106 protein-coding genes, 2 pseudogenes and 1 riboswitch (2 of these 109 cut by a window edge) are annotated in these 115343 nt (G+C 51.6%); of the genes and pseudogenes, 84 read left to right on the plus strand and 24 right to left on the minus strand.

The window, feature by feature from the left end:
* The 3 genes and pseudogenes from AAFN83_RS00520 to AAFN83_RS00530 all read left to right on the plus strand — a co-directional run.
* Positions 1 to 3547, plus strand: partial view of a glycosyltransferase family 39 protein gene (locus tag AAFN83_RS00520; protein ID WP_347766364.1) — the 3' portion only. 254 nt of this gene lie to the left of the window's left edge; the window shows 3547 of its 3801 coding nt (coding positions 255-3801); its start codon lies off the left edge, out of view; the stop codon is at positions 3545 to 3547.
* Positions 3548 to 3579: 32 nt separating this feature from the next.
* Positions 3580 to 4509 (plus strand): annotated as a pseudogene (locus AAFN83_RS00525) (glycosyltransferase family 2 protein); the annotation flags it as partial.
* Positions 4510 to 4871: 362 nt separating this feature from the next.
* Positions 4872 to 5351, plus strand: a complete 480-nt coding sequence (locus AAFN83_RS00530) for a GtrA family protein (RefSeq protein WP_347766365.1) — start codon at positions 4872 to 4874, stop codon at positions 5349 to 5351.
* A gap of 100 nt (positions 5352 to 5451) precedes the next feature.
* On the opposite strand, the gene AAFN83_RS00535 is transcribed toward AAFN83_RS00530, so the two are convergent.
* Entirely contained in the window at positions 5452 to 5958 is a 507-nt protein-coding gene (locus AAFN83_RS00535) for a DinB family protein (protein WP_347766366.1), read from the minus strand.
* A 152-nt stretch (positions 5959 to 6110) separates the two neighbouring features.
* Here AAFN83_RS00535 and AAFN83_RS00540 point away from each other — a divergent pair, with 152 nt between their 5' ends.
* Both AAFN83_RS00540 and AAFN83_RS00545 read left to right on the plus strand, forming a co-directional pair.
* A complete protein-coding gene (locus tag AAFN83_RS00540) occupies positions 6111 to 6968 on the plus strand; it encodes a 3D domain-containing protein (RefSeq protein WP_347766367.1) in 858 nt (285 codons plus the stop codon).
* 146 nt (positions 6969 to 7114) lie between these two features.
* Entirely contained in the window at positions 7115 to 9409 is a 2295-nt protein-coding gene (locus AAFN83_RS00545; protein ID WP_347766368.1) for a YcdB/YcdC domain-containing protein, read from the plus strand.
* A 167-nt stretch (positions 9410 to 9576) separates the two neighbouring features.
* Here AAFN83_RS00545 and AAFN83_RS22090 read toward each other — a convergent pair whose 3' ends face one another.
* From AAFN83_RS22090 to glpX, 5 genes are all read right to left on the minus strand, one after another.
* Complete coding sequence (locus AAFN83_RS22090; RefSeq protein WP_481810459.1) at positions 9577 to 9906, minus strand: hypothetical protein; 330 nt, start codon at positions 9904 to 9906, stop codon at positions 9577 to 9579.
* A 71-nt stretch (positions 9907 to 9977) separates the two neighbouring features.
* Complete coding sequence (locus tag AAFN83_RS00555) at positions 9978 to 11927, minus strand: S-layer homology domain-containing protein (RefSeq protein WP_347766369.1); 1950 nt, start codon at positions 11925 to 11927, stop codon at positions 9978 to 9980.
* A gap of 68 nt (positions 11928 to 11995) precedes the next feature.
* Entirely contained in the window at positions 11996 to 12451 is a 456-nt protein-coding gene (locus AAFN83_RS00560) for an RpiB/LacA/LacB family sugar-phosphate isomerase (RefSeq protein ID WP_347766370.1), read from the minus strand.
* The gene (locus AAFN83_RS00565) at positions 12448 to 13254 is read right to left on the minus strand and encodes a DeoR/GlpR family DNA-binding transcription regulator (protein ID WP_347766371.1); all 807 of its coding nucleotides are present in this window, start codon (positions 13252 to 13254) and stop codon (positions 12448 to 12450) included. Before AAFN83_RS00565 ends, AAFN83_RS00560 begins: the two co-directional genes overlap by 4 nt.
* A 3-nt stretch (positions 13255 to 13257) precedes the next feature.
* Positions 13258 to 14247 carry a class II fructose-bisphosphatase gene (glpX, locus tag AAFN83_RS00570; protein WP_347766372.1) on the minus strand — a complete coding sequence of 330 codons (990 nt, stop codon included), beginning with the start codon at positions 14245 to 14247 and terminating at the stop codon, positions 13258 to 13260.
* Positions 14248 to 14488: 241 nt separating this feature from the next.
* On the opposite strand from glpX, the gene AAFN83_RS00575 reads away from it, so the two are divergent.
* Positions 14489 to 14899, plus strand: coding sequence for a GNAT family N-acetyltransferase (locus AAFN83_RS00575; RefSeq protein ID WP_347766373.1), 411 nt, complete (start codon positions 14489 to 14491; stop codon positions 14897 to 14899).
* Positions 14900 to 15032: 133 nt separating this feature from the next.
* On the opposite strand, the gene AAFN83_RS00580 is transcribed toward AAFN83_RS00575, so the two are convergent.
* Positions 15033 to 16460 (minus strand): SpoVR family protein, encoded by a 1428-nt coding sequence (locus tag AAFN83_RS00580; RefSeq protein ID WP_347766374.1) that lies wholly within the window; start codon positions 16458 to 16460, stop codon positions 15033 to 15035.
* Between the two features lie 327 nt (positions 16461 to 16787).
* On the opposite strand from AAFN83_RS00580, the gene AAFN83_RS00585 reads away from it, so the two are divergent.
* Positions 16788 to 18563: a methyl-accepting chemotaxis protein gene (locus tag AAFN83_RS00585; protein WP_347766375.1), complete on the plus strand. Its 1776-nt coding sequence runs from the start codon at positions 16788 to 16790 to the stop codon at positions 18561 to 18563.
* Between the two features lie 120 nt (positions 18564 to 18683).
* Here AAFN83_RS00585 and yhbH read toward each other — a convergent pair whose 3' ends face one another.
* On the minus strand, positions 18684 to 19835 hold the full coding sequence (gene yhbH, locus AAFN83_RS00590; protein WP_347766376.1) for a sporulation protein YhbH: 1152 nt from the start codon (positions 19833 to 19835) through the stop codon (positions 18684 to 18686).
* A 148-nt stretch (positions 19836 to 19983) separates the two neighbouring features.
* Here yhbH and AAFN83_RS00595 point away from each other — a divergent pair, with 148 nt between their 5' ends.
* On the plus strand, positions 19984 to 20520 hold the full coding sequence (locus AAFN83_RS00595) for a mismatch-specific DNA-glycosylase (protein ID WP_347766377.1): 537 nt from the start codon (positions 19984 to 19986) through the stop codon (positions 20518 to 20520).
* Positions 20521 to 20651: 131 nt separating this feature from the next.
* Positions 20652 to 21239 carry a P-loop nucleotide/nucleoside kinase family protein gene (locus AAFN83_RS00600; RefSeq protein ID WP_347766378.1) on the plus strand — a complete coding sequence of 196 codons (588 nt, stop codon included), beginning with the start codon at positions 20652 to 20654 and terminating at the stop codon, positions 21237 to 21239.
* Between the two features lie 73 nt (positions 21240 to 21312).
* Here AAFN83_RS00600 and AAFN83_RS00605 read toward each other — a convergent pair whose 3' ends face one another.
* Positions 21313 to 21798, minus strand: coding sequence for a DUF4190 domain-containing protein (locus AAFN83_RS00605; protein WP_347766379.1), 486 nt, complete (start codon positions 21796 to 21798; stop codon positions 21313 to 21315).
* A 254-nt stretch (positions 21799 to 22052) separates the two neighbouring features.
* Here AAFN83_RS00605 and AAFN83_RS00610 point away from each other — a divergent pair, with 254 nt between their 5' ends.
* Both AAFN83_RS00610 and AAFN83_RS00615 read left to right on the plus strand, forming a co-directional pair.
* Positions 22053 to 22436: a DUF423 domain-containing protein gene (locus tag AAFN83_RS00610; RefSeq protein WP_347766380.1), complete on the plus strand. Its 384-nt coding sequence runs from the start codon at positions 22053 to 22055 to the stop codon at positions 22434 to 22436.
* Positions 22437 to 22483: 47 nt separating this feature from the next.
* Positions 22484 to 26980 carry a DEAD/DEAH box helicase gene (locus AAFN83_RS00615; protein ID WP_347766381.1) on the plus strand — a complete coding sequence of 1499 codons (4497 nt, stop codon included), beginning with the start codon at positions 22484 to 22486 and terminating at the stop codon, positions 26978 to 26980.
* A gap of 67 nt (positions 26981 to 27047) precedes the next feature.
* Here AAFN83_RS00615 and AAFN83_RS00620 read toward each other — a convergent pair whose 3' ends face one another.
* Complete coding sequence (locus AAFN83_RS00620; RefSeq protein WP_347766382.1) at positions 27048 to 27572, minus strand: hypothetical protein; 525 nt, start codon at positions 27570 to 27572, stop codon at positions 27048 to 27050.
* Between the two features lie 193 nt (positions 27573 to 27765).
* Between AAFN83_RS00620 and AAFN83_RS00625 the strand changes: the two genes are divergently transcribed.
* The 6 genes from AAFN83_RS00625 (at position 27766) to AAFN83_RS00650 (ending at position 32778) form a co-directional block, all read left to right on the plus strand.
* Positions 27766 to 28083, plus strand: a complete 318-nt coding sequence (locus AAFN83_RS00625) for a YunC family protein (RefSeq protein ID WP_347766383.1) — start codon at positions 27766 to 27768, stop codon at positions 28081 to 28083.
* A gap of 95 nt (positions 28084 to 28178) precedes the next feature.
* On the plus strand, positions 28179 to 28976 hold the full coding sequence (locus AAFN83_RS00630) for an SDR family NAD(P)-dependent oxidoreductase (RefSeq protein WP_347766384.1): 798 nt from the start codon (positions 28179 to 28181) through the stop codon (positions 28974 to 28976).
* A gap of 105 nt (positions 28977 to 29081) precedes the next feature.
* Positions 29082 to 29870, plus strand: coding sequence for an SDR family oxidoreductase (locus tag AAFN83_RS00635; protein WP_347766385.1), 789 nt, complete (start codon positions 29082 to 29084; stop codon positions 29868 to 29870).
* A gap of 293 nt (positions 29871 to 30163) precedes the next feature.
* Entirely contained in the window at positions 30164 to 31306 is a 1143-nt protein-coding gene (locus AAFN83_RS00640) for an MFS transporter (protein WP_347767340.1), read from the plus strand.
* Between the two features lie 104 nt (positions 31307 to 31410).
* Positions 31411 to 31635 (plus strand): hypothetical protein, encoded by a 225-nt coding sequence (locus tag AAFN83_RS00645; RefSeq protein WP_347766386.1) that lies wholly within the window; start codon positions 31411 to 31413, stop codon positions 31633 to 31635.
* Positions 31636 to 31815: 180 nt separating this feature from the next.
* Positions 31816 to 32778 (plus strand): alpha/beta fold hydrolase, encoded by a 963-nt coding sequence (locus AAFN83_RS00650; protein WP_347766387.1) that lies wholly within the window; start codon positions 31816 to 31818, stop codon positions 32776 to 32778.
* An 84-nt stretch (positions 32779 to 32862) separates the two neighbouring features.
* On the opposite strand, the gene AAFN83_RS00655 is transcribed toward AAFN83_RS00650, so the two are convergent.
* A complete protein-coding gene (locus AAFN83_RS00655) occupies positions 32863 to 33930 on the minus strand; it encodes a hypothetical protein (protein ID WP_347766388.1) in 1068 nt (355 codons plus the stop codon).
* Positions 33931 to 34078: 148 nt separating this feature from the next.
* Positions 34079 to 34246 (minus strand): asparagine synthase, encoded by a 168-nt coding sequence (locus AAFN83_RS00660; protein ID WP_347766389.1) that lies wholly within the window; start codon positions 34244 to 34246, stop codon positions 34079 to 34081.
* A gap of 174 nt (positions 34247 to 34420) precedes the next feature.
* Here AAFN83_RS00660 and AAFN83_RS00665 point away from each other — a divergent pair, with 174 nt between their 5' ends.
* The 10 genes from AAFN83_RS00665 (at position 34421) to AAFN83_RS00705 (ending at position 45201) form a co-directional block, all read left to right on the plus strand.
* Complete coding sequence (locus tag AAFN83_RS00665) at positions 34421 to 35023, plus strand: DUF1802 family protein (RefSeq protein WP_347766390.1); 603 nt, start codon at positions 34421 to 34423, stop codon at positions 35021 to 35023.
* Positions 35024 to 35238: 215 nt separating this feature from the next.
* Positions 35239 to 36015: a Fe-S cluster assembly ATPase SufC gene (sufC, locus tag AAFN83_RS00670; protein WP_347767342.1), complete on the plus strand. Its 777-nt coding sequence runs from the start codon at positions 35239 to 35241 to the stop codon at positions 36013 to 36015.
* 24 nt (positions 36016 to 36039) lie between these two features.
* A complete protein-coding gene (gene sufD / locus AAFN83_RS00675) occupies positions 36040 to 37338 on the plus strand; it encodes a Fe-S cluster assembly protein SufD (RefSeq protein WP_347766391.1) in 1299 nt (432 codons plus the stop codon).
* A complete protein-coding gene (locus AAFN83_RS00680; protein ID WP_347766392.1) occupies positions 37335 to 38561 on the plus strand; it encodes a cysteine desulfurase in 1227 nt (408 codons plus the stop codon). Before sufD ends, AAFN83_RS00680 begins: the two co-directional genes overlap by 4 nt.
* Positions 38548 to 38976, plus strand: coding sequence for a Fe-S cluster assembly sulfur transfer protein SufU (sufU, locus tag AAFN83_RS00685; RefSeq protein WP_347766393.1), 429 nt, complete (start codon positions 38548 to 38550; stop codon positions 38974 to 38976). Before AAFN83_RS00680 ends, sufU begins: the two co-directional genes overlap by 14 nt.
* 15 nt (positions 38977 to 38991) lie before the next feature.
* Positions 38992 to 40389, plus strand: a complete 1398-nt coding sequence (sufB, locus tag AAFN83_RS00690; RefSeq protein ID WP_347766394.1) for a Fe-S cluster assembly protein SufB — start codon at positions 38992 to 38994, stop codon at positions 40387 to 40389.
* Positions 40390 to 41043: 654 nt separating this feature from the next.
* The gene (locus AAFN83_RS22095; RefSeq protein ID WP_481810460.1) at positions 41044 to 42147 is read left to right on the plus strand and encodes an acyltransferase; all 1104 of its coding nucleotides are present in this window, start codon (positions 41044 to 41046) and stop codon (positions 42145 to 42147) included.
* A gap of 413 nt (positions 42148 to 42560) precedes the next feature.
* On the plus strand, positions 42561 to 43187 hold the full coding sequence (locus AAFN83_RS00695; RefSeq protein ID WP_347766395.1) for a hypothetical protein: 627 nt from the start codon (positions 42561 to 42563) through the stop codon (positions 43185 to 43187).
* 207 nt (positions 43188 to 43394) lie between these two features.
* The gene (locus AAFN83_RS00700; RefSeq protein WP_347766396.1) at positions 43395 to 43715 is read left to right on the plus strand and encodes a hypothetical protein; all 321 of its coding nucleotides are present in this window, start codon (positions 43395 to 43397) and stop codon (positions 43713 to 43715) included.
* 280 nt (positions 43716 to 43995) lie between these two features.
* Positions 43996 to 45201, plus strand: a complete 1206-nt coding sequence (locus AAFN83_RS00705; protein ID WP_347766397.1) for an acyltransferase — start codon at positions 43996 to 43998, stop codon at positions 45199 to 45201.
* An 85-nt stretch (positions 45202 to 45286) separates the two neighbouring features.
* Here AAFN83_RS00705 and AAFN83_RS00710 read toward each other — a convergent pair whose 3' ends face one another.
* Positions 45287 to 46339, minus strand: a complete 1053-nt coding sequence (locus AAFN83_RS00710) for an HD-GYP domain-containing protein (protein WP_347766398.1) — start codon at positions 46337 to 46339, stop codon at positions 45287 to 45289.
* A gap of 151 nt (positions 46340 to 46490) precedes the next feature.
* Between AAFN83_RS00710 and AAFN83_RS00715 the strand changes: the two genes are divergently transcribed.
* From AAFN83_RS00715 to AAFN83_RS00780, 14 genes and pseudogenes are all read left to right on the plus strand, one after another.
* Complete coding sequence (locus AAFN83_RS00715; protein WP_347766399.1) at positions 46491 to 47930, plus strand: bifunctional metallophosphatase/5'-nucleotidase; 1440 nt, start codon at positions 46491 to 46493, stop codon at positions 47928 to 47930.
* 53 nt (positions 47931 to 47983) lie between these two features.
* On the plus strand, positions 47984 to 48802 hold the full coding sequence (locus tag AAFN83_RS00720) for an undecaprenyl-diphosphate phosphatase (protein ID WP_347766400.1): 819 nt from the start codon (positions 47984 to 47986) through the stop codon (positions 48800 to 48802).
* Between the two features lie 52 nt (positions 48803 to 48854).
* Positions 48855 to 49967, plus strand: coding sequence for an HD-GYP domain-containing protein (locus AAFN83_RS00725; RefSeq protein WP_347766401.1), 1113 nt, complete (start codon positions 48855 to 48857; stop codon positions 49965 to 49967).
* A gap of 143 nt (positions 49968 to 50110) precedes the next feature.
* Entirely contained in the window at positions 50111 to 51244 is a 1134-nt protein-coding gene (gene yfkAB, locus AAFN83_RS00730; protein WP_347766402.1) for a radical SAM/CxCxxxxC motif protein YfkAB, read from the plus strand.
* Positions 51245 to 51295: 51 nt separating this feature from the next.
* A complete protein-coding gene (locus AAFN83_RS00735) occupies positions 51296 to 52645 on the plus strand; it encodes a hemolysin family protein (protein ID WP_347766403.1) in 1350 nt (449 codons plus the stop codon).
* A gap of 25 nt (positions 52646 to 52670) precedes the next feature.
* On the plus strand, positions 52671 to 53690 hold the full coding sequence (gene ytvI / locus AAFN83_RS00740) for a sporulation integral membrane protein YtvI (protein WP_347766404.1): 1020 nt from the start codon (positions 52671 to 52673) through the stop codon (positions 53688 to 53690).
* A 185-nt stretch (positions 53691 to 53875) separates the two neighbouring features.
* Positions 53876 to 55114 (plus strand): MFS transporter, encoded by a 1239-nt coding sequence (locus AAFN83_RS00745; RefSeq protein ID WP_347766405.1) that lies wholly within the window; start codon positions 53876 to 53878, stop codon positions 55112 to 55114.
* Between the two features lie 210 nt (positions 55115 to 55324).
* Positions 55325 to 55423, plus strand: a riboswitch (cyclic di-GMP riboswitch).
* Between the two features lie 53 nt (positions 55424 to 55476).
* Positions 55477 to 59574, plus strand: coding sequence for a fibronectin type III domain-containing protein (locus AAFN83_RS00750; protein ID WP_347766406.1), 4098 nt, complete (start codon positions 55477 to 55479; stop codon positions 59572 to 59574).
* A 24-nt stretch (positions 59575 to 59598) separates the two neighbouring features.
* Complete coding sequence (locus AAFN83_RS00755; protein WP_347766407.1) at positions 59599 to 62631, plus strand: fibronectin type III domain-containing protein; 3033 nt, start codon at positions 59599 to 59601, stop codon at positions 62629 to 62631.
* A 24-nt stretch (positions 62632 to 62655) separates the two neighbouring features.
* Positions 62656 to 63597, plus strand: a complete 942-nt coding sequence (locus AAFN83_RS00760; RefSeq protein ID WP_347766408.1) for a hypothetical protein — start codon at positions 62656 to 62658, stop codon at positions 63595 to 63597.
* Between the two features lie 17 nt (positions 63598 to 63614).
* On the plus strand, positions 63615 to 64433 hold the full coding sequence (locus tag AAFN83_RS00765) for a hypothetical protein (RefSeq protein ID WP_347766409.1): 819 nt from the start codon (positions 63615 to 63617) through the stop codon (positions 64431 to 64433).
* Positions 64434 to 64984: 551 nt separating this feature from the next.
* The gene (locus tag AAFN83_RS00770; RefSeq protein ID WP_347766410.1) at positions 64985 to 74203 is read left to right on the plus strand and encodes an RHS repeat-associated core domain-containing protein; all 9219 of its coding nucleotides are present in this window, start codon (positions 64985 to 64987) and stop codon (positions 74201 to 74203) included.
* Positions 74204 to 74217: 14 nt separating this feature from the next.
* Positions 74218 to 74460, plus strand: coding sequence for a hypothetical protein (locus tag AAFN83_RS00775; protein ID WP_347766411.1), 243 nt, complete (start codon positions 74218 to 74220; stop codon positions 74458 to 74460).
* A 455-nt stretch (positions 74461 to 74915) separates the two neighbouring features.
* Positions 74916 to 75823 (plus strand): annotated as a pseudogene (locus AAFN83_RS00780) (ISL3 family transposase).
* Here AAFN83_RS00780 and AAFN83_RS00785 read toward each other — a convergent pair.
* Positions 75820 to 76824 carry a transposase gene (locus tag AAFN83_RS00785; protein WP_347766413.1) on the minus strand — a complete coding sequence of 335 codons (1005 nt, stop codon included), beginning with the start codon at positions 76822 to 76824 and terminating at the stop codon, positions 75820 to 75822. The pseudogene AAFN83_RS00780 and the gene AAFN83_RS00785 sit on opposite strands and share 4 nt — an antisense overlap.
* 126 nt (positions 76825 to 76950) lie before the next feature.
* Between AAFN83_RS00785 and AAFN83_RS00790 the strand changes: the two genes are divergently transcribed.
* The 32 genes from AAFN83_RS00790 (at position 76951) to AAFN83_RS00945 (ending at position 98403) form a co-directional block, all read left to right on the plus strand.
* Positions 76951 to 77130, plus strand: coding sequence for a transposase (locus AAFN83_RS00790; RefSeq protein WP_347767344.1), 180 nt, complete (start codon positions 76951 to 76953; stop codon positions 77128 to 77130).
* 220 nt (positions 77131 to 77350) lie between these two features.
* Complete coding sequence (locus AAFN83_RS00795) at positions 77351 to 78163, plus strand: hypothetical protein (protein WP_347766414.1); 813 nt, start codon at positions 77351 to 77353, stop codon at positions 78161 to 78163.
* Positions 78164 to 78302: 139 nt separating this feature from the next.
* Positions 78303 to 78902 (plus strand): hypothetical protein, encoded by a 600-nt coding sequence (locus AAFN83_RS00800; protein ID WP_347766415.1) that lies wholly within the window; start codon positions 78303 to 78305, stop codon positions 78900 to 78902.
* A gap of 72 nt (positions 78903 to 78974) precedes the next feature.
* Complete coding sequence (locus AAFN83_RS00805; RefSeq protein ID WP_347766416.1) at positions 78975 to 79376, plus strand: hypothetical protein; 402 nt, start codon at positions 78975 to 78977, stop codon at positions 79374 to 79376.
* Positions 79354 to 83004, plus strand: coding sequence for an RHS repeat-associated core domain-containing protein (locus AAFN83_RS00810; protein WP_347766417.1), 3651 nt, complete (start codon positions 79354 to 79356; stop codon positions 83002 to 83004). Before AAFN83_RS00805 ends, AAFN83_RS00810 begins: the two co-directional genes overlap by 23 nt.
* An 8-nt stretch (positions 83005 to 83012) precedes the next feature.
* A complete protein-coding gene (locus AAFN83_RS00815) occupies positions 83013 to 83519 on the plus strand; it encodes a DUF2247 family protein (RefSeq protein WP_347766419.1) in 507 nt (168 codons plus the stop codon).
* A gap of 449 nt (positions 83520 to 83968) precedes the next feature.
* Entirely contained in the window at positions 83969 to 84235 is a 267-nt protein-coding gene (locus AAFN83_RS00820; RefSeq protein ID WP_347766420.1) for a hypothetical protein, read from the plus strand.
* Between the two features lie 12 nt (positions 84236 to 84247).
* The gene (locus AAFN83_RS00825; RefSeq protein ID WP_347766422.1) at positions 84248 to 84538 is read left to right on the plus strand and encodes an immunity 53 family protein; all 291 of its coding nucleotides are present in this window, start codon (positions 84248 to 84250) and stop codon (positions 84536 to 84538) included.
* 1017 nt (positions 84539 to 85555) lie between these two features.
* Positions 85556 to 86242 (plus strand): Imm3 family immunity protein, encoded by a 687-nt coding sequence (locus tag AAFN83_RS00830; RefSeq protein ID WP_347766424.1) that lies wholly within the window; start codon positions 85556 to 85558, stop codon positions 86240 to 86242.
* Between the two features lie 160 nt (positions 86243 to 86402).
* Positions 86403 to 86921 carry a SecY-interacting protein Syd gene (locus AAFN83_RS00835; protein ID WP_347767346.1) on the plus strand — a complete coding sequence of 173 codons (519 nt, stop codon included), beginning with the start codon at positions 86403 to 86405 and terminating at the stop codon, positions 86919 to 86921.
* Between the two features lie 128 nt (positions 86922 to 87049).
* Positions 87050 to 87409 (plus strand): hypothetical protein, encoded by a 360-nt coding sequence (locus tag AAFN83_RS00840; RefSeq protein WP_347766425.1) that lies wholly within the window; start codon positions 87050 to 87052, stop codon positions 87407 to 87409.
* Between the two features lie 5 nt (positions 87410 to 87414).
* The gene (locus tag AAFN83_RS00845; protein ID WP_347767348.1) at positions 87415 to 88116 is read left to right on the plus strand and encodes an SMI1/KNR4 family protein; all 702 of its coding nucleotides are present in this window, start codon (positions 87415 to 87417) and stop codon (positions 88114 to 88116) included.
* Positions 88117 to 88299: 183 nt separating this feature from the next.
* Positions 88300 to 88971, plus strand: coding sequence for a hypothetical protein (locus AAFN83_RS00850; protein WP_347766427.1), 672 nt, complete (start codon positions 88300 to 88302; stop codon positions 88969 to 88971).
* Between the two features lie 166 nt (positions 88972 to 89137).
* Entirely contained in the window at positions 89138 to 89731 is a 594-nt protein-coding gene (locus tag AAFN83_RS00855) for a hypothetical protein (RefSeq protein WP_347766429.1), read from the plus strand.
* Between the two features lie 33 nt (positions 89732 to 89764).
* The gene (locus AAFN83_RS00860) at positions 89765 to 89938 is read left to right on the plus strand and encodes an SMI1/KNR4 family protein (RefSeq protein WP_347766431.1); all 174 of its coding nucleotides are present in this window, start codon (positions 89765 to 89767) and stop codon (positions 89936 to 89938) included.
* Complete coding sequence (locus AAFN83_RS00865; RefSeq protein ID WP_347766432.1) at positions 89938 to 90321, plus strand: hypothetical protein; 384 nt, start codon at positions 89938 to 89940, stop codon at positions 90319 to 90321. Before AAFN83_RS00860 ends, AAFN83_RS00865 begins: the two co-directional genes overlap by 1 nt.
* A gap of 405 nt (positions 90322 to 90726) precedes the next feature.
* The gene (locus tag AAFN83_RS00870; RefSeq protein ID WP_347766433.1) at positions 90727 to 91149 is read left to right on the plus strand and encodes a hypothetical protein; all 423 of its coding nucleotides are present in this window, start codon (positions 90727 to 90729) and stop codon (positions 91147 to 91149) included.
* Between the two features lie 48 nt (positions 91150 to 91197).
* A complete protein-coding gene (locus AAFN83_RS00875; RefSeq protein WP_347766435.1) occupies positions 91198 to 91965 on the plus strand; it encodes an MBL fold metallo-hydrolase in 768 nt (255 codons plus the stop codon).
* A 67-nt stretch (positions 91966 to 92032) separates the two neighbouring features.
* The gene (locus tag AAFN83_RS00880; RefSeq protein ID WP_347766436.1) at positions 92033 to 92521 is read left to right on the plus strand and encodes a hypothetical protein; all 489 of its coding nucleotides are present in this window, start codon (positions 92033 to 92035) and stop codon (positions 92519 to 92521) included.
* 1 nt (position 92522) lies between these two features.
* Complete coding sequence (locus AAFN83_RS00885; RefSeq protein WP_347766438.1) at positions 92523 to 92726, plus strand: hypothetical protein; 204 nt, start codon at positions 92523 to 92525, stop codon at positions 92724 to 92726.
* A 15-nt stretch (positions 92727 to 92741) separates the two neighbouring features.
* Positions 92742 to 93020, plus strand: coding sequence for a hypothetical protein (locus AAFN83_RS00890; RefSeq protein ID WP_347766439.1), 279 nt, complete (start codon positions 92742 to 92744; stop codon positions 93018 to 93020).
* Between the two features lie 24 nt (positions 93021 to 93044).
* Positions 93045 to 93284: an Imm74 family immunity protein gene (locus AAFN83_RS00895; RefSeq protein WP_347766441.1), complete on the plus strand. Its 240-nt coding sequence runs from the start codon at positions 93045 to 93047 to the stop codon at positions 93282 to 93284.
* A gap of 129 nt (positions 93285 to 93413) precedes the next feature.
* Positions 93414 to 93839, plus strand: a complete 426-nt coding sequence (locus AAFN83_RS00900) for a hypothetical protein (protein WP_347766442.1) — start codon at positions 93414 to 93416, stop codon at positions 93837 to 93839.
* 35 nt (positions 93840 to 93874) lie between these two features.
* Positions 93875 to 94246, plus strand: a complete 372-nt coding sequence (locus tag AAFN83_RS00905) for an Imm3 family immunity protein (protein ID WP_347766444.1) — start codon at positions 93875 to 93877, stop codon at positions 94244 to 94246.
* A gap of 32 nt (positions 94247 to 94278) precedes the next feature.
* The gene (locus tag AAFN83_RS00910) at positions 94279 to 94761 is read left to right on the plus strand and encodes an SMI1/KNR4 family protein (RefSeq protein ID WP_347766446.1); all 483 of its coding nucleotides are present in this window, start codon (positions 94279 to 94281) and stop codon (positions 94759 to 94761) included.
* A gap of 62 nt (positions 94762 to 94823) precedes the next feature.
* Positions 94824 to 95270: an SMI1/KNR4 family protein gene (locus AAFN83_RS00915; protein WP_347767350.1), complete on the plus strand. Its 447-nt coding sequence runs from the start codon at positions 94824 to 94826 to the stop codon at positions 95268 to 95270.
* 7 nt (positions 95271 to 95277) lie between these two features.
* Positions 95278 to 95682 (plus strand): 1,4-dihydroxy-6-naphthoate synthase, encoded by a 405-nt coding sequence (locus AAFN83_RS00920; RefSeq protein ID WP_347766448.1) that lies wholly within the window; start codon positions 95278 to 95280, stop codon positions 95680 to 95682.
* Between the two features lie 140 nt (positions 95683 to 95822).
* A complete protein-coding gene (locus AAFN83_RS00925) occupies positions 95823 to 96239 on the plus strand; it encodes a tetratricopeptide repeat protein (RefSeq protein WP_347766450.1) in 417 nt (138 codons plus the stop codon).
* 13 nt (positions 96240 to 96252) lie between these two features.
* Positions 96253 to 96675 (plus strand): hypothetical protein, encoded by a 423-nt coding sequence (locus AAFN83_RS00930; protein ID WP_347766451.1) that lies wholly within the window; start codon positions 96253 to 96255, stop codon positions 96673 to 96675.
* Between the two features lie 97 nt (positions 96676 to 96772).
* Positions 96773 to 97036 carry a spore coat protein CotJB gene (locus tag AAFN83_RS00935; RefSeq protein ID WP_347766453.1) on the plus strand — a complete coding sequence of 88 codons (264 nt, stop codon included), beginning with the start codon at positions 96773 to 96775 and terminating at the stop codon, positions 97034 to 97036.
* A gap of 313 nt (positions 97037 to 97349) precedes the next feature.
* Complete coding sequence (locus tag AAFN83_RS00940; protein WP_347766454.1) at positions 97350 to 98042, plus strand: HAD family hydrolase; 693 nt, start codon at positions 97350 to 97352, stop codon at positions 98040 to 98042.
* A gap of 145 nt (positions 98043 to 98187) precedes the next feature.
* Positions 98188 to 98403: a hypothetical protein gene (locus AAFN83_RS00945; RefSeq protein WP_347766455.1), complete on the plus strand. Its 216-nt coding sequence runs from the start codon at positions 98188 to 98190 to the stop codon at positions 98401 to 98403.
* A gap of 76 nt (positions 98404 to 98479) precedes the next feature.
* Here AAFN83_RS00945 and AAFN83_RS00950 read toward each other — a convergent pair whose 3' ends face one another.
* Genes AAFN83_RS00950 through AAFN83_RS00965 form a run of 4 tightly spaced genes read right to left on the minus strand, consistent with a single transcriptional unit; the run spans position 98480 to position 103266 of the window.
* A complete protein-coding gene (locus tag AAFN83_RS00950; protein ID WP_347766457.1) occupies positions 98480 to 99565 on the minus strand; it encodes a YheC/YheD family endospore coat-associated protein in 1086 nt (361 codons plus the stop codon).
* The gene (locus AAFN83_RS00955; protein ID WP_347766458.1) at positions 99565 to 100713 is read right to left on the minus strand and encodes a YheC/YheD family endospore coat-associated protein; all 1149 of its coding nucleotides are present in this window, start codon (positions 100711 to 100713) and stop codon (positions 99565 to 99567) included. Before AAFN83_RS00955 ends, AAFN83_RS00950 begins: the two co-directional genes overlap by 1 nt.
* A 1-nt stretch (position 100714) precedes the next feature.
* Positions 100715 to 102082 (minus strand): YheC/YheD family endospore coat-associated protein, encoded by a 1368-nt coding sequence (locus AAFN83_RS00960; protein WP_347766459.1) that lies wholly within the window; start codon positions 102080 to 102082, stop codon positions 100715 to 100717.
* Positions 102082 to 103266, minus strand: coding sequence for a YheC/YheD family endospore coat-associated protein (locus AAFN83_RS00965; protein WP_347766460.1), 1185 nt, complete (start codon positions 103264 to 103266; stop codon positions 102082 to 102084). The genes AAFN83_RS00960 and AAFN83_RS00965 overlap by 1 nt, the downstream gene beginning before the upstream one ends.
* Positions 103267 to 103459: 193 nt before the next feature.
* Between AAFN83_RS00965 and AAFN83_RS00970 the strand changes: the two genes are divergently transcribed.
* Complete coding sequence (locus tag AAFN83_RS00970) at positions 103460 to 103741, plus strand: hypothetical protein (RefSeq protein WP_347766461.1); 282 nt, start codon at positions 103460 to 103462, stop codon at positions 103739 to 103741.
* 97 nt (positions 103742 to 103838) lie between these two features.
* Here the strand turns inward: AAFN83_RS00970 and AAFN83_RS00975 are convergent, their stop codons facing one another.
* The gene (locus tag AAFN83_RS00975; RefSeq protein ID WP_347766462.1) at positions 103839 to 104420 is read right to left on the minus strand and encodes an Hsp20/alpha crystallin family protein; all 582 of its coding nucleotides are present in this window, start codon (positions 104418 to 104420) and stop codon (positions 103839 to 103841) included.
* A gap of 161 nt (positions 104421 to 104581) precedes the next feature.
* Here AAFN83_RS00975 and AAFN83_RS00980 point away from each other — a divergent pair, with 161 nt between their 5' ends.
* From AAFN83_RS00980 to AAFN83_RS01010, 7 genes are all read left to right on the plus strand, one after another.
* Positions 104582 to 104854 carry a hypothetical protein gene (locus AAFN83_RS00980; RefSeq protein WP_347766463.1) on the plus strand — a complete coding sequence of 91 codons (273 nt, stop codon included), beginning with the start codon at positions 104582 to 104584 and terminating at the stop codon, positions 104852 to 104854.
* A 72-nt stretch (positions 104855 to 104926) separates the two neighbouring features.
* Complete coding sequence (locus tag AAFN83_RS00985; protein WP_347766464.1) at positions 104927 to 105178, plus strand: hypothetical protein; 252 nt, start codon at positions 104927 to 104929, stop codon at positions 105176 to 105178.
* Positions 105179 to 105204: 26 nt separating this feature from the next.
* On the plus strand, positions 105205 to 105426 hold the full coding sequence (locus tag AAFN83_RS00990; protein WP_347766465.1) for a hypothetical protein: 222 nt from the start codon (positions 105205 to 105207) through the stop codon (positions 105424 to 105426).
* The gene (locus AAFN83_RS00995) at positions 105404 to 105664 is read left to right on the plus strand and encodes a hypothetical protein (RefSeq protein WP_347766467.1); all 261 of its coding nucleotides are present in this window, start codon (positions 105404 to 105406) and stop codon (positions 105662 to 105664) included. Before AAFN83_RS00990 ends, AAFN83_RS00995 begins: the two co-directional genes overlap by 23 nt.
* The gene (locus AAFN83_RS01000) at positions 105661 to 106110 is read left to right on the plus strand and encodes an Hsp20/alpha crystallin family protein (RefSeq protein ID WP_347766468.1); all 450 of its coding nucleotides are present in this window, start codon (positions 105661 to 105663) and stop codon (positions 106108 to 106110) included. The genes AAFN83_RS00995 and AAFN83_RS01000 overlap by 4 nt, the downstream gene beginning before the upstream one ends.
* 12 nt (positions 106111 to 106122) lie before the next feature.
* Positions 106123 to 106560, plus strand: coding sequence for a hypothetical protein (locus AAFN83_RS01005; protein WP_347766470.1), 438 nt, complete (start codon positions 106123 to 106125; stop codon positions 106558 to 106560).
* A 12-nt stretch (positions 106561 to 106572) separates the two neighbouring features.
* A complete protein-coding gene (locus AAFN83_RS01010) occupies positions 106573 to 106923 on the plus strand; it encodes a hypothetical protein (RefSeq protein ID WP_347766471.1) in 351 nt (116 codons plus the stop codon).
* 30 nt (positions 106924 to 106953) lie between these two features.
* On the opposite strand, the gene AAFN83_RS01015 is transcribed toward AAFN83_RS01010, so the two are convergent.
* Together AAFN83_RS01015 and AAFN83_RS01020 are read right to left on the minus strand one after the other, a co-directional pair.
* Positions 106954 to 107130, minus strand: coding sequence for a hypothetical protein (locus AAFN83_RS01015; protein ID WP_347766473.1), 177 nt, complete (start codon positions 107128 to 107130; stop codon positions 106954 to 106956).
* 341 nt (positions 107131 to 107471) lie between these two features.
* Positions 107472 to 107819, minus strand: a complete 348-nt coding sequence (locus AAFN83_RS01020; protein ID WP_347766474.1) for a hypothetical protein — start codon at positions 107817 to 107819, stop codon at positions 107472 to 107474.
* Positions 107820 to 108005: 186 nt separating this feature from the next.
* On the opposite strand from AAFN83_RS01020, the gene AAFN83_RS01025 reads away from it, so the two are divergent.
* The gene (locus AAFN83_RS01025) at positions 108006 to 108542 is read left to right on the plus strand and encodes a GNAT family N-acetyltransferase (RefSeq protein WP_347766475.1); all 537 of its coding nucleotides are present in this window, start codon (positions 108006 to 108008) and stop codon (positions 108540 to 108542) included.
* A gap of 118 nt (positions 108543 to 108660) precedes the next feature.
* Complete coding sequence (locus AAFN83_RS01030; protein ID WP_347766476.1) at positions 108661 to 109992, plus strand: DRTGG domain-containing protein; 1332 nt, start codon at positions 108661 to 108663, stop codon at positions 109990 to 109992.
* A gap of 74 nt (positions 109993 to 110066) precedes the next feature.
* Here AAFN83_RS01030 and AAFN83_RS01035 read toward each other — a convergent pair whose 3' ends face one another.
* The 3 genes from AAFN83_RS01035 to AAFN83_RS01045 form a co-directional block, all read right to left on the minus strand.
* Positions 110067 to 110567, minus strand: a complete 501-nt coding sequence (locus AAFN83_RS01035) for a sporulation membrane protein YtrI (RefSeq protein ID WP_347766478.1) — start codon at positions 110565 to 110567, stop codon at positions 110067 to 110069.
* Complete coding sequence (locus tag AAFN83_RS01040; protein WP_347766480.1) at positions 110564 to 110896, minus strand: YtrH family sporulation protein; 333 nt, start codon at positions 110894 to 110896, stop codon at positions 110564 to 110566. Before AAFN83_RS01040 ends, AAFN83_RS01035 begins: the two co-directional genes overlap by 4 nt.
* Positions 110897 to 110975: 79 nt before the next feature.
* Entirely contained in the window at positions 110976 to 111977 is a 1002-nt protein-coding gene (locus tag AAFN83_RS01045) for an EFR1 family ferrodoxin (protein WP_347766481.1), read from the minus strand.
* A 201-nt stretch (positions 111978 to 112178) separates the two neighbouring features.
* Between AAFN83_RS01045 and AAFN83_RS01050 the strand changes: the two genes are divergently transcribed.
* Positions 112179 to 115343, plus strand: partial view of a DNA polymerase III subunit alpha gene (locus AAFN83_RS01050; RefSeq protein WP_347766483.1) — the 5' portion only. Its footprint extends 594 nt past the window's final position; only the first 3165 of its 3759 coding nucleotides appear in the window; it begins with the start codon at positions 112179 to 112181; its stop codon lies beyond the right edge, outside the window.

Consider the following 115343-nt stretch of genomic DNA (forward strand, 5'->3'; position numbering starts at 1 on the left):
TGATGCAAAATACATACAGAAGGTTTCGGTGGATTCGGATTCGGTGTACAAGCTCTCCGCGTATGTCCTTGTGGATCATGCGGATGCGGACACCAAGGGAGCGAACATCTCGATCCTCGGTATCGGGGACACTTCCGTCGATCTCAAGTCGACGAATGGCGCATGGGAGCTTCTTGAGTTTTATGGCAAGACCGGTAAAAGCCAAAAGGAGCTTCAAGTGGCGGTTCGTCTCGGCGGTTACGGCAGTCTGGGTGCCGGGAAGGCTTATTTTGACGATGTCAGCCTAACCAAGCTTTCAGCGGCTCCCGCTGGAGCGACCGTCTTCGATCTGGCTCCGAAGGGGTCCGATATTCCGGACGCTGTGTCGGCCATGGGCATCGCGGCAGCCGCCGTGGTGTTTGGTTTGCTCTACTTCTTCGTCTACCAGCGATGGATCCGGCCACAGCCCACCGGCAGTCTGAGAGAGCGGCGCCACTTCGGCCTCTTGTTCGGAGCGGCCGTCGTCACCGCGCTCATCATCCGCTTCCTCGTGGCGATGAAATCGCCGGGCTATGTGGTCGATGTGAACACCTTCAAGGCTTGGGCCAATAAAGTTGCAACAAACGGGCTGGCTCATTTCTATGACGGTCAATTTGCCGATTATCCCCCAGGCTATATGTATATTCTCTGGATTGTGGGCAGCCTCCAGCAGGTGTTTCACTTGGATTGGGCATCGAAGGGAGCGCTGCTCCTGATCAAGCTTCCCGCCCTTCTCGCCGATGCAGCCATCGCTTATCTGCTGTACCGGGAAGGGAAGAAGAGGATCAGCCCCTCCACGGGCTTCGGTCTTGCGCTGTTGTTTCTGTTCAACCCGGCGGTGCTTGTCAATTCGGCGGGCTGGGGACAGATGGACTCCTTCTTTACCCTCATTTTGCTGGGAGCTCTCCTGCTTCTGGCATCGGGCAAGTGGGAGGGTTCCGCTGCGATCTTCGCGTTCGCCATTCTGGTGAAGCCGCAAGCGCTCATCTTCACACCGGTCTTCTTATTTGAAGCCTTCCGCAAACGACAATGGGGCCGATTGGCAGGCTGTGTTGCCGTCGGGCTGGGCGTATTCCTGGTCCTGATCGCACCGTTCTCCTTCAACCAATCCAGTCCATTCTGGATTATCGATCTCTACAAATCGACGTTAGGCCAGTATGCATATGCAACTTTGAATGCTTTTAACATCTATGCCTTGTTCGGAGCCAATATGGTTTCGGCCGACCTGGGCTCTCCCCTCTCCTACACAGTTGTGGGATATTCAGGGATCGTGCTCACCGTAGCGGCAGCCGCTTATTTCTTCTTCCGTCGGAAGACGGAAGGGGAGGACAAGCTCTTCTTTATCCCGTTCCTGTTGCTCTTCATGGTCTTCATGCTGTCTGTCAAAATGCATGAGCGCTACTTGTTCCCTGCGATTGCACTCGCGCTCTTCGCCTTTCTCTTCTCGAAGGATCGGCGCTTGCTTCACCTGTCGGTTGGCCTCAGCGTTGTTCAATATTTCAACGTTCATTACGTACTCAAGAGCGCCGCGATCAACCAACCGCATCTGATGAAGCATGACGGCATTATGCTTGCCATGTCCTTCGTGTCTGTAATCCTGCTCTTGTGGCTCTTGAAGATCGGCTACGATCTGTATGTGAAGGGACGCAAGGTGCTGGTGGAACCTTATCCGGAATACAAGTCGCTGCCGCCGGAAGGGACGCAAGTCGCGTTGCTGCACCCCGTTGACAGCAACGCCAAGATGTCTCGCTTCACCCGCCGAGATTGGCTCTTCATGGGAGCCATCACCCTTGCGTATTCCATCGTCGCTTTTGTGAACCTGGGGTCGACCCACTCCCCGGTTACGACCTGGGAACCCTCGTACGGAGCCTCGGCTACCGTAGACCTGGGCGAAGTGAAGCAGATCGACCGGGTGAACACCTTCGGCGAGATCGGCACCGGCAAGTTCCGCCTGGAGTTCGCGGAGGAACCGGGAGCGTTCGGGAATGCGGTTACCGTCGAGAATACGTATACCAAGGTATTCTGGTGGAATGTGCAGGAAGTGAGCGTGAAGGCTCGTTATGTCAAGGTATCGGTAGAGGAATCGGGATTCGCTTTGAACGAAATGGCATTTTATCAAAAGGACAACCCGACTCCGCTCACCATAGCCTCCGTTCAGGATGATGACGGCAAGACGCCGGTAAGAGGCAAAGCCGCTTATCTCTTTGACGAGCAGGAGGATACCTTCTATCAGCCGACGTTCATGAACCAAACGTATTTCGATGAGATCTATCATGCGCGAACAGCTTATGAGCACCTGCACATGATGAAGCCCTACGAAAACACGCATCCGCCTCTCGGCAAGCTCATCATGTCGGTGGGCATCTGGCTCTTCGGAATGAACCCGTTTGGCTGGCGGATCGCCGGCACCCTGGTCGGCATTCTGATGGTCCCGCTGACGTATGTATTTGCCAGAAGATTGTTCGGCAAGCCGGGGTATGCGGCTTTGGCGGCTCTTCTCATGGCTGTGGAGTTCATGCATTTCGCTCAAACGCGGATTGCTACCATCGATTCGTATGGTGTATTCTTCATCATGCTGATGTATTATTTCATGTATCGTTATTACAGCATGAGCTTCTACAAAGCGCCGCTCAAGAAGACGCTCGTCCCGTTGTTCCTCTCCGGCCTGTTCTTCGGAATCGGGGCGGCGAGCAAATGGATCGTCATCTATGGCGGAGCCGGTCTGGCACTTCTCTTCTTCCTGTCGCTGTTCGAGCGATACCGGGAATGGCGAACGGCGGGCAAGCTGTTGCAGCTTAGCGAGACGGAAGGGAAATCGGAGCTTCGCGAAGAGCTTCTTAAGATCCGCAAGGTCTTCGGGCGTTACACAGTGAAGACGGTGGCCTGGTGTACCCTGTTCTTCGTCGTCGTCCCCGTGCTGATCTACTCGCTGTCGTTCCTGCCGATCATGAGCGTGCCAGGCGAGGAAAAATCGGTTCATCAGCTTGTGCAGTACCAAGAAAACATGTATAACTATCACAGCAAGCTAAAAGCGACGCACGGCTTCGGCTCGCCCTGGTATGAATGGCCGCTCATGGTTCGCCCGATCTGGTATTACAGCGGGAAGCCGGCCGTAGCCGCCGATCAGGTGTCCAGCATCTGGTCCTTCGGGAACCCCGCCGTGTGGTGGGTTGGCCTCGCCGCCTTCCTCGCGATGCTCTTCTACTTGAAGAAGGACAAGCATCGGGGAATGTTCGTGGTGACGGTTGCCTTCTTCTCGCAGTTCTTGCCGTGGGTGCTCGTCACGCGATTGACGTTCATCTATCACTACTTTGCCATGGTTCCGTTCCTGATCTTCTCCATTGTCTATATAGCCAAAAAACTGCTTGAGAAGAAGCCGGAATGGAAACCCTATGTTATCGGGTATGCAGTTCTTGCCGTCGTGCTGTTCGCGATGTTCTACCCGGTACTGTCCGGCATGACCGTCTCCAAATGGTATGTCGACCATTTCCTCCGCTGGTTCGGAACCTGGTATTTCTACACCGGTTGATCCGGTTTGTCCATTAGAAAGGGGATTTACCCATGTCGGAACGGATTGTCATCTCCATCGTCATTCCCATGTACAACGAAGAGGAAGTAATTGCCGAAACCTACCGCAGGCTGCGCGAGGTCATGATGCAGCAGCCTGAGCCTTTCGAGCTGGTGTTTGTCAATGACGGCAGCCGCGACTCAACGGTAGAAATCATCCGCGAGATCTCGCACAAGGACCCGGTTGTTCGGCTGATCGACTTCTCTCGCAATTTTGGCCATCAGGTGGCCATCAGCGCCGGGATGGATTACGCGATGGGCGACGCCGTCGTGGTCATCGATGCAGACCTGCAGGATCCGCCTGCGGTCATCCTGCAGATGATCGAGAAGTGGAAGGAAGGCTACGACGTCGTATACGGCAAACGCCTGAAACGAAAGGGAGAAACCCTCTTCAAGAAGACGACGGCGAAGATGTTTTATCGTCTGCTCCGCAGCATGACCACCGTAGATATTCCGGTTGATACCGGCGATTTCCGGCTCATCGACCGCAAAGTTTGCGATGTACTCCGAAGCCTCTCGGAGAAGAACCGCTATGTTCGCGGGTTGGTGAGCTGGGCCGGCTTCCGTCAGACGGCAGTGGAATACGTACGTGAGGAGCGCTTCGCAGGGGAAACCAAGTATCCGCTCAAGAAGATGCTGCGCTTTGCCCTCGACGGCATCACATCCTTTTCCTACAAGCCGCTGAAGCTGGCTACGTACCTGGGGATGTCCGTATCGCTGTTCAGTTTCATCTACCTCATTGTCGTCATTGTCCAAAAGCTCACGGGATACACCAATGCAGGCTGGGCTTCTACGGTAGCGATCCTGCTCTTCTTCAACGGCATCATGCTGATGCTGATGGGGATCATTGGGGAGTACATCGGACGCATCTACGATGAAACGAAGGGACGCCCGCTCTACATCGTGCGGGAAGCAAGCGGCTACCCCGTCGTACCGCGCGCCGGCTTGAGAGCGGACATCCGGATCGGAAGCGGGCTGCAACCCGGGCTGGACGGAGAAGAAGGCGGCGCCGGCAGGGGCTTGTTCCGGTCAGGCGAGGGCGGCGAGCATGCAGCCATCACCCGCCAGAGCGAGCAGGCAAATGCGGAAGAGGAGCGCCGTGCGCGAATGGAGTCCCTTGTCGGCAAGCTGCCGCAGGATCGGCTCATGACGTACGGAGCAGGCACCGGACTGGAAGCGGCAGCGCTCGATGTTTCGTGGCCGGAGGAAAGCCAGGAGACTCGTGGGCAAGAAGGGCAGACCGATGATAGCACGGAATCGCCTTCGGCGAAAAAGGGGTCTTCCGAGTGAGCTTCCTGCGTCGAATGCTAAACAAGTACGAGGATTTGCTTAAATTCGGCTTGGTTGGCGTGGGTAATACAATGGTCGATTTTGCGGTCTACACCATCCTCTACTATGTCGGGGTTCCTTATCGCGTTGCCCAATGCTTTTCCTATGCGGCGGGAACCTTGAACAGCTACATCCTGAATAAGAAGTGGACGTTCGCAGCGAAGAAACCAGCGGCATCTGCCGACAGCACGGCAGATGCTCCACGCACCGATACGCACAAAGCCAATGCAGCCGAAGCACTGCGCTTCCTGGTCGTGAATTTGTTCACCCTGGGGCTGTCCATCCTCCTTCTAGGATTGCTGAAAGAGCAGCTCGGCCTGCACGCGATCGTGGCCAAGCTGCTGGTGACCCTCGTTACCACTCTCGTCAACTTTGTGGGAAGCAAGCTTTGGGTCTTTCGACGGTCTGACCTGGATCGTTCGACAAAGCGGGCCTAACGAATTTGCCATTGCGATAGGGAATCTAAGAACGATAAAGGAGCGAATCAAGGCGGGGGTTGCCCCTGGCCGGATTCGCTCCTTTGCATTGGGTTATGAGTTAGTGGGATAAGGTCTGTCCGGGGTCATCGATACCGGAGAGGGCAATGGCTTTTTTTAAGCTGTTTATGTACCCGAGATGAATCCCTTCATGGTGAAGGCTGAAGAGAAGCAATTCTCCCAGGGTATACATCGTATGTCCGAGCCTTCGAAAGGGCTTGATCGCCGTTTCATCCATTCGATGGGCATAGGCCGACTCGATATAAGACAGCTGCGCTTCCAGCAACTGGCGAAGCTCCAGCAAGGAAGGGGGAGGAAACGACCATTCCTTCGGGACGGTCCCGTTGGAAAAGAGAGTGAAAATTTTGCTGCTCAGCTTAGAGGCTTCCCCCGCAAAATGAGTGAAGACCGTCTCCTGTACCGTAAGGATATGACCAAAGTGCCAGCGCAGAGTATTGGGAAAGCCGGCGGGTTGAATATCGGCTGCAACCTCGGTAACCCCTTCCATCGCTTGAAGCGTAATGCGTCGCACCAAGCGAATTTGCCCTAGCCATTGTTCCTGATTCAAAGGACCCACCTCCAATTCCTTTCTTTAGTATAGGCCAGAAGGTGGAAGAAGGCCAGTGATCCAAATCCTCTCATTTCCAGCAATCCCCGGTAGGCCCTCCCTTCCCCTTGTGATAGACTCGTACAAAAGAGAAGCGAACAAGGAGGTACGGTTTGAAGAGGTACATACCGGGTATTTGGTTTGTTCTGTTTTGTGGAATGGTAATCTTAGGCATAGAAGGCTGGCACGCAGCGGCGATTCGCTCAAATGCTGCGGCTGTGGCGGACACACGATCATTCGAATCGTTCTCGGAGGAAAGCTTGCTGATGGAGCCGCTTGAGTTGCCTTTGGCTGGCACCTCAGAGAGCACACTCCTTCAGTCGGCAGACCCTTATATGCAAGAGAACAGCGCGTCTCCATCTTCTGCAACGCCTTCGGCAACAGCCGAAGCAAGCCCGACGATCAAGCCGACGGTCGAACCAACAGCTAAATCGACGGCTAAACCAACAGCCAAGCCAACGGCTAAATCTACCCCTAAACCGACGGCTACGCCCGCCGCGAAGGCCAAGCAGACCGCAAAACCTGCGAAGACTCAGGCCGCTGGCACCAAAACCAACTCAGCTTCTGAGAAGGGTTCAGGAACGTCTTCTTCTATAGCATCAAGCCAATCAAGCGGCGGACAGGTTGCGACTGCGTGGGGAGAACGTTTGGCTTATAAGCGCTCGTTCTCCGTGACTGCAACCGGCTATTCGGACTCTCCAGATGAGAACGGATGGGGAGCAGTCGATTACTTCGGCAATGAGCTGAAGCTCGGCACGATTGCCGTAGACCCCAGCATCATCCCGATGGGTAGCAAGGTCTACGTGACCGGGTATTCAAGCAGCGGCTTGCCAGGCACAGGCATGATTGCCTATGCGCGTGACCAGGGCAGCGCCATCAAAGGCGCCAAGATTGACATCTTCATCCCGGGCGGGAAGCAAACCGCATTGGATTTCGGGATGCAGAAGGTGCGTGTGTATCTACTAAAATGACGCCAAGCTGTCCCAAGTGCTTCTTGCTTCGGGGCAGCTTTTCTCGTTCCCCCCGCTCGTCTCTGCAACCTTTCCCTGCTTCTGTTCGTTCATTAGGTGAATGCCATGGAAGCGTTATCCATTTGAGGGGAAAAGGAGTCGATCAAATGAAAACAATGAGGTGGGCAGGGGCATGGGGGCTTGCGGCGATTTTGACCGTGTCCGCAGCGCTGCCGGCATGGGCGAATTCACCAGCAAGCAACACCGTGCCGAAGGCGATGCCTTCAACGGCACCGAGCACAGCACCAGAATCACCGGGGCAGGATGCAGTATCCCCAACGGCTAAGATCAGCAAAGAAAAGGCGCTTGTCATCGTGTCTGCCCAAATTACGATTCCATCGGGCTACAAACTGTCAAACACCAATTATCGATCAACGAGCTGGGAGACAGACAACGCAAGCTGGCACTTTGTTTTTGAGAAAACGGTGAACGGACGGACGGTAGGATCGATCAACGCTGCGGTAGATGCACAGACAGGCAAACTGATCAACTATGATCGAAACCCGTACGACAGCAGTCAGGCCACAGCCTTTCCGCCCAAGGTCGAATACGGCCAAGCCAAAGAAATTGCCATGAAGCTGCTTGCCACCATGAACCCTGCCGAGCATTCCTCCACCCGATACAACTCCCTAAACGATGAGCTTTACGTTCCGCAGATCCAAGGAAACATCAGCTACTCCTTCCGTTTCGATCGTACGGTGGACGGTGTTCGCTACCTCACGGACGGAATCACCATTCAGATCGATGGGAACGGAGAATTGAAATCCTATCAATATACTTGGCATGACAGCGCCACATTCAGCACCAAGAAGCCGACCATTTCACAAGAGCAAGCGCTGGCTGCTTATAAGAAGGCCAATCCTCCCTTTTTGCAATATGTCGCCACTCAGAATCCTGTGACGAAGAAAGGCGAAGTAGCCTTGGCTTACTCGTATTGGCCGAACTCCCTTGATGCGGTAACGGGAGAGGTTTTGAGAAGCGAGTATACCGGATATGGGCTCGAGAAACCCCTGACAGAAAAGCCGCTGGCTCCCATGCCGTCTACCTCGAAAGATCTGACTTCTGAGCAGGCGGTGGCGATTGCCAAGAAAACGCTTGGGATCCCGTCTACAGCCAAGCTTATTGCCGCTGAATTTAACGAGAGAAAGGACGACACTTATCTGCAAGGGGCTACCGCCGTCTGGTATATTCATTGGACAGACAGCGGCTCCAAGACCGTTCGCTATTCGGCCAGCGTGGATGCGAAGACAGGAACCATCCTGGATTATAACCTGGATAATAATGATCGCTACACTCCTCTGACCAAGGAGGAGCAGGCAAAGAAACTAACAGACGTGAAGCTGATGAACGCGGCTGCTGACTTCGTAAAGACGCTCCTGCCTCAATACAGCCACCAGCTTGCTTTTGAGAAAAGAGTCTCCGTCGGGGAGTCGGATGATTCCGCTCGGGTTGTGAATTATTCTCTTCGCCGCGTCGTAAATGGAATTGTGACCGATCTGGACAGCTTATACCTTTCCGTTGATCAGCTAACCGGTAAAGTTCTGAGCTATAGCAGCTCCTTCGCTAATGTCCAGTATCCTACGACGGTTCCCAAAACGGTCAGCGCGGATAAAGCGATTGAGCTGCTCAGCACCTCGTTCCAGCTGTCCCTCGCTTATTTGGATGATCCGAGCACTTCGAACAAGGAAACCTGGAAGGAACGCAAGCCCGCTCTTCTGATCTATAACCGAGAGCTTCTCTTCTATGAGAATGTGTATCTCGATGCCGTCAGCGGCAAATGGGTCAACAAAGAAACTGGCAAAGAAGTGATCCCGGGGAAAATGAAAGCCGCCGATCTGGCAGGACACCCCGCCTCGAAAGAATTGCAGCTGCTTCTGGATTACAAGGCGCTTGACTTAAAGGACGGCAAGGTGATGCCGGAGCAGCAAGTGACTAGAGGCGAGTTCATCAAAATGATGGTCGTGGCTTTGCATGGAGGCAATTATTATCCGACGCTGGCAGCAGGACGTTCGAATACGTTCAAGGATGTACTGAACGACTCTACCCTATTTGCCTATGTGGAGACGGCTGTCGATATGGGGGTTCTGGATCCGGCGACCGAGAATTTCAAACCGGATGAAGCGCTCACCCGAGATGAAATGGCCCAGTTGCTCGTTCGAGCGCTCGGCTTCGACAAGCTGGCAGCGAAGAGCGATCTGTTCCTCTTGAACGTGAAGGACGCGGATCAAGTGAAAGGGAAAGGGCAAGCCGCCATCGTGCTCACCTTAGGCATCATGGAGAAGACGGCGGACGGAAGCTTTGCTCCAGCCAGCAAGGTCAGCCGTGCCGATGCGGCAGTCTCCTTCTACAACTTCCTGAAGGCCCGTCCAACGATGGCTTCCACTCCGATTACCTATTACTAGTAATCGATTCCCAGCAACTGAGGTTACTTGGCCATCCGAGCAACGGACCTCTGTATAACAAACCGACTCTAACGGTCCACATAGCCGACAAAAAAGCCCTTCCCGTTGGGAAGAGCTTTTTTGCGTTGCGGTCAGCGTGTGCGGGCCTTCATGCGGGAGAGTGGTTCCTACCCATAGTAATAGGGAAAAAAGGAAGCATCCTCATATCGAGGTTGCGGCTGCCCGATCGGTGGAAAAGGCGGAAGGGGCGGCCAAGGCAGGGGAGTGGGGACAGGAGGCTGCACACCGAGTGGAATACAATCTGGAAACGGAAGCAGCCTGCGGATGCTGGAGATCGGATAATGCTTGGTTGCAAATTGATCTTGATATAAGTACTCCAGAATGAAGAGTTCATTTCCTTGCACTCCGCAAAAAATACCGGATGTTCCGGTACCGTTCACGAATGAAACTCCCACCGGCTGACGAAGAAGAGCATTCCAACCGCTCTGCCAGGACATGGGCCGATCACCTCCACTATAGCCTATGTAAGGAGGGGGAGATGGGTTCCATCCGCTCTATTGCCTCAGTCTTATAGGCCGCGGTCCATTCGAGCGGAGAGCCATTCCTGAAGGCGCGCCAGCATGACGGCCGCCTCCGCCCGGGTGGCGGTTCTCTCTCCACCGAAGAAGGACGGACTGTCCCCTTGGATGATCCCCTGTTCAAGCGCAAGGGCTACTCCTTCGCGAGACCAGGTTAGCGAAGTCTGATCCTGGAAGCTTGCAAGCAGCTGGTTTTGCCGAGTGGTTCCCGGAGCTGCCTGTGCCGTCGTAAGGGTCATGAGGCGGCTGATCATGACCGCCATCTCCTCGCGACGAATGGTGGCATCGGGACGATAGCGACCGTCCGGGTAGCCGTTTACCACCCCGAGATCGGCGAGGAGCCGGGCGCTCGCCCCGTACCAGCTGCTTGCTCCGACATCGCGGAAGCCGCTTGCCGCCTTGGAGGTGGCAGGGGTCCCGCCGATGAACAGACGGGAGAGCAGGACCGCGAATTCTGCTCGGGTGACCGATCGGTCCGGTTCAAACAAGCCCGGTGCGGTACCGGTGATCACGCGGCTTCTCGCGAGAGCGGAGACGCTTGCCGAAGCATAATGTCCTGTGAGATCTGTAAAGGAGGGAGCAGAGGACAGCGGCTTGGCCGGAGCAATGGCGCGAAAGGCGGTCCACACGTTCGGGGTCTCTTCCCCCATATACCAGACGGCGGCTCCCCGAAGGGCGTAGGTATCCAGCAAGGCGGTCCGGCGTTTCATGGATTCGCCATCCTCCAGCCAGATTTTGTGGGCTACTCCGCCTGAGGTGTAGCTGACCTGGTTTTGCTCGGCAGCAGCGTCCCAGACCTTGGTGAGGCGAAGCCGGCTCACAAGCTCAGCCGCCTTCGTGAGCGGGGTGTACTCGCTCGTCACCGCGCCGCTCGCAGAGATCGCCCAATCGTAGGTATAGAAGGGCATGCCGAGCACGACCTTGTGCGCCGGAACATCCTGAAGGAGCAGGCGGACGCCTTCTCTTATCCAGGGAAGTGACGAGACTGATCCGGCCTTCGGAGAGCCGTCCCAATGTTCGTCATAGCCCATGAGGATCACGATATCGACAATCTGTCCAATTCCCTTCCGGTCATATGATCCGGACCAATAAGGGTCGCTGTTCGTTCGGGTCACATCCACCGACAGCTTTTTGCCAAGGGGATGCAGGGCATCGCGAAGCTCCCGCAGGAAGACGAGGAAGTCCTCCTTGTTGGCGGGGGCGATATTTTCAAAATCGACGTTGATGCCGTCTGCCTTCGTTCGAGTAAGCGAGGAGACAATGGCAGAGACAGCCGCCTTGCGGGCGGACGACGAGACGAGGAAGCGGGCGGTTAGCTCCGAATCAAACCGGTTGCCGAAGAGGGGCCACACCTGCTGCCCGTTGGCATGGCTCGCCGTGACATAAGCGGTATCGTCGCTTACCACCAGCGGACCGTCATTCTTGTCGAGGAAGAACCATCGGGGAGACACAACGTTCAACTGATCGGAAGCTCGATTTTGCGTGAGATAGGCATCCCGGTCGCCGAAGGCATTCCAGCCGAGCACCATTCTCGCAAGCGGACGAACCGTCATGAGCGCTTTGTCCACATAGCCGGATTGCCCGCCCAGCAGTTGAAGCTGAATGGTAGAAGACGTTTGCGAGAGAATCGGATATTCCTCACCTTGAGAGAGTCGGGTGAGGAGTCGGGTATGAGCGGCGTCGGCATAGACAGCTGCTCCCGCAGATTTGGCTGTTGCAATCAGGTACGGCGTTACCTCCGGGATAGCGGGGATCGCCGCCTGCGAGGCAGGAGCAGCCTCCGCCCATGCGACCGGGACGGATGAGGCTTTGCCTGTCGGGAAGGAAGGGGGCAGGACAGGCAAAGACAACAAAAGCAAGGACAACGTGCTCCGTTTGAGGAGCCGGGCTGTCCTTGCTTGGGAAAACGAAGCTTGAGAGGAGTTGCTTTTCTTGGACATAGAGTCTCCTTTCCGGCAACAGAGTCCACTCTATTGTAGAAAAGGAATCTCTTACATCCTAGTGAGGATTACTGGAAATGAGAGAGTCGCGTCTCCCATTCGATGATCTTGCTGACCTTGCGTGCCGATTCTCCTCCGGCGAATTCCGATGCAAGCCAGATGTCGATCACACCCTTGGCTTGCTCCCATCCGATGAGCCAGGCGCCCATCGTCAGGATTTGAGCATCGTTGCTTTTGCGAGCGCGTTCCGCCGAGAGCGGATCGTGGCAGAGGGCCGCGCGAACGCCGGGGACCTTGTTAGCGGAGATAGCCATGCCGTTTCCGGTCCCGCAGACGAGAATGGCTCGGACCGATTCTCCCTTTGCGATGCGCATGGCCGCTTCCAGGGCAATGTCCGGGTAATCCACCGGCTCGTGCGAGTGGGGACCGAGGTCGCAGACACTTACGGATTGCTGCTGGAGGTAGGTTCGGATCTGTTCTTTCAGAGCATAGCCGTTGTGGTCGCTTCCAAGAATCAGCTTCATTCCATCCTCCCGGCTTTCTCTGTCGGGACCGTGCTAACCCGAACACCTCGGCGTACCAGTTCCTCCAGAACATCGGCGGGAGCTCCGTCATCGGTGATGAAGGTGCGGATTTGCTCCGTCCCCGCGTAGCTCGCAATCGAATGGACGTTGATCTTGGAGCTGTCGAGCAGCGCGACGACCTTCGAGGAGGCCTGCACCATACGGCGCTTCAGCTCCACCTCGTAGAGGTTGAAGTCCATGAGGCCGCTGTCCATCTGGAACCCCGCCGGCGAGGTGAACAGGCAGTCGACCTTGATCTTGCCGAGGATGTCTTCTCCGAGCGTTCCCTCCACGGCGCCGGAGCCCATTCGCAGCACGCCGCCAATGAGGATGACGTGCATGTTCGGGTTTTCCTTCAGCTCCAGCGCCGTGTAGATGCCGCTCGTGACGACCGTGAGGCGATACGGCAGCTTGCGCAGATGCTTCGCCAGCTCCAGCGCCGTCGTGCTGGCATCGACGAGGATGCATTGGCCGTCCTGAACGAGCTCCGCCGCTTTGCGGCCGATAGCGGCCTTCTCCGGCTGATGGCGGCGTTCCCGCTCCGCGTACGCATACTCCGGCCGCGATTGCTCCACGAGCACCGCACCGCCGTGAATGCGGCGGACGAGCCCTTCTTCCTCAAGCAGATTCAAGTCGGTGCGCAGGGTGGCTTCAGACACGTTCAGATGTGTGGACAGCTCCTTGACCGAGGCTCGTTGGTTTTGAGTTAAGTAATCTAGCAAAAGCGAACGCCGTTCTTCGGCAAACAATCGAATCAACTCCATCTTTCAGGCTCTAGCAAAATTCGGCGACGGGCTCTTAAGTCCTGCCTTTTGGCTCTTCAAAAAGTATACCTGCTGTCCTTGTCCGATGCCAAGCATCGTATGGACCGCCCACTGGCCTGCCGCCGTTCGTCTCACCCCGGACAGCAGCAGGCTGTCGGTGATGCCGGTTGCGGCAAACAAGCAATCGTTCGACCGGACGAAGTCCGACAGGCCGAGCGGCTGATCGGGCCTCACGCCCATCAGCAGGCAGCGGCGTTCCTGCTCCGCGTTCTCCGGCTTCAACCGGCCTTGCATGTCTCCGCCGAGGCAGCGAATCGCCGCAGCGGACACGACGCCTTCCGGAGCGCCGCCGATGCTGTAGAACAGGTCGGGAACGGCTCCCGGAACGGCGGTGGCGATCAGGCAGGAGACGTCACCTTCCTGGAAGAGCGCCACCTTCGCTCCGGCGCGCCGTACGGTTTCAATCGCTTCGCGATGGCGAGGCCGATTCTGGATGGACACCGTCATCTCGCGCATGTCCTTGCCAAGCGCTTTGGCGGTCCGCTCCAGGTTGGTGAGGAGCGGCGCGGTGATGTCGATCTGTCCGACTGCCGCCGGGCCGACCGCCAGCTTTTCCATGTAGGTGTCCGGCGCATGCAGCAGGCAGCCTTCTGGGGCAAGGGCGATCACGGAGAGCGAATTGTCCAGCCCGTCCGCCACAAGGGCGGTTCCCTCCAGAGGATCGACGGCGATGTCCACGCGGGGACCGAAGCCGGTTCCCAAGGTTTCGCCTATGTACAGCATGGGAGCTTCGTCGAGCTCGCCTTCTCCGATCACGACGGTGCCGCGCATCGGCATCCGGTTCAGCCAGGTGCGCATCGCTTCGGTAGCCGCCCCGTCCGCTTCATTCTTCCGACCGTGTCCGATCCAATCGGCCGAGGCGATGGCTGCCTGCTCGCAGACCGCGGCAAGTGACAGTCCAAGGTGTTGAATCGTTCCTTCAAAGCCCTTCATCGTTCGTGCTCCCCTTTTCGCTATCCCGTGAATTCTTGCGTTTCTATCATATATGAATTATCGTTTGTTATCGATATTTATCATATTACTTTCATATGAAAATGAAATGATTGTCGAAGATTTGTAACAGAATCAAAAGGGATTCATGGGGGTCTCGTCGAAAAATGGGTTAGAATGGAGGCGATCCGCATGGTAAAGCGCCGTTACCCCTCTTCCTATTAATCATCGAGGAGGAGAGAGAATGGAGATTGCATTTCATACGAACAAGAATCTGCCACAAGCAGCTTTGAAGAAGGTATACAACGATGTTCAATGGACAGCTTACACACGGGACCTGCCGATGCTTCAAAAAGCTTTGCTGCAGTCACTCGATGTGATATCGGCTTGGGATCAAGAGGAACTGGTGGGGCTGATCCGCGTCGTCGGAGACGGGGTCACGATCGTGTATATCCAGGACTTGCTCGTGCGAACCGACTATCAAAACCGTGGCATTGCCACTCGCCTGATGGAACAAGCGCTGGCGCGCTATGAGAAGGTTCGGCAAAAGGTATTGCTCACAGAAGAAGCACCGGATGTCCGACATTTTTATGAAAAGCATGGCTTCCAATCCTGTGATCAAGGCACCCTTGTAGCCTTCGCCAAGCTGGAATGAAGTTATGGCAACGAGCAGTCATCATTCCGTTGAAAAGAGAAACAGCGCGACCCGGATCGGTCGCGCTGTTTCTCTTTTTGAATCTGACCAAACTGCGGCGTACTTTTCCCCCTTCTCGGAGCACCGCCGCCCTTCACAAAAACTGCCGCTGGTGTTTCTTGCCGTCGTAGCTGAACAAAACCGGCTTATCTTCCACGATGGTCTCCAAGTAGACCGACTTTCCCCAAAGCTGTTGCACGTAGGGCAGGGTCTTCTCCACGTATTTCAGGTCCAGCTCCATGCCTTCATAGCCGTGCTTCAAGTAGAGCTCTCCCCGTTTGCCGTAGTCGCCATTCTCGACGGTCAGATAGGGGAACCCGCCGTTCACCCGGGAATAGACCAATTGGTCGCGCACCCGATGCCAGGTCTTGTCGGTGATTTTCCAATCGCTGCCCTTCTTCTCGAAGACATAGAGGTCGAGATCCTCCACCAGTTCGCGGGTTAGGTAGTTGCGCAGGAAGGAGGTGTCTGAATCGAATTCCCGCACCTCAAACAGCTTCTCCCGCCCTTTTCCCGATACGCGGCCGAGCTTCTCGCGCTCCTCCTTTGTCGGGTTATCCCACCGCTTCTCGATGTTCTCAAAGATTTTATAGCCGAGATAATAGGGGTTCAGGCTGTGGGTGGAGGGAACGACGACCGAGGAATTGAGCTTGGAGAATTCAATCGTCTCGGCCGGGGTCAAGTCCAGCTCCCGCATGATGCGGATGTGCCAGTAGGAGGCCCAACCCTCGTTCATGATCTTCGTCTCCATCTGGGGCCAGAAGTAGAGCATCTCATCCCTCAGCATCGTCAGAATGTCTCGCTGCCACGGTGTAAGCTCGACCGCATATTGCTGGATAAACCAGAGCAGGTCTTTCTCGGGACGCGGCGGAAATCGTTTGGGCGTATCTTCAGGGCTCGCTGCACCCGATGCCGATGGGTCGGGCTCCAGCGCCCACAGGTCCTCGTAGCCAGTTAGGGGTTCGTCTGGATGGGCCTCAGCTTCGTCGAATCGGCCATATCGGTCCGGGGAATAAGGGCGCACCAGGTCTGGATCGATGTGTTCCTGGATGGCGAGCACCGCGTCCAGAAACCGCTCCACCTTGTCAGCGCCGAATTCCAGCTCATATCGACGGATGCGTTCGGCTGTGGCGGACATGCTCTCGACCATGTCGCGGTTTGTTTTACTGAAGCGAGCGTTGTTTTTGAAGAAATCGCAATGGGCGAGGACGTGCGCCACGATCAGCTTGTTCTGCACAAACGAATTGCCGTCTAACAGGAAGGCATAGCAGGGGTTGGAGTTGATGACGAGCTCATAGATTTTACTCAGGCCGTATTCGTATTGGGTTCGCATTTTTTGGAAACTCTTTCCAAATGTCCAATGGCTAAAGCGGGTAGGCATGCCGTAAGCGCCAAAGGTATAGATGATATCGGCGGGGCATATCTCGTAGCGCATCGGGTAGAAATCCAGCCCGAAGCCCGTGGCAATCTCCGTGATCTCGGCGATGGCTTTCTCCAAAGCCGCTTCCTCGTCTCTCGTCAAGCTGCTCCCTCCTTATAACGGAAAGGCGCTCCCGTCTCTCTCTCCTCCTCTGAAGGCTCGGACAGGAAGACGCCCTCTCGCTCTCGCACCTAGGGTCACTCTCGTACCATGTATATGGAAAAAGGCGGAAGATGATGATGCAGCAGTCCTCCCCATTTTGCTTCGATCTCCTCAAAGATTAAAATCATTCTTTCCAAAAAAATGCTATCAAAAAAGCGGGCCTTTTGACCGATACGATTAGTAGATTAGTGTCGATATAAGTCGACTCTTGAGAAACGAAACCAAGGGAGCTGCTTGCCTTGGGTTTCTCTGAAGGGAGCCAATGGGATGAGGTCTATTCGGGTAAAAGTGTTCACTCTGGCTTGTTCGATTGCCATTCTGACTTCGGTGGTTCTGACTACGCTTGCGGTCCGCCAAATTCAGGTCGGCAACGAAAGGTCTCTGCAAGAAATGTCCGACACCCTCATGGAAGATTATGATGCCATGATCCGTACGCAGGTGGAGATGGCGGTTAGTCTCCTGCAGGCTTCTTATGATGCTTCGGTCGAACGGAACCTTTCGGACGAGGATACGCGCAAAGACGCAGCGGCTCTGCTGCGCAAGCTGACATATGGCACGGAAGGTTATTTCTGGGCCGATACGACCTCCGGTGTGAATGTGGTCATGCGAGGAATGGCGGATGTGGAGGGGAAAACGCGTTGGGACGCGCTGGACGCGAACGGGGCTCCCTATATTCAGGAGATTATCGGGGCTGCGGTCAATGGAACCGGCTATGCGGATTATGTGTTCCCGCGCCCGGGGCAAACGGAGGCGCTGCCGAAGCGATCCTACAGCCAAGTTTTTGCTCCCTTTGGCTGGGTGATTGGGACGGGCAATTACATCGATGATATCCATACCATCCTGGACCAGAAGCGGCAAACCATGAAGGAGGAGCTGAATCACGATGTTCTCTTCCTGATTGCGATCGGCTTGATCATCCTGGTCGCAGGCAGCGGATTCGCCCTGGTTCTGGGAGGTCGAATTGCCAAGCCGATTCAGATTATGACCTCGGTCATTCGCGAGATGGGCGGCTTGAAGTTTACGGGGGCGGAGCGCTTGACCGCGCTTCGGAAGCACCGCGACGAAACCGGCGTCATGGCAGCCAGTCTGGAGGACATGAGCCGCAGCTTGGGCGAGACGGTTCGGAGCATCAACTCCGTTACGCTGGAGCTGAGCGCGCATGCCGAGGAATTGAGCGCATCCTCGGCCGAGAACAAGCAGGCGGTTGGACAGGTTGCCACCACCATCAATGAGATGGCGGAGGGCAACGAGCATCAGGCGGAGGATGCCTCCCGCACGAACGAGGCACTTCAGGACTTGAACGGGCATGTGGAGCGGATTTCGCAGCAGACGGCGGATGGAGCGCAGTTGGCGAACGCCACGCTCGCCACCGTTAAGGAAGGACGGACGCTGCTGGAGAAGCAGAGCCGGCAGGTGGAGGAGAGCCTGGTCATCACCCGCGAAGCGGACGAATCGATGAGCGAGCTGGCGGGGATGATGCATCAGGTGGAGCAGATCATCGGTTTGATCCGATCCATTTCGGATCAAACTCATCTCCTTGCCCTCAATGCAGCGATCGAGGCTGCACGAGCCGGAAACCACGGACGCGGCTTTGCCGTTGTGTCGCATGAAATCCGCAAGCTGGCGGAGAGCGCCGCAGAGGCCACCGACAAGATCGGCGGACACATTCGGTCGACGCTTGAACGGACCGAAACCACTGCAGGGCGAATCCGGGTTGCGCATGACTATGCCGTTGAACAGGCGACCGGGCTCCGGGATACGGAAGGGAAATTCAATGAAATTTTCCGTTCGGCCGACGAAATTGTGCAATCCAGTGCTTCGGTGTCTACCTCGCTCCATGAGCTGCAGCAGATCAGCCAAGGCATTCTGGAGCGCTCGCAAAACCAGGCGGCCGCGGCCCAGCAATCCGCCGCCGCCATGGAGGAAATCTCCGCCTCCGCCGAGGAGCAGGCCGCTTCGCACGAGAATCTGGTGACAGCGGCTGCTCAACTCGCCACGATGGCGGAGCAGCTGACCGAGGAGATGGGCAAGTTCGAGGTGTAGCCTTCTGCTGGCAGGCGCAGTCTGCCCGAGCTGCTCAACCCCAACAGCCCCGCTGAAGCGACGAGAAGAGCGGTTCCTCTCTCGTCCTTTCAGCGGGGCTTTTCCGTTGGGGAATCACTTCTATAAAGCGGCAGCTGGTTTGCCAAAAAAGGTCTTCAGGGCGCTGTACACCTCTCCTTTTTCCTTGATGATAGCGTATTGGAATTTGGGGTGGTGGATTTGCTTGTAGGCGGACATGAGGGTGCTGCTGCGGTTGTACTGGTTGACCTCTCCATAGCCGAACAGGTTGCAGCGCTCCAATAAGGCGTTGATCAGCTTGACGCATTTTTCATTATCAGAGGTCAGGTTGTCGCCGTCGGAGAAGTGAAAGGGATACAGGTTGTATTGCTCGCTCGGATAGCGGGCATCCATAATTTCGAGAGCCTTTGCGTAAGCCGAGGAGCAGATGGTGCCGCCGCTCTCTCCCTTGGTGAAGAAGTCTTCCTCGGTGACTTCCCTCGCCTCCGTGTGGTGGGCGATAAAGGCGATCTCGACGTTCTCGTACTTGGTGCGCAGGAAGCGGGTCATCCAGTAGAAAAAGCTGCGGGCGATATATTTCTCAAAGCTGCCCATGGAGCCGGAGGTGTCCATCATCGCAATGATGGCGGCGTTCGAATGGGGCTTCTGGATTTCCTCCCACGTCTTGAAACGAAGGTCATCCGGCGAGATGCCATGAATGCCCGGCTGACCCGAGCCGGCGTTGCGCTTCAGGTTCTCCAGAATGGTTCGTTTCTTGTCGATGTTGGACATGAGCCCCTTCTTGCGGACATCGTGGAAGACGATCTCGCTCGCTTGCATTTGCTTCTTTTCCTTCTGGGCGAGCCGCGGAAGTTCCAGCTCCTCGAACAGCATGGCTTCCACCTCGTCGAGCGTGACTTCGGAGTCGTAGTAGTCTTCTCCCGGCTGGTCGCCCGCTCCTTGCCCTTTGCCGGGGCCTTGCGCAGGCTGCGGATCGCTCCCGAGCACGTCGCCCACCTGGGAATCGCCGTCTCCTTGCCCGACGTGCTTTGACTTTTTGTAATTGTACCGAAATCGGTATTCGTCCAAGCTCTTGATCGGAATGCGGATGACTTGCTTGCCGCGCTGCATGACGATGCTTTCGTCGGCAACGAGGTCGGGGAGGTTGTGCTTAACCGCCTCCCGAACCTTTTCCTGATGGCGGGTCTGGTCCTGGAATCCCTTGCGATGCAGGGACCAATCTTCCCGGGATACGATAAAAGACGGCTCTGCCACGAGCGCACCCCCTTCACGAATGGTATCCTTACACTATATTCAGAGAATGCTCAATGATGAAGCGAGCCTTCTCAATGACGGGGGCTGCGACAAGGGCTTATTTTGGGTAAGGGATAGGTAACCCACGCCAAAGTTAGGAGGGGTCGACATGAAGGAAGTTCCCGATCACCTGGAAAAGGGGCTTACCCTCGTCTTTATCGGATTTAACCCCAGCCCGATCTCCGCGGAGAAAGGGCATCATTATGCGAATCCGCGGAACCGCTTTTGGCGCATCCTGCATGAGGCCGGCCTCACTCCGCGGTTATACGCGCCGGAAGAGGATGGGGACCTCCTGCGGCTCGGCATCGGCTTTACCAATATCGTCGCTCGGCCCACGCGCGGAGTGGAGGACATAACCCGCGACGACTATCGGGAGGGACGCGTGCTGCTCAGGCAAAAGCTAGCTCGAACCCGCCCTCGCATTGCCTGCTTCGTCGGCAAGGGCGTCTATGCCGAGTACAGCGGCAACCGTCAGGCAGACTGGGGATTTCAGCAGGAGCCGCAAATCATCGGGATGGAGGAGTTTGTCGCTCCTTCCTCCAGCGGCTTGGTTCGGATGCCGCTGCCCGAGATCATCGCCATCTACCGGAGGCTGGCGGACTTTCTTGAAGACAAGCCGTCTCTGGCGGAAGAATGGACAGAATGATAACCATGTCAGGATGTCAAAGGGATACCATTCTCTTTGTTTATCCATTATACTAAGAATCGTGAACGCATATTCGGGACGTGATGGAGGCCATCCGTTCCATTTGCTGCGAAACGTGAGGGGGATCCTACATGCAGAAGCTGGTTTTCTTCGTCGGTGTGGCCGGAACAGGGAAATCGACGGTAGCCGCTAAACTTGCGGTGGAGACTTCCGTGGTGTATCTCGATCGAGATACGCTCGGAGGGCGGTTTGTGGAAGCGATGTTGAAGGGGCAAGGCCTGGATCCCGATGACCGGGATTCGGACTATTACAAGAAGAACCTGCGGGATCTGGAATATGACACGACCGAGGATGTCTGTGTGGAGAACGTGAAGCTGGGGCAGGACGTGTTCATGATCTCTCCCTTCACCCAAGAGCTGAAGAACAAGAACTGGCTGGAGGGACTGCTGCAGAAGGCCGGAAAGAGCCGCAACGAGGTGAAGGTGAAGGTGGTTGTGGTAACCCTGTCGGATTCCGAGGCTCAACGGAAGCGGATTCTTGCGAGAGGCACAAGCCGGGACGAATGGAAGCTGGAGCATTGGGACGAGTATTGGCAGTCGCTGCGCTTTGTCCCCGAGATCAATTGGGAGCTGAATGAATCCGATGTGCTCCAGTTTGATAACAGCGGAGAACTAACGACGGAGAAGCTGGCGAAGGTGAAAGCCTTCATTGAACAATAAGAGAGAATGAACAAAACGGGTAGCCGCTTCGTAGCGACTACCCGTTTTTGTTGGTGATGAGGCAGAAATCTGACTAGTAGCCCGAGAGACCTTGAACCAGGCCAACGAGGAAGGAGATGCCGAAGAAGCCGACCACGATCGCATTGATGATCGTACCCGCGATCGCAAAGCCTTTCTTGCGGTTCTTTTGAACAAGGCCGACGATCCCGAGAATGAGGCCGACGAGCATGAGGATTCCGGCGAACAAGAAGCCAAGCCCCCCAAGGCCAAGCTGCGCGATCATTGCGGAGTCTTCCATATCAGACAGGTTGTCCAGGTTGTCCGCGACCACGCTAAAGATGGCCGCCAGGGAGCCGATGGTGATCACCAAGCCAATGATACTCATGATGAAGGAAGCGATGCCGAGCCCGGAGTGAGGCTTAGCGGGTGGAGCCGAGAACCCGTCTACCGGCGAAAACCCGAAGGTGGGTTCCGGTTGGCGAGGAACTACCGGTTGTGCTTGTTGCGGTTCTTGCTTGGTTTGCCATTCTGGTACCATGTCGTCATTGCGGTTATCCATGTGTTCACCTCAAGAATGATATGTATCGGAACCGGTCAAGTCGGAATGGGGATTCTCCCTTGACCCTTTTCCCGTGCAGTGGGTTGTTCAAACAGACAGGCAGGAAACTGTCGAATTTCCACACAACAACCCTTGCTCTCCTAGTTTACCGTTTTTTTCTTGCGGGCGAAACGGTTTTCTTTGAATTCCATTTTTGGACAATTCGTTCGTTGTGCTACTATGAAAGAAACATAGCGGCGAAAGGGGGGATTCTCTTGAAACGATTTGTCGGATGGGGAAGCTTGCTCGCTTTCCTTGGGGTAGCACTGGGTGCGTTTGGCTCTCACGGCCTGCGCGACCAGCTAACCCCCGAGCGGCTTGCGGTATTTGAGACGGGGGTTCGGTACCAGCTTATCCATGCCCTCGGGCTTGTTCTGATCGGGTTTGCCTCCGAGCGGCTGAAGGATCGCAAGCGCGTGATCGCTGCGGGCTGGCTGCTTCTGGCGGGAGTGCTGCTGTTCTCCGGGAGTCTCTATGCCTTGGTACTGAGCGATACACCGGCTTTAGGCGCGATCACGCCGATCGGCGGAGTCGCGTTTCTTGCGGGCTGGGGGTGTCTGGCCTGGGCAGCCTGGAAGGAACCGAAGGCATCTTCGTAGAAGCTTGTTAGCATATGGAAGATCGTTCGTCCAGGGAGGGAAACGGCATGGTGGAGGAAGGGGGGATCGGAGCCATGGAGGAAATGGAAAGGTTTTTGCCGGTTACCCGGGTGTGGTTTGCCGAGAAGATCGGTCCGGCGACCGACGTGCAGCGGCGAGCCTGGCCGGCGATCCAGGCGGGGGAATCGACGCTCATCGCGGCTCCGACCGGATCGGGGAAGACCCTGGCCGCGGTGTTGCCGTGTGTTGACCGCATGGCCCGCGAGAAGCTGACGACGGAGCCGGGCAAGCGGGGCGGCGTTCGAGTGCTTTATGTAACGCCGCTCAAAGCGCTCAATAATGACATTCACCATCATCTGGATCACTTCATTCGCGAGCTGAAGGAGACGGCGGAGCGGATCGGACAGCCTTGGCCGGAGCTTGCCATCGGGGTCCGTACCGGCGACACGTCTCAAAGCACCCGTGCCTCGATGCTGCGCAAGCCGCCGGAGCTCCTTGTTACGACTCCGGAATCGCTCTATATTCTCCTCACCTCCGAGCGAGCCAGAGGCATTCTGCAGACCGTGGAGCAGGTGATCGTGGATGAAATCCACGACCTGGCGGCAGACAAGCGCGGGGTTCATCTCAGCGTTTCGTTGGAAAGGCTGGAGGAGCTGTGCGGGCGTCCGATCCAGCGGATCGGGGTATCCGCAACGCAGAAGCCGATCGAGCGGATGGCGCATTATTTAGGCGGCTGGGAGCCGGGTGAGCCGGAAGAGGCGTCCCTCTTGCAGCAAGACGATGGAGGGGATCAAGCTGGAGAAGGCTCTTCTATCGATGAGGCTACCCCTGCCTCGGAAGCGATTCTCGGCCGAGGGTATCGTCCCCGTCCGGTGACCATCGTCGAGAGTCCCATGGAGCGCAAGCTGGCGCTCACGGTGACGATGGCAGAGCGGCCGGGAATGGGGCGCGGAGAGGAACGTATCTGGCAGCGGCTGCTGGACAAGCTGTTCCTCTTGATGGAGGGAGCAACGACCTGCATCCTGTTCACGAACAGCCGCCGGCTGTGCGAGCGGCTGACGCTGCGCTTGAATGAGCATGCAGGCGACGAGATTGCACGCTCCCACCACGGCAGCGTCTCGCGCGAGAAGCGGCTCGAGGTCGAGCGCATGCTCAAGGCAGGCGAGCTGCGCTGCCTCGTCGCCACCTCCTCGCTTGAGCTCGGCATCGACGTCGGGGCGGTCGATCTCGTCATCCAGGTCGACTCGCCCAAGACGGCCAGTGCCGCGATCCAGCGCTTCGGCCGGGCCGGGCACGCCGTTGGCGGCGTGAGCCGCGGCGTCATGCTCGCCCGCACGAAGGGCGAGCTGCCCGAGGCCGCCGTACTCGCACGAGCGGCGATGAATCGCGACATCGAGCCGATCCGCGTACCGCGGCACGGCCTCGATGTGCTCTCGCAGCAGCTCGTGGCGATGGCGGCCCTGGACGACTGGGAGCTCGAGCGGCTGAAGGGCGTTCTCGCTCGCAGCTACTGCTACCATGGCTTGCCCGAAGCCCGGCTGACTGCCGCCCTCGATGTGCTGGGCGGTCTCTTCCCCTTCTCGCGTCCGCTCCTGGAATGGGATCGGGAGAAGGGGAAGGTCAGCCGTCGTCCAGGCACCTCCATGGCGGCCATCGTCGGGGCGGGAACCATTCCGCCGAGCAGCGGCTACCCCGTCCACCACGCCGAGACGAGGGTGCACGTCGGCGAGCTGGACGAGGAATACATCTATGAATCCCGTGTGGGCGATGTCTTTCAGCTTGGAGCTTCTTCCTGGACGATCCGGGAGATTCGCGCGGATCGTATCTATGTGACGGAAACGGCGAATCGCTTCAGCGAGATACCGTTCTGGAAGGCGCTGCCGATCAGCCGAAGCGTCGAGCTTGGCCAGACGATCGGCCGATTCCTTGCGGAGCTGGCTGGGCGCGACCTGAGCCAGCCGGAGCGGATTCAGGAGTGGCTGAAGCAGGAATGCCGCCTGGATGAACCCGCAGCGCTTGCGCTCATCGAGCTCGTGAAGGCGCAGAAGGTCGCCTCCGATGTCCCCACTGACCGCCGGATCGTGCTCGAACACTACCCGGACGATGTCGGCCGCCATCATCTTGTCATCCACAGCCTGTTCGGGCGGCGCTTCAACGTAACCTGGCAGCTTGCCCTGCGAGCGGAGCTGGAGAAGGTCGTGCCCGAACGGTTCTATTCGGGCGTTCGTGACAACGGCATCGAGTTCGTCTTCCCTCAATGGAACACCGCTTGGCTTGCCGCCATCTCCCGCGTTGATGCAGGAAGGCTGGAGGAGTTGGTGCTGGACGCGCTGCCCGGTTCTCCCTTGTTTGGAACGCATTTTCGCCGAATTGCCGAGGTTTCGCTTCTGCTTACCCGAGGCTTTACCCGCATGCCCTCCTGGAAGCAGCGGATGCGGGCCGAGGAGCTGCTTCGCGAGGCGGTGCTCTACTCGGAGCGCTTTCCGTATGTGCGGGAGGCCATTGAGGAGGCGATGAACGAGTCGCTCTCGGTTCCGGAGGTCAAGAAGCTGCTGCGGGATATTGCCGACGGCAGCGTGGAAGTGGTTCACCGGGACAACGGCTTTCCTTCTCCTTTCGCCCGGGAATTCCTTCAGGAATACATCATGGATAGCTTCTACGAATCCGATGCCGTAAGCCGAGATCTCCAGCAGCAGGTGCTCGGCGTGAGCCGTGAGCTGGCGGCTGAGCTGTTCGGAGAAGAGGGCGCGGCCAACGCCATCTCCCCGGTCGTGCTGCGTGAGGAACGAGAGCGATTGGAGGCTCCACCCCGGGAGAAGCTGTCTCGGGAGGAGGCTTATCGGCTGTTGAAGGAGCGAGGCGACCAAAGCGAACGCGAATGGAACGCGCTTGCGAGAGAGGAAGCGACGGTGCTTCGGGAATCGCTGCAACGGGATGGCAAGGTCGCCCGGGTCTTCGTGGCCGGGGAAGAGAGGCTCATCTGTGCAGACGAACAGTCCATTTACGCCACGTTCCCCGAGTCGGAAGAGTCCGTCTCCTTCATCGTTCGCCGCTACCTGGATCATCGCCTCTCCTTCACACCGGCGGAGATCGCGGAGCGTTATGGCTTGGACGTGGAACGATGCCGAGGGTTGATCCGGGAATGGAGCGGCCAAGCGTTGGTGAAGCCGGCTCCCTTCGCCGAGCCGGGGGAACCGGAGCTCTGGACGAGCGCGAAGGTGGCGGAACGCATCGTGCGGTTCTCCTTGCTCGAATTTCGACGCCAAGCTGATCCGGTGGAACCGGCCAAATATGCCGCTTATCTGTGCAGCCTGCATGGACTCGCCGGGGAAGCCAGCCAGAGCGGGATCAGCGGCCCGGATCGATTGCGCGAGGTGATCGCAAGTCTGGAAGGCTTGTTCCTTCCTGCCTCGCATTATGAGACGCATCTTTTCCCGGCCCGGATGCCCGGCTATCGGAAGGAGGACCTCGATCTCCTCTGCGCATCGGGGGATGTGCGGTGGATGGGCCTAAGGCGAGAAGGGGAGAAGGAAGGGCGGGTGGCGTTCTTCCTCGCTGAATCGAAGGAGCTGACGGTTCCTTTTGCCATAACGGAGGAGGAGACCCGTCAGCCCGAACTGCTCGCGTATCTGCAGGAGAAGGGAGCCTGCTTCCTCACGCAAATCTCGCGGGATTTGGGAGCGCCGCCTTCGGTACTCCTGGACAAGCTGCTGGAGCTCGTCTGGGAAGGTCGTGTCGCCAATGATCAATTCGCGCCGCTGCGCAAAGCGCTCACGAAATCCCGCGCCCAAGCGGCTCCCGGCCGGGCAAACGCCTTTCAATCCGGCCTCGGCCGCTGGTATGCCATCGGCGGGGAGAAGTTGCCGCCGAATGCGGCACATGAGGTTCAGCGCGAGTGGAGGGAGCGGGAGGATCGCGCTGCTGCCGCTTGGGTGCGCCGGCTGCTCGCTGCCTTCGGAATGGTCACACGCAATCTCGTGGCGGAATACTCTCCCTATTCCTGGGATCGCCTGTACGGCATCTTGAAACAGTTGGAGGATTGGGGCATGCTCACGAGGGGATTCTTCGTCTCGGGTATTCCGGTCATGCAGTTTGCTGCCCGGGAGACCGTCGAGACGCTTCGCGGGCTTCCCGCCTTGAGGGAAGGGGGCGGGTTTGCGCTAGTGTCTGCAGCCGACCCGGCCAACCCGTACGGGGTGCTACTGCCCTGGCCGGAACGGGCAGGGGCTTCCTTCAGCCGAAAACCGTCTCATTCCTTGTTCCTGCGCGGACAGGTATGGGAGCTCTGGCTGGAGAACGGGGGCAAGCGGATTACGGACATGGCGCTGCCTGACGATTCGGAACGGCGAAGAAGCAGCCTCTCCTTTGCCCTGAGGGCGGTCATGACCTTCGGCAAGCTGAGGAAGGTTCAGGTTGAGCGCTGGAATGGGCTGCCGGTCGGGGAAAGCCTGGAGGCGGAGGAACTGCAAGCGCTCGGCGGAGAGCGGGACCGGGAAGCGCTCGTCTTCTGGCCGAGCTCCTTGCCTGCCCCGCCGCTCCGCTAAAAAGAAAAAACCTCCTGACCGATGCCGTCGGTCATGAGGGGATTCTGCGGGAGAAAGGAGGCGGCCTCTATATGGAGACCTCCTCCACCTCCGTCAAGCGGAATTGATAAACTTTCTTCTCATCTACGTGGTAGACCGTCAGGGAATCCTCCTGCAGGTCAAAGCTCAGAATGCGGCAAGGGACGCTGAGTCGAATGCCTTTGCCCTTGAGGACGGTCAAGCGAACGAGCGCATTGGTTTGCTTGTACTTCTCCAATAAATCAATCCAGAACTGGGCTTCGCCGTTTCCTTTGGCTTTCTCTGGCTTGGTCTCCGCCGCTTTGGGCGGCTCTGACTTCCCGGGGGGAGTGACCGAAGCCGAAGGAGTCTGCTTCTTCCCTTTGTCGGGAATGGGGAGATCCGTTCCGCCCTTCTCAGACGCTTCTTGAACCAACTTTCCGATCGCGATGCCTTTCTTGATGTCGTAATCCGCGATTTGGTCTTGATTGAGAAGATGAAGCAGGGTTTCGAGGGCGATGCCATTGTTATAGCCTTCTACCAAGATATCAACAGTGAACAGATATTTCTTTTTCTCTTGTCTTGCTTTATCCATGCTATTAGTCGCCCAACCCTCCACCTAATGTACTCCTACTATAGCACGTATAATTTCGTGAATATAGAGCTTTCGACCCGGTAAGATTATCTTTTTCTGAGAAGACCTCGGACTTTCCTTGTCAATCGCCTATATCTACCAGATTCCTCCTTTCATATAGTGAGGTATGTTCATCGGGAGGGAGGCACGGCAAATGATGAGGATGGTGCCGATTTCCATCGGGGATCGCATAGCCCTTGGAGTGGAAGTCAAGCTGCCGAAGACAACGCTGCTCGCAGTTACAGCGGACCAGGGATACATCATGTGCGGGGCGCTGGATATCGGGCTGTTGAACGAGCGGCTCCACGAGCGCAGGATCATCGCAGGGCGAGCGGTCGGGGTGCGGACGCTAGAAGAGCTCCTGGAGGCGCCGCTGGAGTCGGTTACGCGGGAAGCGAAGAGCTTGGGCATCCTTCCCGGCATGAAGGGAAGGGATGCGGTGGCGCGCATGTGGGGGAACGGGAATCCATGAGGGGATGAGGGAAGCAACCAGGCAGGAGTAAGGAGCAAGCGGGGGAGCTGCAGCTGCAGGCTCGTCCTGCTTTTACATAGGAGGAACAAGGGACGATGGCAATTCGGCAATGGAAGGGATCAAACAAGAACGTGTTGATTACCGGGGCCTCCTCAGGAATCGGACTAGAGCTGGCGCGTATGTTTGCCTCAGGCGGAAGCGGGCTGGTGCTGGTAGCCCGGAACGAGGCCGCGCTCGAACGGCTGGCGGAGGAGCTGCGGCGTCAATACGACATTCCGGTGACGGTGATGGCCGAGGACTTGTCCGATCCGACAGCGCCGGATCGAATCCTGGTGCAGCTTGCGGAGCGAGGCCTTCGCATCGATGCGCTCGTGAACAATGCCGGCGCGGGGTATAGCGGTGAGTTCCTGGACATCCCTTGGGAGAGGGATGAACAGGTGATGCAGTTGAACATGGCTTCGCTCACGAAGCTGACCAAGGAACTTGTGCGCGGAATGCGAGAACGAAAGAGCGGCGCGGTCTTGAATGTGGCTTCCACCGGCTCCTACCAGCCGGGGCCGCTCACGGCGGTTTATTACGCTTCGAAGGCGTATGTTCTCTCCTTGACATTGGCGCTTCGAAGAGAACTGGAGCCGTACGGCATATCGGTGTCGGCCCTCTGCCCGGGTGCGACGAGGACGGCGTTTTCCGAACGGGCAGGCAAGCAGGACCAACCGGGTGCCATGTCGCCGGAAAGGGTCGCCCGCATCGGCTACGATGCCTTTTGCAAGGGCAAGGCGGTCATCGTTCCAGGGTTCGGGAACAAAGCCGCCGTCGCGGTTAGCTGCCTGCTTCCGGGAACGCTTCTCGCCGGAATGGTCTATCGAATTCAGGAACGCGTTCTGCGAAAGTGAACGCGAGGCCTTCGTTTGCCCACATCTCTGCATGGACACAATGAGTAGCAAGGGTCCCTGTCTTCTCAAGCGGACAGGGACCGTGATGCGAAAGGGAGTGCAGGGATGGACAAGAGAATGGAAGGCAAGGTTGCCCTGGTTACAGGAGGCGGGTCCGGGATTGGGCGAGCCGCCGCGATCAAGCTGGCGCAGCATGGAGCCAAGGTGTGCATCATGGATTTAGGGGAGCGGCGCGCTCAGGAGGTAGAGGATGCGATTCGAAGCGCGGGTGGGGAATCGTTCGTGGCGGATGTCGATATCTCAGACCCGAAGCGGGTAGAGGGGGGCATCCTGGAAGCGGTGAGTCGCTACGGCCGCCTCGATTTTATCTTCGCCAATGCGGGAATCAACGGCACGTTTGCTCCGATTGAAGAGCTGCACCCCGACGATTGGGACAACACGATCTCGACAAATTTGAAGGGAACCTTCCTCACGGTGAAATATGCAGTCCCCCATCTGAAACAGCAGGGGGGCAGCATCGTCATCACCAGCTCGATCAACGGCAACCGCACCTTTACCCTGTTCGGGGCTTCCGCTTACAGCACGAGCAAGGCCGGACAGGTCGCCTTCATGCAGATGGCCGCGCTGGAGCTGGCCCGCTACAAGATCCGGGTCAACGCCATCTGCCCGGGGGCGATCGCCACGAATATCGATCAGAACACGACCAAGGCTCCAGCAGTCAAGGAGATCGAGATTCCGATCAACTATCCGGAAGGCGCGCAGCCCTTGGAGAAGGGGCCGGGCAGCGCGGAGCAGGTAGCGGATCTCGTCCTCTTTCTCGCATCCTCGGAATCCTCTCATATTACGGGGACGACGGTCTACATCGACGGAGCAGAATCTCTCCTGCACGGCTAAAACACGAGAGCCGTAGGGAATCTTGAACAGAAATGCAAAGCAAGGGCAGGGCTCCTTGTAAACAGGGAGAACTCGCCCTTGTTTTCATATTCTTCATGGATTTGGGTATCGCTCCTTTTGCAAGCCATGTGCTATGATAGGGATAACTCAAGATCCCACACAAAAGGAGTAGAACGGTCATTTTTCCGATCGATACCCGACATAAGCTACTTCACTCCAGGAGAGATTCGAAGAATCGCCGGCATCTCCGCATCCTCACGTTGGAAGGGCTTCCATCCATTATTTTCCAAACATTGCTCGGAGGTCAATTCCTTACCGGGTACTTGATGTATCTCGGGGCCTCACCGAGTCAAATCGGCTTGGTGCTGGCGATCCCGACGCTTGCGAACGTCCTGCAAATTCCGTTCGCTTCCTTCAGCCACAAGCTGCATCGCAAATGGGGCTTTGTCACGCTCGCTTCCCTGCACCGGATTTGTTGGTCGGCCACCGGACTCATCCCTTTTCTATTTCCGAAGGAGCAGTGGATCGCGGTTTATCTGCCGCTCTATGCGGTCGCCTTTGTCGCCAATGCTACCTCCGCCATGATGTGGACCTCTCTCGTTGGAGATATGGTGCTTCCCCAGGTGCGCGCGAGGTATATGGGCTTTCGTAATATGGTGTTGAACGCTCTAGGAAGCTTGACTCTCTTCGCAGGGGGACAGATTCTCGATCGGTATCCGGGAGGACAAGGCTATCACATTCTCTTTGCAATCATCGGTGTCTTGGCGGTCCTCAACATCATCATGTTCACCACTTATCCGAACCTGCCGCTCGAGCAGTCAACCCAGCAAGGGCTAAAGTCGATGCTGACCCAGCCCCTGAAAGACCGCTCGTTCATGAAGGCGTCGCTTTTTCTTAGCCTGTGGCTGCTGTTGCAGGGGATCGTAGTTCCTCTTTACTCGTATATCATGTTGAACTATTTGGGCCTCTCTCAAGGCAAAGTCTCTGCTATGACGATCCTGCAAACGCTTGCGATGGTCGTCAGCTTCTATGTCTGGGGCCAATGGAATACCCGTTTTTCCAACAAGACGCTTCTATTCTGGACGCTGCCTGTCATAACCGCCAGCTGCCTGTCGTGGGGGCTGCTGAGCCTCCTGCCGACAATCCCCGTTCTTGTTCTTGTTCACCTGTTGATCGGCTTCGGCATTGGCGGATTCAATCAGCTTGTCTTCAATTTCACCATAGGGGATACGCCGAAGAGCGAACGGCCGATGTTCATCGCCGTCTATTCTGCTCTGACCGGGATCGCAGGCTTTATCGGGCCGATCGTGGGCGGCTGGATCTTCGAGCGGTTGGAGGGAAGCCCCTATTGGATGCAAGCGTACGGGGTCGCTCTTGGAACGGGCATCACCCTTCTAGCTCTTACCGTAACGCTTGCTCGCAAGGCGCTGCGCTAAGCCTGGGCACAAGCGAAGAGCAAATCGCATCGAGCTTCCCCTTGGTTCGCCCCTCCCTTAAGCGGGTAAGGAGAACGTATCAAGGCGTAAGGGCGGGAGAAGGATTGGAGAAGCGAAACGTCAATCAGGCGGATTATGACAAACTCAGTTCACCGGAGAGAGCCGTCTATGACGTAATGAACAGCGGGCAAGTAGAGGATTATTCCATTGCCCGGATTGCCGAAATGACGCACTTGAGCGAAATGCATGTCAAGGTTGCCATGCAGCTCCTGTACCTCCGAAGGCTGACGGACTTCAATCCGTTGGAGCCCATTAACGAAGAGCAGTGAGCCGTTACTTATCCCATCATAATGACAAGCATCCGGAAGGTGACTCTTTCGAGATGCTTGTTTTTTGTGGAGAGGGAATATTTCGTGAACGATCATCCTCTCGCCTTGGCAGCGGAAGCTGCTTTCGCTACACTGAAATGGACCGTTATCCATTCATCCATTTGGAAAAGAGGAGTCCTCATGCCGTTAGTTGATCTACCGCTTGAACAGTTAAAGGGATACGAAGGAAAAAGTCCGCGCCCTGATGATTTCGAAGCCTATTGGGCTAAGGCGCTTCAAGAAATGAAAGCGGTTGAACCCGATGTTGAGCTCGTTCCCGCGAAGTTCAACGTTCCGAATGCAGAATGCTTCGACCTGTATTTCACGGGGGTGCGCGGTGCTCGGATACATGCCAAGTATGTTCGTCCCCTTCATACCCCAGGTCCGCATCCCGCCGTTGTTCAATTCCACGGCTACTCCGGTCATTCGGGAGACTGGATGGAAAAGGTGGCGCTCGCCTCTCTCGGGTTCAGTGTCATCTCCATGGATGCTCGAGGACAGGGAGGAACCTCGGAGGACAAGGGAGGAGTGAAGGGGAACACGCTCAACGGGCACATCATCCGCGGATTGGACAGTGAAGATCCGCATGATCTGCTTTTCCGTCACATCTTCCTCGACACGGCGCAGTTGGCCGGCATTGTGATGGAACTCCCCGAAGTAGATCCGAAGCGGGTTGCAGCGACCGGCTGGTCGCAGGGCGGAGCCTTGACGCTGGCCTGCGCGGCGCTTGAACCGCGGGTGTGGAGAGCGGCTCCGGTCTATCCCTTCCTAAGCGATTACCGCCGGGTTTGGGAGATGGATTTGGCCAAGGATGCTTATGAGGAGCTGAGGACCTACTTCCGGGTATTTGATCCGCAGCATGAGAGAGAAGAAGAGGTCTTTACCAAATTGGGATATATCGACATCCAAAATCTGACGAATCGCATCCAGGCCGACGTGATGATGGCGATTGGCCTTATGGACACGGTATGCCCCCCGTCCACCCAGATGGCGGCCTATAACAAGATTACAGCGCCAAAACGCCTGGAAGTGTTCCCGGATTACGGTCATGAATGGATTCCTGGGCTCCATGACAAGATCGCCCGCTATCTGCTGGAGGGCTGACCGTTAGCATTCCCTTTCCCTACACCAAAAAGCTCCGATCCCTAAAAGGGGTCGGAGCTTTCTCTATCTTCGAAGAGGATGATCTTATTCCAGGTCCATGGAACCCATGAATGCGGCTCCAATCTGTTCCTGCAGCTCGGTAAAGCTGATCGTTTCTTCCTTGCCCGGGACCGTGACCTCGGTCTTGGTCTTGTTGATGTCGGTGGCATTGAAGCTCAGGTCAAACGCAACTTGGGCGGCTTCTCCCTGTTCGTCCTTCGCGGTTACATCATAGTTCTGACGAAGATAGGCGAGATAGCCGCTCTTGTCGAGACCGAATTGAGCGATTGCCTTGTTGACCGTCAGGCTCTTTTGCAGCTCGTCGGTCGTGAAGCCGTCGACAGCGGTTTGGAATTGTCCGAGCATGGCCGGATCGACGCCGCTTGCTGCCCGGTATTGTTCCTTGCCGAGAATAGCGATGACTTCGGGAAGAACTTCCTTGACGAGCTTCTCCACTATCTTGGGGAAGGTGTCGTTGGTGACGCTGTATTCCACGACTTCCTTCACGTTCTCCGGCACTTCCGCGCTGGATTTCTTAACGCTGACCTTGACCAGATTGGAGTCATCCTTGAAATGTTTGGCGATGACGCCTTCCAGCTCTTTGTTCAATTTCTCTTGAGTGGCTTCATCCAGCGTTTCTTGCGTATCGACTTCACCGGTGCTTTCGGCTAAGCTTTGCAGCTCATCCTTGGTGATGGCGACGTATTTGCCTGCAAGCGTGTCAGGAAGCGGAAGAAGCGGGGTTTGCGGAATTTTGACATAGAACGTGTCCTCGGCGTAGACCATCGGAATGGTGAGGGTGAAGGCCATGTCTCCCTTGATGCCGACCTCCAGGTTCACATTCCCTTTCTTTTCCTTCGTATATTGGACTCCGGAAAATTTCAGTTCGAGATCGGTCGGCAGCGGGACGGCAAGTGCCGTTTCGCTTTCCTCTTGCAAGGATTTGTCGCTGATCTTCATGGCGAGCGATCCGCTAAAGTCGAATGAATTCGCTTCGGCCAGCTTGGTGCTTCCGTGCTTCAGCGTGTCATAAGCCGTTTTGTTTTGTCCACATGCGGTCAAGGACAAGAGCAGAAGTACGGTAAAAACAGAAAATAACCATTTTTTTGTCATGAGCCCACTCCTTCTTGTGATTGCCTTACCACTTCAAGCTATCACAGAAAGGAAGAAAGGAAAAGGGAATCTTTTCAATAAATAAGACAGGAAGGCAGCCGATTGGCTGCCCCGAGGCTTGTCTAGCTCCACTGCCTGCCGGCATTGGTTACGACATGCTCCTGCGATGCTCTACCAGGTCAATGGCTCCGAGGACGACATGTGCCGCTCCGAAGCCCAAGACCGCTGTACCAACCATCGGATACCTCGTGCGCAGCATAGCGCCCGTAGCTGTGACCGCCGTGCCCAATAGTGCCGGGATGAGTCCCTCGCGCATCGGATTTCACTCTCCATTCGTTGGTTTGGCCGAGCACTTCTATCTTTGCCACCCGGCATCGGGCTTATGTAGGGAATTCGTTCCTGCTCTCCCTTGATTGCAGGAAGCTGGTATTCACTTTATAATAATTATAAAATACAAAGTGTTGTTCTTTTTATGAAAAGGGAGGACCTAATGGATCATCATGAACCGGTGGTTGCCTTGAAGGAATGGGCTGTTACTTTGGAGGCCATGGGGGAAGGCAACCAGATCCTCCTGCTGCGCAAGGGTGGAATCCGTGAGGAGACACGCGATTTCGCATTAAAGAGCTCCAGCTTCTACCTGTTTCCCACCTATGAGCATCAAAAGGAAGCGCTGATCAAGGATGCTTATAAACCATTGCTTGCGGATACGATGACCAAAGCGGAAGATGAGGCAGGTTATGTTACCCTGACCTATTGGGCAGAGGTTGTTCAAGACTTGGAATTGACGGATGAGCATCAAGTGGCAAAGCTGCAGGATCTGCACCTGTGGACCGCGACCTACGTGTATGAACGCTTTCACTGGAAGCCGACCCGACCGCTGCATTTGCTGCTTCTTCGAGTTTATCGCCTGGATGAACCCCTCCGTTTGCCGCTTCTTGCTCGTTACAGCGGCTGCAAATCATGGATTGCATGGGATGCGACATCCGATACTGACGGCATGGATTTTTCTCCACAAAGGGTAACCCCTGTCCTGGATGAGGATGCCTTTCAACAAGCAATCAAGGCTGTCCACAGCGCTTTGGAATTGAAATGATGACGATTTGATGGCATCGTACATCGAAACGATTAGGAATGAGTTGGTTCATTGCAATTTGTCACCATTTGTACTAAAATCAACACTGATAATCACTGATTATCATTGAGAATCAATAGCGTTGCCCATTATTAGGTGACGGATTCTGGAACGAACCCGTTCCCTTGATTCATACCTACAGGACATGGAGGAGTGGATGAACAGTGGCAAGCACGATGCATTTTCAAATTGAAGGTTTGAAGGCGAATATTGAGAATAAAGAGATTTTGAAGGGCTTCGATCTCACGATCAACAACGGAGAGATTCACGCCATTATGGGCCCGAACGGGACGGGGAAGAGCACCTTGGCTTCCGTGCTGATGGGGCATCCGAAATATGAAGTGACCGCAGGTTCCGTAACCTTGGATGGAGAAGACCTGCTGGAGATGTCGGTCGACGAGCGCGCTCGCGCCGGGCTTTTCCTGGCTATGCAATATCCGAGTGAAATTCCCGGGGTCACGAACTCCGACTTCTTGCGCAGCGCTATCAACGCTCGCCGGGGAGAAGGCAACGAGATTTCCCTCATGAAGTTCATTCGTCAAATGGAAGCAAAGATGAAGGACCTGGAGATGAATCCGGCCTTCGCTCATCGCTACTTAAATGAAGGCTTCTCCGGCGGGGAGAAGAAACGCAACGAAATTTTGCAGCTGATGCTGCTTGAGCCGAGACTGACGATCCTCGATGAAATCGACTCCGGCCTCGACATCGATGCCCTGCGGATCGTGGCCGATGGCGTCAACGCCATGCGGAGCGAGGAACGCAGCTTCCTGATTATTACCCACTATCAGCGTCTGCTGAATTACATCAAGCCGGACTTCGTCCACGTCATGATGCAAGGACGCATCGTCCGTTCCGGCGGACCGGAGCTCGCGGAGCGTCTGGAGAACGAAGGCTACGAATGGCTGAAGGAAGAGCTCGGCATCGTAGACGAAGTGGTTGGCCAAGAAGCTTAATACGTCGAACAGGAGGAACTCGTCATGACTTTGAATACCTTGCTTCCTGTTGACCCTAAGGTTCTGGCCGATCGTTCCCGAAGCGCGGGCGAGCCGGCATGGCTCACCGAGCTTCGGCTGAAGGGGCTGGAGCTTGCGGGCGAACGGGAGCTTCCGCAATTGGAGAAAACCCGCATCGACCGGTGGAATTGGGCGACACTGTCGCTGGATGCGGCCGGACACGCAACAGAAACGAACACGACCCCGGCGCTGACGGAGCTTCTTCCGTCCGAGAATGCCGGCAATGCGCTCGTTCAGATCGGAGCTCGCACGGTTCATCGCGAGCTGTCGGAGGAGCTTAAGGCGCAAGGCGTCATCTTTACGGATTTGGTGACCGCCGCTCGTGAGCATGAAGACAAGGTGCGGCCTTATTTGCTGAAGGCGATCGCTGCTGACGAGCACCGACTGACGGCGCTGCACGCGGCGTTCTGGAACGGCGGGGCCTTCCTGTATGTTCCGAAGAACGTCCAGGTGGAGATTCCGCTGTATGCGTCCTTCATGACCGAAGCAGGCGAGACGCTGCTTGCCCCGCACGTCCTGATCGTGGCGGAGGAGGGCAGCTCGGTTGCTTACGTCGAGCAGTTTCAGAGCGGAAGCGAGGAAGCGGCACAGGTCGTTCCGGGAGCGGCAGAGGTATTCGCCGCAGCCGGAGCGCAGGTGCGCTTCGCCAGCATCCACAACCTCTCGACCTCGGTGATCGACGTCGCCTACCGCCGCGCCATTCTGGAGCAGGACGCTCGTGTCGAATGGGTCGTAGGCGAGCTGAGCGCCGGCAACGGCATCTCGGACACCACGACCTATCTGAACGGCAAAGGCTCTTCCGCCGATGCCAAAGTGATCTGCGTCGGTGACGGCGAGCAGCGCCTCAACCTGACCACCCGCAATGTTCATGTCGGTCGCGCGACGGAGTCCGATATGTCGACGCGCGCCGTCATGCGCGAATCGGCCACGGCGATCATCAACGGCATCACGAAGATCGAGAAGGGTGCTACGGGTGCGAACGGCCAGCAGGCTGAGAAGGTGTTAATGCTCAGCCCCACTGCTCGCGGTGACGCGAACCCGATTCTTCTGATCGACGAGGATGATGTGAAGGCCGGCCACGCCGCAAGCGTTGGCCAAGTAAACCCGGAGCAAATCTTCTACTTGATGTCGCGCGGACTCACGCGCACCGAAGCCGAACGCCTCGTGATCTATGGCTTCCTTGCCCCGGTTGTCGCTGAGATTCCGCTGCCGGAGCTGGAGAAGCAGCTTCGTGAGCTGGTGGAAAGGAAGTTGGGGCAATGAATGCAAGCGAGCTTCGCAAGCTCTTCCCGATCCTGGATCAGGAAGTAAACGGCCATCCGCTGGTTTATCTGGACAGTGCAGCGACCTCTCAGAAACCGATCCCCGTCCTCGAAGCGCTGAAGGCCTATTATGAGCACGACAACGCCAACGTCCATCGCGGAGTCCATACGCTGGGCTCCCGAGCGACGGACGCTTACGAGGGGGCTCGCGAGAAGGTTGCTGCGTTCCTGAACGCCCGCTATACGGAAGAGATTATCTTCACGCGCGGAACGACCACGGCGATCAATCTGGTTGCGGCAAGCTATGCACGCTCGGTGTGTCGGGAAGGGGACGAAATCGTCCTTACCCCGATCGAGCATCACAGCAACCTGATCCCGTGGCAGCAAGCGGCCAAGGCGACCGGAGCTACGCTGAAATACATCCCGGTACAACCGGATGGATCGCTTCTTCTGGAGGATGTGGAGGCGACGATCACCCCGAACACGAAGATGGTGGCGCTGACCTACGTCTCCAATGTGATGGGGACCGTCAATCCGGTAAAACAGATCGCGGCGATCGCTCACAAGCACGGTGCCAAGATTCTGGTAGACGGAGCCCAAAGCACGCCGCACATGAAGGTGGATGTGCGGGACCTGGACTGCGACTTCTACGCCTTTTCCGGCCACAAGATGTGCGCGCCAACCGGCATCGGCTGCTTGTACGGGAAGAAGGAGCTGCTCGAGAAGATGGAGCCGGTGGAATTCGGAGGGGAGATGATCGACCACGTCGATCTCTACGAATCCACCTGGAAGGAACTGCCCTGGCGGTTTGAAGGCGGAACGCCGATCATCGCCGGAGCGGTGGGCCTCGGGGCGGCCATCGATTTCCTGCAGGAGATCGGGCTGGACGAAATCGAACGCCACGAGCACGAACTCGCGGCTTATGCCTACGAGCGCCTATCCGAGATCGATGGATTGGCCATCTACGGACCGAGCAAGAACCGCAGCGGGTTGGTCACCTTTAACCTGGGAGAGGTTCACCCTCACGATGTAGCGACGGTGCTGGATTCCGAAGGCGTAGCGGTGCGGGCCGGTCATCACTGCTGCCAGCCTCTCATGAGATGGCTCGCCGTCACGGCGACGGCACGCGCGAGCTTCTATTTGTATAATACCCATGAGGATGTCGATCGCCTCGCCGCCGCACTCGTGAAGACAAAGGAGTACTTCGGCCATGGAATTGGATGATTTGTACCGCAGGGTCATTATGGATCATTATAAAAATCCCCGGAACCGCGGAACCTTTGATGGAGACGCGGTGACGGTTAACCTGAACAACCCTTCCTGCGGCGACCGCATTACCTTGCAGCTCAAGGTGGAAGAAGGCGTCGTGCAGGATGCTAAGTTTCAAGGAGAGGGCTGTTCCATCAGCCTGTCCTCCGCTTCGATGATGACCGATGCCGTCAAAGGGAAAACGATGGAGGAGGCCATGGGCATGGCCGAGAACTTTTCCTGTATGATGCGGGGGCAAGATGTGGACTTCGACTATGACGACATCGAGGCGCTGTCCGGCGTCAAGAAATTCCCGGCGCGCATCAAGTGCGCCACCCTCGCGTGGAATGCCATGCGCAAAGGACTGGAACGTCCAGAATCAAACGACTAGAAGGAGGGAACCGACGTGGCAAAGCAAATGCCTGAAATGGAAGAGTACAAATACGGGTTTCGCGACGAGCACAAGGCGGTCTTTCAATCTGGCAAGGGGCTCACTCCTGAGATCGTAACCGAAATCTCCCGTATGAAGGGAGAACCGGACTGGATGCTGGAATTCCGCTTGAAATCGCTGGAACACTTCTACCGGATGCCGATGCCCAAATGGGGCGGCAACCTGGATGAGCTCGACTTTAACGACATTCAATACTATGTCAAGCCGGCGGAGAAGCAGGGAAAGACATGGGAAGAAGTTCCATCGGAGATCAAGGAAACCTTCGACAAGCTGGGCATCCCGGAAGCGGAGCAAAAGTTCCTCGCTGGTGTCTCTGCCCAATATGAATCCGAGGTTGTCTACCACAGCATGCAAGAGGACTTGGAAAAGCAAGGCGTGATCTTTACCGATACCGACACGGCGCTTCGGGAATACCCGGAGCTGTTCAGGAAGTACTTCGGTACCATCGTACCACCGACGGACAACAAGTTCGCCGCCTTGAATAGTGCCGTATGGTCCGGCGGCAGCTTCATCTACGTGCCGAAGGGCGTGAAGTGTGAAATCCCGCTTCAAGCATACTTCCGAATCAATTCCGAGAACATGGGACAATTCGAGCGCACGCTGATCGTTACTGACGAAGACAGCTTCGTGCACTATGTAGAAGGCTGTACCGCTCCGATCTACAGCACGAACTCGCTGCACAGCGCCGTCGTGGAGATCATCTGCCACAAGAACTCGCGTGCCCGCTACACGACGATCCAGAACTGGGCGCCGAACATCTACAACCTCGTCACGAAGCGTGCTGTTGCGGAAGAGAACGCCACCATGGAATGGGTGGACGGCAACATCGGCTCGAAGCTGACGATGAAATACCCGGCTGTTGTCCTGAAGGGACGCGGCGCCAAGGGGAGCGTGCTGTCCATTGCCGTTGCCGGCAAGGGTCAGCACCAGGACGCCGGAGCGAAGATGATCCACCTCGCGCCAGAGACCACTTCGACCATTGTGTCGAAGTCCATCTCCAAGCACGGTGGCAAGGTCACCTACCGCGGCCTCGCTTCCTTCGGCCGCAACTCCCAAGGCTCCAAAGCCAACATCAAGTGCGACACGCTGATCATGGATAAGCAATCCACGTCCGACACGATCCCGTACAACGAGATCATGAACGACAACGTGACGCTGGAGCATGAAGCGACCGTCTCGAAGGTATCCGAGGACCAGCTCTTCTACCTGATGAGCCGCGGCCTCACCGAAGCCGAAGCCACCCAAATGATCGTCATGGGCTTCATCGAGCCGTTCACCAAGGAACTTCCCATGGAGTATGCCGTCGAGATGAACCGTCTCATCAAGTTCGAAATGGAAGGCAGTATCGGGTAACATCGTTTAAACAGATACGTGTCCGTAGTGATCTTGACACTCGTGTGTCCAAGGCGCTCGGGCACGTTTTTTATTTTGCCCTAGACTCGCGCAAGTGAACGTTGTGGGAATGCCGTAAGCATGCGAAGGCATCTGTCATCCTGCTGAAAAGAACACTAATAGATTAATGAAACTAGTTGTTCACATATCAAAAGTTAACTTCTTTTCAGTTGAGGCTATCTGCTTTAGAATCTAAATAGATAGTGCATCCAGCTTAATCGTTTTGTGATGCTCTTCGACTTCGGTGTGGAGATTTGCAAATATACAAGAGTCTTATTAACGGTCAAGAAAATGGAATAATTTTACGCACAAAAGAGTCTATCGGTGAAAGTGATGTAAATCACCCGTCAACCATCGGGATAGACCAAGCATATGTGCCCGGGTCGGATATGATCAAATTCCAATTACCCTCCGTTATTGATCAGTAATTGATGCCTATGATGTAAACTCGAACATGGTAATCGGTACGTTTGCTCAAGAAACTTCTTAACTAGGTAAGAGTATGTAGAAATGATTTGCGTAACAAATAAACCAAAAAAGGAGAAGGAATTCAGTACTCTAAAATAGAATAACTACTGAAAATTATCCGAAATTTTTAGGGATTGAGGGCGAGTAATGTCAACGATAAGCAAAACTAATCTAATTGAAACAACGAATAACCGAAATATTAATCTAGATCTATTAAGGATATTTTGCTGCATATCAATAATTGCTTTACATGATTCTGGATTTATAATTGAAATTGATTATGAATATTGGAGTATAATTAATACTATTGTAAGACCTACACTTTGGGTGTTTTTTTCATTGTCGGGGTTCCTACTATTGGAAAAGCCTATTAAGTCTGTGACAAATTTTTATTTAACAAGAATATCTAAAGTTGTTATAGGATTAGTTGTTTATTCAATATTATACCAGACTGTGTGGGATATAAATAATGTTAGAAGCTTTAGTGATTTTATTAAGTTGATATCATTTAAGCAAATGTTATCGGGAACTGTTCCATGGGCGGATCATTTTTGGTTTGTATACAGTATTTTAGCTCTTTATTTACTAACGCCTTTTATTTCGGATTGGTTTAAAAGTATGACGAATAAGCGATTTATTTATTTTGTAAGTATTGTTCTTGGATGCATGGTTATACCTCCCATACTAATAAACCTTTTTAATGTTTCTATAAATATAGATATTATGCTAGGAAAAGAAATCTTCTTCTATTATATTTTGGGGTATACTATTTTAAGATTAGAATTGTTTAGGTTTAAGAAGATTATTTTAACAGCTGGAATACTAACTTTATTTCTGACTTATCTGTTTAATTTTGATAGTAAGTTTGCATTAAATTTATATACAACTAGCATTAATATGGTGATATTATCGATTTTTTATTTTGTGCTTTTTTATAACTTTTCATTTAAAAATAAAATTGGAGGGGCTTTAGCTAAAGTTATATCTCATGTAAGCAAAAGTACCTATAGCATTTTTCTAATCCACATTTACGTAATGCGCCATCTTCCAAACTATTCTCATTTCTCAGATGAGACTTACAAATATCAGCTAATAATTAATACGTTCTTAATTTTTATTGTTTCGTATATCTCATCACAGATAATAGACTTCATTATAACGAAGCCCTTAAATAAAGGAGTTTCAAAATTGATAAAACTGTATAGTGAGAGTAAGTTGAAAACGGTGCCTGTAAGTAAAATGATGAAGTAGGAGAAGGGTCATTGGTTAACCCTTATCGATTAAATGGATACGTGTTTGAGTGTATTGGTACTCTTGTGTCAATACACTCAACACGTATTTTATTTTCCACAGTTTTAAGTAATGCTGTTTGTTAAACCCTCGAAAAAGTCGGAAGCCGGATAATCCAGAGCCTAGAACACATGGAAGTAATGACGAAGTACAATGAAGAGTTGGGAAAGGTAGGCGTGCGGGTTGCAACGAAACGACTTCATTACACAAAAATATGCTCCAATTGAATATCGACCCTTATCGACTATTAGCCTTTTGCCTTCTCCAATTAACGATACAAAATGGATCAGAAGTACTCTTCTCTCTGTTCGATTTATCATATACGACATTTTCCTACAAATGATACAATTATAGAAAAAGCAGGGGGGAACACGATGAAAAAAGCAATCACGTACATAGTAGCATTGGGAATTCTAGCGACGATGGTGGGTTGCGGAAGTGCTAAGGAAACAGGCGGTACAAGCGGTACAACCGCACCGAGTAGCACAACCGCACCAAGTAGTACAAGCGCTCCGAGTAGCGAAAGCAGCAGCGACGCATTTTCGGATAAGGACATCTCGATTGTAAGCACGAAGGACAAAGAGTTGAAGGTAAGCTACGGCGACAGTCGAGCCGATGTTGAGAAGAAGCTTGGCACTGGGACGGAGGGCCGGTTCTCTCTGGTGGACTATGAATCGGGAGCATCCATTTGGTACCGCGACGATAAAGTTGTGGGTTTCATGCTCGACGACGAATCTGATTTTACCACTCCGAATGGGGTAGAAGTCGGGATGAAGAAAAGCAAGGTCGAAAAGCTCTACGGAAAGCAATTCCTTCAAACGGAAAGCGATCGAAGCCTCGACTACGTCTACGACAAGAGCAAAAGCGAGTGGGTGACCGATCCGAGTGAAGTTAAAAAAGCGGAGATGGACAACTATCTCCATATAAATGTCAGTTTTGACGAGGATCAGGTGAATCGCATTTTGCTAGGCGATGAGAGAGTAGCTTCGCTCGGAAACTAATAGAAATGCGAGGAAGAGCAGCAGAAGAAGGCTGCTCTTTTTTTGTTGTGCAGACGCTCAGGCGTGTGAGGAAACCTGAAGAAAAGGGCGAGGTGCAATAAGTAATCAAATTATAGATTAAATTCCTTTAAATGTAACATTTATCACATCCAAATCATGTAAACTATGGAAAGATGGAAGAGATTAAAGAATAAGGAGGAGATCCGTATGAAGAAGTTCGTTATCGCGTTGGGAATGCTTGCCTTGCTTTTGGTAGGTCCGGCTTCCAGCTTTGCTGCTGAAGCTAAGGCTTTACCCGAGAAGCAGCCGATTGTCGTCGCTTCGGATTCTGTGTATGTCTCGGGTATCTCTAACTACTATACCAGCTTATCTGCCGTACCCAGCACTTACTATTATGTAACCCCGATTGGCAACAAGGTTTATGCAGGGACTCTCTCTCTCAGCTATGTGAATAGCACAGGCCCTAACTCGTACTATGCCTATTACGCCGGTACGCTCACATTCACCGGGTTGGTCCTTAGTAAATAACAGATATAAAAAAAGCACCCTCGGGTGCTTTTTTTATTGAAACGTGGCTTAGGGCAGCGGAGGAACCGATGTGCGTATGCCTGCTATTTTGAATAAAGCTTATGAATGCCAAGGATATCATCCGCTTGCGGTGTAGCAGCGGCGGTGAAAACGTCCGGGTGCATAATGGTATACGGCTTGTTGCTCCAATTCCTGAACATTTTGTGTATGCAAATTCACAAGTCTTCTTACCGCTCTTCTATGGTATCATTAGTAAACCATAACGAAGAGGATTGGGAAGATGTCGAAAAAAGAACCCATTTGGGAGATCAACCTGCTGCGCGCCTTTGCGATTTTGGCCGTCTTGCTCATTCATACGACCAGCATGCCCTTGAACCGGCTGGACGCCAGCTCGAACCTATATGGCGTGTACCTGCTGCTGAATCAATTCTCCAGCTTTGCCGTTCCCGTTTTTCTCTTTATCAGCGGAATCGTGCTCCTCTACACCTACTACGACCGACCTTGCACATGGACGAATATCGGAACCTTCTATAAAAAACGAGTGACAAGCGTTCTTCTGCCTTATCTCGTTTTTTCCATTGCCTACTTTCTATTGAACAACTATAACGTGCCCGAATACTTGTATAATCCGAAGCGGTTTGCCTATCTCCTGTTGACGGGCAGGGCACACACGCATCTATACTTTATGTTTATCATTCTTCAATTTTATGTGCTCTTTCCGATTTTCTGGGCGGCAGCAAGAAAGCTCAAGGGATGGTTCCCGGTAGTCGCCTTTGCCTTGCAGATCGGGTACATGTTCTTCAATCGGGAGGTCGTTGTGCACCTCACCTCCATCCCGGCTATTTTTCATCGAACCGGAAGCCTGTCCATCTCGTATTTTGGTTTTTTTGCTCTGGGCGGTTTGATCGGGATGTACTATCCTCGTTGGAAAAGGTACCTCCGTCCATCGCCGGAAGATCGCCGTCATCCTATTCCGTGGGGAGCTTTGATCGTTCTTTGGCTGGCGGTTGGCTTGTACCAAGTTTATATCGCCTATAGGGGGAACGTTCACGGGATCCGGCTGAGCTCGCTTACCATGTACTGGATCTGGTTTGCCTATAATACCTTGTCTTCCCTTGCCCTGCTGAAACTATCGGCACTGGGAGTGGCGAAGCTCCCGGTAAGAGCGGTCCAAGTGTTGATGAATTTAGGTGCGTGCGCATTCGGCATTTACTTGATTCATCCGATGCTGCAATGGTTTTACCGGCTCATTCCGTTGGACAACAACCCGCTGTTTTTCCACAGCTATTTCCTCGGCATGTTTGCAGTTGCGTTCTTCATTTCCTGGGCAATCACCGCCTGGCTGCCCAAGAAAGTACGAGGATCGGTCTGGATTCTGGGCTCCTCTCCAAAAAAGGTGCCGGTTGAGGCATGGCGACCAGAGGCAAACCATCCATCCAAGAAGCGTATAGACAAAAGGACGAGAGGACGATCCGTATCCGGTTGATAAATAAGCAGTGCCTCCCGCGATTTCGCGAGAGGCACTTTTTGGAGGAATCGTTCTGTTATGTAAGGAGTGAGGAGAAGATGGGTTAAGCCGGTTCTTCTTCCAGAATGCGTGAGATGGACAACTGTGACAGTTGGGCGAGGTCGAGGAATTCATCCTGAACCTTTACGAGCGGTCGGAAAAAGTCGGTCGGATTGGTCATGACGATCGTACCGGTGTCCCCGGTGCTCAGAAGGACGGATTTGCCGATCAGGTTGGGCAGCATGTTGCGAATGAAGACCTGGGTCATCTTGGGATCCAGCTTGCTGAAGCTCATCGAATGAAGCTCGCAGAGCACATTCATCAAATCCTTGCCCTTGCGGTAAGGTGTTTCGGAGATCATGGCGCTGTAGATATCCGCAATGGCGATGATACGGGAGGCCGGTTGAATTTCGTCGGCACGAAGGCCATGCGGGTAACCGGATCCGTCCAATCGCTCATGATGCTGGAGTGCCGGCAGAGCCCAAGCCGCATTGCCTGTCGAATCGGCAATCATGCTGAAGCCGTATTCCGTGTGCTTCTTGATCTGTTCGAATTCATCAGGCGAAAGCGGTTCCGGTTTCAGGAGCAGCTCTTTCGGGATCTTCGTCTTCCCGATGTCGTGAAGATAGCCGGCTGTTCCGATCGAGTTGCATTCCGATTCCGGTAAGCCAAGCCATTTGGCCAGGTGATAAGAGATGAGGCCGACCTGCACGCAGTGGCGGTAGGCGTAATCATCCTTCTGATTCAGGGCTAGCAGCATGGAGGCAACATCATGATTGCCGCGGACGGATTCCGCCAAGCTGAGAAAGCCGCCCTCTGCGAGGTCTGCATCAATGAGTCCCGAGTCCAATGCGGTGTCATACAGGGCCTTGGCCGAATGAACGGCGACCTGCATCGTTTCCCGCGTCTTTTCGCGGTTGAAGGTGGTTGGAATCACCTTGGCCGACGAAGCGCTCGACTTGAGCACATCGATGTAGTCCAATTGATGCTGCAAGAGGCGAGCTAATGCATCGATGTCCAGAATGGTTCCGGAGGATAAGACGAGCAAGCCGTACTGGTTAAAGACGTCCGCCAACAGGACATCTCCAGCTTCTACATCCATAACATGGACTTTCATAGGATTCACCTGATCTTCTATTTTGTTTTCCTAGAATTATCATAGCAAGCGTTCCCATTCTTGGCAATTGAAATTCCAAGAGCGCTTCCTTTGCCCTTTTGGCTGGAACTTACTATAATAAGTCTAGCTCAAGCGGAAGAGGAAGAGTGCCATGCGAGAGACATCGCGGCTAGTTGTCCTACATATGAATGATGTGCACAGCCATTTCGAGCAGCTCCCGCGGATTGCCTCGATGCTGGAGCACATTCGTACAGAATCCAGCAGTACGGCTCCTGTCCTAACCTTCGATTGTGGAGATCATATGGATCGAGTCTCCGAGTTGACTGAGGGTACACGGGGAGAGGCGAATGTCGACCTGATGAATCATCTGAAAGTCGATGCGGCGATTCCTGGAAACAACGAGGGGTTAACGCTCTCTCTGTCCGACCTGGATCGTGCCTATGAACGAGCTCGATTCCCCATCCTATGCGCCAACCTGCTGCGTAGGGAAACCGGACAACCGCCTAGCTGGATGAAGCCTTATGTGATTCTCCAAGCAGGAGGATTGAAGGTAGGCGTAGTGGGCGTCACGGTTCCGTACATCGACTTCTATGTCCAACTCGGCTGGACGGTGATTGACCCGATAGAGGCGGTTGCGGCTCTCGTGACAGAAGTCCGAGCCCAAGCAGACATCCTCATCGTCCTGTCTCATCTGGGTCTCGAACAAGATCGGAGACTGGCTCGAGCGGTTCCCGGCATCGATGTGTTGCTTGGCGGTCATACCCACCATCTGTTGGAGGTACCCGAGCAGGTCAATGGGGCATTGATCTGCGGAGCCGGCAAATACGGAACTCACCTCGGTCGGGTCGATCTGGTCTACGATCACGACAAGCAGAGGGTGGTGGAGGTGTGCGGCTGCTGTCTCCCTGTAGAGAAGGGCGAGGAATCGCCGGCTATCCATCAGGCCATTGCACGGTGGAGGGATAGGAGCAAGGCGAACCTGGAGCGGCCCATTACCCGCCTGCTGGCCCCTCTCACGGCCGCCCCTTGCGGCGAGACTCCACTCGCGGATTCATTAGCCGATGCGATTCTGCGGCATACGGGAGCTGAGCTGGCGCTTGTTAACTCCGGACAATTGGTTGGCGGTCTCGCAGCAGGTGTTGTGACGGAAGGGATGCTTCACCGCATCTGCCCTTCCTCGATCCATGCTTGCACCCTGTCGATAACTGGTGCGGATCTGCTTCAAGCGTTGGAGGATTCGCTCCAACCCGGCCAGTGCACCCGAACGATGAGCGGCTACGGCTTTCGCGGAAAGGAACTGGGGGGACTCTGCTTCTCGAAGATGAAGGTATGGTATTCCGAACAGGTTTCCGATTCGACCGGCTCTCGAATTCTTCGGGCAGAAGTAAACGGAGTTCCTCTCGATCCTGCCCGGGATTATGACGTGGGAACCGTGAGCCTGTTCGTCTTTGCCAGCTTGTACCCTTCCCTCGCCAGGGGGCAAAACGTACGCTTCCATCTTCCGCTGCTCTTAAGAGAGCTGCTCGCGATGGAGCTGAAGCGGAACATCCCGGCAGCCGATGCTTGGGAGAGTCGCTGGATTACGGTGTAAGAGACACGCAAGATACGAGCAGGATTCTATCCATTGGTTAGAAGGAGGCTTCTATGCTGGACATTTGGAAAGCGATCATAATCGGGATCGTGGAGGGCTTGACGGAGTTTTTGCCGGTTTCTTCGACCGGGCATATGATCGTGGTGGGAAACCTTATCAAGTTTACCGGTCCAAAAGCCGATACATTTGAAGTAGTGATCCAACTTGGTGCGATTCTTGCCGTTGTGGTTCTCTATTGGAAGAGATGCTTGCGTCTGATTGGCATTCGCGATCAGAAGGCACCTGTTCCATCGAACGGCCGGAGCCTCAACCTTCTGCACATTTTGATCGGAATTGCTCCCGCCGGCTTGATCGGCTTCCTGTTTCACGACTATGTCAAAATGCTGTTTCGGCCTGAAACGGTGGTAATCGGCCTCGTTGCCGGCGGGATCTTCATGATCATCGGTGAGCGGACGAAGGCAGCCGCAACCCAGGCAATGACCATGGACGACCTGACGTATCGGCAGTGTCTGTACATCGGCATTGCCCAAATTCTCTCGCTGTGGCCGGGCTTTTCCCGGTCGGGCTCGACGATCGCGGCCGGGATGCTGACGGGGGCAACACGCGGAGCATCGGCGGACTATACGTTCCTGATGGCGATCCCGCTCATGGCAGCAGCAACGGGGTATGACTTGCTCAAAAACTTCGATCAGTTCACCTCGGCCGACCTGCTTCCCTTTGCAATCGGATTTGTCGTCTCCTTCCTCGTGGCGCTGCTTGCGGTGGCAACATTCATCAAGCTGGTCTCCCGCCTCAAGCTGACGTATTTCTCATACTATCGGTTCCTTCTCGCCGGGGTTGCTCTTGTCTTCATCCTGACAGGGGCTCTCTAAGACATCAAGAAGCACTACACCCTACTTTATTCGGAAAGAACGTGGATACAAGATGCGATTGGTCACAACCCGGTCATGTCAACCTGGAGCGAAGCTCGGCAAACCGATCTTCAGTGAAACCGGACAGGTCCTGCTCGGCAAGGATGTCGAGCTCACCGAGAGGCTGCTTGTTCGCCTTGAGGAGAATGGTGTGTATTACGTTTATATTGAGGACCCGCTCACAGAAGATGTTGTGATCGAGAGCGTCATCAGCGATGAGCTGCGGCGGGAAGCGACCCAGACCGTGCGAACCGAGTTTCGGAAAATGATGGGGGAGACGCTCAAGACCTCCCGTTCGGTCAATCCCCCGGATCTGGCGCGTTCCTTTCAACCGCTGATTCATTCGTTGATTGATGAGTTGATGCAGACTCCTCAAGCCATGATCATGCTGGCCGATATGCATGTGACCGACCATTACTTGTATCAGCATTCGATCAATGTCTGCCTATATGCGACGCAGCTTGGAATGAGCTATGGTTACAATCGCAATGACCTCTACATGCTCAGTCTCGGGGCGTTGATGCACGACATCGGCAAGACCAAGATTTCCAAGGAGCTCCTGCTTAAGCCGGGAAAGCTGACCGAAGCCGAATACGAGCAGGTGAAAAAGCATGCGGAATTCGGGTTTGACATCCTCCGAGGCATGCCGAATATCCCTCTGCTGTCCGCTCATTGCGCATTGCAGCACCATGAGCGCTTGGACGGTACCGGTTATCCGCGAGGGTTGAAAGGAAACGATATCCACGACTTTGCTCGTTGGGTAGGGATTGTGGATGTGTTCGATGCCATGACGACCCATCGGGTGTACCGAAGAGCCATGCTTCCCCACGAGGCCGTTGATATTTTGTATGCCGGCTCGATGAATCATTTCGACCGGGATAAGCTCTCCTGGTTCCGCGACAAAATTGCCATCTACCCGCTTGGAATCGAAGTAACCCTGAGCACCGGGGAGATTGGCGTCGTTGTGGACTTGAATGCTAACATTCCGCACCGACCTATCGTCCGGGTCATCGAGCTCGAAGAGAGCGGACCGGTCGCCGTTCCTTATGAGGTAGACTTGTCTAAGAAGCTTTCGGTGATGATCACGGATGTGAATCGCAGCAAGTTGGGCAATGTGCGACGGTGACAACCTTCGAATCAGCCTTTCGTCTGGAGTGGCAGCGAGCGCACTCCTTCCGGCGGAGGCTCGTTTTCGTTTTGCAAGAGTTTGCGCTACAATGGTAAGAATCTAAACGACCCGATGCGGTTGTCCAAAACAGGAGGGATTTCATGACGACATATTCAGCCAAACATCCTGATCCATGGGATCCGATCCATTCCCTGCGGAAGGCAGGCCGACATCGCTTGACCTCCGTCGAGCTGACTGTAACGAATTTGTGCAACATGCGCTGTGAGCACTGCGCCGTCGGGGATGCACTCGTCCTTCGCGAAGGGGAGAAGCTGCCGCTCAGCGTCGTTCTGCGGAACTTGGACCAAGCGGAGGGGCTTGAAACCTTAAGCCTGACAGGAGGGGAGCCCTCCTTCAACCGGGAAACGGTAGAGAAAACAATGCTGCCGCTGCTTCGGTATGCGAAGGAACGCGGGCTCAAAACCCAGATCAACTCCAACCTGACACTCGATTTGGAGCGATACGAGCTGTTGGCCCCCTATTTGGATGTTCTTCACATCACATACAACTACTCCGGCGCGGATGATTTCTACGACATCGGGTTCCGACACAGTGATCGGCTGGTTCCACGTGCTGCTTCCGACCGGCTCTATGCGAATCTGTTGAACAATGCTCGTGCGTTAACCCAAGGCGGCGTATTCGTCTCCGCCGAGACCATGATCAACTATCGAACATGGGATAAGCTCCCGGCCATTCATCGTTCCATTGCCGAGCTTGGTTGTCAGCGCCATGAGGTTCATCCGATGTATCCCAGCGATTTTGCAGCGGCGCTTCCTTCCCTTCCCTTGGAACGAATGAAGGAATCCATTCGCAGCTTGCTCGCGGACCGCGACCCGAACGTATGGATCTTGTTCGGAACGCTGCCGTTCTTCGCTTGCAGCTCGGATGACGATGATCTCGCTTTGCTGCGGGAGCTGCGTCAGGCCGCTAACGTGACCGTGCGCAATGACCCGGATGGGCGCAATCGCTTGAACGTGAGCTTGTTCACGGGAGATATCCATGTGACGGACTTTGCTTCCGTGCCGTCCGTGGGCAACATTTTGACTCACCGCCTTGATGACGTCTTCGATCATTGGCTGGCGCTTCCGCTGGCCCGCTCCGTCAGTTGTCACTGCCCGGCTGCTTCTTGCTGCGGCCCAAACCTGCTTGTGGCGGACATGTATTACCAGGGAATTGACTTTACGACCCGAAAAGCTCGGACCGAGGATCAACCGAACGTTTCCATTCGGGCTTAATTGGGGTAATGATGTTGAAATCACTTATTCTTTGGATCCGAGGGGAATGCCATGGAGCTTCATTTGGATTGGTCCAAAATTGCATTGAACCTAACGCTCGTTCTGATTCTGGTTGGCATTAACGCTTTCTTTGTTTCGGCGGAATTTGCACTTGTGAAGATGCGCAGAACCCGGCTGCAGGAGCTGGTTAACCAGGGGAGCAGCAAGGCCCAGCACGCCATTGCGGTGACGAGCCGACTTGACACGTATTTGTCGGCATCCCAGCTTGGCATCACGCTTGCTTCACTTGGCATCGGGTACGTGGGCGAGCCCGCCATCGCGGAGCTCATCTTCGATCCGATCCTGCAAGCACTGCACGTGAACAATGAGACCTTGAGCCATGTGCTTTCTTTCCTCGCGACGTTCTCGACGATCACCTTCCTGCATATTGTGCTGGGGGAGCAAGCTCCCAAGTATTTGGCGATTCAACGCTCCGAAGGAACCTCCCTGTTCGTTTCGGGTCCGCTTATTGTGTTTAACAAACTATTCCGACCGATCATTTGGGTGTTGAATGCCGCTTCGAAGGCAGTGCTCAAGCTGCTTCGCATTGAGCCCTCCAGCGAACACGAGGCGCATACAGAGGAAGAAATTCGCATATTGCTTGGACAGAGTGCCAAAAGCGGGCACATTAACAAAGACGAGCTGGCCCTCTTCGATAACATCTTCGAATTCTCCGATCGCCGCGCTCGTGAAGTCATGCTTCCTCGAACCGATATGGTATGCCTTTATCTTGACGCAACGATGGAAGAGAACCTGAGCACCATTTACGAGACCAAGCATACACGCTACCCGGTGGCCCTGGAGGAGAAGGACAACATTATCGGTTTTGTGCACATTACGGATATTCTCACCTCTCCTCGGGAGGGGTTGACGGACCTTCGTCCCTTCCTGCGCCCCATTCTGACGGTTCCCGAATCCATGGAGGTCAGCCAGGCACTCCGGTTGATGCAGAAGAAGCACTCCCAGATGGTAATTGTGATGGACGAATATGGAGGAACCGCAGGCATCCTCACGGCTGAGGATATCCTGGAGGAGATTGTGGGCGATCTTCACGACGAATTCGACAATGACGAACGACCTGAGATCGAGGTAAAAGGAGACGTTGTTTCGGCGGACGGCCGCGTTCTGCTGGAAGAACTCGCACCCGAGCTCGGCTTCGATCTGGACGACGATGAGGTCGATTCCATCGGCGGCTGGATGTTCAAGAAGCTGGAAGGTGAGCCGATGGTCGGAGCAGCGGTCACGTTCCACAATCGAGTGTTTGTCGTCGCAGAAATGGATCGCTTCCGAATCCTGAGGGTGACGATCACGAGAATCCCTGAGGAAGCAGACAGCAGCTCTGCCGGTATGGAGAAGGAATGATATTCGGGTTGGAGGTGGTACGGCCATGTCCATTCGCAATCTTGTCTCGCTCTTGATTTTGTCGTTGCTGTTGTATGGGCTATTCCATTACGGTGCTCCCTTTCTGCTGGCCCTCGTTCTTGCCCTGTTGCTCGATCCGATTGTGAAGCTCATGATGAGGGTCAATCGCATCTCGCGCCGGCTCGCTTCCATTCTGGTCTGTACCTTGTTCACGCTGCTTCTCATCCTGCTCATCTATGGGCTTGGCAATAAGCTCGTGAAGGAGACGACCGAGTTCGTCAAGACGCTGGATACCGATCAGATCATCACACAGGTAACCGCAACGGCTGAAAATATGATGAACTCGATCTCGCCCAATTGGGCAGAGACGCTGAAAGAGGGACTTAGTACCGCTCTTAGCTCGTTGAGCGGCGCGTTATCCGGCTTGTCCGGGTACGTTCTGTCCTTTGCGGCGACCATTCCAAGCTTCTTCCTAAGCTCCGTGGTGTTCCTGCTCGCCTTGTATTTGATCTCGATGAGCTTGCCCGATCTGAGAACCGCGTTCCTGTCCTTCTTCGAAGAAGAGACTTCGCAGAAGATGGGTTCCGTTCTGGACGCGCTGAAGAAAGCGATCAATGGGTTCCTTATCGCCCAGCTGATCCTGAGCCTCATTACCTTCCTCATCATGCTGGGCGGGCTGTTGATCCTGGACACGGGCTATGCGCTGGCTCTCTCGTTCCTGGTGACCGTGGTGGACATCCTTCCGGTATTTGGGACGGGATCGGTTCTCATCCCCTGGGGAGTCTACGAGCTCGTGACCGGCAATGGCTTTCTCGGGATCGGCCTGTTGATTCTCTACATCATCACCCTGGTCGTGAGGCGAGTAGTGGAGCCGAAGGTACTCGGCAATGCCATCGGCATCGGTGCCCTACCGGCGCTCATCAGTCTGTTTGTCGGATTCAAGCTTGTCGGAATTGCGGGACTCTTCCTCGGCCCGTTGTTTGTCATCATCTTCAAAGCGATGCGCTCCGTGGGGCTTCTTCGGATCAAGATCAAGCTGGAGTAGTGCGATCCTTTCCACAAAATGTCCCTAAAGGTGAGCATGCAGACAGGACCTTCTCAATAGCCTCTTACGAGAGGCTTTTTTCTTTTTCCCCGGCAATCATTTTGTGTTCACAAAAATGTTGATTTTATAGGGGCATTCCGGTTATCATAGATGAGCTGTATTCATGATCTGACAAGGGGGCAACCATGAGCAACACTTCCGAATCGCCGTTATCGTTGTTTCGCAACCGGTTTGTTCAAGTGATCCTGATGTCCGGCCTGCTCCTGCAGATCGGAATCTGGGTGCGCAATTACTCGATTTTGCTGTATGTCACGGAGATGACGGATGGAAGCAAGATCGCGGTTTCACTGATTTCCGTTGCGGAATTTCTGCCGATCTTCGTCTTCTCCTTCATTGGTGGGACGTTTGCGGACCGCTGGCGGCCCAAACGGACGATGATCTGGTGCGATTTTTTAAGCGCCGTCTCCATCTTCGGGGTTTTGCTCGCCATTCACTTCGGAAGCTGGAAAGCGGTATTCTTCGTCACTTTCGTCTCTTCGATTCTATCGCAATTCTCTCAGCCCTCAGGGTTGAAGTTATTTAAGCTGCATGTTCCAGAAGCGCTCATGCAGACCGGGATGTCGGCTTATCAGACGCTGTTCGCCATCTTCATGGTCCTTGGTCCGGGCCTTGGGACGGTTGTTTTCAGCAACCTGGGCATCGAATGGGCGATCGCCATCACCGGCGTCGCATTCCTCGCCTCCGCCGGCGTGCTCGTTTTCCTTCCGAAGGATCGGAAGAGTGAAGCCTCCTCTTCGGGCAAAGCGGTGTGGGACGAGATGAAGGCAGGCTTCCGCTATGTGTGGTCCAGCCGGCTTCTGGCCCGTCTCGGCAGTTGCTTCTTCTTTGCCGGGTTGGGCATCGGCCTCATCCAGCCGCTCGCGATCTTCCTGATCACCGAGCAGCTCGGATTGCAGAAGGAGATGCTGTCCTGGCTGCTCACGGTCAACGGCATCGCCATGTTGATCGGCGGAGCGCTGGCCATCGGCTTCGCCAGCAAAATCTCGCCGCAGAAGCTGCTCGCTCTGGGGACGATGGTGAGCGCCATCTCGATCGCCATCTGCGGCTTCTCCACGGTCTTCGCCGTCACGTTGGTCGCGCAATTCTTCAGCGGCCTCGTCGGTCCGTTCATCCAGATCGGCATCAACACGATGGTGCTTCGCAACACGGAGGAGGCGTTCGTGGGCCGGGTCAACGGCATCCTGAACCCGCTCTTCATGGGAGCGATGGTCATCACCATGTCGCTCGGCGGCTGGCTTGCCGGGGTGTTTACCCTGACACCGGTGTACCTGCTCGCCACGGTGATGCTGCTCGTATCGGCTTTCGTGCTCGTCCCGCTCTTCCGCGAACCTGGCGGAACCAGTCCTGCTCAGGAAGCGGCATAAATTGGTTGAACGGAACTCCGGCTCGCGTTTGGCGAGCTGGAGTTTTTTGTGCGGTTTTTCCTGTACCAACCTGGAATGGATGGAAGAAATCATTTTCAGGAGAAGTCGTTCGGAAATTATACATATTTTTGAAAAGGAAATGTGCTAGGATAATAGAATTACTTGTGATGTGCAAAAAGTAGGAATATTGGTCGAAAGATGAGCCAATTGAACGAATAAAGGCAAACCCGGACGAAAGACGGGGACGCAAAGCTATGGGCCTAACGCTGCAGATTGTGAATCTGTGGACATGGTCGCCAGGCCGCCGAACTCAATTGGCTTTTTTCTGTGCAAAAATATTGATTCGATCTAGGGGGCTAGTTATGTCTAAGCTTTTCGGTTTTATTTCCAAGTGTCTTTGTCTGCTACTATTTATTAATTTGTTGATTCCTGCTTTTTCTGATTCCGTATCGGCTCAGTCGGATGCCAGTCTGGTGAAGGTTAGCTTCCAAAGTCCATTGCTAGACCCGCCTGTCGGGTACGTAGCTGACTTTGGCGAGATCATGGGGGACCGAAATGGATTCCAATATGGCTGGAACTTCGACCATACATCAGAGACTGTAAGCAATGCCACTTACAGCAACTCTCAAGATTCCTCGATCCGTATTCAACCAGGTGGGGAATGGACCTTATCCTTAGAAAATGGGACTTATCAAGTGCAGGTGACGGTTGGAGATGCTGTATATGCGAGCATGAACTCTATCTATGTTGAAGGAACACCCTTTTGGGTCAAGAGTGCTCTTCCTGCCGGAAAGCACGCTACCCTTCAAAAAACGATCGTCATCACTGACGGGCAACTGACTGTCAATCAAGGGAAAGAAGAAACGGGCTTAACCCGATTGAACAACATTGAAGTGTCTAAGCTTCAAAAACATACCCCGGTCCTCAATCCAGCAAAGATTTTGGAGGAAGCCGTGCCCAATCAAATTCCGGGAAATAAAGTCTATCTATCCGGGACGATGGTTAATGAGCATAGCGCGCCTCCATTTATGCGCGTGGATGGTTTGAAGGAAGCCATTGGGGATTCCATGACCAACCAAATCAAGGTCATAGATGATGAGATCAACCAATACCGTCAACAAGCCAGTTTAACCAGTGGAAACGATCCTGCTTCGATTCAGCAGGTAATTCTCAACCATCCGAATCCGACACCTATTGTGAGAGCAGGAATGTTGAATCTGGAGTCGGATGCGACTTGGGGAGCGCCGAACAAGCCAGTTGTCCTGATCTTAGATGGATTAAATACAAACCGGAATCTATCCATCCGGGTCTATGGAACATTGATCGTCAATTCGGATCTACACGCAAACAATTCGTTAACCATTGAAACCATAAAGTGTGGCTCTGTTCAAGGTGATCTTTGGGTTAAAGGGGATCTCCATTTAAACAATGACTCTCAACTCCATATTGCCAATCAGTTGTACGCAGGGAATCTGATTTACAACGGGGGCACCTTGAAGGTTGATGCCAAACAGGTTTTGGTTCGGGACAACATGAACATTAACACGGTTGTTCAGATGGACATTCGTGATGAGATGCTCATTGGTGAAATCATATCCAACAATCGGACCGCAGATTTGAATGTGAAAGGCGGAGACTTGTTTGTTCGGGGCCAGGTCAGCATTAATAATCAGCTTACTGTAAAGACAGGCGGTTTGTTTGCAATGGGAGGGAATTTGGTATCCAACTCCAAGCCTCTCATCGAGAGCGGTAGTTCTGTTGGGCGCACCAAGCTGGATTATACGTTGTATGGACTTAAAGCAGAGTATTATCCCGAGAAGAACTTTTCCGGTCAGAGGACCTTGAAACTGGATGATGCCATCAATCTGACCTCTCAGCCGAAATTGGGTAGCCCTGGGTATGAAGATAACGAATTTTCGGTTCGATGGACAGGACAATTAACGGCGAACTACAGTGATCTTTATCAATTCATCGTAGATATCAAAGGCGGAGCCCGTTTGTGGATCAATGACCAGTTGTTAATTGACAACTGGACAGGAACGACGGATTCCATGAAAGGGGAAGTCTCGCTTGAAGCGGGACAAGCCTACAACATCAAGCTGGAATACAACAGCGTTTACGGGAACCCAACGGCTCGGCTCCAATGGGAATGCGCTCAGCAAAACAAGGAAGTAATTCCACGAATTCAATTTAATCCTTTCAAAACACCAGAAACATATGGCGTTGCAACGGAAACCAGCTTCTCACTTCAATGGGAGCAAGTCTTTAATGCGGATGGGTATGAGCTTCTCTTTGATGGGAGCTTGTATTTGGTTGACTCGTCGGCATCCTATTCGTTTGATGATTTGAAACCGGGAACGCTTCATACCTACCGGGTCAGAGCAGTCAGCGGGGATTTAAAGGGAAAGTGGACACCAACACAAGAGTTTTGGACATTGCCGGATGTTCCCGAGAACATTCAGATTACTTCCACCAGCAAATCGATATCTCTCAGTTGGTCACCGGTAGAGGGAGCAACTGATTATGAGGTGGAATTTAACCATGACATTGTCGATATCGGCAATAAAACGAGCTATGAAGTGGCGGATTTAAATCCAAATATGCAAAAAGTATTTCGGGTGAGGGCCAAGAACAGCAGTGGGGTTGGCAAATGGAGCCGTGTGATTGCGAAAGCCACACTAGTGGCAGTACCCAAAAATCTTCATGGAGAGGCATTTGATCAATATGTTCAATTAAGTTGGGACTCCGTCTCAGGAGCAACTTCATATTCCCTTGAAGCAGACGGGATCCTGTTTAGCAATATAACAGAAACATCCTTTCAACATACTGGATTAACGGCGAACACCGCTCATCACTATCGGATTCGAGCTAACAATGCAGATGGATACAGCGAGTGGAGTGATCCCATTGGGCTTACCACTCCCCCTTCCGTTCCGACTGGACTAAAGGGGGAGGTATCGGGAGATAAGATTACCTTGTCATGGGATGCAGTGTCAGGCGACGTTACCTATGAACTAGAGGCTGACGGAGTCTTGATCAGCAAATTAACCAAGACACAATACACACATGAGAATTTGAAGTTGAACTCAGAGCACACCTATCGGGTTCGGGCTAAAAATGCCTCGATTGCCGGCCAATGGTCATCGATCCTCGGCATGACTACCCATGCAGGGGTTCCTTCAAATGTTAAGGGGCGAGCGAGCGCTACTGAGATCGAAGTAACCTGGGAAGTGGTCTCAGGCGCCACCGGGTATGACATTGAGGTGGATGGAACCGTCATTCGTAGTGGCATGATCCCTTCCTATACCCATAAAGGCTTGGCTCCTATAACCGAGCATATGTATCGAATCCGTGCACGAAATGCAGGTGGGGCTGGAGCTTGGAGTGCTCGAATTACTTGTGTCACTTCATTGAATCGACCCGAATCACTAAGCTCGGAATCCTACCTAACCTCCATTAAGGTTTCGTGGAAGCCCGTTTCAGGAGCAACCGGGTATGAGCTTCTAGTAGATGGAGAAAGCATACTGGTTGGAGCGGCTACCGAATATGAACATGAGGACCTAGAACCGTATTCTTGGCATGTGTACCGAGTAAGAGCTTTATATAAGAACCAAGCGGGGGAATGGAGCGCACCTTTGACCCAATCAACCCTGTTGGGCATTCCTGGTAACATCCAGGTTGAAGCAGGCAGTGACCAAATCGCACTCAGTTGGGAGCCAGTCACCGGTGCAACGGGTTATGAAGTCGAGGCAGATGGAGTGATTAAAGAAACCGATTCAACCTACTTCCGACATAGAGGCTTACTGCCAAACACGGAGCATCATTATCGAATTCGGGCCAAGAACGATCGCGTCGTCAGCGCTTGGAGTGACTGGACCACCCTAATCACAGGGATGACGGCCCCCTCCGTTCCTCTGAATTTTACGGCGACGGCGACCACACATTCCATTCAGCTCTCATGGACTCCTTCTGTTGGAGCGACTGAATATGAACTTGAGGTGGACGGCAAGATCATGCCTGTCATGGAGACAAGCTATGTTCATAATGGCCTATCTCCGAATACCACACATACGTACAGGGTAAGAGCCAAGAATGCCGTCGGTGTCAGTCTTTTTACCAACAAATTGAAAAAGAATACAACACCAGAGATTACCATGAAGATCGATAAGGACACCTCGTTTAACTTTGTAATGGTTATACCTCAAAAACAAGGGCTTTCTACCCGGCAGGTAACCGTGACGTATAATGCCGATCAGCTTCAAGTGGAAGATCTTTGTGCTCAGACAGCTGCGATTGAGAAGGCACCAGGAAAGATAGCGGGAACCCATATCACGATTGTCTCCGTGGTACCAGGCAAGATTGTATACAGCATTGAGAATGCGGATAAGACCGTTATGAACAGCGTGAAATTTTCAGCGAAGACAAATGAGTTCACGAAGGTAACGTATACGATTGAGTAGTTAGTGAAAGGAGAATCATCACGTATGGAAAAAATACGACTCGCTCTTGTTTTCATACTTGTTATTTCGCTAGTTTTTCCTGTTAATACGGGGTTTTCTGAGGGGCAATATTACGTATATGACAAATATGGCTATGACACGACACTTATTACGGAATATTGTGTCGAGTATACAACAGATATTTTCTACAACAGCAATGGAGAACAGACGGGGTCATCTACCTATTGTATTAAATATGAGCCTTACGCCGAACCCTTTTACGTGTATAGAAAGACTAGCTTTATTGAAAGTGTAGTAGCACTCGATGGTTCTTATAGTAGTTCAGGGTATACAAATGGTTTTTGGTACGAAAGAAGAGGCATTTATAAGCTTCCGCAAATGGAAATCATTACACCTGTTAATCAAATGGTTATAACTGAACAATCAATAATCCCAATTCTCAAGGTTTCGGGAACAAGCGGGTCCACATTGTCTGTAAAATACTACATTGATTCCGAAACAACTCCTCGTGGGACTAGATTAATCACGAATGCAGAAACACCTCAAGTTGTAACATTTGACTCGCTAGATATAAGAGGCTTGTCGGAAGGAGTCCACACATTAATGTTTAGTGCTGGTGATGAATTAAAGACGATTGAAGAGCTCACTTCAATCGTCATCGATAGATCTAACCCTACAATCGATTCAATAAATTCATCAGCTACTGAATCGCAAATCACACTTACAGGCTCTGCTCATGATGCACTCTCGGGTTTACATAGCAGCCCGTATAACTTCACCATAGGTTCAGTATCCAGTGGATGGACTTCCGAGAATACCTTTAGTCGTACAGGCTTAACTCCAAACACGGATTATACCGTTAAAATTGAAGCAAAAGATGCCGTAGGACATGTCGCTAGTCAGACGCAATCCGTCTACACACGAGCCGAGAAGCCTTCCTTGTCGATCTCCGCAACTACTGAAAATTCATTCCGCCTCTCGTTGTCGGATCACAATCCAGCCGGAACCCAATACCTGATTCAGGCTGGAGCTCAGTATGTGAACAGCTCAGGAATCATCACAAGCACCCCAGAGTGGATGAGTCCTGCAAATAAGAGCATTACGGTAAGCGGGCTTACAGCGGGGACCAGCTATCCCTTGCAAGTGAAGGCACGGAACACACAAGGGGTGGAAACAGCAAGCAGCTCCTTCATCGCTACGACTTTACCTCTTCCCCCATCCAACGTAATCGATCAGTTGTCTCAACAATGGATTAAACTCAGCTGGCCTGCGGTGGCTGGAGCAACCGGCTATGATGTAGAAGCCGATGGCATTGTCAAAAATAACGGCTTAAACACCAGCTACACACATAGTGGATTAACAGCCAATACACAGCATACCTACCGGGTTCGAGTTCGGAATGCTGGAGGGATTGGTGCCTGGAGCGCATGGCTAACCAAGCAGACCTTGCCGGATCCCCCGCCAGTGCCAGGAAACCTCAAAGTTAATGGAAGATCGCAGACCAGCTTGTCGCTCTCCTGGGATTTAGTTCCTCGAGCTACCAAATATGAGGTAGAAGCGAATGGCTCCATCATCTACAATGGCAATCACAATTCGTTTGAATCTACCGGTCTTGAAGCGAAAACAAACTACCGCTTGCGGGTTAGGGCGAGCAATACCGGAGGAGCCAGCGAATGGAGCCCTGTTCTTCAACAAGCGACTTTGCCGAATCCTCCTCAAATGCCGAAGGGAATATCGCCATCCCTTTCGATCCATTCGGTCGAATTGAATTGGCCTGTTGTGGAGGAAGCAACCGGCTATGAAGTGGAAGCAGATGGATTGATCATCGAGAATGAGAGCAAGACGTCATTTGTCCACAAAGATCTAGAGGCGGTAAGCAACCATACCTACCGCATTAGAGCGAAGAACGAGGGGGGGAAGAGCCCCTGGAGCGAGCCGCTTCGTGTTGTTACTCACCCTGAAAAACCGATGATGCCAACCAATATTATGATGTCATCGGATGCTTCGACGATTACAACGTCATGGTATGTTGTCCCCTATGCAGCCAGCTATGATGTTGAAATGGATGGAACCAGCGTGGTGAACGTGGAGGGAAGCTCCTTTGTTCATGAGAAGTTGACTTCAAGCGAGAAGCACAGCTATCGAATAAGGGCAAAGAATATTAGTGGGGACAGCGAATGGTCCAAACCCGTCGTCATGTCAACTTTGCCACCCGAAGCCATGAGCACTTCCTTGACGAATATCGTCGCAGTAGTCACGAACAAATCCATTCTGCTCTCTTGGGATGCGGTAGATGTGGATGCCCGATATGACATTGAAGTGGATGGGAAGTTGCTTGATAACGGACAGGATACCCTTTACCAGCATTCCGGACTCAACCCCGAAGAGTACCACACTTACAAAATCAGGGCTAAGAATGCAAATGGTCCTGGGGATTGGGTGGCAGTTCTTGCTCTATCGACCTTGCCCAACTTGCCGGATGCTCCTGATGGAATACAAGCCAATGCGGATCAGAAATCCATTGAGCTCCATTGGGGGAAAGTGGAGGGGGCAACCGAATACGAGCTGGAGATTGATGGCCAGCCCGTCGATATCGGGAATCGGACAACCTATCTTCATGAAGGGTTATCTTCCGGTACTTCGCATACGTACCGGGTGAGAGCCAAGAATGCAACCGGAGTAACGGCCTGGAGCCCCGCACTACAGAAGAGTACCAAAAGCCCGGATTATGTGATTCGCACAAGGAAAAATGAAGTCTTTGATCTATCCTTATTTGCATCCCATGTTCAGGATTTTAGTGAAATGACCTTCGTGGTCACCTACGATCCGAATCAAATGGAGCTTGTGGACTTATATGACTTTACACCGAAGACGGACCTGCAGGAATCAGGCCTCATTCCAGGCTCGAATCTGACCGTTACGTACACACCTGGAAAAATCACTTTCAAAGTGGATCAAAATATCGTGCCGGGCACCTCCTGGACGGGTGAGCTGACAACGGTTCTTTTCCGAGGAAAGGTCAATGGGGATGTCACTCTACATGTCACGGTGGAATAAGGAGCTTCTGAAAGGATGAATAAAATGAGATGGAAACCGCTATCCAAAGGGATTGCGATGATCGCTGTACTGGCCCTTCTCGCTCAGCTGGCGATTTCCTTTGCCCCCGAAAAGCTTTTTGGGGAGACCAAGGTGACGGCTGCTGATAAGCAAACGGCGGCTGATTTATCCAATCTGACGGGGGCCTCCACAACGGCGATATTGAAACTTAAGAAATCAGGGCTTAATTGGAACGAAATCGCCGAAGAATTGAAGCATAATACCCCAAAAGAAAACACATTGGATACAGGGGCCCGAAGCACCTTGTTAGCTGAATCCGGTCTGGGTGAGGCGTTTCTTGACGAGTTGAAAAAGGCAGGATACAACGAGGAACAGATTCAAGAAGCGAAGCTTCAAGCGGAAAGAGTGATCTTTCAATTGGAGGAGCTGACCCGCGAGACGACAGCCAACTCCATACAGCCGAAAGTGAATAGACTTGTGGACGAATCCCCGCAAGAAAAGAGACAAAGCATGTACATCCAACTGCAGAGTAAATTTGATGAAAAGAAGGCCATTTCGTTTCTATTGCAGCTTCAAGAGAAACTGGGTTCCAGTAATGCTGTTCTAGACGAATACTTGCTAAGCCTTCAATTGGATATGGACCTGGAAGATTACCTCAAGGACAAGGAGCAGTACGAGCAAGACAAGGAGCGGAAGAAGCTTGGATTCACCGCAGACGAGCTCGTCACCTTGGACTGGATCGAGAAAGACATGCTGAACAAACTAAAGAATCAGACAAACGATGATTCGAGTGAAGCTGAGTCCTCTAATGCATCCTCTCCCAAACAACCTTCCTCTTCACCTCTTCAGGACAAGGACTCTGGATTGCCGGAGTTGACAAAACCGGAGGTTCAATCGGTTAAGCCCTTGAACCCTACCGAGCAAATCAGACAGGAGATCGAAGCGCTCAACCCCAATCATCGGTAAACGGAGGATAACCCTTTATGTGGCATAGACAAAAACGAACCAAAGTCATTCTGATCGTGATCCTGGTATTGGTCATAGGACAAACGAGTGTGCTCGCCTACTCCCAGATGGATCACCCTTTCGGAAGACTTTTCTCCTCTCGGGCGAATACGACCTCTGAGCAATCGAACAAGGACTCTCGTTTAGCTGAGGCCAAGACAGGGGATTCGGGCTACGATTCTTTTCTTACGAATCTGAGTGTGCAAAAAGAATTCAAAAACGAGATTGACCGCTTGCTTGCCGTGGGCTACCCCAAACAGGATATTTTCATTGCCTATGACTTTTTGTTTCAAAACTATGGATTGATGAATGAATTGGAAGATTTGTTACAGCAGAAGAAGGCCGGAAAGGGCTGGGGACAGCTATTTGATGCTTATCTGAAATCCCACCCGGACTTCATCCCTCGTTCCTTTGATTCTCAGGAGCTTGAGGGCTATCTGGAGAAAGATCGATTGACGTCCGATGATGTCATGATTGCGGATCGAATTTCCTTCGTAACACAGAAACCCGTGAAAGATATTGTGGAAAGACGGCTGGAGGCTGGAAATTGGAGTCAGGTATGTGTAGACGAGAATGTGATTCAGAATCCCGTTAAGCTTCCACGCGTCCAAATCACTACCGAGCAGTTGGATCAATTCATGAAATCCAGCAAGCTGAGTGAAGCGGAAATCACCAAGGCCTTTGTGTTGGCGCGGAAGGTTGCACAGCCTTCGGAATCGGTTGTCAAGCTCATGGGCCAAGGCCTTTCGGAAACGGCTATTCTGGCTAAGCTTTATCCCATGAAATATCAAGATTAATCAATCGTTCGTATTCATATAAGTTTGTTTTGACTCTGTCGGAGGTGCAAGCTTTGAATAAAGTCATCCGTTCTTTTCTACTACTCTTTCTCTTCTCCCTGCTGCTCTTGCCTGCGGCGCATGCCGAAACCTTGCAGGAGAGATTAAATAACCTGGTTGGGCCTAAGCAGCAATATAATACGATGCTTTCTCCGGTCTATTTGAGAACCACGGTTACCGAAGAAGAGATCAGTCCGCAAAGCGGCTCTCTCTCAATTGTTCAGACTGACTACGTGCTTCCGGGTCGTAACGGACTTGATTTGGAACTGAAGAGAATCTATAAGAACGATTCGGCTAACGTTCAAGAGATGAACGTGAAGTATGTGGATGGGGCTTGGGTTGATTACGTTCACTCGGATGCTGTCACTTCTTCCTTTGCCGAAGATCGTTACAACCTGGGGATCGGCATGAGATTTTCCTTTCCCAATATGGAAATTCGCAATAATGGGGATGGAACGAGCTACAAATTCCTACATACCGAAAGCGGGGACATCTATACCCTTCGGGAGCACTTGGAAAAAGGCGAACGGTACTTTCTACCGGAAGGACAAACGGTCAAGGATGTTGTCGTGAAGCGGTCGACCGAGTACTCTAACGGTCAAACAGACGGTACGTCAGCCTATATCATGACAGGAAAAGACGGCAAGAAGACGTACTTTGCGGAGGATGGCCGAATTCTGGGCATTGTCGACCGCTATGGCAATCAAATCATGTTTGAGTATTCCTCCTTGAACTACACCACCGATGGACAGTATGTTACCAAGCGGCTCATCTCGAAGATTACGGATTCGATTGGGCGCGTGGTTACGATGGAGTACCCGGAGGATCACTCGTTTAAGGTTGGTCCCATCACAGCGAGCTCTTACACTGCTGATAATTATTACCTGGCTTCTCAGAATCCCAACAATACCGATTCGGGGGACCTGCAAGGGAAATTCCAGGTGATTATCCACCTCCCCGATAACAAGACGATTGTCTATGATAAATCCGCCGTTCTGGTTACTCCATCCAAACAAGTTGTTCGGACCCGGATGCAGCGGGTTTATGGAACGGATCAAAAACCGAAATATCACTTTTGGTATGAGCAGCCGGATCTCGGGTTCACCTTCTCGAACGGGAAGAATTATTCGGCTTACAATCGATATGAGAATCTGGTTCAGATCAGTGACGTAGCACAGAATCGTATGAAGCGTTACACCTACAACTCTTATACCAAGGGCCTAAGCGAAGGCAGCATGCAGTATCGGAAAATCTTCGAGCGTCAGGATGTCATCAAGCAGGGGTATGATCCGGCTGCTTCGAACTTTTTAGAGCGCTTCAAGACGGACGTGAAAGAGAAGGATACCTATGCCTACACCAATGAGGCAGACGGATACGGAGTTACGGGCTACAAAGAATCCGACGAAGCGTATCTTAAAGACAGCTATCGCTACACTACGCTCATCACGGATTCCGGGGGAAGCACAACCCAGTACACCTTTAACGGAAAACATGAAATGATCGTTACCGAGAAACAAGGGAAGAACCATCGACAAGTCATGACCAACGAACATGATGAGATGAAGTTGGTCAAGAAGCAAGAAACCGATGATTACGCAGTTGTCGATGGGAAATCGGTTGGAGAACCGGTTAAGAAGATCACCAACTACCGCTATGACGAGTACGGGAACTTGACCAATTATGTGGGGCCTGAAGCGGAGCGGGATGACAAGGGGAACCCGATCAACAACGAGCACCTGGTGGTTTACTCGTATGCGTATGATAAATTCCATGCTTTGTCCCAGAAGGTTTGGAAGCAGGATGCGAAGACAACTCGACAAATTCAATATGATCTTGATGCCAAGGGGGATATCCTGAGCGAGAAGAAATCCACCTCGGATTCGGAACATCCTTGGGATATCACGGATTACGCCTACGACACGTATGGGAATACCGTGCGGAAGACGGTCCATAGCGATCAGGAACGGACGACCTACTATGAGTATGGGCGAGATGCTAATGGAGCAGATACTCAAGGCGCCTATTTAACCAAATCCTATCAGATTATGGATGGCAAGGAGATTGCTCTAACCTATGCTTACGATATGAAGACGGGCAATTTGGTCTTCGAGACGGATGCGAAGGGAACGAAAACCGCTTACGAATACGATGCGTTGAGCCGAGTTACGAAGAGAATCATAGGGGATTCTAGAGTTCTTAGCTATCGGTATTTAGACAACTCCTATTCCAACTTCCAGATTGATTTTACGGACCCCAATGGAAACCAAAATCTTTATGAATATGACATAACAGGATCGTTGGTCAAGCAAAGCGTTCTTAACGAGGGGGCTTGGCATGTTACTCAAACCGTGGAGTACGATTCCTTCGGGAACATCACCAAGCTAACGGATGCCAACGGGCATAGCTGGCGATATGAATATGACAGCAGCAAACGCCTGATACGCAAGACGGCTTATGAGAACGACAAAGTGGCCAAAGGGACTCAAACCTTGGACTATCGGGTAGGCGTCGACAAGGCCATACCTTTGCAAGTCACGTTGACCGATGAAGAGGGGTATAGTCAAAAGCTCTCTTACGACATCCGAGAGCAGCTCGTTAAGCAAGAAGTTACCCCGGATCGAACCAAATTCTACACAACCCAATATGATTATGATTACGTTGGGAATCTTATCTCGAGCACGGATGCCAAGGGACATACCACCCGGCTTGAATACAACCATCAAGGGAAAGTAATCAAGGAGACAGACGCTCTCGGGTATGTAACCACGCGAACTTATAATACGGAAGGGAATCCGCTGCTTATTCAAGAAGCAACGGGCAAGATCACAGAGTATGGATACGATACGCTGGGACGACAAACCTCTCAGAAGCTGTATCAACAGGGAACGAACGATTATTTCTACTCAAACGCAACTTATGATGCCGTAGGCAATGTCACGCTCAAGACGGAAGGTGCCTATACGGACGGGAAGCGCCAAGATTCTTCTCGAATTGCTTATGCCTATAATGCATGGGGCCAACTAACCGATGCCTATCCGGCCGTCACCGAAACCGTATCCGGCCATACTCAATTTGAGAATGACAAGAATGGGAATGTGATCAAATCCGTTGATTATGCCGATACCACCGGTACTCTTAAGCATGTGAAGGAATGGGAATACAACTCCAATAACAAACCCGTTCGGCAAAAGGAATCGTTACAGGAGATTCGGGATGGAAAGACGGTTCTTCGCGGATCAAGTGAAGTGAAGTGGAGTTATGACTACGCGGGCAATCTCCTCAGCGAGCAACTCTATAATGGTTCCGGTTATGACACGACTTCGTACACGTACAACCATAAGAACCAGATCCTGACCAAGACGGCCCCTTTCCATGACAAAGAGGTACGTCGAACCACTTATGCATATGACAAGGTTGGAAACGTGACGGCAGAAACCAAACTTATTACGGGTGCTGAGGCTACCACAACCTACATCTACGATGGGCTTGGCAAGAAAACGGGAGAAGTTGACCCTATGGGCAACCTAACCCGTTACGAGTATGATGCGAAGGGCAATCTGACCAAAGCTGTCGATCCTCGGTATTTCGATCTGCCACTAGCCTCCGCACCTGGTATGGTGAATGAATACGATGATCTGGACCGATTGGTGAAGACATATGCCTTTGACGGCCAGAAGCAGCAGATCATTCAATACCTGGAGTATGCGGGAAATCGTAAACTTGTGCGAAAAAAGGTTGAAGGAACCGGCTACAACGCCAAGACACCTGAGAAATCGATAGGGATGGAATATGAATACAACGTACTGGATAAGCCGGTTCGGGTCGTATCTGCGCGATTGTCCAATTGGAACGATCAAAAGGGGACGAATCGGACTTCCAAGCTATTCACCTATGACGGTTCAGGTAATGTTCTAACAGAAACCGATGCGTTAGATCGACTGAAGGAGTACCGCTACAATCTTCAAGGCAAGGTTACTCAGATTCTTCATGCAGACGGATCAATGGAGAAGAATGAATATGATCTAACCGGTAATCTTTATCTCGTCGCAACAGATAAAGCGGGATATAAAACGTACGAGTACCGGACATTGGGTGGAAAACCATACCGGAAGGTATACCCTGATGGCACACAAGAAACATTCCGTTACTCGGTGAAAAATGAACTGTTGGAGCAAGTCGATCCATTGGGACAGTCCACGTTCTTCACCTACGATTCGGCTGGGAATGTCGTGATGCAAAAACGATTTATCCAAACCGACGGCAATCGTAACGATTATAAAGGGGTAGAGTTCCAATATAACGAAACGGGTAAAATGCTGTCGCAAGAAACGCTGCTCATAACGGAAATGGTCAGCAGCGGAAAGCAAGTGAGTCGAACATCGGCCCAGGATCTTGTAGAGAATACGTATGACAAGGCAGGCAGATTAATCCGGTCCAAGGGGCTTGCGGGTAAAGAGGTTAAACGTGAATATGACCGCGCGGGAAACTTGATTACCGAGCTATACAAAGTAAGCTCCAATGAGTATGCAGTCACCCGAATGGAGTACGATGAACGCTCTCGGCTCATGAGGAAATCCCTTCTGGTGAAGACATCAGACATTGGACCGGATTATTTGGCCAAAGCAACCTTCGATTCGGAGTATGCGGATCGTGTGCTTGTGTCCACTCAATATCGATATGATGATAGCAATCGAGTAATAGATGAAATTGACCCTATGGGCTTTCACTCTCGATATGAATACGATGATGACGGTAATCGAATCAAGAAAGTGGATCCTCTTGGCGGCACAATCCAGTATGAATATGATGATGTAGGCAATTTGATTCGAGAAACCAATGCTCGTCATCTCGCAACACAGTACGAATACGATGACATGAATCAGCTCATTCGCAAGACAGCTGCCTCTTCTGATGGTAGTCCAGCAACAACGCGATATGTCTATGACGCAATGGGTAATTTGATTCGTGAGATTGCTCCAAACCAATACGATAAAGACAAAGATCTTTCGGGGCAATGGAAAGCGATGTCGGGAACTTCCTACCTCTATGATCGGATGAATCGGCAAACGGCGGTCTTCGCGCCGGATGGAACAGGAACTCGTTACATCGCTTATGACGCAGCAGGGCGGATCGTGAAGGAAGCAAACGGGATCCAATTCCATGAGCAACTGAATACCTCTCCGGGCTTGGTTTATTCCTATAATGGGTTGGATCAAGTCATCCAGCAAACCGATGCCTTGGGCCATGTGACCAAGATGGAATACAACGTGTTGGGTCATCTGGTGAAGCAGGTGGACGCCCGTGGTTCGGAGACGAAGTACGAATCCCAGCCTGACGGTGCCTTGCTTCACGTTTCTTACGCAGATGGCGGTACCACCAGCTATACGTATGATCAATTGGGCAATCGATTGACCGAGACTGATTCCCTGGGGAACACGACAACCTATTCGTATAACGCATTTGGAAAAGAGAAGAGCCGTAAGGATGCCCTCGGAGCAAGCATCGAGTATCGGTATGACTTAAATGGAAATGTCGTATCCGAGAAAGACAAACGGGGGTATAGCACCCTGTTTACGTATGATGGGAACGGCCGCCTCTCAGAGAAGAGGATTCCCTTCCAATTGGATGCTAGCAAGAACATCATCTATACCATAGAGACCTATCAGTATGATGAGAACGGCAATATTCTACAAAAGGCTGTTCGCGGGTCACGTGATGATGAGCCATTGCTGACGACCTCTTACACTTACTTTGACAATGATCTTGTCAAGTCGGAAGCTGATAGTAGTGGAGCAAATACTCAATTCGAGTATGACAAGAATGGGAACTTGATTCGAACGACCCGTTTGCGAGATTCGCAGTCGTCTGATGTGCAAGGGTATGAGTACGACAGCCAGAATCGATTGGCCAAGAGTATACGTTTTTTAGATGAACAGGATGTTGAATCTGTGGTGAAGCTTCCCAATATCTCCGCTCTTCGAGATCCTGAGCAGCCCGGGAAGATCCGTCAAATCACAGGTTATTCGTATGACGCGATGGGGAATATGATTCAAGAGATAGACCCAAGAGCGTATGGTTATCCCTCGTCTGATGATAAGGCGGTATCGCGCTATACGATTACTTATTCATATGATTTATTGGGTCAGCTTGAAACTGCCTCTCGAATGGTCAAGGAACAAGAGCTCGTCCAACAGTATACTTATGATGCCAATGGGAATAAGCTGTCTTCGCAAGACGAACGCGGGAATCAGACACGCTATTCGTATGACTCGCTAAACAGGCTCATCACCACAACCGATGCAGCCAACCGGACCTTAACAAGGAAGTATGACAAATCAGGGAATAAGATAGCTGAAACCAATGCCAAAGGCGATTCTATCACGTATACCTATGATCCCTTGAATCGCTTATCTCTTACCCTCGATCCGCACGAAACGGTCATCTCGAAGAACATCTATGATGCTAATGGCAATGTGATCAAGAAGATTGATGCGGAGGGCTACGCATCAGCTAGTACGGATGAGAAGAGATACGGGACCGAGTACACCTATAATCTGAACAATCAAATGGTAACAATAACAGACCCTGTGACGATGGAACAGACGCGTGGAAAAGGAGTTAGCGTTCGCTATGCTTATGATGCATTAGGGCGTGTCGTTCGAGAGGAGGACGCACTTGGCAATAGCAAAAGATATGTGTATGACGCCGCCGGGCGTGTAACCAAAGTAACGGAACCATCTGGATCCGAATTTTCTTATGAGTATGACCGAGTGGGCAATAAGACATCGATGAAGGATGGGAGAGGTAAGCTCACTCAATACGAATACGGCTCATTTGGTTTGCTTCGGAAGGTAACGGATGCAGCAAATACCTCCGAACAGTATACCTATGACTTAGCTATGAATCGTCAGGTAATGACGGATCGATTGGGTCACCATACCGTTTCTGTCTATGATGCAAGGAATCTATTGCTGGAGACGCGCGTAACCGAGACAGGCGACCAGATCCAGTATGACTACGACCAGGTTGGGAACCGGGTAAAGATGACGGATGAGAGCGGAACAAGAACGTATGCATGGAACCCGCTCAATCAACTGCTCAACGTTCAACAGGATGGCAAGTCCGAAGTGGACTATACCTATGATGAGGTTGGAAACATCCAATCGGTGACGGATAGACTTGGTAACAAAACGGTCTATGCTTACGACATGTCGAACCGAATGGTCGAAGTAACATATGGAGATGCGTCTGTTCGCTATGCATATGACAAGAATGGCAATCGAACCACGGTAACCCATAGTGGGGGAGTTAAGGAGCAGTTTCGCTTTGATAAGAACAATCGCCTTACGGTCCTAACGAATCAGCGCCCAGATGGTAGTGTGATTTCTAGCTATACTTACACCTATGACGCAAACGGACGTCAATCCTCACGGAAAGATGACTACGGAACAACCACTTACACCTACGATGAGGATGGCCGGATCACTCGGGTCGTTACACCTGGTAAGACAACCGTATACGCCTATGACGGTTCCAACAATCGGTTATCTATGCAAGAGACCTATGCTTCGGAGCAGCCGATTACGGAATTGAATGACCAGGATGGAAAGTCAGCCGACTATCGGGTCAAGAAGAGCGACTATGTGTATTCGGACGCCAGCGAATTGCTGCAAGTGGAAGAGCGGATGCTGGATGCCAATGGGCAAGAGCGACTGCGAAAGACGCTGTCCTATCTGTATGACGCGAATGGCAACCAGGTTAGCCAACGAACCAGCTATCTTCAACCAAGCCAAGCAGGCCTGCGTCCTTCTACGGGAGGATCGGCCTATGGGGAGACTGGAGAAATTGCGTCTCTGATTGAGAAGGTATCGTACACCTATGACGGTTTCAATCGGATGAAGAGCACGGTGAAGGTGAAGAACGGCAACCGCGTTACGGTGGACTATCGTTATGATGGAGAGGGATTACGCCGGGAAAAAACCATTCGCAGTTCCAAAGATGGCTACCAAGCAAAGATCACGAAGATCGTCTATGATCGGCAGTATGTCATCCTCGAAACCGATGGAAGCGGGAAGCTGAGCAATCGCTACATTCGGGGAGTTAACTATGTTGCTCATATCGGAGTAGACGGGCAAGCGAAGGACTACTTATACAATGGCCATGGAGACGTCGTCCAGACGGTGACAGAATCCGGAGAAGTTCAAAACCGGTACGACTACGACATTTTCGGCAATCCGACCCTCAGCATCGAGGTGCATGAGGAAGCAATCCGCTATGCCGGTGAGTTCTACGATGGAGAAACAGGCTTGTATTACCTGCGTGCACGTTATTATGATCCTGCCATTGGCCGATTCATCACCAAGGACAGCTACTGGGGAGAAGAGAAGAACCCGCTCAGCCTGAACCTCTACACCTATGCGCACAACGATCCCATTCGTTTTATCGACCCGACGGGGCATTGGGCCGAGGGCGACTCCAAGATGAACGTCGAGGCGCAAGCAAAAATTTTGGCATTAACAACGGCTTATTACAATGCTATTGATAATAAGGAAAGACTAGCAGTTCAGGAGCAAGCAAATGCTATTAGGAAGGACCCCAGTTCTTACCATAGCATAGTGACACCGCTGCAGTTTGACTCAAAAATTATTGAGAACACAGTTAAATATGCAAGTTCACAAAAACGTGGAATGACGAAGGAGGAATGGTATACTGCCCTTGAAAGAACCGGTATTATAGAGATTCCAGGCAAAGAAAGTGTACATAGATTAAACAGTTCAAAGTCAGCATTTGCTCGAACAACCAGCTTGGTTTTTGGCAAGAAGGATTCGGTTCGAACGGTAATTTCGGTCAACACAGGGTATACAATAAACAGGATTAAGAAGGATAAATATAAAGGTTTTGCAAGCATTGACGTCAGTTATGATTTAACACCACAGGAGGCAAAATTCATACAGTCAGTATCACTTGATAGAACCTATGAGCAAAATCTAGTCATTCTGATGACGTTAGAAAGAAACAACGGAAATATAACAAGGAAGCAATTAGAAGCCCTTGGAATCAAGGTGAAGAAAGGAGTTACGATCTTTGGGTTTCACCTCCCGGAATTGATGAGCGTGGAAGATACCTTTAAAATCCCCTATAATTTCAGCAAAGAGGGGAAGTCCACAGCAGATGCAAACTTAATCTATCAAATCGAAGAAGTGAACGAGCGATTAGCAGAAGCGTATGGATTGATGGCAACGAAGATGATATCCGGTGGGGCAAGAACTTCATCGAAACGAGGCAACCCCTTATTAACGGTAACCGAAGAGGTTGAATCGAGGCCAAATACTCGGCCTCCCGCTAAGGGGACGGGAAAAATTACAGGTTCTCTGAATGGTTTAACAGAAGCAGAAAAGAAAGTTGTAAATGATTTGACTGCAAGTGGTAAAAATGTTGAAATTATTCCAAAAGACCCAAATTCTAAAGTTAAAACACCTGATTTCAAAGTTGACGGAGTTAAAACAGAACTCAAGACTTTAGAAAACCCCAATGTTAACACGGGTATAACAAGGATACAAAAGGGATTGAAACAGGGGGCAGAAACGGTAATTATTGATGCAAGAGATTCAGGATTGACTACAAACCAAGCAAGGGAAATTATTACTCGTGCATCCGGGACATATCCTAACAAAACAATTCCGGGTAAGGTTGAAATTTGGACGAATGAAGGAATTATCACATATCCTTAAGAGGAGAGATGTCAATGGCAAGATTACAATGTAAATGTGGTGTCACACTTTCGAACTCAAACGCACCAAATGATGTAGAGTTAAGGGTTTATACGGATAGAGAATGGGATGATATTATTAATTTAGGAGATTCAATTGACCCAGTTACAATACCTTTTCCCCGATATGATGTTTGGAGATGCAACGAATGTGAAAGAATTTATGTATTCGATGGAGATATAGTAATAAAGACATATGTGTTAGAGAAGGATGAATAATTCAGTAAGGGCTACCCAGTGCCGAATGAATCCAGCATTCAACCAATAACACATATAACCCATGTAAATTGCCACAATGCGAGCTAGCCGCCGTGTTGTGGCATTTTTTTACTCATGGAACTATCGCAGTGGATATTTGGGACAGCCCCCACACAGTACCGAATGAACTACTATATCGAGTAAGTTTCATAATTCTAGAACCTTGCCATGACTGAGTTTTTTGAGCATAGAAAAAGGGCTTCGTCGCTCTATTGGATGGACGAAGATTAAAATAAAGAGAAAATGACCAAACTGTTCCTAAGAAGATTAATAGGAGCGGATGCGAAATGTGGACATCGAAAAACCGAGAAGAATACGTCATTAATGAAATGTTTAAAGTAGCCCTGCAGGTCGAAGCGCCATGGGAGCTGAGAGAAATTTCGTTCGATGATCAAGAGCAGGCCTGGCATCTGTTTATGGATTTTGAACGTGGTGCTGAATTCGCTTGTCCTGTATGCGGAAAAGCAGCTAAAGCCCACGATGCTCAGTTCAAAGAGTGGCGTCATCTGGATTTCTGGGAATGGAAAACGTTTATGCATGTGCGTGTTCCCCGAGTACGCTGTCATTCCTGCAACAAAGTGACACAAGTTCCGGTCAAGTGGTCACGGGTGGCTTCTCACTTCACCTTGGCTTTTGAGTCCTGGGCGATGCGGCTGATGGCCGAGATGCCTGTCAACGCTGCTGCACGCGAATTGCGAGAACATGATACGCGCATGTGGCGTATTTTTCATCATTACGTGGATGAAGCGATGGCATCGTTGGAGTTAACCAGCGTCAAACGAATTGCCATCGATGAAACCTCGTCCAGACGCGGTCATCGCTATATCACCTTATTTGTGGATGTTGACCGCAAAATCGTTTTGTTCGCAGTTGAAGGAAAAGGCAAGGACACGTTGGCACAATTCCGCCAGCACCTGGGTGACAAAGGAATTCCGGCTGAACAGATTGAAGAAGTGTGTTGCGACTTGTCTCCCGCGTTCATTCGAGGCATTGAGGAATCGTTTCCTCAAGCCGAGGTTACGTTTGACAATTCCACGTGATGAAGCTGGTGGGCGAAGCTGTGGACCAGGTCCGGATACAGGAACAAAAGCAAGCGCCAGAGCGAAAGAAGACCAAATACATTTGGCTGAAAAATGAGGATAAGCTAACATCCGATCAACGAGAAACGTTAGCACGTCTGAAGGATAGCCACCGGCAGACAGGAAGAGCCTACCGTTTAAAGCTGGCCCTGCAGGATCTGTGGCAAGTTCGGCATGTGTATGCCGATCTGTATTTGAAAGAGTGGCTAGTACACACTAGCGTAAAAGATCAAGCAAACGACTAGACCTTGAGTAAGTTACCGTCAAAGGTCCATTTAAACGGTTTGGCTAAATGAGTGTTATAGTAAAGGATAAACTGGGCGATGCGTGCTTCAGGCGCTTCTTTAGAAGAGAAACTGGATCGCTTGTTCAACAAGCGACGAACCAAAATGGAAAACCAGCATTCGATTTGATTGAGCCACGAACAGTGTTTAGGCGTGTAAACAAAGCGAACCGGGTGGGCAGGGTTCTCCAAAAACGCCTTGCGCGTCGCCATGCTCTTCAGGATGCCCGACTTCCCCTTGACGCCAAGCGTTTCTTCGTCCAGATCCAACTTGCCCTGCGCGATGACAAAACGGACCAAAGATTCAGATTGATGAGTGTTCAATTTGTCCGTAACAAAGATGTGCCGATCATCGGGATGGAGCATCACGACTTGACTAATATGTTGGACAAAATCCAGTTCCGTGCGGGTAGGCTGGATCAGCGGCGCTTCGACCTGCCCCGTAACGACATGCCGGGATGCGATTATGCCGGAAGTGCCGTGGCGCTCATACTCAAACTCCCGGCGCTCCACTTTCCCGGGAAGCATCGGCAAAGCTTCATGCTTGTGGGACAACGCTTGAATGCCCGTCATTTCGTCGCTAGAATGCACATGCGTACCGCTCTCGTACAAACGCGGAGCCGCATCGTACAATTCACAGACTTGCTGGACTTCTTTGTGAAAAGTTGCCTCATCCGTGATGTTCGGGTTCAGCCAATACCGACTCTGCCGCGGGTTTTCTTGTTCGATCCGATCCAATTCCGGTTTAGCGGCGATCCAACGGTTGCGCCACTTGGCGGCCGTATTCCGCTCGGTATCCATTTCCCGAGCGATTTCACTCGGCGTACGCCCTTCTCCGAGGCTGAGTAAGATCGTGGAACGCTGGATCATATGCAAGGGACTGTGGCTCCCATTTTTCATGGTTTCCAAGACCTGCTTTTGTTTCTCGGTAAAGGCGATCGTGTGTTTGATTCTTTTCCCCATGTGCTGGTTCTCCCGTTCACTGTTAATTATATCCAACATAACGGATTTGATCGACTCTGTCTATACTCGCTTAAATATTAATGCTACCGTGTACTAGGCTGGGCGGAGCGTTCTCAATTGGATCCGATGATAAAAGTAGCACAGACCGTCAAAAAGCACCAGTCCGGCATCCTTCGCTGGTTCACCAGTCGTCTCACCAATGGTTTACTTGAGGGGGATCAATGGTCTGGTTCAGGCAGCCAAACGCCGGGCAAGAGGTTACCGAAACGTCGACAATCTGATTGCCATGGTCTACATGACCGCTAACAAAACTAAGCTGCCAGCTCTCTGCGCACGAAGGAGCTAAGTCCGTTCCTTCCCTCCCCCTTTTATACCAATTGCTAAAGAAACTCTTAAATATGTACGTTTCTCTAAATCTCTATTTGTAGTCCTTTCCCATCCAATAGAGCGAAGAGCCGAACTTATCTTTGGCAAAAGTATTTAAAGTATGCCTTTCTTCTAAACAATTACACTGGAGGTGAATTGAATGATTTTCAAAATGAGGAATCATAGTCAGAATGACAATGATATATATTTCCTTGAGGTTGTATCAAATAAAATAGTTGTTAATAATAACTATGACGGCATCCAAATATTTGATAACGATCTCAAGTTAATTTCAAAAGTTAATATTTTGGATGAATTGACAATATATTCTTCTTTTAACAATTACGAAAATGAGGAGATATTACTATTTTGTCCAGAAAATGAGTTTATAGTCTATATAGACCTTAACACATGTGATTATAAAATAATTTATCTAAAAGATGATTTGAAAAATGTAGTTTTTTCTTCTATATATAGTTGGTCTGGGAATAATATTATTTTATCAACATATAAGGGGGAGTTCTATAATGTTTCAATAGAAGAGAATACTATTAAATTGCTTGATTGTAATGAAGTAGACAAGTTATATCCAACGTTATATAAATTTTATCAGAGGTTATCGCAGTATAAGGTTATAAATATTCATCAGAATGAGTATATAGCCATTATACAAGATGAAAATAATGATATTGCTGTATTTAACTATTATGACCAGACTAAACAGAATCTTAAAATGCTTGTTTCCAAATTCGTTAATATTGAATTTATTGGAAGAACTTTCGCTGTTGTTAATGAAGAGGAAATAAAAGTAGAAACAGATTACAACGAGGAATCACTGATTCCTAATGAAAAATTTACTTTTCTGAGGGCAAGATTTTTTTGGAACATGAATGATATTTTTCTTGTCACTCTAAGTAGTAGTAAATCGAATGACAACCATTCTAATATTGATATTTATAAATTAAGCAAATGATTTACATAATAGGTTCACTTAGTTTAGAGGTGAGAGACGGGAGATTCCAAATGACGGTAGTTACAAAACAACAAATGGAGAAAACATTGAATTGGAAAATTTGGGCCAATATGCCATAATAAAGAAATGAGGTTATGAGATGAAACTATCGGTTGATATTCACAAGGAGGAATTTGATAGTGTTGTGGGAACGGATATAGAGGTTATTTCAACCATTTTCTTAAATTTTCCAAGTGATATTAATGGAGTTTATGAATTTGAATTGATGAACTCCGTGATAAACCTCGATAGCTTTAGGGATCAGATGGAAGAGCAAGGTTTTCAAATAAAGGATAGTTCACTTTTTGTCTTCGGGAAAATGAAAATTCGAATAGAGGGGGTTAAAGGGGCAGATTTTAAGTTTATTGAAGGAGATTACCGAATAGGACGTAAACAATATCATACTTGGCCATATACCCTAGAAAAAGGTGATATAGTTTGCATGTGCGGAGGAAATCTTTCATTTCTTGCTGGATACTATGCATCAGTAATTATAGTGGCCGAAGGTAATCATAGGGTCACTTTGACGTTTGACACGGACGAAGCTTTGCCAATTGATATTTTTAACAAGGATAGTACAACACGGGCGCATTCAAAAGTGATTGAATATGAGCACACAATTTCTCCAGGAAAAATGTTTAATTTTGAAATTTTTCAAGAATACCTATCAGCAGGTAGAAAAGTGATCAAAAACGAATAGTTCTTTTATGACCCGGAACCTTGGTTGGCTTTTGCCCACTCCAAGGGTTCTTTTGTGGTAGGAGTGATATTATTGGTTTCAGTCAATCCCTATTTTATTAGTGATTTATTAAGCCCAATTACTGGACTTGCCGATGATGATGAGGCAGTAGAGAAGTACAGAGACATTGATACTTCTGTTGATAATCACTATAGAGAAATCATAAGGTTGGAAATCAAAACATATTATGATTGCTTAAGTAATGAGAATAAAGAGAAGGTAAAAGGAGCATTAAATTATTATTTGTCAACTTCTGAAATAGATTTTGAGAGGGTATTTGAATCTTGCCTTCCTCCATTCGATCCACCAAAAGACGCTAGGAATTTCTTCATTTGGGTATGGGAAGAATTGTTCGAAGGAGAAAACTATAAGATAACTAATAAAGCAGAATATGTTATCAATTCAGATGTAAATGAACCTAATCGCCCTAGTTGATTTAATTAAAGCTTTTGTCAACCTTGATTGGCTTCGTGCCTTTCAAGGTTTTTTCCATGGTAGGGCTACCCAATGCCGAAGAGCGCAGCAGTTCGGTTATGACGAGATAGGAAATAGGGTTTCCGCTAAGGATGAAAGGGGTTATCTTACCCGTTACGCTTACGATTCAATGAATCGGTTAACGGGAACGACGGATGCATCCAATCATACATTCACTAGAAAGTATGACAAGGGTGGAAACAAGGTTGCGGATATCAATGCTAAGGGCGATCAAATCACTTACATCTACGACAAGCTTAACCGGCTGTCCCTTACGTTAGATCCCTATCAGGTTACGATTTCAAAGAACATCTATGATGCGAATGGCAACGTGACGAAATTGATCGATGCAAAAGGCTATGCCTCAGCAAATTCCGATGAAGAGCGGTACGGAACCTTGTTCACGTATAATCTGGCTAATAATTTGCTTACAAAGTCAGACCCCGAGACATTGGAGCGGACGCAAGGAAAAGGGATTTCAACGCGATACACCTATGATAGCTTAGGACGAGTTGTTAAACAGACTGACGCCCTTGGTAATTCAACAGGGTATCAATATGATCCAGATGGCAAACTAACGAAGGTAACAGATCCATCGGGAACAGAAGTTAGCTATGAATATGACAGGATAGGCAATAAGATTTCGATGACAGATGGGCGTGATAAAGTTACCCAGTATGAGTACGGTTCGTTTGGTTTATTGCGAAAAGTAACGGATGCCGTGAATACTTCCGATCGATATGGGTACGACTTGTCTATGAATAGACGGATGATGATCGACCGACTGGGAAATCATACGGTTTTTACTTACAACGCCCGAAATTTGATTCTCGAAAAGAGGGTAGTCGAGACCGGTGACCGAATCCAATTCGAGTATGATGAGGTAGGGAATCGGGTCAAGATGACCGATGAAAGCGGGACGCGGTCCTTTGTTTACGATTCGCTCAATCAATTGTTCCAGATCTGGAAGAACGCAAAGATAGAGGTGGAATATTCATACGATACAATAGGGAATGTAGAGTCCGTCTCAGATGCACTTGGTAACAAAACAACCTATAGTTATGACAAATCCAGTAGAATGTTGGATGCAACAAGTGGAGAGGTAGCGGTTCGCTATACGTATGACAAGAATGGAAACCGGACAACGGCAGTACATGGCGGTGGAGTTAGAGAAAACTTCTCCTTTGACAAAAACAATCGCCTTGTCAATTTAACGAACAAGCGTCCAAACGGCAATATCATTTCAAGTTATGTTTATACGTATGATGCGAATGGTCGACAAATTTCCAAGAAGGATGATTATGGAACGACCACTTATTCTTATGATGAGGAAGGGCGGATTTCCCGAGTAGTAACACCGGGCAAGACCACGGTATACTCGTATGATGGCTCGGGTAATCGCTTGTCGATGCAGGAAACGTATGCATCAGAACAACCAATAGAAGAATCGGTTCTGTTTGATGGGCAGGCAGCTTCCTATCTTCTGAAGAAAAGTGACTATGTTTATTCGGATGTAAGCCAATTGCTCCAATTGGAAGAACGGATGGTAGATGCAAAGGGACAAGAGATTCTGAAGAAGACGACTGTCTACTTGTATGATGCAAACGGCAATCAGATCAGTCAAAAGGCAAGCTATCTTAGACCAAGTCAATCCGGGAAACGGCCAACAACCGGAGGATCGATTTATGGTGAGACGGGTGAAATCAATACCGTCATCGAGAAAGTGACCCAGGCCTATGATGGCTTTAATCGACTGAAGAGCACGGTAAAGGTGAAAGGCGGCAATCGAGTTACGGTTGAGTATCAGTATGACGGGGATGGGCTGCGTCGTGGAAAGACGGTCAGCAACTCCAAGGACGGATACCAAGCGAAAGCAACTCAATTTGTGTATGACCGCGACCATGTTATTCTCGAAACGGATGCAAGCGGCAAGCTCACTCACCGGTATATCAGGGGGATCAAATACCTTGCTCATACGGAAGCGGATGGGAAAGCCAATGAATATCTGTACAATGGCCATGGAGATGTGGTACAAACCATAACAAAGGAAGGCGAGGTTCAGAATCGGTACGATTATGACATCTTTGGAAATCCGACACTGAGCATCGAATCACATACAGAGGCCATTCGTTATGCAGGAGAGTATTACGATGTGGAGTCGGGGCTGTACTACTTAAGGGCTCGGTACTACAACCCGTATATTGGGCGCTTTATCACGAAGGATAGCTATTGGGGTGAGGATAACAACCCGCTGAGCTTGAATCTGTACACCTATTCGCATAATGATCCGATTCGCTTCATTGACCCCACAGGACATCGAGCGATGGAGGAAAGCGGCAGTTATGGGGGAGGATCAACCAAGAAAGCAACACCAACACCTCAGAAACCGGCCACCAAGGCAGCACAGCCAACGAAACCGTCACCTCAGCAATTTCAAACGAAGATTATTACGAATATGACTACCTTTAGTAAGGATCCCAAAAAGGGAGCAGCACAAGTTGTTGTACACCAGCAACAAAAGCCCCCTACGCCTCAAAAGGCTGCGCCGAAAACGAATACCAATGCGCAAACGAAATCGAATGGGAAAAGCAATACACCGACAAACCAAGCTCATAGTCAAAGCAAAGGGTCAATCCCTCCACCACCACAGGCTAACAAACTAAATACTGTGAAGGGAACTGCTACATCATTACTTGATACAGCAAAAAAAGAACTGAGCAACATAGACAAGGATATAAAGAATGACAAGGGACCGGGTAAACTGGTTAATCTAGTTGTTGGTATTGGCCTGGGAATCCTTTCCTTTGGTGATTCAGCAGCTGAAGGTATCCGAGGTATTGTGGATGATCCTATGCAGGCAGGAAAGGGTCTACTAACGGCGGTAAGACATCCTGTTGAAACTACAAGAGCGATTAAGGATGGGGTGGTGAAAAGCTACAAAACAGAAGTAACAAGCGATGAAGCAACGAGCCGTACAAAGGCGAAATTTTTCACAGAAGTAGGATTAAATATCGCAACGGCAATAGATGGAGTAGGTGCCGTAAAAACGGGAATAACTTCGGCGAGAGGGGTCTTGAATGGAGGCAAGGCAGCGACGAAAGCAACAGAGAAGGCGGCATCCGTCACTGCAACAGAAGATCTGCTTACTATTGCAAAGCAAAATGGGAACATCAAGATGGACCCACATGAACTCCTCAGGCAGAATGGTATTCCTTCAACATTATCTGAAGCAGAAGTAAGAGCTGCAAATGCTGTGGATTTGAGGATGGAGTATAAGGGGACAGGAAAAGTTGTTGAGATCAATAATCCTGTACTAGATAGTGTTCGAACCGGAAGTGCACTGAAATTAGATGCTCAACATGCATTTAATAACATTATTGACAATTACGCTAGCTCCGCACAAAAATTTAATTTAGTTGGTGGGGATAAGGTCACAAGGGAACTTTATCAAATTGAAGGATCTTTTAATGGGAAAAAGGGCGTATTTGAATGGATTGTTGACCCTGACCCACTAAAGGGAGTAACCCACAGAAGATTTATTGGAGACGTGGGGGTAACTGGAAAACCAAATGCGATACCTAAGAGGTGATAGTAAGAATGTATAGTTTTCAAATTTTTGATGAGGCATGTGTGAAATATAATTGGGCAACAGTATTAGTCGGGTTAAAGTTAAATTGTTATCCAGTTGAAGAAGTTGACGATTATGCTGTTAGGTACATGACTGAACACCCTGATACGGATAATAATTTCATACAGGAACTTGTGTGGGAGAATAGAAACTATGAGGAGGTAATTACCCTAATAGAGAATCTATTAATTGACTTGAAGTGCAATATTAATTTTCTTCTCGAAGAACGCAAATGGAGATACTGTATCTTGCATGCTATACGGAAAGATACCGAGGATGGCAATGTCCTTCTTGAGAAAGTGGCACAGGTATACAGTGATTTTAATTATCCTGAGGTTATGGAAGATTTGATATATTACAACGAACCGAAAGATGGATTTAATCCGTTACTACACACAACAGATGAGAACATTAACCGACTAATTAAGAAGATTGATGACTTTCTAGCGTTGGAAAAAATAAGAATATCAAGTTAAATATTCTTAACGCTTATATTACTGGGGGGCTACCCAGTGGCGAATGAACTCATCATTCAATTAATAACACAGTTAACCCATGTAATACATGTATGAAGATTTCTCCATATCGGTTGTACGCGCATCAAATGCTTTAGTTTTATAACCTGAACAACGCTATTCTGTTACATAAAACAGGTTGATTTCGGTCAGATGTGATATGCTCCCCATATAGTAGACAGGTGAAAAACAAAGACCTGTGAAGGCTTGTAAACATCATCTACGCATGATGAAGAACAAAACCGAAAACAGGGTGGTGAGTCCTCTAACGCAACTGAAAGCCGGATGATGTAATGGTGGTAATTTGTAGAACAGTTGCCACCATTCCTTTAGTAGATTTTAAGATTACTACTTAGGGGACAGGTAATGCAGGTACACCTAAAGCTGATGGGGGCAAGAGCAAAAACAATATGAAATATGACCCTGATGCAACAGGTGAACATTCATCTTTTAAACGTGACCCTCAAATAGGAGAGATAACAAATTGGCAGAGATGGAATAAATCTGATCCGCGAAATCCAAATCCATTCACTCCTGGGGAGAGATATGATGGTAAGGGAGCAGGACACTTTAATAAACAAACTGGCGAAATGGTAGATACCCCTCACGTTAATGACCCTAAAATACCAGGAGGAGTAAGAAAACCGTACCCTTGGGAAATTCCAGGGAAGCCTTGAGGAGTGTAAAGAATGGAGATTTTAAGGTGGTTGCAAGAGTGGTACGCTTCACACTGTGATGGAGATGGGGAGCATGGCGATGGTATTAGAATTACCTCCATTGACAATCCCGGGTGGCATGTTGCAATAAGTTTGGATGGGACGGAGATGGAGAATAAACAGATGGATGTAGTTCAATTAGATCGAACCGATGAGGACTGGATTTATTGTAAAATACAAGATGGATGTTTTACTGGTGCGGGAGGTCCAGGAAATCTTGAGGAGATACTAAAAACTTTTTATCAGTGGGCAACAATTAATTAAGTTCAATATTAACCTTGATCGGCTTCTATGCCTTTCAGGGTTTCTTTTTTGGAGGGGGTGGGTGACGAATGAATTTATCTACTAGGCGTTACAAAAATCAAAATTATCGTAACGGTGGGGGAGGAAACAGCGTGAATGTCATCGGATATGTTCGAGTATCGACACAAGGACATGCCAAAGAAGGCTACAGTGGATCTTTATGAAATGAATTGGGATGTCTTTATCTGACTTACATATGGAAGCATTCGCAGGCTCAATTTAATCCATATCAAAAAGTATTAATATAAATGCTGGATAACCTGAAATTTGTTGAATAAGTTCATATGTCCCAAAAAGGTGGAAATTCTATTAATAAATTCTTAGATGAGAGCATATCTAGAAGATGAAATAGAGAATTGGGAAGCTAACGATAGTAACTGTAACATTGATTTTACCAGTATCGTTTATTTCAGATAGAACCGCATTTGAAGCAGATTACAACCATATCCACCTAAATGAAATGTTCGATGAAGTCCTCCAACCTATTCATGTATAAAAAATCGCAACGGAAATACTAGAGGTTTGGACTGCTCTACTCTACAGGCAGTTCAATTCACAAAGGAATTTTATCTTAATACTATCTTATGATAGTGAAGACGTTGTTTTACGGTTCTATTCAGTTAGAGAGGATGAATCACCATGGCTCGATATTTCTTCATTGGAATCTTACTTGGACGGACTGATGATAGTAGAAATATAACCTAATTGACCTTTAGGGTTATTGGACAGGGTGAACCCTTTTGAATAGAGAAGGTGCATTCCTCTTGGTTGTGAAGGATGGATCTGTATAAAGCCGTTCAACATGAGGACTAACAAATCCAGATGAAAATCAAACCTGCCCCTAATATGATCTCCAGCCCGCACAGCCGGAGTTTTTTTGTATGGACAAAACTCTTACTCTACGACTCCATAAGGTAGTGGTAAAATAGGAAGAAATGAGCATTTCGTTATCCCGCGAAGAAGAGGAGTCATGAAACCATGAGTGATCTTTATGCCGAGTTGTTTGAATCCTTTCACGAAACCTACCTGGGGTATAAAGAAAAACGAATGAGCAGCTCAGAGTCCTTGGAAAGGACCATGGATGATTTTGAGCTAAGAATGAACAGGGGAGGTCTGGAGGAGACCGTTCTCTTGATTTCTTATGGCGAGCATGCCCTGAAACAACCCTATATCTTTCATAAGTCAAAAGAGTATTTGGTGGAACAGATCAGGAAGATGGCTTTTAACCAGGTGGAGATGCATATAACTCCGGATCAACATCGAGATCTACTGAAGAGAAAAAATGATGTTCTTGCCGAAATCGAAAAGAAGCCGGTGCATTTTTTTCCAAGAACGGTTTGGTACTATGAAGAGTTGAAGGATGAAGTGAATCGTTACCTAGAAGTAATTTTTCGTTCAGAGATGACCGCAGATGAGCTTACGGAGAACGTATTGCATCGTTTTGGGCGTGAATGTAGGCGTTCGGTAGGGGAAAAGATGGCGGTTTATATAACCTTAGCGAGGCGTTTCGTAGAGAAAGAAGCAACAAACACGGAACCGTTCCTTCAGATTGAAAGAGAGATAAACCTATTCAACATAGAAGATGTAGGTGACCAGTTCAACAATGAGGAGAAACAGAAGCTAATCCTCGATAGGGAACGGATCCGTTCGCTTCCAAAGATGTAGGTAATCCTACTAGAAAAGAAGGGATCATTTTTTGGAACACGAGCATAATACCAGGAGGAGGGCTTGCCCCCCCCCCCGCCATTATGGAATGGTTCGCTTCTCAATATGAATTTATTAATCTAGAAGGCAAAGGGTGATCGGTATGACGATGAAAGAGGCCATGACTCAGTATTTTTCATTAAGGAAAACGGTCGCAGACGAGGGGGTGGATTTTCTATTTAAAACACCATTCGATGACGAAGCGGATTCTCTTATTTATGTTGGAGAGGTTGATGAGGAGGATTATATCTCTTGGAGACCCGTCGAAAAGAAAGTGATTTCTGATTTTCATTCGCTAGAAAGAAAAGTAGGGAGTCCCATTCACCCGTCCATCGTGGAGTATTTCCATGCCTATTGGTTTGCTGAATTAGATGGGTTTATGAAAGACCACTACATAAAACTGGAACCGGTACTGCCAAAAACAGATATAGAAGCATACGGCAACTTCCTTATGGGATACCAGAATAACCACAATAACAGACTAGCGAATATTCCTATAGGCATGGAGGGCAATGGGCTTCTTGTTGTCGTGGATAATCAAGATGGTTCTGTAAACCTGGAGGACTTTGAACGGAATTCGTTTGAGAAAATCTCGGAGAGCATGGAGCAGCTCATTCTTGCCTTGCGCTTGAAAAAGTAATGAACAAGCGGTAACGGCTGATAGTACAGTGGTTATCGATGGTGAACGCTTCTATTTATACGATTAATGTTTTGCCTTGATTGGTTTGTGCCTTTCAAGGTTTCTTTTTTAGCGGGAGGATTGAGATCGTGATGGATATTGAAGAATTGATTTGTGCGATTAGGACAAGGCCGGGGATGTTTGTCAAGGACAAGCGGTTGGATTACATCAAGTACTTTATTACCGGATTTCACTGTCAGGGATCTCTATCAAAAACAGCAACAGCAATGGATTATCATTTTAGTGAAGGATTTCATGTTTGGGTTAGGGTGTGGATAAAAAGCAATTTGGGCATAGAGATAGACGAAGAAGGCGGATGGTATGAGTATATTGTGGCATCAACGAAAAATAACGAAGAAGCAGCTGACTTGTTTTTTCAGCTGGCGGATGAGTTTTTCAAAGAATACCATCAGCTTGATGGGGATGCCATGAAGTCGGAAAGGACTTGATCAAAGTGACAACTGAAAAGAATAACAGCTATGAAGAACAACATCATAGGATGGCTGATATGAACAGCATTGTCCAAAAAATAAAACAGACCCTGTTGAGCGATGGAATGGACACTACAGAGGTGGATGAAGCATTTGCTGAAGCGAAACTCAATGATCTAACGATCTTAACGGATTTATATGGAACATTTCGTGAGGGGTTTGTGAATGACAATGATGCAAATCTAGAGAATTTGAAAAAATATAGTGTCCCTGAAGGTGTTGTGGATTTTTATCGTAATTTTGAGCCGAATTCGTTGCCGCCCCTTAGCGGAGGGGTCGTATTATTAGGACTTGAGGCTATAAAAGGGGAGAACTCCACTGCTTCACCCAGTATGTATTTACTAAAGCACGGGTTGCTGACTTTTGCGACTACTATTGGTGGTCATGTGATCGGTATGGATTTAAAGGATATGCAAAATAATGAACCGCGAGTAGTCATTGCGGATTATTCATTTTGCTCCTATAACGAGGATTTACAAGTTGTTGAGTGTGTTCATGTACCAGATGAAGTAGCAAATTATTATTCGGATGATGAACCAATTGTATTATCTTACGATGTGATAAAAGAGTGCTTGCCACAAGTAGCAGCCTCCTTCAGTACGTTTCTGATTAAATTAGCGGATGAAGAGTTCGAAAATATAGAGAGGGAGTACTTGGTAGGGTAGGCGGCTTACTTAAAATGAGTTATGGCATCCACAATGATCTGGTTGTGGAAGTAATTGAATTCTCCAAAACGTTCATATTTCAGTTTGATGGAGCGGCAATTACCCGGAAGAGGGAAAGCTTATTGCGTTACACGTAACAGGTTGATGGATACCATCATCATGGAACCCGGATTGGAGAAGAAGATGAAACCTGAGATCGTAAATAATCAATTAACGAAAGACAATCTATGGAGCGGCTGTATGCTTGCATCTATAGCGCATGCCATTATGGTTGCTCAATATCCCGAATTAGATTACGAGCATTCATGGGATGGAGAAACCTACAATACTATGGATGGTTCTGGAGGAAGAGGGACGATTACCTTCAAGGGTAAATACGTGGTGGGGGCGTTTCGAAATAACAACCTTACTCGTACCGAGATTCCTTCGGCTATCGATTTTTTTAAGGATGCGCCAAAGGAAGTTCTTGAGCTAGCTAAGAATGAAACCTTACAATACCTTCTTGTAGAAGATGAAGACGCCACGGCCACGCCTTCGATAACCACTGCATTTTGGGGTGATCGTGATGCCATTACTTCCGTTGATAATATCGTAAAACTAGTGCAATGTGGTGGATATTTAGTAGAGAGGCAGTTAATGAAGAGTGACTCTGCGATTGAAGCTTGGCGAGATTATTATGAGATGACTTCAGAGCAAGTTGACTTGTTAAAGTCCATCTATGATAGAAAAATGAAGAATCCTGATGAAAGCATCGTGTTAACAAAAAGAGAGATTGAAATCATTGGAGCAGAAAACTCCGATGGGTTGAGTGAGTGTATGACCTCGTTCGAGGAAATTGGGGTGTACTGGAACTAACTATTTTATGATCAACGTTTCCCCGAGGGATATGTTTGTTGTCCCCATTGTGATAAAGATTTTTGGGTAGTGATTGGGGTTGAGCATGACATGATTGTTCATGTCAACGTAGATCATACGAAGACAGGTTATATAAAATAGGTTTCGAGGATGTGAGGTGCGTAGTATGATACATAACGTTTTCGAATCATCATTTCCTTCTGCCAGGAGAGAACTGCTGGATCGTTTCGTTGGGAAAAAAGTGATGAATATGATTCGATATAGCTGGTGGAACGGAGAAGCCTCAGCAGCAAATTGTGAGATTGAGAAAGAGGATGTATTTTCCCTTACAGTAGGCCCTCTCTGTATTGAATTTGAATCAGACCTATCCATTGGGTTTAGTAGTCATGTTGAGATTAGCAGCATAACGTTTTGGGCTGAAACCATCGATGGGGAAGAAAATCCTGATCTGATGAAGAATGACAACGAACTCTTTCCCGTTGAAGCAGCGGACGATGAATATTCGAAGGTCTATTTTAAGAACCTTGTGGGTCACAGCATAACGAAATATGAAATCATTAAACTGGAGACAACGAATCCTTTGCAATGGGATCACCCTAGAGAAGTTGGACTCATCTTCTATTTTTCCAACGGCAGCCAACTGGTATTAGCTCATCAATTAACAACTGTTGTACCGGATGATTTTACGGTCCTTCGTTGGGATCAGGTTAGCAAAGAGGTATATCCGCAATTGTACAAAATGAGTGAGTTTTGGAATTGAGGTATAGATTCTGATGGACAGGAGAGGCATGAAATGATAAATCCACAGTCTTTGTTAACCTTTATTCTTTATCCTTCTGTTGACGAAAAGGAGATCATACCCGTTGAGATGGACATGGGGGTGAGGTTCCCTAGAGTAGTTAAGGAGCTTCTAAAGGTAACGAATGGCCTTGAAACGGAAGAAACGGCGGAGGTAAGTTCTACTTAATGCCAGCACATGATGATTCAACTGAACTCTTACAAGTAGATGCAGGAGTAATGAATCCACAATTTGCTTCAGTCGTTAATAAGGACTTTACCAACTGGATAAATAATGGAGCACTAAACATCGACTTGGAAGACGTAGAAGTTGAGACGGATAACGAGCAGCTTTGTGATCTGATTCTAGTGCATCCTCTGAGGGAGGGGACTTTGGATCTAAAGAAAATACAAGAGGTTTTTGCGATAAAAAAGGGCCTGTTTGATTTACTGAAAGGTTCGAAACAGCTACCTTTTGTACTAATGAAGGACATTCCAATTGAAGTAGCTAGAAAAAACATAAAAGAGCTAGGGGAACTTGGTGAGATCCTGACGTTGTCCGATGTTGGGTGACGGTTCTCTTACAGGAAGTAAACGAGACGATCACCATGTGCAGATGCTTTTGAAGCGGTTGAACCTATACTGCGATTAATGGAAGAGAATCCTTTTGCTGATTTTGGATCCCCAGGTCCTCTTGTGCATTTCGTAGAAACGTTTTATCGAAGAGGGTATGAAAGGAAGCTGATGGAATCACTCGAAAGAACCCCTACCCCTCATACATTATGGATGCTGAAACGAATCATGAATGGTTCGGATGATGAAAGGAAGGCAATCTATACTAAGATTTTCGAAGAGATCGCAGGTTCGGAGAACGTAGATCGAGAGGTTCGCCTGCATGCTGATTTATACAAATCCGAAATTTAGATGATTGGGGATTGTACGAACTAGTTACGATGATGAGATGAGGAGGATTTGATATTGTCCAAGCTACCTGCATTAAGTAAGGAGCAGTTTGAAAGTAAATTACGTGATTGTAATGAGAATTTTGAAAAGGGTGACTATAATCGCTGTATTTTCTTATTAGAAGAAGCCTGGGACTTCATCCCTGATCCCAAAGGCATTTATAGCGAGGAAAGTTATCATTTAGTGAAAGATATTATTCATATAAGTCTAAAAAGTAACGATTTCAGTAAAGCAAACGAATGGGCAGGAAAACTATTCCTTACCGGATATGATCGTATCGATTCTGGGGATAAGGAATTTCTTTCAGGGAGGGTTGCTTTTGAATTAGGAGATTTCGAGACAGCAAAAGAGTTTTTCAGGATTGGGAATGACAAATCCGAAGGTAGGTGCTTCGGGAGCGCAAAGAATGCGAAATACCTCAAATTTTTCAAAAGTTGAGAATGAACAATCGACCATGAATAAGATTCTCTTGCAGGAGGTTAACTCATGAAGATCACCATGGCAGGAACAGGTTCTGCATTGGGGTACGCCTATTTTACGAATAGCTGTGTGGTAGAGGTGGACGGGTATAACCTGTTGATCGACTGCGGAGAGACAACACCACACGGGCTTCATGCCTTAGGATATGACCTCGCCAAACTGGATGGGATTCTCATTACGCACATTCATGGCGATCACGTGAATGGGTTAGAGAAACTGGCATGGACGTTTCGGTATGCGTTGGGAAAAAAGGTCGACCTTATAGCGGAGTCCGGTATCTTGGCTCGTCTTTGGGAGCACACGTTGAAAGGCGGCCTGGAGGAGGCCGAGGAGGGGATTCTGGAGTTATCGGATCTATTCCACGTCATGCCGATTGACAATCCTGAATTGAGACCGATTGACCTCACTCCAAAACTTCGCGTAGAGCTCATTTCGGTCCAACATATTACAAACAAGAAGAGCTATTCATTGTTGATCAATGAGCGGCTTTACTTCAGCGGGGATTCGCGGTTTGATCCAGACCTTCTGAACGATCTCGTTGAAAGGCGAGGGGTCGAAGTGATCCTGCATGACTGTCAATTGCATGATTTGGCCCCTGTTCACGCCTCCTTGAATCAGCTGCTTACCTTGCCTGAAGTCATGCAGGAGCGCATTTGGTTAATGCATTACGGAGACAACATGCCCGAATTTTTGGGGAAGTCCGGGAACATGCAATTTCTCATTCAGGGTCGTTCTTACTTTTTGTCCGACAATGGAAATTTCGCTTGCATTTAGTATGGATATCAAGAGGGTGGGGAAATGTCGGATTCTTATTTTGATGGTCATAGGAGGTGAAACGCTTTTGGGGGATCATCTTCATTTCGCTGCAAGCCGTCTATCTGCAATTCAATTTGTGAATTCCGGTGCAACCCTGCAAGAATCTCATCATGCGTTAATTAGGGAGTATTTCAGAAGGATTAATGATTGTTTGAATCATTTAGGGTTTGATGTAGATCTATATCCAATCGTTTGGTTATCCAAAGCTCTTGGGATCGCTCCTGATGATAAGCTGTTCCACCATTGTCCCCAGATCCAAGAGATCGATAATCCCTATCTAAAAGCTGTATGTTATGGGTACCTCGACATATGCAAACTAGCAGACGAGGGAGTAAGCGAAGCCATTCACTATCTCGATCTGTACGAACCCATGATTCAATTTATCGAAAGAGGAGGCATCTTCACGATAAGGCAAGGCGAGATGGTAGTTGGCAGATCCTGTTACCCTCTTAAGTATTGGAGGGATTTGGATATTCCGGCTTATGATACGACTAGCTCTCAGAGGAGAATCTAATATGGATCATAACAACAAAACTATGGTATCAGATGCCGAACTAACTATGTTGTATGAAGCAGTTGATGATTTTTATGAAAGAGGAGATACAGACAAGACCTGTCCTCGCTGTGGCAAGAACCTGTTGTTTCAAGGAACGTTAACTTCGTATCGAATCTCTTGTGAGGATAAAGAATGCATCAGCGTGACAGCCAGGGGAATCTAAGCATGGAGGGAAAGCATGGAAGAGGCGGATCTGACTGGATTGACTAGCGCTGAACTCATGATCATCATAGCAAACGTGGAGGATCTGGAAGAAGTCGCGGATGCTTTGACGGAGCTCTCCAGAAGAGATCCCCAGATGGCGGCATCTTGTTGTTTTCAACCCTATGGAGAGTCGCTTTCCTCCGAATTTCTCACGGCGGTGGAGACAAGATACTTGGCTCTTCGTGATGCGGATCGGATGCATATCCAAGAAAACTATGAGTGGTTTAAAAAGTCTTTTGAAGGCAGGCTTTAGCCGTGTTGCGAAAAGGGTGATCACATGAAGATTACAGGCACCTCCAGTTACATAAGAGTAGAGCTTCACAACAGATCAGTGAAAATTCAAGGGGAACAGTTGGTTGGCGGGTTTCTGGCCTATTCGGATTCCATAGCAAATTGGGAACCGCCATATGATGATGTTGGAATTGATGAACAGACGAAAAAGGAGTTGATCCAAGCCGTAATTGAGAAAACGAAAAATTCTCATTTTCAAATTAAGTTCGACGATCGCACCTTCTAACCGGTGAATGAAAGCCCAGATGGTCAAGCTTCCTTGAGCTGATCAAAGACTATTTTGAACTAGAGTAGCAGCAATTCGAACCTGGCGGGAGATCCGTTTGAATCTGCTGCGGGAAGGTGCAGAACCCAGATGAACAAAGCCTTTCTCTATACAAAACCACATGTCCTCGGAGTAATCGATGATTCCGATGATGATACGGATACGTGGTTTTTGGATACATCGAGGCAGGAAATTGAGCAGTTTTTTGCACGCGCTCCGTTTGAGGAACTTGTAGTGGAGCTTGTGCACATTATGAGGGATGGGGAACCCAATTATCAGGTTCTCACGAGCTTGCTTGGCGAAACACGTTCAAGCGGTGATATCCAAAAAGTTGAAATGGAGCTTATCGAAGAGGGGACGATCCTAAGCCGGCTCATTCTCTTTCTCGATGCTGCTAGTTTTCACGAGTTCAACCGTAGAGTGACTTGCTATGGAGAAGGCATTTCGTCCGAACAAGTGAACGATCAAGTTGTCATTTCGGTTAGGAACAAGACGATTGAAATCCGCCCCGTTTAGCCAGATGTACCCCTGATGAAAGGGTGGCTAAGGGAATGGAGGGACTCTATTTGCACTGGGATTACGAGGAATTGTTTGAGGCAATTCGTGAAACGTACCAAGAATTTTGGTCAGAGTATCGAAATGGAACCCAAGCATTAGCCCGAACACTTAGCGAGTTTGAAGCGGTCATGAATCTCGGTGCCTTTGAAAGGTCGATCATCTTGATCGCGTATGGAGAATTGTTAGTGACTCACTCCAAGGTATTTCATAAATCCAAAGAGTATTTGGTAAACGAATTAGAGAACTTGAATTTCGAACAAGTGAAGGATAAGGCGACACTGGAGCAGCTCCATGACCTTGATGCGCGCAAAAAAGTGATTATCGAAAAGATTGAGCAGAAGACGGTTACAACCACGATGGAGTAGAGTCTCTGATTTCAGGGAAGGAGGACATAAACGTGGAGACAAAAGCAGAATCAATCATCCATCCATTGCCATCCGATCCGTTATTGGCAAAAGAAGAAGAGTTCTGGAGGGTAACGTTGCCTTCAGACTATAAGGACTTTATCAAAGTGAGCAATGGAGGGATTCCAGAAAGACGTTCTTTTCCTTGCCACGGACATACTCATCTCCTTACTCGATTTCTATGTATTCTTGAAGATCCCACCCATCATGAACTTGGGTTATTTGATATCGATGCAATAAAAACTCAACTTGATGAGAGATTAATTGATGATGAGGACTTGATAGGCGTCGCATTGTTACCCGTTGCTGCTCTATTTTCCGGTGATTTCCTTTGTTTGGATTTCCGGGAACGTCGAGATTCTCCAAGTGTCTGTGTTTGGGATCATGCGAACTCTGGCGAGTTTGATCCTGTCTGTTACCCGGTTGCCGATCGTTTTCGAGACTTCTTGGCAATGCTGGAACCCGTGACCCCTTAGATTCCCTCTCCGTGCAAGCAAGAGCTGGTCATTTTGAGCTAAGGAGCCGAAGGAAGATGCAGATGAAGGAAAATCAGGAGCGGTTAACCGAGTTAAGACTGCAAGAGTTTGAGAAGAGGTACGGAATCGACCTTCCCCCCTCCTATCGAGCCTTTTTGTTGAAATTCAATGGAGGGTACCCAACACCGTCTTTCTTTTTCATTTCGGATGAACAAGGCGTGGGGATGGTAAATATCTTTTATGGCATCGGGGAGATGTATGACAACCTGGATAAGAAGATGGATCTTTTTGACGATCTGCTCGAAATCGGCTTGTTCCCCATCGCGGATGATTCAGGCGGAAACCAAATATGTTTAGGCCTTACCGAAGGGACCTCTGGCCAAATTTTCTTTTGGATTCATGATGAAGACCCGGAGGATATGCAGAATGTTCATTTCCTTGCTTATGATTTCGAGGGGTTTTTAGGGAAGCTATCGGATGCCCCCCCTTTTGACAACGCGTTGAGGTGAAATGATGATGATGGTTCCAGATGATGTTGATTTCTTCTGCAAGCTATTTATTGATACGGATCATGATCGAGAGAAAGTGATCTCCTTTGTTTCAGAAAGCATAGCTGGGAGAATGGAGGGGTGGTGTGTTTCAAACCCGTACTGCAGTCTTTATTTGGTGAAAAATGACGATTTTCATGTTGCCAAGCGATTGCAGAGACCCGATGGTTTTTTGTTTTCGAGGTATTACCTTGAGATTGAGCCGAATGAAGGGATAGAGCCCAGTTTGTATTATTCCTGTGTCTCTGAACTGCTTACCCATTTGTGGAGCAGCGGCTATCCTGCTATAGCGGCATGTGATTTCGAAGAGATGCTGCCGAGGCAAGGTGGATACAACAGGCTATCCGGAGAAGAACTTATGAAACGAGACTGAGGAGGTGGTGTCAATGAGTCTCCTTTATGTTACGCCATTCGTTCATCATCCGAAGGTCCAACTCGATGAACAATTGAAGACCGTCCATTTGCAAAATATAACCATTCACATACCATCACAGCGGTGGAGGGAATAACGGAATGGAACTTGACGATCAAGCCTACAAGCGGATTGTTCAGCTCTGTAAAGAGGGAGATACCTTCGTTGAAATGGGGCAATTAGCTGCGGCCATTGAGAGTTATACCGCGGCGCTGGATTTGGTCCCGCTCCCGAAGAACGACTGGGAGACAAGTACTTGGATTTACAGCGCATTAGGAGACGCTTACTTTTATATGAAAGACTATGAAAATGCAAAAAACCAATTCTACCATGCTCTAAATTGTCCCGATGGCGTTTCCAATCCATTCCTCTTATTAAGACTGGGCGAGAGCTTGTACGAATGCGGTGACCTTGAGAAAGCGAAGGAATATCTTTTGCGGGCGTACTTATTAGAAGGGTATAAAATCTTTTTCAATGAAGAGGATCAATACTTCAAATTGATCTTGGATCTCATTTAAGGGGGAACCTCTTGTGGCTATTCTACCGCCATTATTGAACGAATCGTTTGAACATCTTCTGGAGGAAAGCAACGAGGAATTTGCGAACGGGAATCATGAACGCTCCATCTTGCTATTAGAGGAGGCATGGAACGTCATTCCCGAACCCAAAGGGATTTACTGCGAAGAAAGCTATCATTTGGTGAAGGACATAGTGGATACTTGCTTCATCATTCAAGATTTTAAGAAGGCGAAAGAGTGGGCGGACAAAATTTTCCTTACCGGCTTTGATCGGATTGATTCAGGCGATAAGGAAATGATCTCCGGAAGGGTTGCGTTTGAGTTAGGTGATTTCGAGACTGCAAAAGAGTATTTTCGCATTGCCGAACGAAAATCAGATGGCAGATGCTTTGGAAATTCAAAGGATGTCAAATACTTAACATTCTTCAAAAGCTGACGATTCGTTCTTCAGACGCTCGACGACAAAGTCTCAAGTCTGGGTCTTCCCGTGGTGGAATCCGCATACACTTTTTCTAGCAAGGAGGAACCCCACTATGCCTAAGACCATGGACGGCCCCTATTACGCTCTTCTGCAGCAGTTACAGGCACTTGATTTCGCACTGGTGGAGCTGACGCTCTACTTGGATACCCATCCGCTTGATCTGGCCGCTGTGCGGCAGTTTAATCAACTGAGTCAGGAGCGGTTAGCGGTGGCTCAACTCTTTGAGAGGCATGTTGGACCTTTGCTTTCGTTCGGGCACAGTCCAAGCCGCGAGCGTTGGGACTGGGCGGAAGCCCCCTGGCCTTGGCAGGTCTGAGCACATCCCGTTTGGCAGGTGTAAGCGAGAGCGGCGAGGAAGATGCGGAAGGACGGCCGCACAGGAAAGGGTTCGGAGGAGATAAAGGTCTGGCCAATAGGATTACCCTTAGAGAGGAAGAAGAGCGATTCAGGCGGTTTCTCCATGCCGCGGGAGCGCTTCTTTTTGTTGTCGAGAAGGTTGACTTTTCAAAAGGATTTTGCCACCATGAACAAGAACGTGCTGCTGAAGCTCGACCGATCTATCCAAATGGGTAGATATTCATGGCAAGGGACAACAGCGGCTTGCATAAGGATAGAAGGGTGGGGGAATCATGACCGACAACCAATTGCAGCGTACCCGGCTTCCGAAGCCGGATGCCATGATCTTCGATATGGACGGAACTCTGTTCCGAACGGAATCGAATCTGATCCCCGCATACCACCGGGTATGCGATGACTTGCGTGCGGAGGGCCTGCTGGCCGGAGAAAATCCGCCCGACGAGCTCATTTTAAGCGGCTTGGGGATGCTGCTCGAAGACATCTGGCGGCGGGTCTTCCCGGGAGGAAGCGACGAGCTTCGTGAGCGGGCGAACGACCGGCTCCTCCATCATCAGATGGAGAGTCTCCAGCAAGGAGAAGGCGAGCTATACCCGGGTGTGAAGGAGACGCTCATGAAGCTGAAAGAGCAAGGCGTGCGGCTTTTTGTGGCGAGCAACGGGCTGGAGGACTATGTCAAGGGAGTAGCTCAGCATCGGGAGATCGCCTATCTTTTCGAAGCCCTGTACAGCGCCGGAGAATACAAGACGGCCACGAAGGTGGAACTGGTGAAGCTCCTCTTGCATACTCATGGAGTACAGAGCGCATGGATGGTGGGAGACCGTTCTTCCGATGTGGAAGCCGGCAAGAAGAATGACCTTGCTGTCATCGGCTGCCAATACGCCGATTTCGGTGACGATTCTGAATTGGCCGGATCGGATGTGTTCATCACCGATTTTTCGGAGCTCCTGCAGGTGATCGAGGCTTAATCCTGCAGAAGCGGAGAAACGTTTGGAAGCGGTTCAGGTGCCGCTTCTCCAGCCTGATAAGTTATTTTTTTCACAATACCGCTCGGAAACTAGAAGGAATTGGCATAACTCTCGTCGAAATGTCAAGGCAGAGGGGTGAATTCGAATGAAACAAACCGGCTATGCGATCAAGACGGATGCGGACTTCGACAATGCGGTATGGTTGGGGCAGCATCTCGAGCTGTGGCAGCGTGGGGAACTTGTGCATGAGGGCGGGGTACCGAGCACGAATACTCCACTTTGGGTAAAGATAAATGGAAGCGCTTTTTTTAAGAGCGCTTACGAATTTCGGGTGAAAGAGGAAGGAGCCGCTTCGTTTTGACTAATCATGTGAAAAACGGCACATGACCCTTGTGTAAATAGGGGCGGTGCCGTTTTTTGTGTTCGTGTTAGGGAGATCAAATGAGGAAAAGCGCGTATTCCAGCGGCCGCCGAAGTGCGGTCGTGTAAGCAGCCTGATCCCCGATCCGCTTGAAGACCTCGCGGGAAGGTTTGGGGTTCACCTCAATCAACCAAACATGACCGGCAGGATCGACGGCCAGGTCGAGCGCCAGCTCGCACAGACGGCCGAAGTGTCCCTCCAATCGAAGAGCGATCGCTCGCCCTAGCGCCTCCATGTCATTGCGGATGGCTGCCGTCTTTGCTTCTGAGAAACCGCGCGCTGCCATCAGCCGATGAAAGGAGACGGCTTCTCCGCCGCCATGCAGGTTTGAGGTGGCGCTGCCCTTTGCCCCGATTCGTCCTGCTGCCCCCGTCACCTGCCAATGGCCGCTAGCATTCTTCTGAATCAAGAGCCGGATATCATGGACTCGACCGTCTTTCAGCGTAAGCGGAATGCCTTGCTGAATAAGGTAACGCCTGTCGGTGATCCAGCCAGACAGCCTGCGCATGACGGCTTCCGGGCTTCCTGTTAGGGGCTGAATGATCGCCCGGGAGGCATCTCGACCGCTCAGAGCCAGCTGTCCGTCTCCGTTTCGAGTAACCCGGGCAATCCCGCGCCCACCCGAACCATCCACCGGTTTGATGTAGACGATTCGATGGAGGGCGGTAAACTCCTTTAAATCCCCCAGGGTGTGGAAACGTCGGGTCAACGGCAGATGAGGACGGATGCGGCTGTCCTTGTTTAAAATGACATGGTTTCCCCATTTGCTGGAGAGCGGATGGTTCAGATACAAGAGCTTTGGATACTGGGTCCGGAAGCTTCGCATGAGGCGAAATTTGGGGGATTGCTGAGAACGGCAGCGATCGTAGACCGCATCCGGCAGCGGCTTTGGGGCTCGGGACCACCCCCCTTTTTCCCGATCGTACACATGCGCTCGGACGCTTGTACCAGAAGGGTCAACATCCTCGGGCGTAAAGACGAAGACATGGAGACCGAGCTCCTCGCCTTGAAGGACGAGGGAGCGGAAGTAAGTCCGCTCCTCCTCATCCAGGGTTCCATCCTTTTGATAGAGTGTCATGATGCCAAGAGTGGGGTCCGCCATCAGGATCCCCCGCTCTTCTTCCCCGTCTGGGCGGGACGAGGACGACTTAAATAGTGGCTGTATTCGATAATACGAGTCAACGAAAGCTCGCGGATATCCGGCTCGTCGAATTTCATCGGGCGGGAATTGGCTTCAAAAAACCAAATGCGTCCGTTCTGGTCTACGCCCAAGTCCAGTGACATCTCGCCCAGCTTGAAGCCGGACTCCTTTTCAATCCGCTTGGCGATGACGAGTGCTGCGTGACTCACCTTGCGGAAGATGAGCAGCCCCCTTCGTTCCCCGAAGGAAGAGAGGAGGGCTCTCTCCGGACTGTCAATGTGACCGCCCCGCGGAACATGCGTGGTGATGCTCTTCACCCCGGCTACGCGTGCGCCGATTCCCGTCAGAAGCCAGCGCCCCGCTTGGTTTTTTTGCACGAGAACCCGAAGATCGAAAGGGCGTCCCATGCTCTCGGCAAGCGGAATGCCTTGCTGGATGATATAGTCTTCCTCCCCCGTCTCCTGTTTGATGCGCGTCCACAGCTTGGCGATGTTCAGGTGGTTGGTGACGATGCTCCGCTTGTTGTCCTGGATGCTGAGCTTGCACCAGTATTTTTGACCGGGGACATAGGTTTCCAGCCGCATGATGCCTTTGCCCGCTTTTCCTCGAACCGGCTTCAAGTAGGTCATGGGATGCGATTGGATAAAGGCAACCAGCTCCTTCGGGGAGGCCAGCCTTCGGGTTGCCGGAATGAAATGCCGGGTAGCCTTGTCGGTGTTCAGCCACTCGAACAAAGCCCACTTGTTGAAGAAGTAAGGATTGAAGAGACTGACACCGCGTTTGCGCGCGAAGTCGGCAATGAGCGTTTGCACCTCAGGAAGCTGCTCGTCGGTTCTCGTGGGGATGCGGCTGTAGATCACCTGCGGCATCGGCAGAAGCTGGCGTACCCATAGCTCGCTTTCCGGCTGGTAGACATGGCCGTAGATCCTTTTGGTCGCTTTGCGAAGGTCGTCAGTCGTGACCACGAACACGAATGCGCCGAGCTCTTTTCCTTTGGCGATGAGGTCGATAAAGTTGGATCGGTTTCCTCGAAAGCCGTTATCGAGGTCCGGCATGGTGAGGATGGCGAGAGAGGTGCGTAGGCCTTTCGTGGTGGGCAAGGCGCTCACATCACTCCCTCCTTTCCGCAAACCGGCTCAAGAACAGGCAATGCTCAAACAGATTGGCGGAAGCATCTTTTCCCTGTTGCTTGAGCAGCGGATGCTTAAAGATGGTGCGCCCCGGCTTGGAGTTGGCTTCGAACATCCAGATGCTCTCCGCCTGATCGATCCCGAGGTCAAGACCAAGCTCGCCCAAGCGGTGCGGGTAAGCTTGCTCGATCGCTTTGGCTAATTTGATGGCGGTTTCCTTGGCCTTCTCCATGACGATTCCGGCACGATCCCCCTGCGTGATCGACAGGACCTGATCAGGAACCATCAGTTGCCCGCCCGTGCGCACGTGGGTGGTGACGCTGCCCCGGCCCGCCTTCTTCGCTCCGATCCCGGAGACGACCCATTCGTTCCGAATGTTCTTCGTGAGATGGAAGCGGAAATCAATCGGGCAGCCGTCGATTTCGATCAGGCGAATGCCCTGTTGCGCGACATACTGGACCATCTTCAGCTTCTGGCGACGCAGCATGTCGATGAGTCCTTCGAAGCGGGGGAAGCGAAGCAGGACGTTGCCTCCGTCCTTGCGGTAGCGCAGAAAGTATCCCTTTCCGGGGTTGTGCGTCAATCGGTAGATGCCGAAGCCGAGGCTCCCCGCTGTTGGCTTCAGGTAGAGAAAGCGGTGGCGCTCCAGCATCTGGCGAATGTCCTCGGTGGTCGGATTGATCTGGGAGTCCGGGACGTGCTGGGAAGCATCACGATCCCCGTCGAGCAGACGATAGACATCCCACTTGTCGAAGAAGCTCCAGTTGAAGATCGGGATTTTCCGCTGCACAAACCGTTCCTTGAAGTCCCGGAGCGAGGCGGATTTTTCAGCCGTTCGGTTGGGCAAGCGGTTATAGACGACATCGGGCAGCGGTACCGTCTTTCGTGTCCATCCGCCGCCGGGGGTCTGAAAGTAGCCGGTGACGGTCTCCGCCTCCCAATTGACACCGGAAGGCGAGAAACCGAAAAAGAAACCTCGATCCTTGCCAGCGTCCATTAGATCCCGCACGTATGCGGTACGCGGTCCGAACGGAGAAGTCGGGTGATTGGTGACGGAAGTCAGGACCCCAATAAGCGGACCGATCTGAAGCTCGCGGCCTGCGCTGGAGCGGATCAAGCATTTGCCCGCAGCCGGCAGCTTGAGGGCGGAAGCGAGAGAAGTCGAGAGTACGGCAAAATCTCCTTTGCGGTTGAGGGTCCGAAGCGGCACGGTAGTCCGCAGCGAGCCTACACGAACGTCAACCGTTCGGGCTTGGAGAAGCCCGAGCTGCTGGCGAAGCGTTCGGGTCAAAGCGATGCTGCGGGAGTCCTGCCGGGTGACCAGCAGGCTGCATGAGGCTAAACTCATCACATGATCCTCCTAAACGAAACGCCATTTTCCTGTTTTTCACGGTCTGATTGGAATAAGGGGATGGGAGCGATTCGGTCTGTGGGAAGGGGCATTCGGCGAGTGAGCTGCAGGGCGTAAGACACGGGGCGGCTGGTGCTGAGCGAGGAAGCATCGGCATCGCCGATCGAGCGGAAGGAGGCTCTTCCCGGCCGGGAATTGGCTTCGAGGAACCAGAGCCGTCCATCCGGCTCGACACCGAAATCGAGCCCCAGCTCCACAAGCCGCCCAAAGCTTTCCTCAAGCAGCAGCGGAATTTGATCCGCCATCTTTTCCACCTGATGGAGGAGCCGGATTGTACGGGCGGAACCGAATTCCTCGGTCAGCCATTCTTGAGCGGACAGGGCCTTTCCCCCGCCGTGCAGATTGGCGGTCATTCCGCCTTGCTCCCCTTGCCGAACCGCGATACCGGTAAGGGCCCAACGACCGTGAAGATCCTTCTGAACGAGTGCACGAAGGTCGAAGGGACTTCCCTTCTTACCGGTTAGCTGCAAGTAATCCTGAACGAGGTAGCGTCTGCCTTTCATGAAAAGGCTGAGCCATACCAAGAGCTCGCGGAGCTGGGAGAAGCTTTTGCGGAAGGGTTGATTTTGTCGATCTCGCCCCTCAGCAGTGAAATACTCCGAGGCAGATCGAAGGATTCGGATGCAGCCTTCTCCCTTTGATCCCCCATCCGGTTTGAGAAAGACGGCTCTTTGTTCGGATAAGCGGCGTACGACTCCCTTTGGATGGAATAGTTCGGTGGAAGGGAGATGAGGCTTTAGGCTGTCGGCGAGAGAAAGACAGCGGAAGACAGCCAGCTTTCCACCTACCCGACCGGATAGCACGATCGTTCCCTGTCGGCGGAGGAAGGAGCGCGCTTGTCGAAGCACCGTCTTCTCCTCTGCCTGGGAGCAGAAGGTTCGCTCCAGCACAACGCGGGGCAGGAGAATCGTTCGAGCGGACCACGTTCCGTCGCGGTTCAGCAGGTAAGCGGGATGAACCGTACCGTCGTTCTGCACCGCTTCCGGGTAGAAAACAGCCAAATCGGCCCCTTGCCGGGAAGCCGCAAGGCTCATGTCCGAGCAGGTGGCCGCTTCTTGAAAGGGAGGGTCTCCCGCCTTCCGGCAAGTCATCAAGCCGAGTTCTGGGTGTTTGCCCGTCATGGCAAGTACCTCCCTTGCAGCAGTGGAGTGGGCTGCTCCGTAGGGAACGGCCCTGGACTCCTTCATCATATGAGGACAGATTTTCCTTGGTGCTTGACACGAACCCAGATTGAGCGCGGACCTCGAAAAGGAGTCATAGCCTGGCTGGATCAGACATAGGCTTTATCGAACAAGCCAAAAAGGGGTGTTGACCGTGAAACGCAAAGGGAGTCTCATCCGCTTAAGCCTGATCGCAGGCATGCTCATCTACGCGGTTCCCCAGCTTCCGATGGGAAGAGGGTTTACATCTGCATCGGTATTTGCCGTCTGCTGGCTCGCCTTCGCCTTGATTCTGATCGCGGCGCATCTCTACGATGTCATGGGCGTGAAGGAAGAGAAGCGAGAGGAGCTGCGGCGGATCGAGCGAATGAAGCGATGGCAGAGAGAAGAACGGCTCAAAGGATCAAGGAGAACGCTCGTTGCCCGAAAATCCTAGGATAGCAAGGCGGACGAAAGGTCGGGCCAAGGGAATGAACCCCTTACCCCGACCTTTCGTCCGCTGAGGGTGATGCCGCTTCGTAGTCGATTATTGCTTAGTATTGAATGAAGATTTCCTGTTCGCGCGTTTTGGTCGTCCGAGGTAGACGCACGACCAGTTGCTCGTCATGAAATCTGGCGCGTGCGCCTTGAACCTTAACGGGCACGGGGAGGGGAACGTTCGCGACTCTTCCTCCAGGCAGCCCTGTCAATCGCAGGGTGTAAAGATCGGCGAAAAGGCGAAGACCCTCGGGCTGGGCTCCCCCGGGCAGGCGGAACCGAACGATAACCGCCTTGTCCGTGGTCGTAACCGCCGGTCTGCCGGCGGAATAAGGTGCAGCCTTGCCCGATTTGGCGGCCGTTTGTCCGCTCGTGTAGAACGTCGATTGCTCGGCTGTACGAGCGGATGACTTCTCTCGAGGAGGCTGTGCCCGCCAGGCGGGCTCCCCAACCGGTGAGAATCCGGCCGTTTCGGTCACGGAGTCGACGGTTCGCTGGACGATGTCCTTCACCATCGCTTGCACCCAATCGCCTCCCTGCATTCCTTCCGGCATGCGCATGAATGGGGTTTTGCCGCCAAAGAGCTGATGGATGCTTTTCCAGGGTTCCTGCTCATGCAGATCGGACAAACCGTTCACCACCCTCCTGTAGCGTGCATTACTTTACTTTATGCGGCACAACCCGGGCTCGTGCACCGGAGAATGGCAATGCGTTTCAGGCGCTTCCGTTCTAGGTGGGCCGCTAGTGGCATACAATGGCAGGTGACCGCTCATCTTGAGGCTGGCGGGAGGGAGGGGGCATGGGTCAACCCCGCGGGATTCGCATCGAGCTTGGCAACGTCAATGTCAACAAGATCGAATCGGCATCCGGCATCTTTGTTGGAACGAATGCTCAATGGGGCTGGAGCAGCCATGGGAAGAGCATTGCCGGCTTCGGCTCGGTGACCGGTATGATGAATCGTCTCTCCGCCAACCTTGGCGTTGTCTATGATAACGATCTGATTGATACGCCGATCGATGACCGGGATGTGATGACCTCGACACTGGCGGAAAAGACGGAGGTAGACACATAAAGGACCCGCCTAGAATAGGCTGAACCCAGGAAACAAAAGACATCTGGAGCAAGAGAACGGCAGGTGAGGCATATGGCGACAAGCATCAGCTTCAACAGCATCGTCATCAATTCCATCAACACCACGTCAGGTATTTTTATCGGCGACAACCAGATGATCGGATGGGATTCCCATTCGAAACGGTTTAATGGAGTGGGAAAGCTCGTAGGCCAATACAACGTAATCCTGAATCCCTATGTTCTCGTCAACAATAACAGCCTGTTCGATACGCCGATCTCCGACAATGACTTGAATTCAAGCGTTTCGAACTCAGCCGGCGTCTAGCTCTTCGGCTCATAAGGAGAAAACAAATGAGACTGGTCATTCTGGATACTCGCTTTGGCAACGTAACAAACAATTCAGCGGTGCTTAGCGGAACGAATGTACCCGGAGATCATCGTTCCAAGGCTTCTCTCAGCGAAGGCTTTGGTTCCGTCACCGGAGATCGGAACATCGTGGAACAAGGCCGCTATCGGACCGTTGCAGATCTTCATGAAGAGGCGAAGCGCGATGGCAGACAAGAAAAAGGATAAATTCTGCATTCGATGCAGCCGGAAGGCAGAGGAAGGCGACAAATATTGCGTGGGCTGCGGGGCCCCGCTCGTCAATAGCTGCACCAACGCGGGAGACATGTTCACCAAGAAATGCACTCGCGTCAACCGCGAGGATGCGGCCTTCTGTTCCGGCTGCGGGGCGGAGACAGTCTTTCACCGGGAAGGGCTAATCGCCGGAACGTCCATGCGAACCGAACGGAAGGGGGATCGGCCATGAGCGAGGGAATCCCGCAGGAGGCCAAAAAGCGCTGGAAGCAGCAGGCGGTACAGGTGCTGGGCGAGGAATTCTGGGGCGACCTCGCCGGCCTGTGGCCGGATGCAGGCCCCCGAATGGATTTATACCGAGACGGGAACGAACTGGTCGCGATGGTAGAGCTTCCTGGAATCGCGGGGCCGGAGGCCGTAACCGCGGCGCTGGCGGATCGGTGGCTCACGATCAGCGGGGACATCGCGTATCCTTATCCCGTCACGGAGGACGAGCTGCTGCGGTCCGAACGCACATTGGGCCGGTTCAGCCGCAAAATCGCCCTCCCCCTGCCGGTAAATCCAGATGTGGTAACGGCCAGCTATCGGCAGGGCGTACTCACGCTGCGAATGAAGCTGCAGCAGGAGACCGCAAGCCGTACCGTGGCGGTGGATTTTGGCGAAGAGATGCCGGATTAAGGAGGAATGGACATGGCCGATTCGCAGCAGGATCTGCAGACCGATCTCGCCCTTCGCATCGCTCGTCTCGAGCGGGAGCTTAGCCGCCTCGTTCGGCTGTCCGAGCGCCCGATCACGGTTCAGCAGCTGCATGTCGGGGAGCTGCATGTCGAGACGCTTCATTTGGACCAGCCCAGCTACCGATTGGACAACCTTACCGTTCGGGAGGTGAGCGGGGCGCTTAATCTGGGTAACAACTTCACTTCGCTGCCGCGGATGAAGAAGGGCGTGCTCGAGCCGGAGGAATCGGACCCTGCGGAGCAGGAGGAGGCCTCGACGGGGAGTTCCTCGGGCGAGGGAGATCCGGCCCGCGAATCCTCGGATGAGGCTTCGAATCCTGAAGAGGTCGATGCCATGACCGATTGGAAGGCTCGGAAGACGGGGCCAGGCGTTCGCTACACGCTGGAATGAGGAGGACGGGCCATGTCAGGTAATTTTTTGTCGCCGACCTTCGTCATCGGGCAGATCAAGATTGGAACGATTGAAGGAGCCTCTTGCTTCAATTTGGGGAATAACGTTCCGAGCGGCTTCACGAGCCGCAAGGTGCACAATCAAGGCTTTGGCTCCATTGAGGGAGACGGCAATCACCTGAGTGGGACTCGCTCCTTTCTGCAGGAAACTTCGGTTCAGGAGGGGGAGCAAGGAGAGGCCCCGGCACTGGACCCGCCGGAATGGATCAAGAAATGGCTGGAAGAGGCTTTTCAGTTGGAGGATGATGAGGAGTCCGAGGAAGGGAACAAGGCCGATGACGGGAAACCGGAAGGGAAAACGTGATGTCTCCAAGGAACCTTCCCTTCTTCTCTATCAGGTGCAAGACGGTTTTCTTCTTTGAGTATGCAGGAGGCCGTCTACCCCGAGCGGCTCGCAGAGCTGCTTGAGCCGGACTTGACGCGTAAAGGCCCCGCGAAGAAGTCCCCCCTTTCCTTGCGGCCTTTCATAGACCTGAAAAGTCTTGGTAATCCCATGAAGTTCGATTTGCATACGCTTCGCTCCTCTCGAATAAGGATCTAGGTCGGATTCCTGTCCACGGTGAGCCTCGGACTCCGGCGCAACTCGGCGCGCATTCGCTACCCTACCAGAGGAGGGAGCGGCTTGTAAAAGCGCGTAGAATGGTACTTTTCTTCCTGTGGAACAGAGAAGAAGGGGGAGAGGGAGTCTAGCTCTTTCGCTCTCCCTTTTGCTTGACTTCTTGACGGTTGGATGCTAAGGCATATACATAATTAGTCCGCCTGAACGGGAGGGCTAGCTTCGCTAGTATCTATACCACACGAAAACAAAGAAGCCGACGAAGAAATTCGTCGGCTTTTGTATATTTATGCATGTTACCAGAAGCCGCCGAAACCTGGACCCCAACCGAGGCCTCCGCCGAAGCCCAGACCTCCTCCAAACCCGGGGCCGAAACCGGGACCGAACCCTGGGCCAAATCCGAAGCCCGGGCCGAAGCCTCCGCCAAAACCGCCAAAGGGAGTCGTTCCGATGGCGAGAAGATCGAACAAAACCAACGGGATGACGGCCTGGGTAGCGGCTTTTCCTGAAGGAGCTTTCAGAAAGAGTCGAGTCCCCTTGATTCGAACGAGCTTACCGGCGAATACCGTGCCGTCCTTTTTCAAAGCGTAGACGGTCTTGCCCACCAGCTTGCGGACTTCTTCCTTCGTTACTGTAGCCTGCATGTCGCTTGCACCTCCACCTGCGTGATACCTCATGGTATGGACGAAAGTCCGCGGCCGCTTGGATACCCCGAGCTTTTGCGTGAAAATGTGCGTCTGTGGAAGTCCGTATGGAGCTTGCCGGCGATAAGATAGAGTAGCGAGTGACCGTGGGTGAGAAGCCCGTTCGCGGACGAGGAGGCCTTTGCGATGATACGCAAGCGAACAGCGGAGGATGATCGGCAGATTCTGCGTTTGGTCGAGGAAGAGCTGATGCCCCTTGCACGCCATGCTTTTCCAGATCTCAAGGTGACCATGAAGCAGCTGCGGCAGAGGATGAAGAGAGGAACCGTCTATGTGGCGGAGGAAGAAGCAAGAGGAAAGCGGCGGGTAGCCGGCTTTGTCATCGCCGTTGTTCAAGGATCGAACCTGTGGGTTGACATGCTCGCAGTCGGCAAAGACCATCAGCACAAGGGACTCGGGGCTGCTCTGCTCACTAAGGCGGAGGAGGAAGGGCGGCGTCTCGGCTGTGAGTCCTCTCAGCTTCTGGTCGATCGGATCAATCGGAGGGCTCAAACCTTTTATGCCCGTAAGGGGTACATGATGAACTGGTACGTCCAGGAGGTTCAATGCTATAAGATGATCAAGGAATTGGCCGTAAGCAGTGCCTCCCATCATCCCCATCAAGCAGGGCTTCCGAATCAGCCCGGCGGTTCTTACCCGATTGTGTATCCCGGGTGGCCGTAACCGCAGTCGATGAGAATCCCTTTTCCCTATTGCAGGGAAGAGGGTTTTTGTTTGTCGTGCTGAAATCCGTGGAGTATAATACAGAGTAATACAGTTAAAATCGGAAGGTGTATAACAGATGTCCCAGGAAAATACGGAGCCAACGCTTACCAAGCACGAGCAGATTTTGCGTCACATTGAAAGCCTGCGGGTCGGCAGCCACATCTCCGTCCGCCAAATCGCCAAAGATCTGGATGTAAGCGAAGGAACCGCCTACCGCGCGATCAAGGAAGCGGAGAACAAGGGCATTGTCAGCACCAAGGAACGGATTGGAACGGTTCGCATCGAGAAGAAACAGAAGAACCTCGACAAGCTGACCTTTTTTGAGGTGGCGCACATCGTGAACGGTGAGGTATTGGGCGGTGCGCGCGGGTTGAACAAGTCGCTGAACAAGTTCGTCATCGGCGCGATGGAGCAAGCGGCCATGCTCCGTTACATAGATGCGGGCAGCCTGCTCATTGTCGGGAACCGCGAGGAAGCGCACAAGGGGGCCCTCCAGAACGGGGCGGCGGTCCTCATCACCGGGGGCTTCGATACAAGCCCGGAGGTAAAGCGGCTTGCTGATAGCCTGGCGCTCCCCATCATCTCCAGCTCCTTCGACACGTTTACGGTAGCTTCCATGATCAACCGGGCGCTCTATGATCGGATGATCAAGAAGAAGATCATGCTGATTGAGGACGTCATTACCCGTACACGTATTTATGCACTCAAGGCGACGAGCACCGTGGCGGAATGGCGCAAGCTTGTCGAGCAGGCGGGCCATGACCGCATCCCGGTAACCGATGAATGGAACCGCGTCATCGGCATGGTGACGGCGAAGGACATGGAGGGGGCGGCGAGCGAGCAATTGCTCGAAAAGCTCATGACCCGCAATCCGGTGACGATCAACCTCCGGACATCGGTCGCTTCGGCCGCCCACCTGATGATGTGGGAGGGGATTGATCTGCTGCCCGTCGTCGATAACGGGCGCAAGCTCCTCGGTACGGTCAGCCGAACCGAAGTGATGAAGGTGCTGCAATACATTCAGCGGCAGCCGCAGATGGGCGAAACGTTCGACGACCAGATCTGGGAGCCGTTCTCGGAGTTCGTTCAAGACGAGCGCATCGGCTATCGGGGGCAAATGTCCCCCCAAATGACCAGCCAGCTCGGCACGGTCTCCTCCGGGGTGCTCACCACGCTGATCACACAAGCCGCATATCGGATAGCGGAGCGCAATAAAAAGGGCGACCTGGTCATCGATAACATCTCTACGTACTTCCTGCATCCGGTTCAGATGGAGAGCGAGCTCATCATCAAGCCGGAGATTCTGGAGGTCAGCCGGAAGTTCGCCAAGATCGAAGTGAGCTTGTATTCCGAGGATCGACTGGTCGCCAAGTCGCTGGTTACGGCCCATGTCTTCGACGATCAGTAAGGCTGCCTCATGGATTCACGGGCTTCTCTATACAAAAGGACGGTTCTGCCGATGGCGGAGCCGTCCTTTTCGTATTATAGGCCTGGATTCACATGCCCCTTGGCATTGATCCAGACGGTAAGCTCGGATTGGACGATGACCATCGTCTCGACGCGCACGCGGTATTCCTTGCCCCGTATGCCCGTGTAGATCTTCCCGTCCGCAAGCTTCAGGAAGACCTGCGGGGTTGAACGAATGGAGGTCGCAGAACTGCCGATGGCGGATTGGAAGTCCTCATGAACCGCTTTGCGAATGGCGTTCTCGGTCCATTCGTCCAATTCGTCGCTTTGGGACGGGTCCAGGAGCACCTTCACCTGGGAGACCGTGGATTGCTTGCTGCGAAGATTAGCCTGCGCACGCAGCGCTTCTCGCGCTTGCTCCAGCTCACTCTCCAGCCTGGCGTTCTGAACGACGACCAGGTTGAAGTGATGCTGATGAAGGCCCAGGTAGGCGGCACATCCCGTGAGGAAGCCGGTGGCGAAGATCGCAGCCGCAATGAGCAGCGAGGGATAACGGTCGAACGGAGGCACCCTCATGATCGGTTGGTTCCGCCGCACAGCCAATGGATGAGCGTGTACCCGAGCTGCGCACCGATGAAGGAGCTGGCGAAGAGAAGAATTTGCTTGATAGCCGGAGAGAGGTAGCCTTCCTGAAAATTGGTTTCGATGATCCGGATCGGATCAATCGTCCCGCCAGCCGCTGCAACCATCGCCCAGATTTTAATATTGGAAGCTACGCTCTCCATGACGGAGGAAGGAGGCTGAAGCATGAGCACCGCTCCGATGCCCGCGAGCAGACTTCCTCCCGCTACGATGCCGAAAGCGATGAAGAAATCGAGAATCCATTTGACGACAAAGGCATTCATGGAGACGCCCCTTCCCGTTCCGACGATATTGCTTAGGAGTTGTCGCAGTCTCTTAATGATTATGCCGGACGGGACAAGATTATGCGGACGGGCCTCGGTAGCGGCGATGGCGCACGCTGGGGCCGCGTGCGACAAACCGGCGGACGGCGGGGCGTGCTTCCGCCGCCTCGACCAAGCGGCTGGTTAGAGGAAGGAGGACCAAACAAGCAATGGAGTACCCGGCAAGGGCTGCGATCCAGGCGGCCCAGGAGGGAAGAGGCAGCGCACTTCCAAGCCAGATAGCCGGCCAAATGGGAAGCAAGGAGGCGATGCCTTGTAGAAGAAGCTTGGCGGTGGAGGATTGAATCGCCTCGCGCGGGCAGGTGTTGATGCAGCGTTGGCATCCTGCGCAGGACCAGTTCCAGCTCGGGACGCCCTTTTTCATGGAGATGGTGCCCATGGGGCATGTTCGGGCGCAGCGAGAACAGCCGTTGCAGCGCGAATCCGCCACAAAGAGCTTGCCGAGCATCCGGCGACCTACATGGCGATAGCCGAACGAGATGAAGGAGAACAGAAGCCGCATCGCTCCACTTTGCTTTTTGAAAGACACGGTTCCTTTTACGAGCTGATCCGCGATCCTCTCTACCTCAGCGTCTGCTTTTCGGCAAATACGGGCGTTGCTCTGTTCGTCGGGAGCCGAGACGAATTGGACCCAGTTGTTCGGGTAGGAGACCAAAGAGGCGTGAAATACCGTAAACCCGCGTTTGCGTAATAGCTTAGACGTCCGGTACAAGGAAATGCCCTCATTCCCCGGGATTTCCCCTTCCGTGCCTCCGACAGCAAGGATAGCGGCGCGTGCCCCGGGAGGAGCCGCGAGCTTATGCAAGTAACGATGAACGAGAGTAGGGGCGTCAAAGCCGTACATGGGAAAGAGAACGACATGCAAGGAGGCGGAGTCTTCACAAGGCAAGGGTTTCTGGTCCATGCGAGTCAAGCCGGTCTCGTAGCCAGCGAGCTCCAATCGTTCTCTAATCATGGAGGCTGCGCGGGCGGTATTTCCGGTTCCGCTGAACAGATGAAGGTGTGCCCTCAAGCGGGACATCTCGAACACCTCATTTCAAAAGGGATGGGGAAAAGCTGCTGACGCTCGTTGCAGCACCATTTATTCGTATGGAGGGAAGTATAGCAAGCCCCGTACCAATAATCCGTGACTTTCGTAACAGAGTGATGCGAATGTGGGTTCGCCTATTGGGTAGGTGTATGGTACACTAGAGGGAACAAGAATCGACAGGAGGAGCCGGTCATGAGCGGATTCGTCCATTTACACGTTCACAGTGAATACAGCCTACTGGACGGAGCGGCGCGCATCCGTGAGTTGGCGGCTCGCGCCGCTGAACTCGGCATGTCCGCGCTGGCGCTGACCGATCACGGGGTCATGTACGGAGCGATCCCATTCTATAAGGCGTGCCGGGAGGCCGGGGTGAAGCCGATCCTCGGCTGCGAAGTCTATCTCGCGAGCGGGAAGCTTACAGAGCGCGGGTCCCGGCAGGAGCAGCCGACCAGCCACCTGATCCTGCTGGCGAAGAACGAGACGGGGTACCGCAACCTGATGGAGCTGGTCTCGGTTGCGCATCTGCGCGGCTTCCATTATCGGCCTCGCATTGACAAGGAGCACTTGGCCAAGCATGCCGAAGGCCTCATCTGCCTGAGCTCCTGCCTCAAGGGGGAGATCCCTCAGCTTCTTTTGCAAGGGAAGATGGAAGAGGCACGGACGGCAGCAGAAGGCTATCGCGCCATGTTCGGCGACGATTTTTATTTGGAGATTCAGGATCACGGCATGATGGAGCAGAAGAAGATCGTGCAGGGCATGATCGCCCTGTCCGAGGAAACGGGCATTCCGCTTGTTGCCACGAACGATGTTCATTATCTGCGCCAGGAGGATCACGAGGTCCAGGATATCCTGCTCGCCATTGGAACGGGCAAGACGCTGGATGACCCGGACCGGTTCAAGATGACCGTGCAGGAGCTCTATATGAAGAGCCCGGCAGAGATGGCGGAGCTTTTTCCTCATCTGCCGGAGGCGTTGGCGAATACGCAGCGCATCGCGGACAAATGCACGCTCACGCTGGAATTCGGCCGCTCCATCCTGCCGGAATTCCGTCCCATGCCTGAGGGAATGGATGCCCCCGCTTATCTGAGGCAATTGTGCCGGGAGGGGCTCGCGGAGCGGTTTCCGGAGGATGCGTCCGCGATCGGAAGCGAATCCGACCTTGCGTGCACCCGCCGGGAGCGGCTGGCCTATGAGCTTGGCGTCATCGAGTCGATGGGCTTCGCCGATTATTTCCTCATCGTGTGGGATTTCATCCGCTATGCCCGTGAGAACGGGATTGCGGTCGGCCCCGGACGGGGATCCTCCGCAGGGAGCCTCGTCGCCTACTCTCTCCGCATCACCGATGTGGACCCGATCCGCCACAACTTGCTGTTCGAGCGCTTTCTGAATCCGGAGCGGATCAGCATGCCCGATATTGACGTCGACTTCAGCGACGAGAGGCGCGACGAAGTGATCGACTATGTGGTGGCCAAGTACGGCCACGAGCATGTGGCCCAGATCATCACGTTCGGCACGATGGCGGCGAAGGGAGCCGTCCGGGATGTCGGCCGCGTGATGAATCTGCCGTACGCGGAGGTCGACCGCGCGGCCAAGATGATTCCCCAGCGCCTGGGGGTTACCCTGAAGCAGGCGCTGGAGCTGAACCCCGACCTTCGGGCGCAGTGCGAACGGCAGGCGTCCACCCGCCGCCTGATCGACCTCGCCATGAAGGTGGAGGGAATGCCCCGCCACGCCTCGACGCATGCGGCGGGGGTGGTGATCTCGCGTGAGCCGCTCACCCATTACGTCCCCCTCCAGGAGGGCTCCGAGAAGACGGCGCTCACGCAGTTTACGATGGAGAACCTGGAGGCCATCGGACTGCTCAAGATGGACTTCCTCGGCCTCCGAACCCTGTCGATCATCGAGCGGACCCTCGATTGGATTCAGCAGGAGACCGGCGAGGCGCTCGACTTTGCAAAGCTGGGCTTTGAGGATGTCGCGACGTTCGAGCTGCTCGGCCACGGCGAGACCACCGGCATCTTTCAACTCGAATCGCCGGGCATGCGCCGGGTGCTGAAGGAGATGAAGCCGTCGAGCTTTGCGGACATCGTCTCCGTGCTCGCCCTTTACCGGCCCGGGCCGATGGAATTCATCCCGCGCTATATCGAATGCAAGCATGGGCTCGCGGAAGTGGTGTATCCGCATCCCGATCTGCGGCCCATTCTCGAAGATACCTACGGCATCATCGTCTACCAGGAGCAGATCATGCAGATCGCTTCGCTCATGGCCGGCTTCTCTCTGGGAGAGGCGGATTTGCTTCGCCGTGCGGTCAGCAAGAAGAAGCGCGAGGTGTTGGACCGGGAGAGGGAACATTTTGCCTCCGGTTGCCGAAAACAGGGATATTCGGACGAGGATGCGTATAAAGTGTATGAGATGATCCTCCGCTTCGCCGACTATGGCTTCCCGCGCGCGCATGCGACCGCCTACGGCGTGCTCGCCTATCAGACCGCCTACCTGAAGGCGCACTACCCCACGCCGTTCATGGCTTCCATGCTGACGGCGAACATGGGCAGTCACCGCAAAGTGGCGGAATACGTCGACGAGTGCAGGCGGATGGGCATCGAGGTGCTGCCGCCGGATGTGAACGAGAGCGGCATCACGTTTACGCCGGTATCCGGCCGGGTTCGTTTTGGGCTCGCCGCTGTGAAGAATGTCGGCACCCAAGCCATCGAGGCGATTGTCTCCGCCAGACAAGAGGGGCCGTATGCAGATTTGCTCGACCTCTGCCGCCGCGTGGATCTGCGCGTATGCAACAAGCGGGTCATCGAGTCTCTCATCCAGGGCGGGGCAATGGATGGCTTCTCGGCTCATCGGGCTCAGGCCGTCGCCATGTTGGACGAGACGGTCGATACCGCCCTCAAGTGGAAAAAGGAGCGGGACGACCTGCAGCTCCATCTCTTCGGGCTGACCGAGGAGGTTCATTGGGAGGTGGAGCTGCCCGATATCCGGCCTTACTCCAAGACTCAACAGCTGGAGATGGAGAGGGAGCTTCTCGGACTCTATTTGTCGGGGCATCCTCTGGATGATTACGAGGAGCTGCTGCGGGAGGTCGATCCGGACCCCATCTCTTACCTCAGCGAGCTCTCGGACGGGAAGGAAACCGTCGTGGCCGGGCGAGTCATCGGGCTGAAGGAAATCGTCAGCAAGAAAGGCCAGCAGATGGCTTTCCTCGAGCTGGAAGACCGGATTGACCATGTGGAGGTTGTGGTGTTCTCCAGCGTCTGGAAGGAGATTCGCAGCCAGATGGAAAAGGGGCGGCTGTTCGCCGTTCGGGCCAAGGTTCAGCAGGAGGAGGACGGCGTGAAGCTCCTCGCCGAG

Origin of the sequence: Gorillibacterium sp. CAU 1737 (genome assembly GCF_039888655.1) — a bacterium.
Taxonomy (GTDB): domain Bacteria; phylum Bacillota; class Bacilli; order Paenibacillales; family NBRC-103111; genus Gorillibacterium.

Excerpts from the sequence above, each read along its gene's own strand:
- AAFN83_RS00625 (WP_347766383.1), top strand. The coding sequence starts at position 27,766 with ATGATGAGGATGGTGCCGATTTCCATCGGGGATCGCATAGCCCTTGGA.
- AAFN83_RS00995 (WP_347766467.1), top strand. The coding sequence starts at position 105,404 with ATGGCAGACAAGAAAAAGGATAAATTCTGCATTCGATGCAGCCGGAAG.
- AAFN83_RS22090 (WP_481810459.1), bottom strand. The coding sequence starts at position 9,906 with ATGTCCTGGCAGAGCGGTTGGAATGCTCTTCTTCGTCAGCCGGTGGGA.
- AAFN83_RS00585 (WP_347766375.1), top strand. The coding sequence starts at position 16,788 with ATGAGGTCTATTCGGGTAAAAGTGTTCACTCTGGCTTGTTCGATTGCC.
- AAFN83_RS00920 (WP_347766448.1), top strand. The coding sequence starts at position 95,278 with ATGATGGTTCCAGATGATGTTGATTTCTTCTGCAAGCTATTTATTGAT.
- AAFN83_RS01020 (WP_347766474.1), bottom strand. The coding sequence starts at position 107,819 with ATGCAGGCTACAGTAACGAAGGAAGAAGTCCGCAAGCTGGTGGGCAAG.
- AAFN83_RS00630 (WP_347766384.1), top strand. The coding sequence starts at position 28,179 with ATGGCAATTCGGCAATGGAAGGGATCAAACAAGAACGTGTTGATTACC.
- AAFN83_RS00660 (WP_347766389.1), bottom strand. The coding sequence starts at position 34,246 with ATGCGCGAGGGACTCATCCCGGCACTATTGGGCACGGCGGTCACAGCT.
- AAFN83_RS00985 (WP_347766464.1), top strand. The coding sequence starts at position 104,927 with ATGGCGACAAGCATCAGCTTCAACAGCATCGTCATCAATTCCATCAAC.
- AAFN83_RS00890 (WP_347766439.1), top strand. The coding sequence starts at position 92,742 with ATGGAAGAGGCGGATCTGACTGGATTGACTAGCGCTGAACTCATGATC.
- AAFN83_RS00635 (WP_347766385.1), top strand. The coding sequence starts at position 29,082 with ATGGACAAGAGAATGGAAGGCAAGGTTGCCCTGGTTACAGGAGGCGGG.
- AAFN83_RS00710 (WP_347766398.1), bottom strand. The coding sequence starts at position 46,339 with ATGAAAGTCCATGTTATGGATGTAGAAGCTGGAGATGTCCTGTTGGCG.
- AAFN83_RS00605 (WP_347766379.1), bottom strand. The coding sequence starts at position 21,798 with ATGGATAACCGCAATGACGACATGGTACCAGAATGGCAAACCAAGCAA.
- AAFN83_RS00810 (WP_347766417.1), top strand. The coding sequence starts at position 79,354 with ATGAACCTAATCGCCCTAGTTGATTTAATTAAAGCTTTTGTCAACCTT.
- AAFN83_RS00925 (WP_347766450.1), top strand. The coding sequence starts at position 95,823 with ATGGAACTTGACGATCAAGCCTACAAGCGGATTGTTCAGCTCTGTAAA.
- AAFN83_RS00900 (WP_347766442.1), top strand. The coding sequence starts at position 93,414 with ATGAACAAAGCCTTTCTCTATACAAAACCACATGTCCTCGGAGTAATC.
- AAFN83_RS00650 (WP_347766387.1), top strand. The coding sequence starts at position 31,816 with ATGCCGTTAGTTGATCTACCGCTTGAACAGTTAAAGGGATACGAAGGA.
- AAFN83_RS00620 (WP_347766382.1), bottom strand. The coding sequence starts at position 27,572 with ATGGATAAAGCAAGACAAGAGAAAAAGAAATATCTGTTCACTGTTGAT.
- AAFN83_RS01015 (WP_347766473.1), bottom strand. The coding sequence starts at position 107,130 with ATGCAAATCGAACTTCATGGGATTACCAAGACTTTTCAGGTCTATGAA.
- AAFN83_RS00790 (WP_347767344.1), top strand. The coding sequence starts at position 76,951 with ATGATAAAAGTAGCACAGACCGTCAAAAAGCACCAGTCCGGCATCCTT.
- AAFN83_RS01040 (WP_347766480.1), bottom strand. The coding sequence starts at position 110,896 with ATGAATGCCTTTGTCGTCAAATGGATTCTCGATTTCTTCATCGCTTTC.
- AAFN83_RS00990 (WP_347766465.1), top strand. The coding sequence starts at position 105,205 with ATGAGACTGGTCATTCTGGATACTCGCTTTGGCAACGTAACAAACAAT.
- AAFN83_RS00565 (WP_347766371.1), bottom strand. The coding sequence starts at position 13,254 with ATGGAGTTGATTCGATTGTTTGCCGAAGAACGGCGTTCGCTTTTGCTA.
- AAFN83_RS00835 (WP_347767346.1), top strand. The coding sequence starts at position 86,403 with ATGACTCAGTATTTTTCATTAAGGAAAACGGTCGCAGACGAGGGGGTG.
- AAFN83_RS00715 (WP_347766399.1), top strand. The coding sequence starts at position 46,491 with ATGCGAGAGACATCGCGGCTAGTTGTCCTACATATGAATGATGTGCAC.
- yfkAB (WP_347766402.1), top strand. The coding sequence starts at position 50,111 with ATGACGACATATTCAGCCAAACATCCTGATCCATGGGATCCGATCCAT.
- AAFN83_RS00895 (WP_347766441.1), top strand. The coding sequence starts at position 93,045 with ATGAAGATTACAGGCACCTCCAGTTACATAAGAGTAGAGCTTCACAAC.
- sufC (WP_347767342.1), top strand. The coding sequence starts at position 35,239 with ATGCATTTTCAAATTGAAGGTTTGAAGGCGAATATTGAGAATAAAGAG.
- AAFN83_RS00745 (WP_347766405.1), top strand. The coding sequence starts at position 53,876 with ATGAGCAACACTTCCGAATCGCCGTTATCGTTGTTTCGCAACCGGTTT.
- AAFN83_RS00575 (WP_347766373.1), top strand. The coding sequence starts at position 14,489 with ATGGAGATTGCATTTCATACGAACAAGAATCTGCCACAAGCAGCTTTG.
- AAFN83_RS01010 (WP_347766471.1), top strand. The coding sequence starts at position 106,573 with ATGTCAGGTAATTTTTTGTCGCCGACCTTCGTCATCGGGCAGATCAAG.
- AAFN83_RS00555 (WP_347766369.1), bottom strand. The coding sequence starts at position 11,927 with ATGTCCAAGAAAAGCAACTCCTCTCAAGCTTCGTTTTCCCAAGCAAGG.
- AAFN83_RS00655 (WP_347766388.1), bottom strand. The coding sequence starts at position 33,930 with ATGACAAAAAAATGGTTATTTTCTGTTTTTACCGTACTTCTGCTCTTG.
- AAFN83_RS00950 (WP_347766457.1), bottom strand. The coding sequence starts at position 99,565 with ATGGCGGACCCCACTCTTGGCATCATGACACTCTATCAAAAGGATGGA.
- AAFN83_RS00980 (WP_347766463.1), top strand. The coding sequence starts at position 104,582 with ATGGGTCAACCCCGCGGGATTCGCATCGAGCTTGGCAACGTCAATGTC.
- sufU (WP_347766393.1), top strand. The coding sequence starts at position 38,548 with ATGGAATTGGATGATTTGTACCGCAGGGTCATTATGGATCATTATAAA.
- AAFN83_RS00935 (WP_347766453.1), top strand. The coding sequence starts at position 96,773 with ATGCCTAAGACCATGGACGGCCCCTATTACGCTCTTCTGCAGCAGTTA.
- AAFN83_RS00965 (WP_347766460.1), bottom strand. The coding sequence starts at position 103,266 with ATGACGGGCAAACACCCAGAACTCGGCTTGATGACTTGCCGGAAGGCG.
- sufD (WP_347766391.1), top strand. The coding sequence starts at position 36,040 with ATGACTTTGAATACCTTGCTTCCTGTTGACCCTAAGGTTCTGGCCGAT.
- AAFN83_RS00860 (WP_347766431.1), top strand. The coding sequence starts at position 89,765 with ATGATAAATCCACAGTCTTTGTTAACCTTTATTCTTTATCCTTCTGTT.
- AAFN83_RS00850 (WP_347766427.1), top strand. The coding sequence starts at position 88,300 with ATGAAACCTGAGATCGTAAATAATCAATTAACGAAAGACAATCTATGG.
- AAFN83_RS00725 (WP_347766401.1), top strand. The coding sequence starts at position 48,855 with ATGCGATTGGTCACAACCCGGTCATGTCAACCTGGAGCGAAGCTCGGC.
- AAFN83_RS00800 (WP_347766415.1), top strand. The coding sequence starts at position 78,303 with ATGAAACTATCGGTTGATATTCACAAGGAGGAATTTGATAGTGTTGTG.
- AAFN83_RS00865 (WP_347766432.1), top strand. The coding sequence starts at position 89,938 with ATGCCAGCACATGATGATTCAACTGAACTCTTACAAGTAGATGCAGGA.
- AAFN83_RS00820 (WP_347766420.1), top strand. The coding sequence starts at position 83,969 with ATGAAATATGACCCTGATGCAACAGGTGAACATTCATCTTTTAAACGT.
- AAFN83_RS01005 (WP_347766470.1), top strand. The coding sequence starts at position 106,123 with ATGGCCGATTCGCAGCAGGATCTGCAGACCGATCTCGCCCTTCGCATC.
- AAFN83_RS00735 (WP_347766403.1), top strand. The coding sequence starts at position 51,296 with ATGGAGCTTCATTTGGATTGGTCCAAAATTGCATTGAACCTAACGCTC.
- AAFN83_RS01025 (WP_347766475.1), top strand. The coding sequence starts at position 108,006 with ATGATACGCAAGCGAACAGCGGAGGATGATCGGCAGATTCTGCGTTTG.
- AAFN83_RS01030 (WP_347766476.1), top strand. The coding sequence starts at position 108,661 with ATGTCCCAGGAAAATACGGAGCCAACGCTTACCAAGCACGAGCAGATT.
- AAFN83_RS00940 (WP_347766454.1), top strand. The coding sequence starts at position 97,350 with ATGACCGACAACCAATTGCAGCGTACCCGGCTTCCGAAGCCGGATGCC.
- AAFN83_RS00560 (WP_347766370.1), bottom strand. The coding sequence starts at position 12,451 with ATGAAGCTGATTCTTGGAAGCGACCACAACGGCTATGCTCTGAAAGAA.
- AAFN83_RS00600 (WP_347766378.1), top strand. The coding sequence starts at position 20,652 with ATGCAGAAGCTGGTTTTCTTCGTCGGTGTGGCCGGAACAGGGAAATCG.
- AAFN83_RS00825 (WP_347766422.1), top strand. The coding sequence starts at position 84,248 with ATGGAGATTTTAAGGTGGTTGCAAGAGTGGTACGCTTCACACTGTGAT.
- glpX (WP_347766372.1), bottom strand. The coding sequence starts at position 14,247 with ATGAAGGGCTTTGAAGGAACGATTCAACACCTTGGACTGTCACTTGCC.
- AAFN83_RS00680 (WP_347766392.1), top strand. The coding sequence starts at position 37,335 with ATGAATGCAAGCGAGCTTCGCAAGCTCTTCCCGATCCTGGATCAGGAA.
- AAFN83_RS00765 (WP_347766409.1), top strand. The coding sequence starts at position 63,615 with ATGTGGCATAGACAAAAACGAACCAAAGTCATTCTGATCGTGATCCTG.
- AAFN83_RS00915 (WP_347767350.1), top strand. The coding sequence starts at position 94,824 with ATGAAGGAAAATCAGGAGCGGTTAACCGAGTTAAGACTGCAAGAGTTT.
- AAFN83_RS22095 (WP_481810460.1), top strand. The coding sequence starts at position 41,044 with ATGTCAACGATAAGCAAAACTAATCTAATTGAAACAACGAATAACCGA.
- AAFN83_RS01045 (WP_347766481.1), bottom strand. The coding sequence starts at position 111,977 with ATGTCCCGCTTGAGGGCACACCTTCATCTGTTCAGCGGAACCGGAAAT.
- ytvI (WP_347766404.1), top strand. The coding sequence starts at position 52,671 with ATGTCCATTCGCAATCTTGTCTCGCTCTTGATTTTGTCGTTGCTGTTG.
- AAFN83_RS00695 (WP_347766395.1), top strand. The coding sequence starts at position 42,561 with ATGAAAAAAGCAATCACGTACATAGTAGCATTGGGAATTCTAGCGACG.
- AAFN83_RS00885 (WP_347766438.1), top strand. The coding sequence starts at position 92,523 with ATGGATCATAACAACAAAACTATGGTATCAGATGCCGAACTAACTATG.
- AAFN83_RS00855 (WP_347766429.1), top strand. The coding sequence starts at position 89,138 with ATGATACATAACGTTTTCGAATCATCATTTCCTTCTGCCAGGAGAGAA.
- AAFN83_RS00700 (WP_347766396.1), top strand. The coding sequence starts at position 43,395 with ATGAAGAAGTTCGTTATCGCGTTGGGAATGCTTGCCTTGCTTTTGGTA.
- AAFN83_RS00615 (WP_347766381.1), top strand. The coding sequence starts at position 22,484 with ATGGTGGAGGAAGGGGGGATCGGAGCCATGGAGGAAATGGAAAGGTTT.
- AAFN83_RS00945 (WP_347766455.1), top strand. The coding sequence starts at position 98,188 with ATGAAACAAACCGGCTATGCGATCAAGACGGATGCGGACTTCGACAAT.
- AAFN83_RS00755 (WP_347766407.1), top strand. The coding sequence starts at position 59,599 with ATGGAAAAAATACGACTCGCTCTTGTTTTCATACTTGTTATTTCGCTA.
- AAFN83_RS00960 (WP_347766459.1), bottom strand. The coding sequence starts at position 102,082 with ATGAGTTTAGCCTCATGCAGCCTGCTGGTCACCCGGCAGGACTCCCGC.
- AAFN83_RS00875 (WP_347766435.1), top strand. The coding sequence starts at position 91,198 with ATGAAGATCACCATGGCAGGAACAGGTTCTGCATTGGGGTACGCCTAT.
- AAFN83_RS01035 (WP_347766478.1), bottom strand. The coding sequence starts at position 110,567 with ATGAGGGTGCCTCCGTTCGACCGTTATCCCTCGCTGCTCATTGCGGCT.
- AAFN83_RS00905 (WP_347766444.1), top strand. The coding sequence starts at position 93,875 with ATGGAGGGACTCTATTTGCACTGGGATTACGAGGAATTGTTTGAGGCA.
- AAFN83_RS00815 (WP_347766419.1), top strand. The coding sequence starts at position 83,013 with ATGTATAGTTTTCAAATTTTTGATGAGGCATGTGTGAAATATAATTGG.
- AAFN83_RS00545 (WP_347766368.1), top strand. The coding sequence starts at position 7,115 with ATGAAAACAATGAGGTGGGCAGGGGCATGGGGGCTTGCGGCGATTTTG.
- AAFN83_RS00760 (WP_347766408.1), top strand. The coding sequence starts at position 62,656 with ATGAGATGGAAACCGCTATCCAAAGGGATTGCGATGATCGCTGTACTG.
- AAFN83_RS00720 (WP_347766400.1), top strand. The coding sequence starts at position 47,984 with ATGCTGGACATTTGGAAAGCGATCATAATCGGGATCGTGGAGGGCTTG.
- AAFN83_RS00705 (WP_347766397.1), top strand. The coding sequence starts at position 43,996 with ATGTCGAAAAAAGAACCCATTTGGGAGATCAACCTGCTGCGCGCCTTT.
- AAFN83_RS00830 (WP_347766424.1), top strand. The coding sequence starts at position 85,556 with ATGAGTGATCTTTATGCCGAGTTGTTTGAATCCTTTCACGAAACCTAC.
- AAFN83_RS00775 (WP_347766411.1), top strand. The coding sequence starts at position 74,218 with ATGGCAAGATTACAATGTAAATGTGGTGTCACACTTTCGAACTCAAAC.
- AAFN83_RS00795 (WP_347766414.1), top strand. The coding sequence starts at position 77,351 with ATGATTTTCAAAATGAGGAATCATAGTCAGAATGACAATGATATATAT.
- AAFN83_RS00785 (WP_347766413.1), bottom strand. The coding sequence starts at position 76,824 with ATGGGGAAAAGAATCAAACACACGATCGCCTTTACCGAGAAACAAAAG.
- AAFN83_RS01000 (WP_347766468.1), top strand. The coding sequence starts at position 105,661 with ATGAGCGAGGGAATCCCGCAGGAGGCCAAAAAGCGCTGGAAGCAGCAG.
- AAFN83_RS00595 (WP_347766377.1), top strand. The coding sequence starts at position 19,984 with ATGAAGGAAGTTCCCGATCACCTGGAAAAGGGGCTTACCCTCGTCTTT.
- AAFN83_RS00665 (WP_347766390.1), top strand. The coding sequence starts at position 34,421 with ATGGATCATCATGAACCGGTGGTTGCCTTGAAGGAATGGGCTGTTACT.
- AAFN83_RS00750 (WP_347766406.1), top strand. The coding sequence starts at position 55,477 with ATGTCTAAGCTTTTCGGTTTTATTTCCAAGTGTCTTTGTCTGCTACTA.